The organism is Chryseobacterium sp. (genome assembly GCF_019236175.1).
Classification (GTDB): domain Bacteria; phylum Bacteroidota; class Bacteroidia; order Flavobacteriales; family Weeksellaceae; genus Chryseobacterium.
Genome location: NZ_JAFAJM010000018.1, coordinates 57,672 through 143,243, shown reverse-complemented (window position 1 = coordinate 143,243; position 85,572 = coordinate 57,672). Strand labels below are relative to the sequence as shown.

The 85,572-nt window shown below is 37.8% G+C and carries 70 protein-coding genes, 3 tRNA genes and 1 pseudogene (1 of these 74 cut by a window edge); 46 read left to right on the top strand and 28 right to left on the bottom strand.

Going from position 1 to position 85,572, the window contains the following annotated elements; all coding sequences use genetic code 11:
* The 14 genes and pseudogenes from JO178_RS16240 to JO178_RS16170 all read left to right on the top strand — a co-directional run.
* On the top strand, positions 1–340 hold a 340-nt coding region (locus JO178_RS16240), incomplete at its 5' end, for a hypothetical protein (protein WP_291938144.1).
* Positions 328–666, top strand: a complete 339-nt coding sequence (locus JO178_RS16235; RefSeq protein WP_291938143.1) for a hypothetical protein — start codon at positions 328–330, stop codon at positions 664–666. The genes JO178_RS16240 and JO178_RS16235, both read left to right, overlap by 13 nt.
* Before the next feature lie 312 nt (positions 667–978).
* Positions 979–1,353: a hypothetical protein gene (locus JO178_RS16230; RefSeq protein ID WP_291938140.1), complete on the top strand. Its 375-nt coding sequence runs from the start codon at positions 979–981 to the stop codon at positions 1,351–1,353.
* A gap of 317 nt (positions 1,354–1,670) precedes the next feature.
* A pseudogene (locus tag JO178_RS16225) lies at positions 1,671–2,159 on the top strand (RHS repeat-associated core domain-containing protein); the annotation flags it as partial.
* Between the two features lie 721 nt (positions 2,160–2,880).
* Positions 2,881–3,954, top strand: coding sequence for a hypothetical protein (locus JO178_RS16220; RefSeq protein WP_291938138.1), 1,074 nt, complete (start codon positions 2,881–2,883; stop codon positions 3,952–3,954).
* Between the two features lie 1,023 nt (positions 3,955–4,977).
* Entirely contained in the window at positions 4,978–5,496 is a 519-nt protein-coding gene (locus tag JO178_RS16210; RefSeq protein WP_365866958.1) for a peptidoglycan-binding protein LysM, read from the top strand.
* 186 nt (positions 5,497–5,682) lie between these two features.
* Positions 5,683–6,228, top strand: a complete 546-nt coding sequence (locus tag JO178_RS16205; protein ID WP_291938134.1) for a peptidoglycan-binding protein LysM — start codon at positions 5,683–5,685, stop codon at positions 6,226–6,228.
* 193 nt (positions 6,229–6,421) lie between these two features.
* A complete protein-coding gene (locus JO178_RS16200; protein ID WP_291938132.1) occupies positions 6,422–6,967 on the top strand; it encodes a peptidoglycan-binding protein LysM in 546 nt (181 codons plus the stop codon).
* An 80-nt stretch (positions 6,968–7,047) separates the two neighbouring features.
* Complete coding sequence (locus tag JO178_RS16195) at positions 7,048–7,848, top strand: Fn3-like domain-containing protein (RefSeq protein ID WP_291938130.1); 801 nt, start codon at positions 7,048–7,050, stop codon at positions 7,846–7,848.
* 9 nt (positions 7,849–7,857) lie between these two features.
* Positions 7,858–10,659 (top strand): hypothetical protein, encoded by a 2,802-nt coding sequence (locus JO178_RS16190; RefSeq protein ID WP_291938128.1) that lies wholly within the window; start codon positions 7,858–7,860, stop codon positions 10,657–10,659.
* A gap of 11 nt (positions 10,660–10,670) precedes the next feature.
* On the top strand, positions 10,671–12,104 hold the full coding sequence (locus JO178_RS16185; protein WP_291938126.1) for a hypothetical protein: 1,434 nt from the start codon (positions 10,671–10,673) through the stop codon (positions 12,102–12,104).
* Positions 12,105–12,725: 621 nt separating this feature from the next.
* Positions 12,726–12,872: a hypothetical protein gene (locus tag JO178_RS16180; RefSeq protein WP_291938124.1), complete on the top strand. Its 147-nt coding sequence runs from the start codon at positions 12,726–12,728 to the stop codon at positions 12,870–12,872.
* On the top strand, positions 12,869–13,603 hold the full coding sequence (locus JO178_RS16175) for a HAMP domain-containing sensor histidine kinase (RefSeq protein ID WP_291938122.1): 735 nt from the start codon (positions 12,869–12,871) through the stop codon (positions 13,601–13,603). The genes JO178_RS16180 and JO178_RS16175 overlap by 4 nt, the downstream gene beginning before the upstream one ends.
* Positions 13,600–14,247: a response regulator transcription factor gene (locus JO178_RS16170; protein ID WP_291938120.1), complete on the top strand. Its 648-nt coding sequence runs from the start codon at positions 13,600–13,602 to the stop codon at positions 14,245–14,247. The genes JO178_RS16175 and JO178_RS16170 overlap by 4 nt, the downstream gene beginning before the upstream one ends.
* A gap of 236 nt (positions 14,248–14,483) precedes the next feature.
* Here the strand turns inward: JO178_RS16170 and JO178_RS16165 are convergent, their stop codons facing one another.
* From JO178_RS16165 to JO178_RS16150, 4 genes are all read right to left on the bottom strand, one after another.
* The gene (locus JO178_RS16165) at positions 14,484–18,392 is read right to left on the bottom strand and encodes a response regulator (RefSeq protein WP_291938118.1); all 3,909 of its coding nucleotides are present in this window, start codon (positions 18,390–18,392) and stop codon (positions 14,484–14,486) included.
* Positions 18,393–19,385: 993 nt separating this feature from the next.
* Positions 19,386–19,473, bottom strand: a tRNA-Ser gene (locus JO178_RS16160).
* Between the two features lie 82 nt (positions 19,474–19,555).
* On the bottom strand, positions 19,556–21,319 hold the full coding sequence (locus JO178_RS16155) for a S41 family peptidase (RefSeq protein ID WP_291938117.1): 1,764 nt from the start codon (positions 21,317–21,319) through the stop codon (positions 19,556–19,558).
* A gap of 73 nt (positions 21,320–21,392) precedes the next feature.
* A complete protein-coding gene (locus tag JO178_RS16150; protein WP_291938116.1) occupies positions 21,393–21,896 on the bottom strand; it encodes a DinB family protein in 504 nt (167 codons plus the stop codon).
* A 124-nt stretch (positions 21,897–22,020) separates the two neighbouring features.
* Here JO178_RS16150 and JO178_RS16145 point away from each other — a divergent pair, with 124 nt between their 5' ends.
* Positions 22,021–22,950 (top strand): alpha/beta hydrolase, encoded by a 930-nt coding sequence (locus JO178_RS16145; RefSeq protein ID WP_291938115.1) that lies wholly within the window; start codon positions 22,021–22,023, stop codon positions 22,948–22,950.
* 233 nt (positions 22,951–23,183) lie between these two features.
* Positions 23,184–23,522 (top strand): nuclear transport factor 2 family protein, encoded by a 339-nt coding sequence (locus JO178_RS16140; protein ID WP_291938113.1) that lies wholly within the window; start codon positions 23,184–23,186, stop codon positions 23,520–23,522.
* Between the two features lie 229 nt (positions 23,523–23,751).
* On the opposite strand, the gene JO178_RS16135 is transcribed toward JO178_RS16140, so the two are convergent.
* The 5 genes from JO178_RS16135 to JO178_RS16115 form a co-directional block, all read right to left on the bottom strand.
* Positions 23,752–24,315: a DUF6624 domain-containing protein gene (locus tag JO178_RS16135; RefSeq protein ID WP_291938111.1), complete on the bottom strand. Its 564-nt coding sequence runs from the start codon at positions 24,313–24,315 to the stop codon at positions 23,752–23,754.
* Between the two features lie 3 nt (positions 24,316–24,318).
* Entirely contained in the window at positions 24,319–24,744 is a 426-nt protein-coding gene (locus JO178_RS16130) for a GNAT family N-acetyltransferase (protein ID WP_291938109.1), read from the bottom strand.
* Positions 24,745–24,773: 29 nt separating this feature from the next.
* The gene (locus tag JO178_RS16125) at positions 24,774–25,343 is read right to left on the bottom strand and encodes an AAA family ATPase (RefSeq protein WP_291938107.1); all 570 of its coding nucleotides are present in this window, start codon (positions 25,341–25,343) and stop codon (positions 24,774–24,776) included.
* Positions 25,344–25,411: 68 nt separating this feature from the next.
* Positions 25,412–26,407: an MsnO8 family LLM class oxidoreductase gene (locus JO178_RS16120; RefSeq protein ID WP_291938105.1), complete on the bottom strand. Its 996-nt coding sequence runs from the start codon at positions 26,405–26,407 to the stop codon at positions 25,412–25,414.
* A gap of 112 nt (positions 26,408–26,519) precedes the next feature.
* Complete coding sequence (locus tag JO178_RS16115) at positions 26,520–26,876, bottom strand: helix-turn-helix domain-containing protein (RefSeq protein WP_291938103.1); 357 nt, start codon at positions 26,874–26,876, stop codon at positions 26,520–26,522.
* A 104-nt stretch (positions 26,877–26,980) separates the two neighbouring features.
* On the opposite strand from JO178_RS16115, the gene JO178_RS16110 reads away from it, so the two are divergent.
* Both JO178_RS16110 and JO178_RS16105 read left to right on the top strand, forming a co-directional pair.
* The gene (locus JO178_RS16110) at positions 26,981–28,129 is read left to right on the top strand and encodes an MFS transporter (protein ID WP_291938101.1); all 1,149 of its coding nucleotides are present in this window, start codon (positions 26,981–26,983) and stop codon (positions 28,127–28,129) included.
* A gap of 38 nt (positions 28,130–28,167) precedes the next feature.
* On the top strand, positions 28,168–28,389 hold the full coding sequence (locus tag JO178_RS16105) for a hypothetical protein (protein WP_291938099.1): 222 nt from the start codon (positions 28,168–28,170) through the stop codon (positions 28,387–28,389).
* Between the two features lie 105 nt (positions 28,390–28,494).
* On the opposite strand, the gene putP is transcribed toward JO178_RS16105, so the two are convergent.
* The 3 genes from putP to JO178_RS16090 all read right to left on the bottom strand — a co-directional run bounded on the left by putP (position 28,495) and on the right by JO178_RS16090 (position 33,342).
* A complete protein-coding gene (gene putP / locus JO178_RS16100; RefSeq protein ID WP_291938098.1) occupies positions 28,495–29,991 on the bottom strand; it encodes a sodium/proline symporter PutP in 1,497 nt (498 codons plus the stop codon).
* Positions 29,992–30,084: 93 nt separating this feature from the next.
* Positions 30,085–30,729 (bottom strand): hypothetical protein, encoded by a 645-nt coding sequence (locus tag JO178_RS16095; protein ID WP_291938096.1) that lies wholly within the window; start codon positions 30,727–30,729, stop codon positions 30,085–30,087.
* Between the two features lie 45 nt (positions 30,730–30,774).
* On the bottom strand, positions 30,775–33,342 hold the full coding sequence (locus tag JO178_RS16090) for a M1 family aminopeptidase (RefSeq protein WP_291938095.1): 2,568 nt from the start codon (positions 33,340–33,342) through the stop codon (positions 30,775–30,777).
* A 343-nt stretch (positions 33,343–33,685) separates the two neighbouring features.
* On the opposite strand from JO178_RS16090, the gene JO178_RS16085 reads away from it, so the two are divergent.
* From JO178_RS16085 to JO178_RS16045, 9 genes are all read left to right on the top strand, one after another.
* Positions 33,686–34,567 (top strand): cupin-like domain-containing protein, encoded by an 882-nt coding sequence (locus JO178_RS16085; protein WP_291938093.1) that lies wholly within the window; start codon positions 33,686–33,688, stop codon positions 34,565–34,567.
* A gap of 376 nt (positions 34,568–34,943) precedes the next feature.
* Positions 34,944–35,492, top strand: coding sequence for a TetR/AcrR family transcriptional regulator (locus tag JO178_RS16080; protein WP_291938092.1), 549 nt, complete (start codon positions 34,944–34,946; stop codon positions 35,490–35,492).
* Positions 35,493–35,527: 35 nt separating this feature from the next.
* A complete protein-coding gene (locus JO178_RS16075; RefSeq protein WP_291938090.1) occupies positions 35,528–36,385 on the top strand; it encodes a tail fiber domain-containing protein in 858 nt (285 codons plus the stop codon).
* A gap of 93 nt (positions 36,386–36,478) precedes the next feature.
* Positions 36,479–42,121, top strand: coding sequence for a hypothetical protein (locus tag JO178_RS16070; RefSeq protein WP_291938089.1), 5,643 nt, complete (start codon positions 36,479–36,481; stop codon positions 42,119–42,121).
* 147 nt (positions 42,122–42,268) lie between these two features.
* Positions 42,269–43,102, top strand: coding sequence for a sigma-70 family RNA polymerase sigma factor (locus tag JO178_RS16065; RefSeq protein WP_291938088.1), 834 nt, complete (start codon positions 42,269–42,271; stop codon positions 43,100–43,102).
* A 43-nt stretch (positions 43,103–43,145) separates the two neighbouring features.
* The gene (locus JO178_RS16060) at positions 43,146–43,724 is read left to right on the top strand and encodes an NAD(P)H-dependent oxidoreductase (protein ID WP_291938087.1); all 579 of its coding nucleotides are present in this window, start codon (positions 43,146–43,148) and stop codon (positions 43,722–43,724) included.
* 2 nt (positions 43,725–43,726) lie between these two features.
* The gene (locus tag JO178_RS16055; RefSeq protein ID WP_291938085.1) at positions 43,727–44,083 is read left to right on the top strand and encodes a nuclear transport factor 2 family protein; all 357 of its coding nucleotides are present in this window, start codon (positions 43,727–43,729) and stop codon (positions 44,081–44,083) included.
* Positions 44,084–44,225: 142 nt separating this feature from the next.
* On the top strand, positions 44,226–45,392 hold the full coding sequence (locus tag JO178_RS16050) for a DUF4236 domain-containing protein (protein WP_291938083.1): 1,167 nt from the start codon (positions 44,226–44,228) through the stop codon (positions 45,390–45,392).
* A gap of 281 nt (positions 45,393–45,673) precedes the next feature.
* Positions 45,674–46,669: a phytase gene (locus JO178_RS16045; RefSeq protein ID WP_291938150.1), complete on the top strand. Its 996-nt coding sequence runs from the start codon at positions 45,674–45,676 to the stop codon at positions 46,667–46,669.
* A gap of 93 nt (positions 46,670–46,762) precedes the next feature.
* On the opposite strand, the gene JO178_RS16040 is transcribed toward JO178_RS16045, so the two are convergent.
* The 3 genes from JO178_RS16040 to JO178_RS16030 are packed head-to-tail and all read right to left on the bottom strand — an operon-like array spanning position 46,763 to position 48,847.
* Entirely contained in the window at positions 46,763–47,491 is a 729-nt protein-coding gene (locus tag JO178_RS16040; RefSeq protein WP_291938081.1) for a sterol desaturase family protein, read from the bottom strand.
* Positions 47,492–47,546: 55 nt separating this feature from the next.
* A complete protein-coding gene (gene hxpB / locus JO178_RS16035) occupies positions 47,547–48,191 on the bottom strand; it encodes a hexitol phosphatase HxpB (RefSeq protein ID WP_291938079.1) in 645 nt (214 codons plus the stop codon).
* Positions 48,192–48,226: 35 nt separating this feature from the next.
* Positions 48,227–48,847 carry a transcriptional regulator gene (locus JO178_RS16030; RefSeq protein ID WP_291938076.1) on the bottom strand — a complete coding sequence of 207 codons (621 nt, stop codon included), beginning with the start codon at positions 48,845–48,847 and terminating at the stop codon, positions 48,227–48,229.
* A 194-nt stretch (positions 48,848–49,041) separates the two neighbouring features.
* Between JO178_RS16030 and JO178_RS16025 the strand changes: the two genes are divergently transcribed.
* The 6 genes from JO178_RS16025 (at position 49,042) to JO178_RS16000 (ending at position 52,643) form a co-directional block, all read left to right on the top strand.
* Positions 49,042–49,668, top strand: a complete 627-nt coding sequence (locus tag JO178_RS16025; protein ID WP_291938074.1) for a superoxide dismutase — start codon at positions 49,042–49,044, stop codon at positions 49,666–49,668.
* Between the two features lie 17 nt (positions 49,669–49,685).
* Positions 49,686–50,180: a DUF2480 family protein gene (locus JO178_RS16020; protein WP_291938073.1), complete on the top strand. Its 495-nt coding sequence runs from the start codon at positions 49,686–49,688 to the stop codon at positions 50,178–50,180.
* A gap of 4 nt (positions 50,181–50,184) precedes the next feature.
* Complete coding sequence (locus JO178_RS16015) at positions 50,185–50,754, top strand: NAD(P)H-dependent oxidoreductase (protein WP_291938070.1); 570 nt, start codon at positions 50,185–50,187, stop codon at positions 50,752–50,754.
* A gap of 76 nt (positions 50,755–50,830) precedes the next feature.
* On the top strand, positions 50,831–51,160 hold the full coding sequence (locus tag JO178_RS16010; RefSeq protein ID WP_291938067.1) for a 2Fe-2S iron-sulfur cluster-binding protein: 330 nt from the start codon (positions 50,831–50,833) through the stop codon (positions 51,158–51,160).
* A 138-nt stretch (positions 51,161–51,298) separates the two neighbouring features.
* Complete coding sequence (locus tag JO178_RS16005) at positions 51,299–51,649, top strand: 4Fe-4S dicluster domain-containing protein (protein ID WP_291938065.1); 351 nt, start codon at positions 51,299–51,301, stop codon at positions 51,647–51,649.
* Positions 51,650–51,758: 109 nt separating this feature from the next.
* Entirely contained in the window at positions 51,759–52,643 is an 885-nt protein-coding gene (locus tag JO178_RS16000; protein WP_291938063.1) for an alpha/beta hydrolase, read from the top strand.
* A gap of 99 nt (positions 52,644–52,742) precedes the next feature.
* Here JO178_RS16000 and JO178_RS15995 read toward each other — a convergent pair whose 3' ends face one another.
* The 3 genes from JO178_RS15995 to JO178_RS15985 form a co-directional block, all read right to left on the bottom strand.
* Complete coding sequence (locus JO178_RS15995) at positions 52,743–53,687, bottom strand: 2-dehydropantoate 2-reductase (protein ID WP_291938061.1); 945 nt, start codon at positions 53,685–53,687, stop codon at positions 52,743–52,745.
* Between the two features lie 64 nt (positions 53,688–53,751).
* Positions 53,752–54,333, bottom strand: a complete 582-nt coding sequence (locus JO178_RS15990; protein ID WP_291938059.1) for a Crp/Fnr family transcriptional regulator — start codon at positions 54,331–54,333, stop codon at positions 53,752–53,754.
* A 169-nt stretch (positions 54,334–54,502) separates the two neighbouring features.
* Positions 54,503–55,294, bottom strand: coding sequence for a class I SAM-dependent methyltransferase (locus JO178_RS15985; protein ID WP_291938057.1), 792 nt, complete (start codon positions 55,292–55,294; stop codon positions 54,503–54,505).
* A gap of 365 nt (positions 55,295–55,659) precedes the next feature.
* Here JO178_RS15985 and JO178_RS15980 point away from each other — a divergent pair, with 365 nt between their 5' ends.
* The 9 genes from JO178_RS15980 to JO178_RS15940 all read left to right on the top strand — a co-directional run bounded on the left by JO178_RS15980 (position 55,660) and on the right by JO178_RS15940 (position 63,489).
* Positions 55,660–56,073, top strand: a complete 414-nt coding sequence (locus JO178_RS15980; RefSeq protein ID WP_291938055.1) for a hypothetical protein — start codon at positions 55,660–55,662, stop codon at positions 56,071–56,073.
* Positions 56,074–56,179: 106 nt separating this feature from the next.
* The gene (locus tag JO178_RS15975; protein ID WP_291938053.1) at positions 56,180–56,533 is read left to right on the top strand and encodes a hydrogenase maturation nickel metallochaperone HypA; all 354 of its coding nucleotides are present in this window, start codon (positions 56,180–56,182) and stop codon (positions 56,531–56,533) included.
* Position 56,534: 1 nt separating this feature from the next.
* A complete protein-coding gene (hypB, locus tag JO178_RS15970; protein WP_291938050.1) occupies positions 56,535–57,248 on the top strand; it encodes a hydrogenase nickel incorporation protein HypB in 714 nt (237 codons plus the stop codon).
* Positions 57,249–57,252: 4 nt separating this feature from the next.
* Positions 57,253–57,726, top strand: a complete 474-nt coding sequence (locus JO178_RS15965) for an urease accessory protein UreE (RefSeq protein ID WP_291938048.1) — start codon at positions 57,253–57,255, stop codon at positions 57,724–57,726.
* Entirely contained in the window at positions 57,716–58,729 is a 1,014-nt protein-coding gene (locus JO178_RS15960) for an ABC transporter substrate-binding protein (RefSeq protein WP_291938046.1), read from the top strand. Before JO178_RS15965 ends, JO178_RS15960 begins: the two co-directional genes overlap by 11 nt.
* A gap of 2 nt (positions 58,730–58,731) precedes the next feature.
* Positions 58,732–59,739 carry an iron ABC transporter permease gene (locus tag JO178_RS15955; protein ID WP_291938148.1) on the top strand — a complete coding sequence of 336 codons (1,008 nt, stop codon included), beginning with the start codon at positions 58,732–58,734 and terminating at the stop codon, positions 59,737–59,739.
* Positions 59,736–60,506 (top strand): ABC transporter ATP-binding protein, encoded by a 771-nt coding sequence (locus JO178_RS15950; RefSeq protein WP_291938044.1) that lies wholly within the window; start codon positions 59,736–59,738, stop codon positions 60,504–60,506. Before JO178_RS15955 ends, JO178_RS15950 begins: the two co-directional genes overlap by 4 nt.
* A gap of 5 nt (positions 60,507–60,511) precedes the next feature.
* Positions 60,512–61,033 carry a GNAT family N-acetyltransferase gene (locus tag JO178_RS15945; RefSeq protein ID WP_291938042.1) on the top strand — a complete coding sequence of 174 codons (522 nt, stop codon included), beginning with the start codon at positions 60,512–60,514 and terminating at the stop codon, positions 61,031–61,033.
* A gap of 20 nt (positions 61,034–61,053) precedes the next feature.
* A complete protein-coding gene (locus JO178_RS15940) occupies positions 61,054–63,489 on the top strand; it encodes a TonB-dependent receptor (RefSeq protein ID WP_291938040.1) in 2,436 nt (811 codons plus the stop codon).
* A gap of 72 nt (positions 63,490–63,561) precedes the next feature.
* Here JO178_RS15940 and JO178_RS15935 read toward each other — a convergent pair whose 3' ends face one another.
* From JO178_RS15935 to JO178_RS15925, 3 genes are read right to left on the bottom strand one after another with little or no spacing between them, the layout of a single operon-like run.
* Positions 63,562–64,950: an efflux transporter outer membrane subunit gene (locus tag JO178_RS15935; RefSeq protein WP_291938038.1), complete on the bottom strand. Its 1,389-nt coding sequence runs from the start codon at positions 64,948–64,950 to the stop codon at positions 63,562–63,564.
* A 6-nt stretch (positions 64,951–64,956) separates the two neighbouring features.
* A complete protein-coding gene (locus tag JO178_RS15930) occupies positions 64,957–68,118 on the bottom strand; it encodes an efflux RND transporter permease subunit (RefSeq protein ID WP_291938036.1) in 3,162 nt (1,053 codons plus the stop codon).
* A 2-nt stretch (positions 68,119–68,120) separates the two neighbouring features.
* Positions 68,121–69,272: an efflux RND transporter periplasmic adaptor subunit gene (locus JO178_RS15925; protein ID WP_291938034.1), complete on the bottom strand. Its 1,152-nt coding sequence runs from the start codon at positions 69,270–69,272 to the stop codon at positions 68,121–68,123.
* A 222-nt stretch (positions 69,273–69,494) separates the two neighbouring features.
* Between JO178_RS15925 and JO178_RS15920 the strand changes: the two genes are divergently transcribed.
* The 3 genes from JO178_RS15920 to JO178_RS15910 are packed head-to-tail and all read left to right on the top strand — an operon-like array spanning position 69,495 to position 71,993.
* The gene (locus JO178_RS15920) at positions 69,495–70,250 is read left to right on the top strand and encodes an AraC family transcriptional regulator (RefSeq protein WP_291938032.1); all 756 of its coding nucleotides are present in this window, start codon (positions 69,495–69,497) and stop codon (positions 70,248–70,250) included.
* A 25-nt stretch (positions 70,251–70,275) separates the two neighbouring features.
* Positions 70,276–71,451 carry an NAD(P)/FAD-dependent oxidoreductase gene (locus JO178_RS15915; protein ID WP_291938030.1) on the top strand — a complete coding sequence of 392 codons (1,176 nt, stop codon included), beginning with the start codon at positions 70,276–70,278 and terminating at the stop codon, positions 71,449–71,451.
* Positions 71,452–71,507: 56 nt separating this feature from the next.
* Positions 71,508–71,993, top strand: coding sequence for a GNAT family N-acetyltransferase (locus JO178_RS15910; RefSeq protein WP_291938028.1), 486 nt, complete (start codon positions 71,508–71,510; stop codon positions 71,991–71,993).
* A 294-nt stretch (positions 71,994–72,287) separates the two neighbouring features.
* On the opposite strand, the gene JO178_RS15905 is transcribed toward JO178_RS15910, so the two are convergent.
* The gene (locus tag JO178_RS15905; RefSeq protein ID WP_291938026.1) at positions 72,288–75,410 is read right to left on the bottom strand and encodes an amino acid adenylation domain-containing protein; all 3,123 of its coding nucleotides are present in this window, start codon (positions 75,408–75,410) and stop codon (positions 72,288–72,290) included.
* Between the two features lie 722 nt (positions 75,411–76,132).
* Here JO178_RS15905 and JO178_RS15900 point away from each other — a divergent pair.
* The gene (locus tag JO178_RS15900) at positions 76,133–78,529 is read left to right on the top strand and encodes a hypothetical protein (RefSeq protein WP_291938025.1); all 2,397 of its coding nucleotides are present in this window, start codon (positions 76,133–76,135) and stop codon (positions 78,527–78,529) included.
* A gap of 137 nt (positions 78,530–78,666) precedes the next feature.
* Here the strand turns inward: JO178_RS15900 and JO178_RS15895 are convergent, their stop codons facing one another.
* The 6 genes from JO178_RS15895 to JO178_RS15870 form a co-directional block, all read right to left on the bottom strand.
* On the bottom strand, positions 78,667–79,818 hold the full coding sequence (locus JO178_RS15895; RefSeq protein ID WP_291938023.1) for an efflux RND transporter periplasmic adaptor subunit: 1,152 nt from the start codon (positions 79,816–79,818) through the stop codon (positions 78,667–78,669).
* Positions 79,819–79,820: 2 nt separating this feature from the next.
* Positions 79,821–84,164: a CusA/CzcA family heavy metal efflux RND transporter gene (locus tag JO178_RS15890; protein ID WP_291938021.1), complete on the bottom strand. Its 4,344-nt coding sequence runs from the start codon at positions 84,162–84,164 to the stop codon at positions 79,821–79,823.
* Positions 84,165–84,300: 136 nt separating this feature from the next.
* Complete coding sequence (locus tag JO178_RS15885; protein ID WP_291938019.1) at positions 84,301–84,687, bottom strand: hypothetical protein; 387 nt, start codon at positions 84,685–84,687, stop codon at positions 84,301–84,303.
* A gap of 238 nt (positions 84,688–84,925) precedes the next feature.
* Positions 84,926–84,998: transfer RNA gene (locus JO178_RS15880), tRNA-Lys, on the bottom strand.
* Positions 84,999–85,062: 64 nt separating this feature from the next.
* A tRNA-Lys gene (locus JO178_RS15875) sits at positions 85,063–85,135 on the bottom strand.
* Positions 85,136–85,401: 266 nt separating this feature from the next.
* Positions 85,402–85,572: the final stretch of a hypothetical protein gene (locus JO178_RS15870; protein WP_291938016.1), read on the bottom strand. The gene runs 531 nt beyond the window's last position; the window shows 171 of its 702 coding nt (coding positions 532–702); its start codon lies beyond the right edge, outside the window — the gene reads right to left on this strand; its stop codon occupies positions 85,402–85,404.

The window sequence follows — 85,572 nt, the reverse complement described above, 5'->3', positions numbered from 1 at the left end:
TGAAAGTGCAGCTACAGAAACAGTACAGGGATTTAGCTCATTCAGTGCATTTAAGAGAGCGAATGGCCCTGCCGGAGAAGGAATGGCATGGCACCATATTGTAGAACAAAATCCTGTGAATAAAGCTCAGTTTGCACCTGAGGCATTGCATAATACGAACAATCTTATCAAGATAGAGCATGGAGCAGGTTCGCTTCATTCAAAAGTAACAGGTTATTATAATTCTAAAGCTATTCTTGGATATCCTGGAAAAGTTAGAGATTATGTCAATACACTGAGTTATCAAGAACAATATGAATTTGGAATAAACGTTTTAAAACAATACGGATGGAAACCTTAAACTTAAAAAAAGAATTTTTAAAAGAAAGCAATTTATATGAGAAGGGCATGCTAAACGGAAATTATAAAGAAGTAAATAAAGCACATCAGCGAGTGCATAAAATTTATGAAGAAATCCGAAAAAATAATATTTATAATTTTTTTGAAACCTTTTTAGATAATGAAAATGATTACGTTAAGCTAAATGCCGCCACTTTTTCATTAAAAACATCTCCTGAAATTGCTGAAAAGATATTAGAAGAATTAATACATACTAGTTCGATACTGGCCACCACAGCTAAGATGACTTTAGACCTATGGCATGAAGGCAAGCTAACATTATTGTAAATAATTTATCGTTGAAAGAAGCTGTACAAACCCTGTTTATACAGCTTCTTTTTACATTTCAATAGAAAATCAAAAACTACGAAGATTCCTGGAATTCCCAAGCAGGAAAGCGCATGGGATTGAATGTGCATTGAAAATCAGATCATAAAATCCCTTTAGTATAGAAGTATTATCAGACAGGAACAATAGATCAGGTTAGGATGAGATCATTAAACGCTATTCAACCTCAATGTCCGACTTGTTCATCACAACAGGGAGCAGCAATGAGCCAATATTCAAAAGAAATGAAAAGAATAATACAACAAAGAATCAATGGACAATAGTAAATATTATTTAGAAAAGCAACAGGAAATTTGTATGAAATATTCTCAAATATCAGATTTGGTAGAATTAGATACATTAATCGCATTAGGCAAGAACTTTAATCCCCGTATTCAAATAAATGGATTGAGACATCCGAGAACTAAGACATTAAATGGATGGTATATATGGTCAGGAGAAGATTTTAATCCTGATGAATTTGATTTCTTTCAACCATCACACGCATATCATTTACTAGATAATGCACCTTTTGTTCTACAATATTTAGGGCTCCCCCCCGGGAATCGTTTTTTAATAGATAATAAAGGATATGAAGATGTATGGTTTGATGAAGGATTGCTTGTCTATGACACTCAAGAATCTTAAAATAAAAGACATTTTCTTATGATGGTAGTGGTTTTCAATTTAAAAAAATAATTGAATTGCAAAAACTGCTTTGTTTTTGGGTGGCCTTGTTTTCATAGATCTACTTGATGAAAGTATACCAGTTACTAGAGTAATATAGGCTTTTAATGTAAAATATTAATGGTCTCAAAATAACCCACCTTATTTTCTATTTACACAGTTTTTTTGGATACTGCCAATAATTGAAAACACCTTCTTATTAATTCAAGAGGGTGTTTACTTTTAAAATCTTTTCATTTGAATGTTTCTTGCTTCCTGCAGTCTTTTCAACTTTAAAGAATACAGGAAATACAGGCTATCTCTACCGTGCAGACGGAACCAAACAAAGAAAAACCTATGGCAACACCATTACCGATTATATAGACGGCTTTCAGTATGTTAACGGGAAATTGCAGTTTGTACCTACCAATGAAGGTTATTATGATTTTGGACAAAATAAGTATATTTACAATTATACCGATCATTTAGGAAATATCCGCTTATCCTACTTTAAAGGAAACAGCGGTGGCGCAGAGATCATTGAAGAACAGAATTATTATCCTTTTGGATTAAAACATGAAGGCTACGCAGGCTTAGGAAATCCTAATTATCAGTATGGGTTTCAGGGAAATGAATTGCAGGAAACGGGTATGTATGATATGGATGCCCGCTATTATATGCCGGATCTGGGAAGATTTGCTCAGCATGATCCTTTAGGTTCCATCTCATTAGATCCTTATGGCTATGCTTTTAACAATCCGGTTAATTTTATAGATCCTACGGGAATGTACGGAGACCCTCCGGGATCTTCTCCTGACAATCCTATTGATATTGGAACTATTAACGTTACCCCACCAAAACATTATCCGTCACCTGGTACCGGGATGCCTTATACTGGTGGAGGTTTTGGAAGTGGCAATAGTGCTTATGACAACTGTTCATGTTCTAGCATCTATAATGATCCTTATAGCGGTGGGCCTAAAGGTTACAACGTTGGTGTGAACAGGAATAGTGTGATACCGGCAGCAGGAGCCATTACTGGTGTATTAGCAGAAAGTGCTTCCATGTCACGAGCAGGGGCTGTTGGAATTATCTGGTATGTGTTGAACTCATTATTTGTTTCTGCTCATATTCCTAATCATGCAGATTGGGCTTACAGATATACCGGTACAGCACCATTAACCATTACTGATGTAAAAGCTGAATATAAAGTAAGGGAAAGAGACTCCAGAACGGGTTCTTATACCATTATATTTGGAAATGATCATAAATATCATGGCAAAGGCTCTATAGAGAGAATGTTTACTTCGGCCATATTAAAAATGACGGCAGCTCAGACAACGGTAAAATCTTTTGACTGGACACCATCAGTGTCTCACAGAGAAGCTTTTAAAGCGGAATACAGAAGAATGCAAACGGATAAGGATTTACCTGATTTCCCTCAGGGATATAGAAATCCTATTAATTATAATTTAATACAATCACCAGGATATAAATATCAACTACAAGATGGATACTAATATTTATTATATTCCTAAATACCAAGGAATATCAATTACAAGTAATTTTGCTGAAATACAAAGACAAATGGATATTGGATTGGAACCTAAAATAGAATATATACCTATAGCTATTTCTGACCTTAGCAAATACAAAATAAGAGGTTTGGGCTTTGAAAAAATACAAGATGAATATTTCCAATCAATAAAAAATCTGTTTTCAGGACTCAAACTCGAAGCTGTTTCATTCCATGAGTCGAATATTGATTTATCGGATGTTACAATACATGTCCAGCATCTTTTGATAGGAGAAAAATCTAAAGTTAACCTATCTAATGATAACTTTAAAGACCTTGAAGAAGTAACTTTCCTATCTTTAAAAAGCTTTAAGGGAAAAGTGCTTAACCAACTTGATACTGTGGAGAAAGCGGTTTTATGGGATAGCCCCAAAGGTTCTTCTTTGCCTGAAATGTTTCCCAATCTTAAAGAGCTTACGATTAATAAAGGGGCTTTAATAAAACTGGACCTCAGAAATAATAAAGACCTTGAAAAATTGGATGTACATTTATGCACTAAACTGGAACAAATTTTATTGCCTGATCAGCATAAGCTTAAAGAAGTATTTATAGAAAACTGTAAAAATTTAAACGTTAACAATTTGCCACCTTCTGTTACCAGAGTCTGGCCGCCAAGAAAAGAGAAGGTAGAAAAAAGAACTGCAGATGTAAAGCTTACATCAACAGGAAATCAACACATAGACTTTTTAATTCTTGATTTAAAAAAGAATATGGAAGATTATATGAATGATGCTGACCCATCATATACCCAAGCCGACATTGATGAATGTGCTTCAATACTAATAGATTATGCAATAAATATGCTTGCGACAAAATCTAAAGAGGATGGGATGGAAATAGTAAAATCTACTGTATTAAAGTTGAATACTCTCAATGAAAAATGCGATTATTCTTTAATAGAAACTAATGAAAGAGAGCAGATTGCCGAAATAATAATTTTAACAGGAAGTGAGTTGGGATATAACACTGTTAATGAAGATGTTACTGAAGAGTGGAGAGAATGGTAAGTTAGAGATTATTTAGCTGTCAATACAAAAGGAGAAGTCTATGAGCTTTTACATGATCCGTATAGTATATGACTAGTCCTGAAAAAGGTTGACTAGTTTAATAGTTCAAATATAGTTAAATCAGAGTAGGGCTTTTCCTATTCTGATTTTGCTTTTTATAAGTTTTTAATTTCCCCTCGCTCGCGCGAGCTTCTAGCTCGTGTCCTAAGTGCAAATAACAATCAGCAAAGCTAACTTTTATGTGTTAGCTTTGCTATTTACTCCCATTCTTTAATTTTATACTATGGGCAGAAAATATAAATTTCATGAAAAGGAGGGAGCATATTTTATAAGTTTTGCCCCGGTATTCCGGATTGATATTTTTACCAGAACAGAGTATTTTGATATTGTCATTAAGTAACCTTTAAATTGTTTTGATGATTATCAGGAGGTATTGGAAATAGATGTAAATTTATAAAAGGATGTTTGATGAGCACGAGCAAGATGCTCGCGCCAGCGAGGGGTATTGTTTAGAGACTCGCGAGAGGTTGGAAAAAAAATAAAAATATCTGAGAATTGGTATGTTTGGCGGATTAATGATGAAAGAAAAAGATATATGCAATTGATAGCATTTGATTTAACTCAGCTCAATAGTGATGTAGTAAGAATTTTTGAAAAAAATATTTATTGGAAGAATCTCCTTCTACCAATGAAATTCTACAGGATAATATTTATACTTATGTTTCAACGATTCATGAAAAAAATTAAAAATTTCACTAAACCAATGCTCGCAAAAAAGAAACCTGCAAAGCTATAAGCAAAAAAGCCTATTGTCATACACCTTCATCAGCAGGAAAACTTATTTTAAATATAATGATGTAATCACAATGAGTTAATCAATAATAACGATAAAGGCTTTGGTCATGTCAGATAAAGGTGCTAGATTTGATTTAATAATATTTGTGAGTAAAGCTTAATTTTGAATGACAACATTGTATTATCCTTTAAATTTATTCTATCATGAAAAAACAAATTGTTATTGCGATGTCATTTCTAGGAGCAATCGCTTTAGAAACTGATCAGGTTTTGGCACAAAATTCTGAGCAAGTTAGTAACTCCGTCAACATTGTGTTATCAGATGTTATTTCAATGGATATAGGTGCTGTTGCATCACAAGGCACTGTAGATTTTAATTATGTGAATACTACAGATTATAATTCTTCAAAAAAGGTGACAGTGCCCAATAGTTTAGTCATTATTTCCTCCAAAAATTTCGATGTAAAAGTAAAATCTGAGGGCTCAAACTTTGTAAGTGGTACCAACGTAATTCCAGTAGATATATTACAGGTAAAAGCAATACCGGGCGGAAGTTTAATGGGAACCCTAAATGAGGTCACCTTATCCGCAACCGATCAAGTCCTGGTAGGTAATGCGAGTTCAGGATCAAAACAATCTTTAAATATTGCCTATTCTATTTCAGCAGAAAAAGCATCTAAGGTACTTCTGGGAAAACCTAAGGGAACTTATACGCAAACGGTAACGTATACTGCGACAGCTTTATAATAAAAACAAACAGCAATTTTATATAAGCCCTCAACACTTTGGAAGTGTTGAGGGCTTTTCTATTTACACCCAATACATAATCCTGTAGTGATTTTACTACATGAACTTCCATTTTCCACTACAAAGAAACTTTTATAGCCACTGTAGATTTGCAGTATAATTAAACAACAATTAAATAGTACGATCATGAAAAAACAAATCGCAATCGTGGCCTTATCTCTTGGAGCAATTATATTAGGAACGAACAATGTTCAGGCTCAAAATACCACTGCAACAACCACTGTAAACATTACTCTGAACGATGTGATCTCCATCGATGCGGGAAGTACTGCCATCGGTAATACGGTTGACTTTAACTATGCTACTGCAGCAGATTATAACTCTGATCAAACAGTTACTAAAGCCAATTCTTTAAAAGTTACTTCAACGAAGAACTTTAATGTAAAAGTAAAAGCGGGAGGTGCTAATTTCATGAATGGAACCAACTTAATCCCTGTCAATGTTTTGACCATCAAAGCAGCTACAGCTGCCGGAACTATGGGCGGAACGAAAAGTGCTGTTGTTTTGTCTGCTACCGATCAAACGCTGGTATCAAACGCCCCGCTTGGAAGCGCATTAACACTGAATTTGGACTACACTATTCCGGCAGCGAAATCATCTTCGTCTGATATTTTAGGTAAACCAGCCGGAACTTATACACAAACAGTAACTTATACTGCAACCGCTTTATAAAAAAACACAACAATTATATAAGCCCTCAACATTGTAACGATGTTGAGGGTTTTTATGTGTAATCCAAATTAACAATCCTGTAGTGATTTTACTACATCAACTTCCATTTTCCATTACAAAGAAACTTTTATAGCCACTGTAGATTTGCAGTATACAAAAGAAAACAATTAAATAAAATTAAAATAGTACGATCATGAAAAAACAAATCGCTATCGCAGCCTTAACTATCGGAGCCGTTATACTGGGAACTAACAATGTTCAGGCTCAAAATACTACGGCAACAACCACTGTAAATATCACCCTGAACGATGTAATCTCTATTGATGCGGGAAGTACTGCAATTGGTAATACAGTTGACTTTAACTATGCTACTGCAGCAGATTATAACTCTGATCAAACAGTTACTAAAGCCAATTCTTTAAAAGTTACTTCAACGAAGAACTTTAATGTAAAAGTAAAAGCAGGAGGTGCTAATTTCATGAATGGGACCAACGTAATCCCTGTTAATGTTTTGACCATTAAAGCAGCTACAGCTGCCGGAACCATGGGCGGAACAAAAAGCGCTGTTGTTTTATCTGCCACCGATCAAACACTGGTATCAAACGCTCCGCTTGGAAGCGCATTAACACTGAATTTGGACTACACTATTCCGGCAGCGAAATCATCTTCGTCTGATATTTTAGGTAAACCAGCCGGAACTTACACGCAAACAGTAACTTATACCGCGACTGCTTTATAATATTTTTTTTAGTTTATAAAGGTTCCTTTTGTTACGTTTTCAGTAGTTTTAGGAATCTTTTATTTTAAACAATTTACAACATGCGCAAGTTTATTAATCTCTTCATTTTCGCTATCCTCACAGGGTCTTCTTCAATACTGGCACAAAGTATTTCCATGTCTCCGACACGCTTGTTTTTCACTGGTAATCCAGGTGAAAAAGTGACACAGACCGTTACGCTTCAAAACAGTTCGGATAAGGATTATGTTTTTAATCTCAACTATAAAGACTGGGTCAGAGAAGAAGATGGAAATAAGGTGTATCTTGATGCAGGCAGTTCAAAAACTTCCAATGCCTCCTGGATATCCACCTTAGAAAACGCTGTTACAGTTCCTGCAAAAAGCACGAAAGAGATTGTAGTGACCATGCAGATTCCTGCGAACGCATCCAGATCTGCTGTTACAAACAGCATGTTGTTTTTCACCCAGCTTCCTCAGCAGGCAGATAAGGCACGTGTTCAAAATGGCATTGGTATTATCACCTTATTTGAGGTAGGACTTCACATCTTTTATACACCACCCGGGAACCATGTAAAAAGTTTGGATATTACCAATATTTCAGAAGTGAATAATGAGAAGGCAGCGAACAGAAAAGTTGCAGTAAGCATTCATAATGATGGAAACACCATCAATGATGCCACCGTTGCGTTTGAACTCACCGACACCGATAGTGGTAAGGAAATAAAATTACCTCCAATTTCCATCTCCATGTTTCCGGATACCAACCAAACCGTTCAATTTTCTTTACCAGACAACATTTCAGGAAACTTTCTTGGTGTGGCTATTATTAAAATGGCAGAATCCAATGATTTACGTGTAGGCGAAAAAAACTTTAAATTTTAAAATTAAGTCTTGAAAAAGAGTGGCATATCGATATCAATCCTAAGAAGAACCATCTTATTTTTTGCATTGGCTCTCCTTCATTTTTCGTTCGTCTTTGCGCAGGAAAAGAAGGATATCCAAATTCATTTTGAAAATGAAAGTGTAGCTGTTGAGAAGGGATCTACTTTTACTAATTTTCTGGTTATTGAGAATAAAAGTTCCGAAGAGATTAGCATTCAGAATATCATACCTGAGGAACAATATCCGGGATTGCTTTTCTATCCAAAAAATAACCTTACCTTAGGTGCAGGTCAGTCTAAAAATCTTCCTGTGAAACTGATCGCCAATGTGGATTTTATGAAGCTGAGATCTAATGAGATTACATTCAAGGTTTCGTACACTACCCCAACGGTCACCGGCACTGAAAGTGCGTCGTTCTTCGTTAAAAAAGACGAGAACAAAAACATCGCAATTTATACGGCCACTTACGAAAATTTTATTAATCCCGGTACCCCCGACTCCTCAATGCTGCTGATTGTAGAAAACCAGGGCTATAGCAAACGAACGGTTAGGATTGATTTGCAATCCATTCCTGATGGCTTGGAAATGATGCCAAGGCAACAAACCGTATCTCTGGAAGGTTTAGAAAAACAAACGGTTGAGATCAAAATTGCGGTCAGAAAACAGAATACTCTTTATCCCGAATTTAATATTAATGCAACCGCTACAGACCTGCTTGATAATAAAATCGTGGGAAGCAATACGCTCTACCTGGTTATTTTATCACACAACAGACAAATTGCCCGGGGAAACGAAGCGGTGAGCGGAAGTAATTTTGCGGAAATCAGCTATAATGAAAACAGTTCTGGTTTTGATTATCTTCAATTGAGAGGAAACACAGCGTTTCGGATCAACGAAAATCTGAAAGCGCGCGTCAATGTGGGTGCAGATTACTATCTTGACGGGCGTTATAATCTCTATGACACCTGGCTTGAAGTGGAGAGAAAAAAAACGGTATTACGGTTAGGAAATGTTAATAGCAACGATTACGATTATCCGGTTTTCGGAAGAGGCGGAAAAGTTTCTACCCAATTGGGTAAAAATAACCAGATTGAAGTTCTTGCGCTGGAAAATAATTATAACCTGTATGGTACTTATTTCCAACAAACGAAAGGATCTACCATGGCGGGAGCAAAATATAGTTTCGGAAATTCCCAATCTTTCAATGGGAAGGTGTCTTATATATTCGATCATGATCCGCGCTTCAACGTAGATACACAGGTCGCGAACGGAACAACATCATTTTTAATTAACGATAAATACATCCTCCGCACAGAGGTAGGGTTGAGTCAAGAAAAAGGTCTTTCGAACAAAGATGAAAACACAGGTGCTTTAATGGGAGCCAATTACGAAGGAAAAATAGGAAAATGGGATATCCAATCTATTAATTCCTTTGCTACCAAAAGTTATGCAGGGATTAAAAGGGGATCTTTTATCTCAAATCAGCGAATCGGCTTCCAATTTTCTAATTCTCAACGTGCTTTTATACAATATCAGGATTCGCAGGTAGATCCCGAGTTCCTGAGTTTCCAGAATGCTCCCATACAACCTGGGAATACCTCTAATCTGCGTTATTATTTCAACAGTACAGAAGCTTTGGGATTAGGGTACCAGTTTTCTTTAAAAAAGTGGAATTTCCTACTGGCTCCAAAGGTTGAAAAGCAGAAAACAGCTAGTTTCTATGCATCACAGGAACTTTTTTCTTACCGACTGGAGACCAGCATAAGCACTGTATTGGGTTCTCACGGATTGAATTGGACGGCGGAATATTCTTATTCAAAAGCCAATAACAGGGAAGAATGGTTCAACAGCCTGAAAACAACTTTGTCTTACAGGTATAAATCCTTCTCCCTTAACGGAACTGCCCAATGGAATGCAACGAGTGTCTTTGATTTAAATTCTTATTACAATGCTGCAGACCGTAATTTCGCCAACTACAATTTATATGCCTCGTATAATTTCCAGATGATGAATAACCATCTGAGCGGATCTTTTTCCGCCGGAGCTTCCTATTCGGAACTTTATAAAAACTTAAACAGTAATGTGAGCGGTAATCTGGAATATAAGATTTCACCTTCCTGGTCCAGCACAGGTTATTTTAATTTTTCAGGTTATAAATCTACCGCTGATTATGTAACCAGTGGCAGTTATTACCAGTTTAGAGTCGGAATTAAAAAATATTTTACAGCAACGACCTCCCTGGGAAATCATAAAGTGACGCTACAGTTATTTGAAGATAAAAATTTCAATGGGCTTCTGGAGACCGGTGAATCGGTACTTGCCAATGAAATCGTAAAACTGGACAATTTTGTTGCGCTAACCGATAAGAATGGAAAAGTAGTTTTTCAGAATGTACCTGAAGGTACGTACACCTTAAAGGTAAACGAAAGTGCAGGGGCTCGATTGATGATGGATCCTGTCATTATGGTGAATAGCAACATCAACCGGAAAATAGGCTTGGTAAAAAATATCAGGATCAAAGGGAAATTAACCGAGATCAGACAAGCATACGATGTAGTGGAAACGGATGTAACCGGAATCCTGGTGTACGCAAAAAGTGAAGATGGTAAGATTGAGACCGCCGTGGTTAACCAAAAAAATGAGTTTGAGTTTTTCCTGAAAGAGGGAAAATACGATCTCTATATCGAAAATGATAAATACAGCTATACAAAACCCATCCAAACTATTAAGGTAACAAAAGATGGTTATTCAGAAACCGTTATTTTTGAATACAAAAAGAAAGACACTACCATTAAGGTGAAAAAGTTTTAAAATTTAGACGTATGAAAAAGATGAAGGCTTTTTTAACAGGAATTTTCATGGTGCTCTGTGGGTCTACAGCCACAAAAGCTCAGGATCTCTACCTGTCGATTCCTGAAAATAATATTTTTAACAGAAGTGAATTTACCTCAGTACCTACCAGAGTAATGGTGAACGCCAACAGGACCAACTGGGATTATACTTTTTTTGGATTGGTGCCAACAGCTCCTACATTTACCTCTGTGTCCGGACCTACTTTTACGCACACCACTTCCTCATCTACTTTACCCAGTTCCATTCTTCTGTGGCAGTTGGAAAGTATGGGTGGCCAGCTGCCTGCTACTGGATTTTCAGGTTCTTTACCCGGTTTTCAGTCGTTCAGTACAAGCGCTGTAAAATGGTTTGAACCGCCATCGATCAGTATCGCGGGAGGATTCAACCGGGGAAATATTAATTTTATATTTAAAATTCCAGCCGCACAGTTTGCTGCCAATGCTTACCGAGCCGGGAATTACTCCATGGATATCAGTCAAAATTATAATGATTTCACGCCACGTAATTTTAAAACAATTTTAACCATTCCTTCATCCATCAAATGGACTACAACCTCTTTAACAAAATATATAGAAATATCGTCTTTAAATGACTACAGAATTGCAGGCACAAAGGTGTTGAGTCTGGATAATGCGGAAATTGCGCATACCGTTGATTTTAATGTATGGGCGAAAACTGCTGCCGCCAATATTCAGTTCACTTCTTCTAAAGGTGCTCCAGGAACCAGAAACATTGCAGCGATTAAATTGGGCAGTAATGGATCTACACTCACTACCAAAGCCTTATCTGCTGATTTTCAGAATTTTTCCACCACTAATTTCAGTGTTGTTTCGGGAAACAGAAACAGCTTCAGTCCAGAGCTTTATGTGTCTGCAGAAGATTTCAAAACCCTTTTTTTTGAAGCCGGAACTTATACATTTGAATTGAACTTTAATGCCAGAAGTACGGATAACTCGATTAATAGTTTGCAAAATACGGCTGTTCAGCTAAAGGTGCTTCCTCTGTCGGAAATCACCATCCCCAGCTCCGGACGAAATGTCAATTTCAATTTTAATACAGCTTCCCAGTACACGAATGGTCAGTCACAAATGATTCCCAACCAGATTGTACTGTCTAATAATGAGAATTTTGAACTGTATGTGAAATCGGACGAAAATTATTTCAAGAAAGGCGGCCTGCAGACCGACATCAATTCCAATCTATTACAAATTGGCGTGGATGGAAGTTCTGTAAATGCTCCCTTATCCAAAACTCCCCAAAAGATACTTTTTAACGGAACACCAGTTTTGGACCGGGGATTGAACATCAGATATACCATCCCGGCGGCGGGTGCCCAAAGTTTGGTAGGTAAGGAAAATACCACCTACTCTATCAATGTGTATTATAGCTTTACTGCTATTTGATAATACTCCTCAAAAACTCCGCAGCTTCTAAGATGATCAACACAGATCTTGTTACAATACGTATTGCCGCTTAAGGGCAAGTCTATTTTTTCACTTTCGGTAATGCCTATCAAATTCAGATGTATCCTCAGTAGGGACAAGTCTGAATTTGATCCGGGTATTATGGATCATCAGAGGCCAGTTATGGGTCGCTTTAAAACCATTAGAAATGAATATATTATTCACGGCACTCATCATGTAGCGCCGTGAATTGTTTTGTATCGTTTTTCCGATGATATTAATTGACAGGATGCATGTAACCAATTGGAAATAGAGAATTAAATTGTAAAACCCGTTTGTACATCACAGATATACCAGATGTTGTCACCCTTAAAAAGTTCGGAAAAAGAACAAACTGAAGCAAAAATAAAACTTAGCACCTGAAGAGAATAAGCGCTAATAAAAATTTAATTACTTATTACAATACAATTAATTTTACTTCTTACTAAAACATATTTAAATAATATTATTCCTATAAATTTGTTATTCGAAGCAAATTATGGCATTAAAATGATTGAAAAATGCAAAAAAAGAGCCATGATCTTATGACTTTGGAGATTTACAGCCTTTATCTAAAAAAGCATGGAGGCAACCAAAACAATAAGAGTTTTGGAAAAATGTATTGAAATACCTATTATTGCAGTGCCAGAAGGGATTCTTACTGACAAGAGAGCAGTTTCTGCAAGTCAGAAGGCCGGATTTTTTAAAGTAATAATACAGAATGTATGAATGACGTGATCAACGAACTACAATTAAAAATCGAAAGACTGGAAAACGAAATCAGTTTTAAGAACGGTCTGATCTCGATATTGTCTCATGATTCAAAAGAAATGTTTGGAAATTTTCTGTGGCTTATAGAAGCGCTGGAAGACAAGATGATCAATAAAGAGGATTTTTCTAACTTGTTGCCACAGGTAAAAGGCGATGCACGAAAGAATATGCAAACCATTCAGGACAGCACGGCGTGGTTAAAAACACAATACGGAGACTTTAAAATTAAACCTGTGAAAATACAGGTGATTGATCTTTTTCACCATTTGGAAGAAAAATATGCTGCTGAATTAAAAGAAAAGAATATTAAATTTCATTTTAAAGGAGATCGCAATACCTCTCTTGCTACCGATCGCTTATTACTCGAATATGTTGTGGACAAAATTTTTAATAATGCGGTCAAATACTCTTTTCCCGGGCAAGATATCTGCCTCCAGGAAGCCACAGAAGGTGATCAGATCGTACTTTCTGTCATTGATTGTGGAGCGGGAATGGCTGAAAAATATGTATCTGCGATCTTCTCTTTTGACAACCCGATCTTCCAGGGAACTGCGGGTGAGAAAGGGGTTGGATTAAGTTTGAAAATTGTTAAAAATTTTGTATCCTTGATGCGTGGAAACATCCAAATCACTTCCATTGAAAATAAAGGCACTACAGTTTCCCTTTTTTTAGATAAATTAATAGAATGATGGGTTTAAAAGTAAACGTTCGTATTATTGTAGCAGACGATCATGGCATCGTCCGGATGGGATTGGTACAAGCCATCAAACGCCTCCAGCCTGATGCTGTCATTTCAGAAGTAGAGGATTATAGATCGCTGTACAAAGCAATTTCGAAAGAAGAATGGGATCTGGCCATCATGGATGTTAATATGCCTAATGGTTCTGTTCAGGAAGCGATCGATTATATAAAAATTCATCAACCCGACTTAAAAATTCTCATATTTTCTTCTCAGGATGAAGAACTCTATGCTGTGCGTTATTTAAGGATGGGTGCCGGTGGCTATCTAAGCAAACAAAGCTCCGCTACAGTAATCGAAACAGCTTTAACGAAGATGCTAAATACCGGCCGGTATGCAAGTGAGAGCATAAAAGAAGCAATGTTTTTAGAATCCTTGAATGGTGAGACAAAAAATTCACCCTTTGAAACATTGTCAGACCGCGAACTGCAAATTGCCAATAAGATTGCAGAAGGTCTTCCCCTCAAAGAAATTTCTAATCAGCTTAATCTCCATTCATCGACAGTCAGCACTTATAAAAACAGACTGTTTGAGAAACTTAAAATACGATCTGTACCTGAATTGGTGGAGATTCTCAGACTGTATAATCAGTAATTTTTCTATTATTTTCCATCCCGAGAAATGGCGGGATAATGTGCCTCACAATAAGATTTCACTCCGCTATCTTCAGCGAATTTTTCGTGAAATCACTTTGTACTGACAGAACCGGAGGTCGCGAGATTGATACAAACCAGGCTCACGAAGCTCCCGTGCTATCAGATATATTCCTCTTCCTTGAATTGGCTTATCACAACATCAGGGAGATTATATTCTTACATCCATTTTGGGTTTTACTTTAGTACACTTTTTATCAGATCCAATCCTATTGTTAATTCTTCTTTTATTTCTTTTTCCATCGCTGAAAAATCTATATTTTCATCAGCTGTCTTCTCCCATTTCAACGCACAGTCTGAAAGTCTGAAAAGACCAGCAGTTCCGGCGGTGCCTTTAAGTTTATGAAGAATTATTTTGGCATTGGCTGCATCTTTTGCTGCTGCTGTGGCCCCGATATTATTCTCAGTCTGTGTAAGCTCGTTAATTACAAGGTTTAAAAAGATTTCTTTGAATTCATCATCCCCGCCAATCTGCTCATTCAACATATCCATATTGATATATTTCTCAGTGACTATTTCAGCTTCTGTTTCAACATCTTTATCTTTTTTAATAACAATATATTTTTTGAGCATCTCCAAAAGATCTCCCTGTCGCAAAGGTTTAGGCAGAAAATCGGTCATCCCCGACTCCAGACATTTTTCTTTCTCTCCCAAAACGTTTCCGGCTGTTACCCCAATAATAGGTACGTTTTTGTATGCAGGCAAAAGACGGATCTGTTGTGTAGCTTCTATACCGTTCATTATCGGCATCTGTACATCCATAAGAATAATAGAGAAATCTTTCTTCTTACAATCTTCCAAAGCTTCGAGACCATTGACCGCTTCTGTAAGATTCACGCCAGGTATAAGTGATTTCATCATTCTGTTATTCAGAACCATATTCACCGGATTATCGTCTACTAAGAGCACTTCCAGCTCATTCATAAAAGAAAACGGGTCTTTTTCCAAATGTTCAGGAACAGCTGCTTCTATCACGGTATTTTGGACGACACGTCTAAGTGTTTTATAAAGATCAGCAGACTTAATAGGCTTCAGAAGAAAATAAGAATTGTCTTCTTTACGGAAAGAATTAAGGACATCATGCTCCTCCGAAGAAGTGTGAAGAATAACCAATGGTGAAGTTTCATTCCGTTGACTAAATAAGTCTTTGATCTTATCAATTGTTTCCAAACCGGAAATGACCGGCATATGATAATCCATTAAGATCACATCGAAACGTTCCCCTTTAAGCAATATCTGCAAAGCCTCCATTCCGTTGGCAGCCAGTGTAGATTCTATATTTTTATAGGTAAGCATGTGTTGAAGAATGATTCTGTTTGCCTCATTATCATCTACTACAAGCACTTTTTTTATACTGAGATCACCTTCTTCTCTTAATTCGGATATTTCGTAAGGAATTTCAATATCAAAGTAAAAAACAGAACCTTTTTCAGGCATACTGATCAGCGATAAATGACTTCCCATATATCCAAGAATATTGTTGGAAATGGTAAGACCGAGACCGGTTCCTCCGTAACGCTTACTGATAGAGCTATTTTCCTGAGTAAAAGCATCAAAAATATGTTTCTGCTTCTCGACAGGTATACCAATTCCTGTATCTCTTACAGAAAATCGCAGCACAATGTTTCTATCATCCATGCGGAGTTTTTCCACTTTCAACTCAATTTCACCCTGCTCTGTGAACTTTACGGCATTCCCCAAAAGGTTAATAAGGATTTGCTTTAGTCTGGATTCATCAAGTAATAAAGTTTTTGGAAGTCCCTGCTCAATATTAAGAAGAAGTTCAATATCTTTTTTCTGAGACTGATACAGAATCACGTTAATAACCTGACTTACCATATCATAAACATCACTTTTCTCTATCAGAAGTTCCATCTTACCTGATTCTATTTTAGAAAAATCCAGAATATCATTAATAATGTTCAATAGATTTTCCCCTGATTCATTAATATAATTAAGATATTGAGTCTGAATATCGTTAAGCGGAGTTCGCAAAAGAAGATCAGAGAAACCGATCACTCCATTTAAAGGGGTGCGTATCTCATGACTCATATTGGCAAGAAACTCTGATTTTGCCTTGCTTGCGATGTCAGCCATTTTTTTTGCATTTTTAAGTTCTTCATTGATGTGTACAGAATGCGTAATATTCTGTACAGAAACAATTACGCCTCCAATTTCATGATCTGAAAGATACCATGGGCCCACCTTAAGGTCGAAATGCTGAATTTCTTCTTTGCCATCAACACTAATCGCAAAATCTTCATTAATATAAGTTTTACCCTGCAGAGCGGCACGATAAATTTCTTTTCGTTCTTCAGGAACGTTTGGTGACACCACAAAAAGATTCTTTCCGATCATATCAGTCTCTTCCATTTTGAATTCATCTCTCCACCTGCTGCTTACAGAAATATAATTAAGATCTTTATCAAACATCGCCACGGCAACCGGAACATACGTGACGAACGACTGCATCATTGCCTCTTTTTTAGCAATATCAAGAAACATATTTTTGAATACATCGATATCCTGAATGATCCCATATACCCTGTTGCAAACTCCATTTTCAAATTCCGGGATTCCTTTTACCCTTACCCAGATCGTAACTCCATCATTACGTACCAGTTGGAATTCTTCATCATATGGAATACCTTCTGTTACCGCTCTGTCGAATAAAAATTTTATTCTTTCTCTGCTCTCTTCTTTATAAAAACCGATCGTATTTTCTAAATCAGGCTGAAAATCATTAGTTATTTTATGAATTTCTCTGGTACTTTGAGACCATAATACGGTGTCTTTTTTCAAATTTACTTCCCAACCTCCCACTTGAGCTACAGAGCTTGTCTGCTCCAGCATTTTTTTGGTATGAATCAGATCTTTCTCTAAAATCATTCTTTCGGTGACATTCAATGCCGTGCTTACGACATAAGATTTTCCTTCTTTATCGATCTCAACGAGATTATGGTACATCCAGATCTGCTCTACCCCATTCTTTCCCTTAAGAATCATCGTTCCGAAATCCTCCTTGTTTCTATTAATCCTATCAAGATACTGATATAAAGAAGGCCAATTATGCTCGGGAACAAGATCTTTAAGGTTTAATTTTTTTACCTCATCTGCAGAATAATGAAGTGTTTCTCTTCCTTTTTCATTAACAGCGATAATGTTGCCCTCCATGTCATGCATGCTCATCAAACCGATGGCATTTTCAAAGAAACTCCTGAAACGTCTCTCTGAGCTTTCCAGCTGACGTTTTTCTTCAGTCTGCGCAGTAATGTTGATTCCGAAGCAAAAAATTTCAGAAAGTTCATGATTAGGTTTCAAAACCCATTCTACAATCACAGAACTGCCATCATGAACTATGGTAGAGGTTGTAAAAGATATTTCCTGGTGAATTTTCGTAAGATTTTTAAGCTTTGAAAGTTCCTCACTCCCTTCACCGAAAACCTGATTGAAACCCAATCCAACTGCATCTGCTTTATTTAATGAAAAAACTTTTTCGACTACCGGATTGAAATCTTTAAACTTTAACTCATCATCTAAAACACAGATCAGATTATTCGATATGTTGAAGAGTTGCTGAAAGTATTCTGCATAAATTGTCTTTCTCTTGACCATAAGAAGGTTAGAAATAACATCTGAAAGTTTTTTGAGTGCTGTAATCTGCCTATCTGATATGGTTCGGGGTTCATAATCAATCACACAGATTGTTCCTAATGCAAAACCTTCATCGTCAATAACTGGTATACCTGCATAGAATCGTATTCCACCTTCCAAAATCAGGGGATTGTTCCGGGATCTGTCATCCAAAAGTGTATCATTAATAACCACTACTTCTCCACTTGCTATCGCATACTGGCAAACCGTATTCTCGCGTTCTACAGAATCGATCTCAAGACCTATACAGCTTTGGATGGTCTGCGTATCACTTTTCATAACTGCAATTAAAGAAGCTGGACAATCGGCAATGAGACACGCAGTCTCTGCAAAAACATCAAATTGAGGGTCTTTGCCTAAGTTCAGGAGATCAAAAAATTCTATCTTTTTTAGTCTTCCCGACTCATTATCAGGAATGATATTGTTCATCATATTACTCGCTAAATTATTTAAAAATAAATAAATATCATTATAATATTAATGTAAATAAGTTTTTACAAAAGGTTTATTTAAATACCACAATCCCTACTTATTCAAAAGTAAGAATAGATAGAATGATAATAATCTTGCTTTGAAGTTTATAGATGATTAAATAGCATCTGCTTTCATCGACGCATTTTCATTATTCAACAAGAAAATTGATGAATTCAAGATTTAAGACAAAACTTTACCGGATCTAAACTCTACATTGTAATTTTTTCTACTCTTTTTCATGCTCTTTAAGTTAAAGAGCATAACAATCGTGTCCTAATAAGGTTAGTAGCTCCATATAATTCTTTATACGGGTAATTATACAGCCAATACATAAAATTGTTGCAGATTTTTTTTAAAATTTTATAAATAGTAATTATATTTTCTAGTTTACATTTTTTTTCGAAATATAAATTGCTTAAATCTGTAAATGCAATGGCTTTTCAAATGTCGGAAATCCTTAATCTTCTGCAAAAAATAAATTATAGCAACAATATACTTTAATGTACCAAGCCTGATCTTTACATAAATCCTATTAACTACTCACAAATTAAATATTCTTCTTAAAATCTTTATATCACAACTATAAAAAATTAAATTTTAAATTCGAAATTGCTAAATCCTTTTTAATTTGGCTCAAACGAAGCAAATCATCTATAAAAGTTTTTGAAGATACGCTCGTTAAGGTCCCTTGACAGCATTATTCCTAGATTCTCTATATTCTAACTATTCTAGATAAGTTATTTTTGTTCATTATGTGATAACTTTAATTGTTTAATAATTTACTTTTTGTTACCACTTTTTGCAAGATGTACAACCATTAGACTGGCTATTGGTCAGATTTTCTTGAATTATTCGTGACCTATTTTGATTTTTTTTGACACCTGAGCTAAAATAAAAAAACGCTGTAAACATTAATGTTTATAGCGTTTTAGCTTATTTTGGTTTCCCAACTGGCGGAGAGTGAGGGATTCGAACCCCCGGACCTGTTACAGTCAACAGTTTTCAAGACTGCCGCAATCGACCACTCTGCCAACTCTCCTTAAACTCCGATTATATCGTTGTTTTCAGTGGTGCAAATATAGAAACTTTTTTATTACTGACAAAATATTTTTAAAAGAAAATTAATGTTTTTTTATTTCAAGCACTTTTTTCACGAAAACATCGGTCTGGTCGAGGAATTCCTGATCCGTCAGCTGAATTTTAATATGGGGAATAACTCCTCTTCCTCTCTCCTGATCATTAAGCACTTGCGCATCCTGAATCACATGAACAATAGAAAACCCGGTCTGAATACCGGTATTAGGAAGTTCATAGACAATCGGAAAATGTCCGTTATGCTCATAATAGCCTCCATTTGTTTCCCTCCCGATAACAATAGCATTTGTGTAAGATTTTATTAATGAAGCAAGATGAGATCCCGCTGAAGCTACATTTTCATCAATAAACAGATAGAGCTGTCCTTTAAATATTTTTTTATCAGGTAATATCAAAGGATTTTTATCATTCGCCCAGTAAAATTTTCCTTGGGAATGTTGCGTATAAGTCTGTTTAAGATAAGTATCCAGTCCGTATCCATCCTTCACCCCATTGGCAAGAAAAACAGGAGTGATTACCAGTCTTTCTTTTACGGGAGTTTCATTAAACTTTGTATAAGCATACTGACTGTCCCGGAAAGGGCGCTGGGTAAGATAAGTAAATACCTTTTCATACAGTGCTCCTGCTCCACCACCGTTTCCTCTCAGATCGATGATAAGATGCTCTGCTTTTTCCTGCTCCAGCGTTTGCAGCATATGATCGAGGAAATCACTGAACTTTTTATAAGCAGGATCATTCTCATCATTTGCGAAATCAAAAGTTCTTACGGATAATCGGTACAGGTCATTCCCTATTTTATCCAGACTGTATTTCTCAGTCTGATTTTTAGTTAAAGAAAGGGAATATCTGGATTCCTGAAGTTTTTTAAACTGGTCTAAAGATATTCCTGGTAAAGTGACCTGCCGGATCTCATTATTCCATTTGTAGTGTATATTATACTTTTCATGAGTACCAAATTCTATATAAAACTTATCAAGCATTCCTTTTTCAAACCCTGCTCTTTCCCGGTAAGGCATAGAATAGCCATCGGAAGAATAATATTGTGAAAAGCGGTCGATCATCTCTTGGGCAGGAATCCCGTTAATAGACAAAATTTCGGCCGCAAGGGGAATACTCACTTCTTGTGAATTCTGAAGCAAGCGTCCGTCTACGTTTTTCAATGTAACAGGCAGGTATTCTGGCTTTTGAGTCAGATAATAGGAAGCATGATTAGGCAGATCTGTAAAATTGTGACAGCTTCCTTCAAAGACGGTCAGTTTTGCTATAATTTTATAGAAATCAAAAATATTCCTGCTGTTTCCTGCCTCTTTTTCTGCCCAACTGTATATACTGTCTATCTGTTTTTTGTTTCTGTAAACATACAACCCTGAGTTGGCCTGTTCCCTGATAGCACGGAAAGCACGAAGATCTTCGAGAAGCTGTGCAGAGGTAAACTGATCCTTTAGAGGAGATAAACTTTTAGATTCAGTAATGGAAACTTTAGCGGGTTTGGCTTTTTCAGTATAAGATTTGGGCCAGATTTTAAATTCATATTTTTGACCCTTTTCCGGCTTTACATAAAATCTTTCGGTACTTTTGATTCCTTTTGAGTCATCCTGCTCTTTGCTTTTTTTACCATTCACAAACAGAGATACCGCAAGATTAGCTTCATCAGATTGTATAGAAACCCAGACAGGTTTTTGGGATTTAGGAGTATATTGTAAAGTATCTCCGTATTTTATTGTGGAAATGCTCTGTGCCTGTATGGTATTCACCAGCAATAGAAGAGGAATAAAAAGCTGTTTGGTCATCGTTATTTTTTGGATGGAAAGATACAAATAAACCTTATCCTGAAAATATTTCTCCAAAACAGCTTGTAAAAAATTATAGCCTTACACTCATTTCCTGTACTTCTTCCGCTGAAAACCCATACATCTGGGGTGTTTTTACATCCAGAAGGTTCAGATAAATATACAGTTCTCCTCTGTGATGAATCTCATGCTCAATCATGGCCCGAAGCCATTTCCAGATTGAGATTTCGTTATTGGCAGGGGTTAAACATTTCCGGTTAAGATCCTCATCGGAAAGACTGCTGATAATCTCCAGCGTCTGCCTGTGCATTTCATTAAAATAATCTACCACATTCTCATATCCGTCCGCAAGTTCTTTTCCGCAGCCATGGTAGGCACTTTTTCTGCCTGAAATGGTTTCACCATACATATAACGCTCTATAGCAGCAATATGCCTGATCTGGTCTCCGATACTGAATTTTCCGGATTTGTAAGCATAATCAAGGTGTTCCGGCGGAACAACAGCGATGAGCCTAAGGGTTCTTTCTCTTATTTTCTCATAATAATCAAGAAATGACTGTATAGATTTTATCTCCATTGTACTGGTATTTGATTGTATTAATATTCTGTAAGGTGAAGATAAGAATTCTTGTCCTATGGCAAGGAAGTATTGATCTGCTTATTCTAATTTTAACATCAGAATCAACACTTTATACTGAAATATGAAAAATAATTGGGTTATTAAAATTTCAGGCCCGGTCATGCTGATTGCCGTCTTAAGTTCCTGTCAGCCTAAAACCGGTAAGAATGATACGGCAGAGCAAGAGCCAGGCAAAGCCATAACCATGAAAAATATACAACCCGCCCAAAGCGGCTATGCGGATATCAACGGATTAAAAATGTACTATGAAGTCTATGGTAAAGGAGAGCCCATAGTTCTTCTTCACGGAGCTTTTATGACCATACCGCTGAACTGGTCCGGTTTTATTCCTTTACTTGCTAAAAACAGAAAAGTTATTGTTGCCGAAATGCAGGGACATGGCAGGACGAAAGATATCAGCCGCTCCATCACCTATGAAGGGATGTCTGATGATGTTTCCGGTTTACTTCAGCATCTGAAAATTGCTAAAGCTGATATTCTGGGGTACAGTATGGGGGGCGGAATTGCCTTTCAGTTTGCCATAAGGCATCCGGAGCAGCTTCGTAAGCTTATTATTCTTTCCGGAACTTATGCTCATGACGGCTGGTGGCCCGAAGCTGAGGCCAGCTTTGCTTCGGTGAATGCAGACATGTTTAAAGATTCTCCCATTAAAAAGCAATATGACAGTCTTTCGAAAGATCCGGCTCACTTTCCGGAGTTCGTTAAAAAATTAATGTCTGCTGATCTTCAGCCTTATGACTGGACAAAAGAAGTAAATAATATAAAGGCTCCCGTTTTTATGGTAATCGGTGATATGGATGGTGTACAGTATGAACATGCGATTGATCTTTTCCGGGCCAGAGGAGGCGGGAAAATGGGAGATTTACATGGTTTATCACAATCCAGGCTTGCCATTTTACCAGGGACCACCCACATGGGAATGTCTCAGCGGGCTGATTGGCTGGTTCCCATGATCAATGAATTTCTGGATACCCAACCTGTCACTAAATAATACTTTAATATTTAATCATCCCATTCATTCCTATTCCATTTTATTGAAATCTGTATCTACATGGATAGTTTTTTTTATGTGATTGTATTCCGTAATTTTTCTTTCACACCTTTCAGAATACTTAAATCTGGTCTATTATTAAATATTTTTATGGAAGATTTATTATGTGACGATAGTCACAAAAGAGATCAGAGTAAACCTGCTAGCTTTGTTTCAAATAAAAAACAATATTTATGGAACAAACAGCCGACAATGCAGCAGCCCTGTTTATTCAGTCTCTGAATGAAGAAAACTTTGATAAAGCAGAAACTTTCCTTGATCCCGATTTTGTATTTGAAGGGGTATTAGGCAGAAGAGAAACTTCAGCAGTGTACATTAAAGATATGGAGCAAATGAAATTTAAATATCAGGTACTCCAGTCATTCACCGCAGGAGAAGATGTCTGCTACTGGTATAATATCAATATGGGAGAAAAAACAATTCTGGCTTCCGGATGGTATCATATTAAAGGGCAAAAAATTCTTTCATTAAAAGTTATTTTTGATCCGCGTCCTTTATTCAGGGATCAATAATACACCTTGTTACAAAGACAATCCGGCCGCCATTCTTTTCAGGATAGCGGCCTTCTGTTGCCAGATTACGAAGTCTGCATGCCCATCTAGTCTATGGTATCGGGTTGTATGTATCAGGATTGCTGATCTCAGTCTTGTTTACATAATTTCGGGTTAAGAACCGGAGCTTTTGTTTCGATTCTTTTGTATTTTATTAATCATAAAACAGGCCTCAACTTTATATTATGAACTACTCTATCCAACCCATTTTTCTTCTCCATACGATATAATCTTCTTCTCTGCTATCAATTTCCGGAATATCCTCCGGTTCCGGAATGTCCTTTATCTTTTTATCAGACAATAAAGGCAGGCTTACTTTTTCCCGTTCCCGGTTTACATATTTTTTATTTTCTACCGGATAAATTCTGCCATCAGAAGTAAGCTGGGTACCATATTTCTGAGGTTTACTTTGAAACACCTGAATCCTGTCATATAAATACGCTTTGTTTCGGGGATTGATATCATTACCGTGCTCCTCCATTATGGCATAGCATGTTTTCATAAATTCCGGTTCTCCAATCGCATGTTGAATAATCAGCCATGCTGCATCACTTGCTACTTCTCCCACCTTTGAAATTGTCGGAAATCCTATCTCTTTTATCATTTCCCGAAGCCGTTTTGCATTAGCTTTATGAATCTGCTCCATTTCCGGATGATATCCTCCTGAAAGGGCTCCTTTTTCTGCCAGTTCTTCTCTCATTGAAAGATCCCGATTGGCAAGTTCAATTAATTCTTCTGAAATTCTGTCATTCATGATTTAAAGCTTTTTGATCAGGTATTTTGGAGATTCTGAATACCCTTGCCGATAGTAAAACTGATGTGCCTTTTCTCTCGTAAAGTTACAATGTACTTCTATTCTGTCACAATTTCGCTCTCTTGCTGTTTTTTCACAATATTCTTCCAGATACTTTCCTATTCCGGCACTCCTGTTGTTTTTGTGTACCGAAAAATAACTTATCCTGGCAAAATCTCCCTGAAGAGCTATCTGTGGAATAATATGGATGGAAATAAAAGCCATAACCTTACCTGCATCATCTTCCGCTACAGCAAGATATTCGTCGGCATCATTTAAAAGTTTTTTTATTTTTTGCTCAATAAATAATTCTGTTCCGGCGTATCCCAACTGATCCAGTAAGCTGACAACAACTTCCGTATCTTTTTCTTTCATTTTTCTGATGTTCATAGGTATTTTGTTTTTCTATTTAACGAATTTCAATATGATCTTACCTGATGCGCAATGGACTCCAGAATAAAATCCGCCCTGTATTCTACGCTTACTTTAGGCACTTCAATAACATGATATCCATACTCCGTATACGTTTCTTTCATGATGTTAAAAGTATGCTCTGCTTCTTCAGGAGTCTGTTTTCTTTCCGGATCATTTTCGTAAATTTCTTTCCAGGGAGGAAGAATAAAAACACGATTCTGATAAACCATCTGCCGGGCCTTACTTTTCATCGCTTCGGAAACAGGCATTTGTTCCAGTCTGAGATAACCGATGGTATCCAGGATTCCGCGATCAAAAAAAGTTATTTTAGGATCATTAACTCTGTTTATTTCCTGATAGGAATGTACAGAAGCTTTAAACATCAGATCGGCAAAAAGTTTTTTATTCATCCATGGCAATCCATTTCCTCCCGTATTCAGTTGCTCTCTGATAATCCTGCGTCCTTCTTCAGGTACAGTGATAAATCCTCTTTTGTTCAGTTCTTCCAATAAGGTGGTTTTGCCGGCTCCCGGGCCTCCTGTAATAATATATAATTCCGGAATATTCTTATTCATTGTAATCAATAGGTTTGTATAAGCAGGTTACCCCCCGAATAAGAATATTATTTTACTTTCCGGGGTTGTTACTTATTATTTTTAATGATGTTCTGATAGGTATCCACACGATTTTCTTCGTGGTACATATTACATAATACCAGTACATTATCGGTATTATATCTTTCTGCAATATGTTGTAAATGAGTGTAAACTGATTCGGGAGTTCCCACAATGATCCTGTCTAAAATGGTGAAAAATTCTTTTTCTTGAGAAGCTCCTTTAATTTTTTGCTCCACCATTTCAGAGGGTAAAACCACATCGGGGTTTACCAATTGTCGTGACTGTAAAAACTGATAAGCCATTCCATAGGCATTATATCTGGCTTCTTCAGGATTATCTGCGACTGAAACAGCAACAGCAATCTGTAATGACGGATTCGTCATATACTGAGCATCATCAAATCCTTTAAGATAAGCTTCCGTATTCTCAATCCCGGTATCATTATTCATAAAAGCAGCATAAGAATAGCCTACGCCGTGTTTTGCCGCTTCTCGAGCTGATGTACTTCCTGATCCCAGCCACATGATTTCCGGTAAATGTGACAGATGTGAGGGCTGAGCAATAAGATTTTCGTAAACGCCTTTTTCTTCCTTTAAAAACTGAATGATTTCTTCCAGCTTAGCTTCCATACTGGATAAAATCACCGGTTTATGGTTGTTGAGAGCCATTATGGCATCTTTCAGTCCTCCGGGAGCCTTTCCCAGTCCCAGTATAAACCGCTCCGGATAAACACTGCTCAACAATTTTGTCCATTCTGCTATTTTATAGGCAGAATAGTTTCTCATCATAATTCCTGCAGTCCCTACTTTTATCTGTTGGGTTTTACTTAATACAATGGCTGCTAATAATTCAGGACTTGAACTTCCATACGCTTTCACCCCGTGATGCTCAGAAAACATAAGGCTATGAAATCCCGTTTCTTCAGCCATTAAAGCAAGATTAATACTGTTTTTCAATGCTGATATGGCATTACTTCCCATTGCAATGGGTGACTGATCTAATATCCCTAATTTCAGCTTCATATCATAACTCAGATTTTCTTAATTATCCGCTAGTGAAGGTATGAAAAAAAGAGATGCTGAATGAATACTCCCAGCATCAGATTACTGAAAGAGAATACCCATACCAATCTATTTATTCTTTAGGCGGAAAAGTAATTCCTTCTTCTTTAATCAGATCATATCCGTAATTCATAATCATTTCAATTACCGGAATTGCCTTCTTTCCTTTTTCTGTAAGGCTGTATTCTACCTTTGGAGGAACCACGGGAAATACTTCACGATGGATCATTTCTCTGGCTTCCAGTTCCCTTAACTGGCTGGTCAGCATTTTATCCGTAATATGAGGAATATCTTTTTTCAGCTCACTGAAACGAAGTGGCTTTTCCTGTAACCTCCACAGAACAGGCATCTTCCATGTGCCTCCGATATGGCTTAATGCAAATTCTATCGGGGTATAATAGAGTCTTTTATCATGGAAAAATTCGGGCATAATCGTTATTTTTATAAATTACACTTTCAAAAAAGTGAGTATAGAACTAAAAAGTAAGTATATAGATTTCTGATAGTTCATTGTGCAAATTTGCATAAAAAAATATGAAATCAAACAGAAATCTTTATGTTTTAGCTTTAGGTGTTTTCGGAATTACCACCACTGAATTTGGAGTTATTGGTATATTGCCGGAAATTGCCTCTGCTTTTCAAATTTCTACGGAAAAAGCCGGCTGGCTGCTGAGTACTTTTGCATTGATTGTGGCAGTATCCAGTCCTTTTATGCTTATTTTTCTTTGCTCTTTTAACAGGAAAAAACTTTTGACAGGATCTTTATTGGTCTTCATTATAGCCAATATAGTATCTGCTTATATAACAAATTTTTATTGTTTACTCATCATCAGAATGATTCCTGCATTTTTCCATCCCGTCTACTGGTCGGTTGCATTATCGATTGCTGAAAAAAAATCTGCTCCAGAAGATAAATCAAAAGCGGTAAGCATTATTTTTTCCGGCCTGACCCTGGCGACGGTACTGGGTGTTCCACTCGCGACTTTTATGGCTGATTTATTTTCCTGGCAGGCTTCTTTTTTACTAAATGCCTTTATTAATATCCTTTCATGGGCCGGGGTCCGGTTCTTTTTACCATCAGTTCAAAATACAGCGGAAATGACACTGAAACCTGATATCAAAATTTTCAGAAGCAAACTTCTGTGGATCAGCTTATTTCTGGCATTTTGTATAATAGCGGGAATGTATTCCACATATGGATATATAGCAGATTTTCTAAAATCTGTGACTCAAATGGATGGAAAACAAATCAGTCTTATGCTTTTTATCTTCGGAACTTTGGGTATAGCAGGAAACAAAATGGCTGGGAAATATATGAGCCGTTTCCCATTTTGTACGACTTCCGTTTTTCTGGTTTTATTAATAAGCATCCATTCTCTGATCTATTATTACGGAAGTTTTCTTATTCCCATGATGTGGATGACAGGATGTTGGGGGCTGATTCATTCCGGAGGGTTTCTGATCAGCAATATCAATGTCACATCTTCGGTATCTGGTTCATCTGAACTTCTCAACAGTATTTTTACGTCTTGCGGAAACTTTGCTGTAATGACAGGCACCTTACTCGGAGGGTTCTGGATTTCCCGTTACGGTATTGAACATATTGTCTGGTCAAGTATATTTTGTATGACAATCGCATTTATTATATTGATGGTGAAGAAAAATATGAGTCAGAATTCGTAATTTGGGAATGAACTTTTCAAACCATTAAAATAGAAAAAATGAAGAAAATACGAGATGCTTATTACCTGCGCGCTGAACTCACAGATGACCATCACCCTGTACACGCGCTGACAGCCGCAAGAGCAGATGATAATGAAAAACGTCTGGAATCTTTAGAGAAAATAAAAAAACTGGTTAAGGAACATCCGGAAATAGAAATCTTCGGATACCATGACCGGGAAGAATTTACCCTATCTACTTCAAAAAGCCAGTTTGTATAAACGTTTTATAAAAAATAGCCGGCTGTCTCAAGATGAGACAGCCGGCTATTTTTTATATTTGTATATCCGTAGTTTATACTTAGTAATCTTCAAAAAAAGATATAATTATTCCTGCATAATGGCAGTGACCTCGTCAAACTCTTTTTCAATAGTAGCATCAGGCTTATAGGTCAATAATGAAACAACAACATTGGTTATCAGAGAAAGCGTGAATCCCGGAATGATTTCATACCAGTGTTTTAAGGGATGCTGAAGGTATACCCATGCCAACACGGTGATTCCTCCTACTAACATTCCGGCAAAACTCCCCTGCCATGTTGTTTTTTTCCATAACAGAGATAAAAGAATCAATGGTCCGAATGCCGAACCGAAACCTGCCCAGGCATTTCCTACCAGATTAAGGATACTGTCTTTCGGATCTAATGATAATAATACAGCAATAACAGCTACCAGTAACACGGAGATCCTGCTGGCCATCAGTAATTGCTTTGGACTTGCTTTTTTATTCAGGAAAGCTTTATAAATATCTTCAGTCAATGAACTTGATGTCACCAGTAACTGTGAAGAAATTGTGCTCATAACAGCCGCTAAAATGGCTGTCAGAAGAAATCCTGCAATAAAAGGATGGAACAAAATACGGGAGAAATAGATAAAAATAGTCTCCGCTTCTGTTTTTGAACCATCGAATTTCATCATCGTCTGAATATCAAACTTTTGTAAATAAGCAATTCCAACAAGGCCGATTGCTAAAGCACCTGCAACAGTAAAGATCATCCATGTGATGCCTATTCTTCTGGCTTTAACCAGATCTTTAGGTTTATCAATCGCCATGAAACGTACCAGAATATGCGGCTGTCCGCAATATCCCAATCCCCAGGCCAGTAAAGACACAATACTCACTGTCGTGGTTCCTCTGAATAAATCCAGGTATTTAGGGTCTTTGGCTTCAATTAAGGAAAATGTCTCCTGAACACCTCCAATCTGAATGATTGCAACAATAGGTACAATAACTAAAGCCAGTACCATAATGGTTCCCTGTACAAAGTCAGTAAGGCTTACCGCCAGAAACCCTCCCAGAAAGGTGTATAATACAACAACTAAACTCGTTAATAATAAACCTACGGTATAATCCATTCCGAAAGCAGATTCAAATAATTTTCCTCCGGATACCATTCCTGCTGAAGTGTAAAGGGTAAAAAATACCAGAATAAAAATAGAAGAAGTGATCTTCAGAAGATGGTTTTTGTTTTTGAACCTGTTTTCAAAAAACACAGGTAAAGTAATTGCATTTTGTGCGACCTCGGTATAAATTCTGAGTCTTGGTGCCACAATAATGTAGTTGAGAAAAGCTCCAAGCGTTAAACCAATTGCAATCCAGGAACTGGAAATTCCTGATAAATACATGGCTCCCGGAACTCCCATCAGCAACCAACCGCTCATATCAGCCGCGCCCGCAGAAAGAGCTGTCACAGCCGCGCCCATTTTTCTTCCTCCAATTAAAAATTCCTCAGAATTACTTGTTGATTTTCTATAAGAATATATGCCTATACCTATCATTAACAACAGATACAACCCCACAGAAATCCCTTCATATACTTGCATATCATTTTTTTTATGAAGCCCGAAGATAGTTATTTTTTGAAAAATGGAGGAATTGCACCCGGAAAGACTGTTATACGGTAAATACAAAAAACATTACCAATTGAAAGATTTTACTACATATGTATTTTCAAAAATATCATATTCCAGCCTGACTTTTTCAGGCAAAAAATGATCTCCTTTTTTATGAATGAAAAGTTTTATCACATCTCCCCTGTGATGATAGCCATTTAAAACAATTGCATTTAGCCATTTTAAATTTATCATTTTAATACAGTTTTTAAACCGAATTAAAGGACTATCAGCTTCAAAAAAATGTAAATCAAGATCGGTTAAATGAATGCTTTCATCTACAATAAACTGTGTTAAATTTCGGCCTATATTAAAGGCTGAGAAGTTTTTAAATATTTCGTCAGCGACATCAAAATTAGTTTCAATAATATCCAGATACACTCTATTATCTAAAGATAGACAGTCTTCGGATCTATACTCCGTATCAACTGGAATCCTGATATTATTTCTTTTGAAAGCTCTTTTCCATTTATCCATCTTTTCTAATAAAGTAGCATCAGAATATTCCCATAGAAAAGAGAAAACATTTCCACGGACATCTAGTAACTCCGCCAACCTGAATTCTTCAGATTTATCATAAAAAAACCACGAGCTTGTGATGTGATCAAGATCTATACAATCTAGATATTCTGATAAGTAATAATTATTTACATCTGCATAGTACTTCATACGTCAAATAATTTTCTCTTTGCTTATTCCTCCTATTTTATTTTATTATTTTACTAAATTCTGAGCTCTCTTCAGATTATCTGTTGCCTGTAAGATTTTATTTTTCAAAATGGCATTATAATCCGGATGTTCTGAAAGAAACTGATTGACAATGTCAAGTGCTTTTGGATTCTGATAATTACTAAATGTGGAACGAAGCCAGTTATCCGGGAAGAAAATATCTCCTGTTTTTTGGATTTCCTGCAATACGGCTAACGTTTTCGGAAGATAATTAACAGAAGTCTGTTGTCTCAACGGATGATGTAAGTATCCCAATGCTGCACCAACAGCAGATTCGTTGGCTCTATTTTGTTTTTGCTCGAGGCTATTGAAAAAATCATCACGGACTTTCTGATCTGAAGAAGCAGCTTTCATGATGATTTTAAAACGGCTTACCCGATCCGGATTCTTAATTCTTGTCAATTGCTCCTGTAGCAAATCATTATTGCTAGAATTTCGCAAAGATAAAGAAAGAGCAAGGCTCGTATAATCTTCATCATTAAGTGACACGTCTTTTGGTGGAGTCTGGGATTTCCAAATGGTATAGAGATTATCATATGCGTTTTTAGACTGGAAAACTCCCTGATAAGCATCAAACAGAATTTTCTTATTATTCTTGGCCTTCTGTACCTGTAATGCTTCCCAAATTTTATTTTCTATATTCCCGGATTCTTTCAGTCGTATATTTTCAGATAAGAATTCCCAATACATAGTAGAAATATAACCTGTAATCAGGCGAAGATTCAGTTCTGTATCTTCTTTTTGCAGCTGTCCTCCAAAAAACTGAAACAACTCCAATGGTGAAACACCGGATCCTGCCAGTACATTTTCATATAATGAAATATAGGCACTGGCCCGGCTTACAGGGTCTTTTATTAAAGAAAAGTCAGACATCATTGCTTTATCAATTCCAAATACCCCATACCCTATTCCTGAGGAGTTCTGGAGAATGAAAAGTGGTTTTGTTTTTCCTTTCAATTCGGGAATTTCCTGTTGTTTTCCGGATAGTTTCACATTCACTTTTTCTACCTTATCAGCATAGAATAAGCTTATCTGAAATTCCTGTGGCCATAGTTTTTGTTCTTTTCCGTATTCCGGATGTTGGGAGATGGTAAAATGTTCAATTATATTGGCTTTATACTTTACCTTATAATCAATAACCGGTCTGCCCGGATCATTGACCCATACTTTGTTCCAGCTTTGTAAGTCTTCCGGAGTATGGTTATCCAGAATGGCAATTAAATCCGGCCAGCCGGCATTGCTGTAAGCATATTTTTTAAGGTATTCACCCACTCCTTTTTTGAAGTTTTCTTCCCCGATCAGTAACTCCAGCTGACGCATCATGATGGGTGCCTTATTATAGATAATGGGTCCATACATCATTCCTGCATTTTTCAGATTGTCGAGAACCTGTCGGATCGGATTGGCTCCCAATGTACGGTCTACTCCATAGGCAGCAGGAAAATGGGTGGTTAAAAATTTCAGGTCATATACGCTTTTATCCGCAGAAGCTCCGGTACTTTTATCGGCCATAAAATTGGCAAACACTTCTTTCATCCAGACATCATTGAACCAATCCATGGTTACCATATCTCCGAACCAGAGATGGGCTACTTCATGAGCAATCAGGTTGGAACGGTTATTTAATTGATTTTGGGTTGCATTTTGATCTAAAAACAGGGTTGAATTCTGAAACAGAATCGCTCCGGGATGTTCCATTCCACCAAACTGAAAATCAGGAATGGCCACCATTCCGTGTTTTTGGAAAGGATGTTTGATGCCTGTCCATTTTTCATAATAATCAAGGGAATTTCTGTACAGTGTGTAAATGGAATCCATACTGTTTTTAATTTTCACAGAATCGGTTTCACGGTATAACATTCTGGAGTCCTGACCACTGATCTTTTCAGTAAAATTTTTAAAATCACCGGTGGCAAAAGAAAACAGATAAGTAGGCAACAAGTCTGATTCTGCAAATTTCAAGGTTTTTTGTCCTTGTTGAGAAGTTGTTTCTTTCAACTTTCCATTAGCGATACCACTCCATTTTTCTGGGATGGTTAAGGCTAAAGAATACCTAGCTTTCAGGTTAGGCTGATCAAAACATGGAAACATGGTTCGGGCACGATCCGGCACGAATAAGGCATACAAATACCCATCACGTCTGTTCAGTGCCCCATTTCCGGCCAGAAAGTCAATATGAATCTGGTTGGCTCCCGATTTCAGGTATTTTGCCTCAATAATCACATGTTCGTTTTCCAATACAGGCTTTATAGACTGGCCGTTTACAGAGACGGAAATGAGTGAAGAAACGTCTTCCTTAAAATCGATCTGCAGCGGAGCATCATTTTGTTTTTTATAGGTAAAGGACAATACTTCTGTTCCTGCAATTCTTTCCGATTTGCTTTCCGGAATTTTCAGGTTAAGTTCGTATCTGATCTCACTCAATGTACTCTTTCTCAACTGAGCCAGTTCATACGAAACTCCGGACTCCAGTTTAGGTAAAGATTTCATTTGTGCATGATACCCTGTATTGAAAACGACTAAAAATAATGCGAGTATACCTGTTTTTTTCATAGATCAAATATAAGGATTGAAATTGTGATAGAAAACAAAACCCTTGCAACAGCAAAAGTTCTATTTTTTATTCTGAATACGAGTATTTTGCTCGCAGTACCTAAATGAATAGCTGATCTGGTAGGATTTAGCACAACCCAAAGCTTTTCCCAAAAAGTTCAGGAAAAATATAATATATCTCCAACACATTTTTTGAAAAACCTTAACACTAGTAGCCAAAACACAATATAACATAAAATAATCGTCCTGTTTTATTTTCTATTTATATTAATTCCAAATAATTTAAATTCTTTATATTCATTTTCATAAATATTTAATAATTTAGCCCAATAATTGAAACAAAATGGGACTGCTCCTTAAACCTATTGATATTGTAGATGACATCTCACAGGAAGAATTCCGTGAAAAATATCTAAAGCCATGTAAGCCAGTGGTAATCAAGAATATGGCAAAGAAATGGCCTGCCTACCAAAAATGGACAATGGAATACATGAAAGAAGTGGTGGGCGATGTTATTGTTCCTTTGTACGACAGTTCCAAAGCTGATCCTGCAGCACCGATCAATACACCTACTGCAAAAATGCCATTCAGCGAGTATGTTGACCTGATCCAACGGGAACCTACCGATCTGAGAATTTTCTTTTTTGATCCTATTAAATTTGCTCCTAAATTACTGGATGACTATATCCCGCCAAAGAATCTGATGGGCGGATTTCTGGATAAATATCCGAGTATGTTCTTCGGTGGGAAAGGTTCGGTAACTTTTCTGCACTATGATATAGACATGCCTCATATTTTCCATACTCATTTTAACGGCAGAAAACATGTTCTTCTTTTTGAGTACAAATGGAAATCACGTTTATATAAACTTCCTTATGCTACCTATGCACTGGAAGATTATGATATCGCCAATCCTGATTTTGAAAAATTCCCGGCATTAGACGGAATTGAAGGGATTGAGTGTTTTCTTGAACACGGAGATACCTTATTTATGCCTACCGGATGGTGGCACTGGATGAAATATCTGGACGGGTCTTTCTCCATTTCTCTTCGTGCATGGGATAAGAGCTGGGCTGTAAAAGCACATTCTCTATGGAATTTAACGGTTCAACGGAACTTTGATAATTTCATGAAAGGCCGTTATAAAAAGCGATACATGGACTGGAAAGAAAAAAAGGCCATTGAAAAAGCGCATGATGCTTTAAAAAAGGGACTTCCAAAATAAGAAATAAAACAGGCTGAAAGAATTTTTCAGCCTGTTTTTTATAGGAACAATATTAAGTATTTACATTTTATTTGTCAAAAAATATTTCATTTTCATCGACTCTCTCCATTAAAATTTTATATCAATTTCCTATTGAAATAGTTTCCCCTTAATCTCTGGAGAATACCGGATATATCCTATAAGGCTCCCTCAATAATGCCGTTTTTTTTGAGCTGAACTCCCTGTAACTGCTATTCGTAACATCATTTCTACAATCCGGCACAATCAACTAATTAACAAGCAATTACACACTTTTTTAAATATTATTTTACGATATTTTTAACAAACATACCAGTCTGTTCATATTTTGTTTAAATTTGTCGGAAACGATACTCAAATGTCTAAACCTCGCGAAAGAATTATAAGTACAGCCATGGTCCTTTTCCACCAACAGGGCTATAACAGTACCGGTATTAATCAGATCATTGAAGAAGCAGATGTTTCCAAAGCAAGCTTCTATCAGCATTTTAAATCAAAGGACGATTTATGTATTGAATTTTTTAATAAAAGATTTGATTACTGGGTTTCCGAACTGGAAAACTTTACATCCGGCGCGCAAAACACGGAAGAAAAGTTCATGAAATCATTTGATTTTCTAATTCATATGAATGAAAAAGAAGATTTCAGAGGTTGTAGTTTTTTGAATATTATGTCTGAAATACCGGGCGAAAAACTAGAAATTCATACCATCATCCGTAATCATAAAGCTACATTGAGAGATGCTTTTAATAAAGATCTTAAAAATGAAATTTTATCTGCTCATATTTACCTCCTTTTCGAAAGTTCAATCCTCACAAGCCAACTTTACCGCTCCAATGAATTGATTGAAAAGTCTAAATTAATCGTCAAAGAACTCTTACAGTCTTCATTAAAGTCTTCACACTAAGGAAGATTATCCTATACTTAAGCAATTAAAAAACTATGAAAAACTCAATTTTCTTGCAGAAGAGCAATTCTGCAATGTTTAACCTGTGCCTTTTCGGAAGCATTACAATAGGCTCTCTGATGTATTCACAAGGCAGAATCGGGGTGAATACTCCTGATCCTAAAGCTACATTTGACATTAATTCCAAAACAGACGGAACTTCTCAGACAGAGGGTTTGATGATCCCACGCCTTACCGGAGACCAAATCCAGGCCATGACCGCGAATTTACAACCGGGAACGGAATCTCTTATGATTTATGCAACCTCCTCTCCGGCCTCTCCCACTGCAAAAGCTACAAAGATTACCCAGCCCGGATACTATTTCTGGAATGGAATGAATTGGGAAAGTATGGGGACCAATATCAATCTCTATACTGCAGACGGGAGTATTACGACTCCTTTAACAGCAAGAAATGTGGATCTTAACGGTAAAAATCTTGTTTTCTCCGGAAGCGGAAGTGTTGGGATTGGAACCACTCCTTCAGCTTCAGCAAAACTTGATGTCGCCGGAACCGTAAAAGCCAGTGCTGTAGACTATAATTCGGATGAAAGACTAAAACAAAACATTACGGAAATAAAATCTTCAGGTAAAATATTATCTCAGCTGAGACCCGTATCTTATTTCTGGAATGAGACCGGAAAGAAAAAAGGCGGAAATTCCCAGCTTCAATACGGGCTTATAGCACAAGAGGTAGAAAAAGCCCTGCCTAATATTGTAAATACAGATCATGAAGGTTATAAGTCTGTAAACTACAACGAACTGATTCCGCTATTAATCCAAACCGTTCAGGAACAGTCCAAAAAAATTGAGGAATTGCAAAAAGAGGTACAACTGTTGAAAAAATCCAGATAATCCGCTTCGGATAAGCTTCGGGCTTCCTTCAGTGTCATTAAGGCTGAGACAATTTCCTGTCTCCGCATGATCAACTTTGTAATTCAAAAAAACATGAAACATAAATTATATTTCGTACTTTTCTTTCTCATCAGTATAAGCTTGCTGGCGCAAACTAACTACTACTGGGTAGGTGGTGCAGGAAACTGGAGTGACCTGAATCATTGGCGCATAGGCTCATCATCCGGTCAGACCGCCACTATTATTCCTTCCCGCTATGATAATGTTTATATCAATTCAGGAAGTGGATTTCCTGCCAATGGCGGAATTCTCAATATTCTGTCAAACGCTACCTGTAAAGATTTTATCATTGACGATTCTTTCGCAGGAAAAGTAAATTTCCCTGCCGGAAGTATTTTTAATATTTACGGAAACCTGAAATGGAAGTCAAACGCCGGTGCTTTTTATAATCTTACGATGAATCTGTTTTCAGACAGTTCAAACCTGGGGCCGAATCTGATTGACATTCCTGATAACCTGATTGATCCCGCCTCTCTCAACAGTAGCTATTCCTCAAATTTTAATCTTAAAGGAAACGGAAGTTTTAAACTGGTAAAGAATTTTGCCAGTAATGGTTTCTTCCAGTTCAATATCACAGACAGCGCTTTTCTTGATACCGATCAGAAAAATATCAATACCTATGCTCTGACCTACAGCTCTACTGCGGCGTCTAATTTTGGTACATCAGTCTTAACTGCGGCTGCTTCTATTACCTTAAATTCATCTGCCGACCTTACACAGGCGACATTGAGCTTCTTTGCACTCAATATCCAGACCAGTCAGAATATTAAAAAAATAATCATGAATTCCTCTTCTTATTCACAGATCTCCGGCGGAGATTTTCTTAAAGTGGATGAAATAGTAGGAATTAATACCACAGGAGGTAATATTACCGGTAAGCAGTTTGAAATCAATAAAATAAACCTGTACTACGCATTTCTTAGCGGTAATCTATTTAAAATTAACGAAATGACATTAGGAGATGGCAGTAATGATTTTTCAGGAACAAGATATGAAATAAATAAACTGAATATTGGTAAAGGAAGCACAATGTTCAGAGCCCAGCAATTTGACATGAATAGTCTGGTACTCAACGGCGGCCAATATAATATCCGCCAGAATCAAAACATAACTCCGAATTATATTCAGGTCAGTCAGAGTCTTATCGCCAATACCCCTTGTAACGGACTAATACCAAAATTTGGAGGCGCTGATGTTTCATCTCCTGTCAATCTGATCATGCCGGGTTCTGTCAATGGCAACGGAATCGTTTCTTTTACGGGTTATAATGTGAGCGCAACAAAGCTTACCGGCGGAGCTTCAATACTTGCCGGAATCAATGGTGGTAATAATACCGGAAATATTACCTATCCGGGTATAGGAGCTAAAGTGTATTACTGGATAGGCGGTGGCGGAAACTGGACAGACTCAGCTCATTGGTCACTTACCTCGGGCGGTCCTTCTTCCGGATGTGTTCCCGTAATGTATGATGATGTAATTTTTGATGCGCATTCAGGATTTACACCACTGAACAATAGTATAGGTAATGGCGGTGCAACAGCCTCTGTACGGAATATGACCTGGAATAATGCTCCGGCTGCTCCTGTTTTCAATGTTTCCACTAATATATTTGGTAATATTTCTCTCCAAAAAGAGATGACAGCCGCGGTTACTTTTAATATTCTTAAATATAACGTTACAGATCCTGTTGTCAACAGATCTATGAATTTTGAAGGCCAGAAAGTCACTAACCTGTTGCTGGTAGGCAATGATAATTTCTATCTCCTGCCCTCTTCTGCCTCTTCTCTTTATGATATTGAAGTCGGAAATATATTTAATTTTGATACAAACGGGCTTTCCGGTACTCTCTATGCAGACGGAAGAAAAATAAAATCCAATGAATTATGGCTGGGCGGTAACAGCGTAAATATAGACAATGCCGTACTCCAGTCTTCAGTGTTAAACATCTTAACAAAGCAGACCATAACAGCGCCTAATTCAACGGTATATATCCAAAGCTATAATGGCAGATATAACAGTTCCGGAAACACCGGTCATTTCTTCGGTAAAGTGTATAAGCAAAATACTGTGCAGGGAGATATTCAGTATATGAACACCGGTACATTTCAGATCAATGGCGGAGATATAAGATTGTTGGGTATCAATAAAGTCGCTATTCTTACTATCAATACTATTTCTAATATTTCCATGGCTGACTCTTACGTTAAACTTACCGTAACCGACAGTTTTATTTATAACCGCGCAGACTGTGATCTGGTAGCCGGATTTACAGGTCAGGGAGGAAATAATTTAGTATTAGGTAACCATATCAACGGAAACGGATTCGTTGAACTGAACAGAATGAATATCTCAGGAATTAATGCAAGCTATATCAATCCTGTTCAGGGATCAAAACCTGTGAACGCCAATAACTCCATCGACAGCGGCAATAACTCCGGAATTAATTTTACACTTCCCGCTTCTAAAAGCTTTTACTGGAAAGGAGGAAACGGAGACTGGAATGACATCAGTCACTGGTCTCTTGACCCCTCAGCCGGAAGAACAATTTCCAACTGTGGTCTTCCTACCATTAATGACAATGTATTTTTCGATCAGTATTCGGGATTTACGGCCAATATCACTTCCATCAAGCTGAGTACTGATGTTTCGGTTAATGATATCACGTTTAGCGGTCTTTCTCCTGATACAAAGTCGCATTTTGCAGGAGCCGGCAATTATTATAAAATGAATGTAAACGGAAATCTCGTTTTACATTCCGGATATTATGACGCCGGTTATTTCAGCGGGTTTAGCTTCATTAATACGAATAAACCTGCCGGTATCAGCAAAACAATTACCCCTAACGGGGCCGTTTCCGTATTTACATTTTCAGGAAATGCAAGATGGAAAATCAACAGAGGAAGTGCAGCCTATGATCTTACCGGAGCTTCCGTCATCAATCAGAACAATATTGCCGGAAGTATTCTGGACGTCAGCGGTACGGTCATGAGTCTGAATTATCTGACATTAAATGGCAGCCAGTTCCTGATGGACAATGCAGACTTAAGTATCAATATAGGATTGACAGTTAATACAACACAGCCCGTCATTAATACTGCGAACAGTATTTTAAAATTATTCAAATCCTATAGCAACTCCGGCAGCGATTTTTCATTCAATACACTGAATCATTATTTTGAAAGAATAGAAATCACGAATACAGCTTCTTCTCCGGATAATTTGATCTCGCTGAGTTTCCCTTCCGGGATTATTAATAATCTGATCATCCGCTCAGCCACAAATTCCAGACTGGATAAAACTAATCCGTCTATCGCTTTGAAATCAGGAATGACGGTTAATAATCTGATTGTTGAAAAGAATAATTATGTAGCTTTAGACGGAAATATGCAGGTAAATCAGTCGTTATCCTTATCCGGAGATTGTATAGACAGGCTTACTTTTGCCTCTTCCACTACCCAGCCTAAAACGCTTTCTCTTCCGGATTACACATCCAGTCCGTCTCATTATATGATGGACAGGGTGCAGTTTAAAGGAATTATTTCTTCAGGCGGCCAAACCTATACAGCCATGAGGAGTACAGATCTGGGAGGAAATACCGGAATCAGTTTCCAGGACGTCCCGCCTTCTTCTGCAAGAAATCTTTATTGGGTTGGCGGTCAGGGAGAATGGAGAGATCCTTTGCACTGGTCAATGACTTCAGGAGGGGTTCCTATTTCCGGCTGTGATATTCCTACTGCTGCGGATGATGTTTTCTTTGATCAGAATTCCGGATTTACAGCCGGTTTAAACAGAATATTTATTAAAGGAAGCCGCCTGTCAAGAGCTAATAATGTTAGATTCAATAATGTTCCCAATCAGCCCGTTCTGGATTTTGGTACGGATATAAGCAATCTTTATTATCTGAATGTTTACGGAAACCTCATCCTGCAAAGTGATCTAAAAATCAATGTCCCTTTAAGCACCTCTGCTTTCACCAGAAATATTGTTCTGCTACAGGGTTCTTCTGCAGGAAAAACCCGTTATATCGACACCAAGAATACTTATATTTACCTGAATATCAACACGCAGGATTATTTTGAATTAAAAAGCCCATTTCAGGGTGATATTAATTTCACTAACGCCTCAGGATTTAAAACTAATAATTATCCTATGACGTTGGTAAATTTCAGCTGGAATCAAACAATCAGTAATAATCCTATTTTGGATTTAGGACAATCTGTAATTTCAGGAACCAGATCTAACAGTACGGGGACTTCCAATTATTATGCAGCGGCTATTCCGTTTTATAATTTTTACAGTCCGAATTTTATAATCAATTCAGGAAATAACCCGCTGATCGTAAATGCGGCCGGGGCTAAAGCTGACCTGGCCTATTTTACTATAATTACCCCTGATTCTTTCATTTTTAATGATCTTACCATCTGGAAAGACGGAATTTTAAATACCGGAAACAAAATCTGGGATTTTAATAAACTGACTTTTTTAGGAAGTTCTACGGCCAGTTCAGTGAGTACTCTTACTTCTGCCGGTAAATACAAAACCCTGTATTTCAATCCGGGTTCATATCAGATCGATAATCATCAGACGGTGACAGAGAATCTATTTATGACAGGAACTCCGTGCAACAGAATTTCGGTAGCCAGATCAACAACAGGCCAGAATACGATCAGTCTGGATCCGTCAGCAACATATACCATGTTCTACGCTTCTATAAAAGATATGAATTTCTCACGTCCGGTCAATGCTTTTGGTAACAGTCAGGACCTTGGAAACACTCATAATCTCAGCATCGTTCCTACCGATGTACAGGCAGCCGGTTTTGGCGGGAATAAGGTACTTTGTGCTTCAGAATTTCCGAAAACCTACGATGCTTCTGCCTTATTCGGAACAGATCCCAATGCCGTATATACCTGGACCAAGATAAATACTCCTAATCAGGGACCCATTAGTACCGGTCGTCTTGTTACTTTTAGCCAGCCGGGAAATTACAGGGTAAATGTTACCTATAGCCAGGATGGTTGTAATATTACCGAGAATTTTACTATCAGTTCCGTTGCCCTGCCTGTTGATAATACCGATGTTTCTGCAATGAGTACCATCCATCAGCCTTCAGGAGATATACAGGTAAAATTCAAAGGATCTCTTACCCAGTCTTATATTTTCACTTATAGTATTAATGGCGGTCCGGATCAGAATATTACTTCTGCCTCTAATGGTGAAGCAGTAATCCTGCATTCTAAAAGTCAAAATGGAACATTCGTATACCGTCTTAAAAGCATTCGGTTTGCCAACGGAGAAACCTGCCCGGTAATGCTGAACAAAGAAACTATAGTAAATATCAATCCTTCCTGCCCCAGTCCGGGAGTCATGATGCTCATGGATAATGTACTCAGAGGATGCACGGCAGGTATGGGAGCGAGACGTTTATCAGAATTAAATCCGGTTATCATATCCAATCCTCCGGCTGACTCAGCAGTAACCAGATTTGTTGCAGGAACAGGGGTCGTAATGAGAGAAGGAAATGATGTGTTTATGATCCGGAATAGCAATGCTTTGCCTGAAACGCTTAGTCTTCCGGCTAACAAATCTCATATTCAGGGAGCTATCATTTATCACAATGACCACTTCTATGAGGGGATAGAAAACGGAAAATGGCTGAGAATAGATAATGATTAAAGGAATTTGCACTTTAAAAAACTGACTTATTATGAACCGCATCGGAATTTCTGATGTGGTTTTTTATTTGTAAAAAATATTTCAAACCTGATTTTTAGTTAAAACTGTCACGTTTTCTTTACTAAGTTTGTCTTTAAAAGAAATATCATGCAGGAAAATTATAACAGGCTCCTCACCTATGCCTACAATATCACCGGTTCCTATGAAGATGCTCAGGACCTGGTGCAGGATGTTATAGAAAAATATATTTCTCTGGATAAATCGGAAATCAGAAATGAGACTAATTTCCTGATCAAAAGTACCATCAATCATGCTATTAATTTTAAAAACAGGCACAATAAGAAAATGGTTTACGGAGAATGGCTTCCGGAACCTCTTTCTTTTGATAATGCAGAAAATAAACTGATTAAGGAGCAAACGGCACGGTATACCCTGCTGGTCCTGCTGGAAAAATTAAACGCTAGGGAACGTGCAGTATATATTCTTAAAGAAGCCTTTGATTATTCTCATCAGGAAATTGCGGAAGTACTTGATATTTCGGTGGAAAACTCCCGTAAGTTACTGAGTCGTGCAGGGAAACAGCTTCAAAACATTTCTTATAATCCGGATTCAGTACGCCAATCTCCTGATATGGATATTCTTCATCAATACCAACAGGCGCTGAGTGAAGGAAGTATTCTCGAAATTGAAGAACTTCTTATTGATGATATCAGGCTTTCCGCAGATGGCGGAAAACGGGTTCGCGTGATTAAAGCTGTAGAAGTTGGTAAATCTGCCACAGCACAGCTTCTGGCCTATGTACAACAACAGTTTTTGGGTAACAGACCCTATACCTTCCACCGTTTCAATCATCAGCCGGCTGTTTGTTTCTGGCAGGGAGAACGTATTTATAATTGTCACATCCTGGATATTGATTCCCAGGGAATGATCCGTGAAATATATTCTATCGTGGATCCTGAAAAGCTAAAAAGACTGCAATAAGTGTCACATTCTGAAAAAGAAGTGTGTCTTAAAAGAAAAAAGTATGAACACACTACTCAGAATTGACAGCAGTCTCAGATTGAAAGAGTCTTATTCCCGAACATTAGGCGATTATTTTACCGAAAAATGGAAAACAAAAAATCCGGACGGGATTATTATTGAAAGAGATGTTACCAGACAACCTTTACCCCATATTACCCAGGAAACAGTCAATGCATTTTTCAGTGAAACACCGGAAAAGGAAAATACCAGCTTATCCGATACATTAATTGCTGAACTTTATCAGTGTAATGAAATTCTGGTCACCTGTCCCATGTATAATTACGGGATTCCTTCCTCACTGAAAACTTATTTTGACCTTGTGATCAGAACAAAGAAGACTTTCACCGGCAATACTATTCCCCAGGGATTGCTTGAAAATAAAAAAGCGTACATCATTTCTTCAATGGGAGGTATTGCTGCAGACCGCCTGAATCCTCTGGAACATCACCTGACTCAGCTTTTTAATCTCATAGGGATTACCGACATTAGTTACTTTCCCCTTGACGGTACGGTTGACCAGTTCAGGGCAACAGAGAGAACAGCATTACAAAAGACAGCCATTTTAAAACAATTCAATTAATTATGGACGAGATACAACAGGCCATCGGAACATTTATTAAAGCCGGGGATACCAGTGACACGGACCTCCTGAATAAGATTCTCCATAAAGATTATCAGAATATTCAGGATGGTTTTTTTGACGAAACGGGAATTTTTGTTATTCATAAAGAAGAATATATAAGATTGATCCGGGATAGAATTTTTGGAGGGAAGCCACGTGACATTACCTGCCATTCCATAGAGCAGAAAAACAATATTGCTTATGCACAGGTTTCTCTCGAAAGCTCTGTAATGAAATTTTCTTCTCTTATTATCTGTGTACAGGAAAACGGAAATTGGATGGTCATTACTAATATTCCTACCATAGAAGCTAAATAATTTTGTTGCCACGAATGCACGAATAAAAAGAATCTGTACATTCGTGGCTGCAATAAAATACCTTCTTTTACGGAAAACCGTAAAAAAACCATGACAGGACTTGCTAATTTTGATCAGCAAATAATACGATAACAAACGAATCATGGGCTGGAGCTTCAGAAAAAGAATCAAAGTCATTCCGGGGGTACATCTTAATCTAAGTAAAAGAGGAATATCCACCTCTGTAGGGGTAAAAGGAGCCAACGTAAATTTCAGTAAATACGGAACTACCGTTAGTACAACTATTCTTGGATTTTCTACCCGCTATAAACTATCGGGCAAAAAACCAAGAGCCAAACTAAAACCTCCGTCTGATTCGGTCTCAAGATCTCAATCTCCCTCAAGACCTTCTTTACCTTTACAAAACAGAAATATACCCCATCCTTTTTTATCTGATGAACCTATTTCCAGCAGTAATATTCAGGAAATTACCAGCCAGAATATGCAGGGAATTAAAAATGCAATTACTTTAGTTCATCAGCGAAAGAACGAGCTGGAATCTTATCTTAAAAAGACCACTAAAGCAGTCTCTATAACGAAAACAAACAAAATTTTAAGTTATATTTTTCTATACGGTTTTATCAATAAAGATATTCCCAGAAATATGACCCGTAAAATTAAAGCGCAGGAAGAAGCCATTGCGCAGGCCAAAAGTATGATCGAACAGTGTTATGTCAGGTTCAATGTAGATGCCGGAAGTGAAATTAAAAGAAAATTTGAAAAGCTCCGCGAATCATTTGAAAAACTGAGCACCTCTCATAAAATCTGGGATATAACCAGTGCTCATTTTCATGACAGGGTTGCCATGCGGTCATCGGCAGGGACTTTAGTCAAAAGATGGGAGGTACGGTTTTCACTGAGATCATTACCTTATATCAAATCAGATAATGAGGCGCTATATCTTCAAAATACCAATGGTCCCGATATTTACATTTATCCTACTTTCATGATGTTGTATGCCAGTGAAGACAGCTTTGCCATTATCGGGATTCATGAACTGAGTTTTCAGCAGACGTATACCCGTTTTACAGAAACCTCATCGATTCCCAGAGATACTAAAACAATTGATCAGACCTGGGCAAAAGTCAATAAAAACGGGACTCCAGACAGAAGATTTAAAAATAATTATACTATTCCTGTTGTCCGCTACGGACATATCAATCTTTCTACCCGCACAGGGCTTCGGGAGGAATATGAATTCAGCAATTATGAATTTACCGAAGACTTCGGCAGAGCTTTTAAAGATTTTCAGACAGAATTTAAATCATAAACTCAGCTATTTTTTAAAAGACGGTCTTCCCCAAAGGAAGGCTGTTTTTATTTCAGGATAAAGTTTTCCTGAAAATGATTCATTAACAAATATTCAAATAAATTTAATTTTAGCTTCAAGTGCCTGTGCAAACATATGTTTAATTTTGCCTGAATTTTAATCCAAACATTATTGCCTGAAAATCCTCAACCAGACAGGGTTTATTCTAAGATAAAGTTTAACTTCCAACATTTATGAAAAAGGTAAAATATTATATCACAGCACTTTCATTTTTTTCTTTAATGATCAGTTGTAAAGGTCAACAATCCTCAGAAAAATTAAAACCTGCCGTCATTACGGAAACAGTAGTTCATGATACGGATGATCCTGCCATATGGATCAATCCTAAAGATGCATCGAAAAGTATCATTATCGGTACAGACAAAGATTCTGACGGGGGTTTATATGCCTTTGATCTTAATGGTAAAATCATTCAAAAAGTTTCGGGGCTGAAACGTCCTAATAATGTAGATATTGAATACGGGTTTATTTTAAACGGAAAGAAAACAGATTTCGCAGCGGTTACAGAACGTGAAACGAATAAATTAAAATTCTATTCACTTCCGGAGTTGAAAGAAATAGGTGAAATTTCTGTTTTTGAAGGGGAAACAGAACGCGCTCCTATGGGAATCTCAATGTATAAGAATTCCAAAACGGGAGACATTTTTGCTATTGTAGGGAGAAAATCGGGTCCGAAGGACGGTTATCTCTGGCAGTATAAACTATCCGAAAAAAATGGTTCTGTCACGGGCGAAGTCGTACGTAAATTCGGAAAATACAGTGGCTTAAAAGAAATTGAAAGTATTGCTGTAGATGATGAAATGGGCTATATTTACTATTCTGATGAGCAATTCGGGGTCCATCAGTATAATGCAGATCCTGTAAAAGGTAATGAAGAACTTCTTGTGTTCGGAAAAGGAGATTTCACTTCTGATGTGGAGGGAATATCCATTTATCCTACTTCTAAAAAAACCGGATATATTTTGGTTTCCAATCAGCAGAATGATACTTTTAATGTGTACCTGAGAGAAAATCCGGCCAAAGGAAGAATCGCTGAAATCCCGGTTTCAGCAAGCGAAAGTGACGGTTCTGAAGTCACACACATAAATCTGGGTCCTCAGTTCCCTAAAGGAGTATTTGTTGCCATGAGCAATGGCAGAGTTTTCCATTTTTATGACTGGAGACTTATTGAAGAAAAAATTAAGACTGCTGTAAGGACATCCGAATCATCAAAATAAATTTTAAACCATTAAGATATAATGAAGATTCCGTCTTAATGGTTTGTTTATTATGCTAATTGGCAGATCTTTTTCAATGTATTGGAAAACTCTTTATTTCCGGTAAGTTCCAAACAACCGGTCCCAAAAAGAAGTATAAAAACCAAAATTTTTAGTTTCATCCAGATGATGCTGGTTATGAAATCTGGTGGTTCCTATATAATATTGATCAAAACTGGCAGGGAAAAATTCTCTGTTTAAATGACCTATAGTACCCCAGATAAGATTAAGCATAAGATAGACTGAAATTGATATAACAGAGAAATCATATATCATCAGTAAAACAAGCATCATAACTCCAAAGCCAGTTGTTTCCAGAGGATGGAGAACAAAAAGGCTTAAATAATTGGTACTGATATGCTCATGATGCTTTCCATGCAGCCAGCGGTATATCCATGGTAAATGAGCGGCATAGTGAAAAAAATACATCAGCATATCCATCAAAAGAAGCAAAGCGAATACTTCTAAAAGAATCTCACCTTTTGAATAGGTATCTGCGACTTCAATCCAGCCGGTTTTCCATAAAAATACTCCAAGAAGCATAACCAGACTATTACAAATTATCGTAACCAGACTGAGGTAAAAATCGTAACCTGTCACGGGATGGCTGCTTTGCTGTAACTGGCTTCTACGGCAGGTTTTCTCTATAAACAGATATAGTCCAATAGAAAACAGGTATAAAAAAATATTAATAACAAGACTAAACACGACCCATTGTGACCATGAAAACTGCCAAAACACCTGTAGATAACCTGAAAATTCAGTTGTATTAAAATTCATCATCAGTCAGCTTTCCGGTATCAATATAATGATTTCTCATCTTATAAAACTTTGCTGTTTAGCTGATGGCTGGTAATAAAGCTTTTTCAAAATTTGAAATGCTGAAATCTGCCATACCGAGATGGACAGCCTCATGATCATTGGTAAATACAATTGTTTTCATCCCTGCCTCTTTTGCAGCCTTCAGTCCGGAATAACTATCTTCAATAGCAATACAATATTCGGGAGAAACCCCCAATTTTCTTGCAGCAGTCAGATAAACTGCCGGATGTGGCTTTCCCTGAGATTCCTGTTCTGATGAATCTATACTGTCAAACCAGTCCCGGACGTTAAGTTTTTGGAGAACAGCTTCTGCAACCCGTAAAGGAGCATTGGTAGCCAAACCTATCTTATATCCTTCATTTTTGAGATTTTTAATAAATCCCTGTACACCGGACATGATACAATCTTCCGAAAGAATAAGCTCTATCACTCTTGTCACTACCTGATTTTCCACTTCCGTCACGTCCAGATTATCCCATGGAAACCTGCTGTACCAAAATTGAGTCACTTCTGTCGTAGTCATATATTTTGTAAGTGCCGCCAGATCATCAGTTATCTTTGCTCCGTAAGAAGAAAATACGTCTTTTTCTGCCTGAGCCCAGAATCCCTCCGAATCTACGAGAACCCCGTCCATATCAAATATTACTGCCTTTAAAGCCATATTCCTGAAATTTATTTTTTCTGAACCCGTTGTCATTAATGGCTGATTTTATATACACAGCGCTGACCCCCTGAAATAATGTGATCTATCCTTTCTACCGTATATTCTTTCCCTATCAATGACTGAAAGTTAGATAATTCGGCACGACAAAACCCCTGACATTCTGTAGCCGCTGCACATATCGGGCAATGATTCTCAATGAGGAAATATTCTTCACCTTCTTTTTTCCATTCCGCCATATAACCTTCCTCACTACGGATTTTTGCTAATGCTTCAAGCCGCTGTTCAAGAGATTTTGTTATAGAAAGTTCTTTTTCATATCGATCATGACTATTTTTTTCACGATCACTGATCAACAGTTCCAATGCATTATTACCCAAAATATTCTTGACAGATTTTAGAAGCTGCACGGTTACTTCCGCATGAGTATCAGGAAATTGACCCAGCCCTTTTTCTGTAAGTGTATAATAAGCAGACGGCCGGCCGACACCTTCACTCTTCATTGAAGATTCAACCCATCCTTCCTGAGCAAGATTCAGCAAATGCTTTCTTGCCCCTTCTTTGGTGATCGATAATTCCTCAGCAATAAGAAGTGAAGTAGCTCCTCCCCTCATCTTTAGAAACATCAGAATGCGGTCTGCTGCCGGCTTCTTCATTTGACAATATTTAGGTTGTTTTATTTTTCAACAACAAATATAGTCATTTTCTATAACCTTTTAAAAGAAAGCGTACATCACTTATTTACAGTAATTTATAGATACAGACAGTAAAAACAATAAAACAACTAAAAAGTTGTTTTATTCAAATATATTATTACCTTTGCGATATATTAATCAAAAAAATAAATACAATGAAACCGTTTACATTACCTCAGCTTTCGTATGCATATAATGCTCTGGAACCTTTTATTGATAATGAAACCATGACTATCCATCATCAACGTCACCATCAGGCTTACGTAGATAATCTCAATACAGCACTTGAACAAACCAGTGAAGTCAGTCCTGATCTCGACTCCTTATTACAAAGAATCAGCGAATATAGTCCGGCTGTAAGAAATAACGGAGGGGGCCATTACAACCATTCATTATTCTGGGAAATTTTATCTCCCACCCCTCAATTAACCCCTGAAGGAAAGCTTAATGATGCCATCACAACAACTTTTGGAAGTCTTGAAAACCTGAAAGCCGAAATAAAAAAAACCGGGCTTTCACAGTTTGGCTCCGGATGGGTATGGTTGTATGTAAAATTCAATGGTTCTCTTGCCGTAAGCTCTACTCCAAACCAGGACAATCCGATGATGGATGTACTTTCCATGAACAGAGGCTTTCCGATTCTGGGAATAGATGTCTGGGAACACGCTTACTATCTTGCATACCAGAATAAAAGAGCAGACTACCTTGATTCTTTCTGGTCTGTTCTGGACTGGGCTTCGGTAGAAAAAAAATATGACGAAGCACTTTCAAAAATAAGATAAACACTTATAAAAACGTTATGGAAACTTTAATCAATAAAGCAAAAGCTTCAGGAATCATTGCTTTTGATTTTTCGGATTACAGGCCCACCACGGAAATCGTAGAGCTGGACATCAAAGATCATCTTTTTATGGGAATGATCGTAAAAGAGAAAGAATTTAAAGATTCAATTTCTCAAATAGATTTTTCTTTTTATTATGAAAAAGCAGTAGCTATTATCTGCTCTACAGAAGCTATTATTCCGCCATGGGCCTATATGTTGCTGATGGAAAAACTGGCACCTTATGCTGTGTATGCAGATTTAAATAATGCAGAAACGGTTTTGCTCGATCTCTGGAAACGCCGCCTTACTTATGCAGATCTGAAGCGTTATAAAGATCAGAAAGTAGTTATCAGGGCCAGTACACATTATGACCCTGCACTTTATCTGCTGGTAACCGGCCTTCTTAAACCTATAGTCAAAAGCCTTATGTATGGTGAAATAGGACTGCCAAAAGTAATTTTCAAAAAATAAAACAATGAAAGCTATCATATTCAACGGATCTCTGGAAAGAAGAACAGAATCCACATCAGGGCTGATCTCTGCCTATTTTGCAAAACGACTGAAAGTACTGGGATTTCAAACTGATATTTTTACCCTCTCAGATTCCGGAATTCCTTTATTTGATGTCAGTCTTCACAAAACACCGCTGGCTGTAGAACGCATGACCCAGATGTTTACGGATGCTGATCTGCATATCTGGCTTGCTCCGCTATATCATGGAAGTATACCGGGAGTCATGAAAAATTGTCTCGACTGGCTTGAGGTAACGGCCAACAGGTCTGAACCTTATCTTACTGACAAAACCGTAGGTCTGATTTGCTGGGCTGATGGTTTACAGGCTATGCAGGGTATAAACACCATGGATACTATTGCTAAATCATTGCGGGCATGGCCGTTGCCCTTCAGTGTACCCATTCTCCGGTCTTCATTATTTGACAGTGAAAACACTACGGAAATTTCATCTCTATATTCCGGAAAGTTTGACCAACTTATCCGTATTGCTACCTCAAAAAGGATAGAAAAATATAACCAACCCATACTATGATAATTAATTTCGATAAAAAATCAGGGTTAAAATATACATCCCTCGGTGAAAAAAAAGCAGTAGCAAATATTGACTAATGAACATGAAAGAGGAAATTACCATCACGGTGAAAGATCAAAAAGGAAATATTCATACGCTGATTTGTCCCATGGAAATGGGACTCAGCCTTAAAGATATCTGTAAGGCTTATGAATTACCTATGGAAGCCATGTGCGGTGGAATGGCGATGTGTGCTACCTGTCACTGTTTTATTCTGAGTGAAAATATTCCGTTGCCTGAAAAAAATGACATCGAAGAAGCACTGTTATCTGAAATTTTCAATACCCATATAAACAGCAGATTAGCCTGTCAAATCTATCTTACCGCTGAAATGGATGGTCTTGTTGTAGAAATTGCTGCAGATTAACCGCCGAAAAATAAAAGTTTGCATAGTTTATGATGCTTATAAATTATTGAAACTGATTTAATTAAGTTTGTCAGGGATTTCTACAACAGTACAGCGTTGAAGAAGTCCCTTTTTAAAAACAATCTAAAAATACATACCATGGCTATAAAAATAACCGATGCCTGTATCAACTGTGGAGCCTGTGAACCGGAATGCCCCAACTCAGCCATTTACGAAGGTGCTATCGACTGGCGTTGGCAGGATAAAACAAAACTCTCTGGCAAAGTAAAATTTCCGGATGGTACAGAAGTAGATGCCAATGCTTACAACCAGGCTGTTTCAGATGAAGTCTATTATATTGTTTCAGGAAAATGTACCGAATGTAAAGGATTTCATGAAGAACCACAGTGTAAGGCTGTTTGTCCGGTAGACTGTTGTGTAGATGATCCTGAGCATCGTGAATCGGAAGAAGTATTACTAGACCGGCAAAAATTCATGCATACTGCTTAATTTTCCGGAGTATTGAAGGATTCAATTCATTTTTTGTAACAAGAAGTACACATTTTCTACTCATTGGGAATACAATATCATCAATGATTTAAACACAATATTATAAATTATGAAACCGATATTATTTTCCCTCATCTTTCTGTCTGCTTTACTGACAGCGCAGACTGAGATTCCTCAACTCAAAAAAGAATATATCCGGCTTTTGGAAACGTCCGGTTACGGAAATAATCCAAAAACCGGAAAATACTATGATGTCAACGGTATTAAAATGTACTGTGAAACCTATGGACAAGGGCAGCCTTTACTTCTCATCCATGGAAACGGGGGCTCAATTGTAGATTTTTCCAAACAGATTCCGTTTTTTTCAAAAAATTATAAAGTCATTGTTGCTGATAGCAGAGCTCATGGAAAGTCTGTAGACAAAGGAGATTCTCTTACTTACGAAATGATGTCCGATGATTATGCTGAGCTTCTTCAGAAGATGAAAATTGATTCAGCTTTTGTTATAGGCTGGAGTGATGGTGGCATAAACGGACTTTTATTAACGATGAGACATCCGGAAAAGGTCAAAAAACTAATTATTACCGGAGCCAATTTACGACCTGACTCTACCGCCATACAGACTGATGTATTCAAAAGAGTAAGCTCTAATTATACAAAATTTAAAGAACAAATGGCTGCTAAGAAAGATAAAACCGATCTGGATTACAGGGTTCTTAAATATAAAAGACTGCTGAGCGAACAGCCTCATATCAATCCGCAGTCCCTGCATCAGATCAAAGCTCCCGTTCTTGTTATCGGTGGAGATTATGATGTTATAAAACCGGAACATACACTGGAAATCTTCAGAAATATTCCTAAATCTAATCTATGGATATTACCCAATTCCGGGCACAGTACTTTAGTGGTTTACTCTGAAGAGTTTAATACCAAAGCGGATATTTTTTTTAAAACAAAATTCAGAGATATCAAAGACCGGGACCGCGAGTTTTAATATTGTTTAAAAATAGAACCACATAGATACAGCCTATTTTCCGAGAAAAAGCATTGAAAACCTATGCATCTATGTGGTTAAAAAATCAGTTTCTCTTAGTTATGAACCCAGTCTGGCTTTGATCTCCGTGTATATTTTCTGAGTAAAAGGAGTTTCAATACTAAGCTCAGCACCGTACTTTAAAATAGCTCCGGCAAATAGCTCCAGTTCATTGTCTTTTTTTCCGGAATTGACGTCTAACTGTAAAGAAGTGGGAGTTTCAAAAGGGAATGTAGCCGCTTTTTCAAAAGTACCTTCGATAATATCATCCTGCAGGGAGATTTCTTTCTTATCGGCTATTTTTTTTATTTCCTTCATTATTTCAGCGGCTTCATGTTTCTGTTCCATATTGGTACATACCGTTCCGATTGATGAGTTATGCTTTGCGGTTACCATTCCGAAGCTTGCGATAAAGAAAAACTTAGTCCAGATATCAGATAATGAATTGTCTTTAAAATCAAAGTCAATATGGCTTTCTTTTAAGATCTCTATCACCCAGTCTACAGATTCCGGGAAGTGCTCAGGGTCTCTTCCGACAAATATTTTCCCTGCTTTTCCTTTATGTTCCACCATCCCTTTTTCTTTAATATGGGAAGCCACATACAGACAGGTAGGCAAAACGGTATGGTCAGGGATCACTTTTCTTATCCTGTCATAGATATCCGCACCGTTCATCATAGGAAGCAGAATGCTATTTTCAGTAAGAATTTCTTTAAGCTGTCTGCATACATTTTCAAGATCGTATTCCTTTACACAGATCAGAATGAGATCAGGACTCTTTATACCGCTGATATTTTGTTCAACGGCATTAGGGTATGTTTTGTTATCGGTATGTTCAGGGGATCGTAAAATAAGACCGTTTTCTTTTACTTTTTCATAAGTTTCTCCTCTTGCAACAAAAGAAACCCTGTATTTTTCGGAAACCTCATTGGCTTTATTTATTTTAAAACCAAAATAACCGCCTACTCCTCCAAGTCCTATAACGACAATATGTTTTTTATTCATGAAATTATTTTTCAGCAAATATCATGGATAGAATCCAATGGATCACTTGACAAATGAAAAGAAATCATATTTTATTGATACCTCTTCTGATCCGGCTCAATGAGCTGTCTTTAATACCAAGATATGACGCTATGATTTTCAAAGGAACATGCTGAAATATCTCAGGATCTTTTTTCATCAGATTAAAATATCTGGTAGAAGCCTTCTGACTTGCCATTTCAATCAACCGGTCATGAATATGATAATAATTAAGCACAAAAAGAAGTCTGCTGAATTCTCTGAATTCCGGAATATTATGAAAATTGTGCTGTACATTCTCCAAACCTGTCTCCCAGAAAGAACAATCTGTAATAGTCTGATAGACTTCTTTTGTAGGTTGTTGTCTGAAAAATGACAGGAAGTCATTTACAAAACAGGGAGCAGCATAAATATTCGTCGTTATTTCCTCATTATCTTCATTCAGAATATACGACCGGACATATCCTTTTTCTAAAAAATAGGTTTTGGTACTGATGATTTCTTTATCCAGCAAAACAGTATTTGCTTTCAGAGCAAAATGGCCGAATGTTTCGGTTATCCTTTCAACCACCTCATCCTGAATACTGAACAAAGAGTGAAAATAATTATTAATTGATGATTTATTCATTACAAAGTACTGCCGGTAAAGAAAAGCCTGTTTTCTATTCCGAGCAAAAATACTATTTATTAAACATTTATGATCAGCTGTAAAATTCACCCCCCCGATCTGTTGCACTTACATGAGATGTGACACTGAAAGAATTCATGGATTCTGTGCAGTAAAAAATACTGAAACACTAATACTTAACGGCTTTGGTTGCCATAAAAGTGGGCAGATACTGATCAATTAAGAATCTTGGATGAGGCTGCATTTCTTCCGTAAATTCTTCAATAACAAACCCCGCTTTCAACTGCCCGCCGATAAGATCCGAAAGACTGTGTCCAAAGACCAGCACTTCCCCGTTTTTCATTTTCCTTTCAAGTTGTCCCGGATCAAGATCCCTGATATCTGCATACGGTAAAGTATATTTCGGTCTGATAATTCCATCCGCTATATCCTGGAGATTTCTGTCTGCTACAAAAACTACCGGATTAAAAAAACTGGCCAGTAAAATACCACCTTTACGTAAAACCCTGTAAGCCTCACTCCATACCGGATTTACATTTTCAACATAGTGATTGGATATCGGATGAAATATGATATCAAAAGATTCATTTTCAAATACACTGAGGTCTCTCATATCACCCTGAACGGTCTGCAGAGAAAGCCCGTCCCTTTCGGCAACCTGTTTATCCTGATTTAACTGTTCCTCTGAAAGGTCAAAAACCACTACATCGGCTCCTGCTGCTGCCAGTACCGGAGCCTGCTGTCCGCCGGCAGAAGCCAGACAGAGTATTTTTTTTCCTTTTACTTCTCCCAACCAACTTTTATTCAGTGGTTTTGGCGTCAGATGCACTTCCCATTTCCCTTCTTTGGCATTAGTGATCAGTTCCGTACTTACCGCTTTAGACCACTCGTTCTGTTCAAGTGCCTGCTTATTCCAGGCAGACTCATTGTGTTTTAAAAAATTAATTTCCTGCTCTTGCATACTCTATTCTTTTTCATTCGCATCATAACATCATTTATAATGCATTACGGGATTCAAATATAGAGCTTTTAACAAAGCGTGGGATCAGCTATACTAACCATTTTCACGAAAAAAATCCTTACATAAAAAGATTTTGCTGGTTTTTGATTATTTGACTTGATATAAAAAATAAAAGACTGGACAGGCATTTTTTTAAACATTTATTTTCCTGTTCTTAGAATAACCATCATTTCAAAAAAATTAAAAAACAACTGAATCACAACAACATACAATTAAAAAAAAATATAAAACAGTATATTTACATTATACATATTAAGCTTTGTTTATTCCTGATTTTGAACATTTTTAAAAGGTTTTTGGTAAGAATGAAGACCCTGAAATGCCGTAAATTTGCCATACTGATGAAGAAGTCTCTTTACATATCCGTTATTTTTCTGCTTACCCTGGTTTTGACAACAATGCTGGGATGGGCACACAACAAAAAAAATAACACCTCTGTAAACTTCTCTCAGAACCAACCAGGTTTAAAAGCCTTCCGGTCTGTTCAACAACAGGATGTTTTATTCATAGCATCCATTGCGGAGAATGATTTTGATGCGGATAAAACTTTCTTTGATTTGCCCTTCAGTCTTTTCGACAAATATGCATTTCTCTGGGAATCAAAGCTAAACTCCAATAAGGTCATAAATTCTGTTTCGGAATTCGCTCATGATTACCATCTTCCGAGATATCTTTTATTTCATAATTTAAAGATCAGCATTTCTATAACAGCAGCTTAAACAAGTACATGTAACGAATTTCATCAGAACAGGTTACAGTCAATTTCTCAATAAGATTATCTGAAAAATTCCGGATAATCAGTATCACCATAAAAATACATAAACTATGCATGAATTAAGTATAGTGAAGGATATTTTTGACACTTTGGAAGAGCATTACAATGCCAAAGTAGAAGATATTCAGCAGGTTCAGGTCACAGCAGGGCTTTTGTCCAATGTTCAGCCTGTCCTGATTCAGAATGCATTTGATGCCTTTATCACCGATCATCCGTATTACCGGGAAATGGAACTCGAAGTTCTGGTTAATGATATCATTGCTCATTGCAGCCGGTGTAACAAAGATTTTCAGGTCAGGTACCACAGATTCGTCTGTGATGACTGCGAAACACCGTCTGCCCAAATTATTCAGGGTAATGAACTCTTTATTTCAAAAGTAATTTTTAAACAAAAAAACCATTAATATGTCAGCAGCTAATCCAAAAAGTCTAGGAAACCGCGTAGGATCGGTTCAGTGTGATAATACCACCCTTCATTTATTAAAAGCCAATGATTTTGTGGCTAAAGCCATCAGAGACCGTTTAAAAGACGTTTGTGTCATCAATGTATGTTCTTCTCCGGGCTCCGGGAAAACCACCTTAATGCAGGAAACGGGAAAACGTCTTGCCAAAGACCTTAATATTTCAATTCTTGTCGGTGATCCCGAAACAGAACGTGATGCCATCCGTATGCGTGAAGCAGGAATCAATGCTTTGCAGATTGTAACCGGCGGAATGTGCCATATTGAAGCTCAGATGATTTTACAGGCCCTTGACCATATTGATCTTGAAGGAGTTGATTTATTGTTCATAGAGAATGTGGGAAATTTACTTTGTCCGTCTGCTTTTGATTTAGGAGAAGATTATCGTGTAACTCTTCTTGCGTCTACAGAAGGTGATGACAAGCCTAAAAAATATCCGCGTATGTTTTTAACCAGTGAGCTGATGCTTGTTTCCAAAGCTGATTTACTTCCTTATGTTCCGTTTTCTGTAGAAGCTGTAACAAAAGACGCCCGTGAAGTGAATCCTAACCTTGAAGTCATGACTATCAGCACTCTAAATGGAGACGGCATCGACGAATGGTGCAACTGGCTGAAAGAAAAAGTACAACTGAAAAAAGAAGCCGCACAGAAAGCTTAATATAATGAACACGATCCAGCCCATCGTAATAGATGAAGTCAAAATAGGGGAAAATCTTACGGATTTCCCGGAAATACTGGAAATTGAATGGTTCGAAAACAAAAAACAGAAACTGACCCGGGCTACACGGTCCGGATTGGTTTTGGAATTAAGATTAAACCATCTTAAAGAGTGGCAGCATGGAGATTCCTTGTACAGGAATCATCAACTGATTGCTGTCATTGTCATAAAACCCTGCCTAACCATTTGTTTTCCTGCTAAAGATGACCGTGAAACAGCAGATTTCTGTTATTTCATCGGTAACCAGCATTTACCCATATTTCTTACTCAGAAACAGGAATTTGCTGTTCCTTATGACGGCCGCCTCTACGAACAGCTGTCTTCAAGATACGGAGAACGCATAAAACTCACTGATAATCAACTACTATCTAAACAGTCGTTACGCCATCTTGTAAAAAATAAAGCATATGAAAATTAAAAATCTGATCATTACTCCCTTTTCGGTTCTAATCCTCTTTCTGCAAAGCTGTAATAATCCTCAGAAAAACAACAACAGGGAAACTTCTTCCCATACAGACATCTCAGCTACAGACAGCAGAGGAAAAATGATCAGTCTCCCCCACGAAGCAAGGCGGATTGTCGTTTTGTATAATGCTCTTGTAGATGATGTTTATATGCTGCAGGCCGGCGAAAAAATAGTGGGTATTCCAGAACAGATCTATGAAATGGAAGACACCTACCGTTTTCTCTCCAAACTTGATAACAGGATTAAAAATAAAAGCATTGCCACTCCCACTTTTGGCGGTCAGTCCAGTAACGCAGAAAGTATCGTCGGCTTACAACCTGATTTGGTATTAACTTTCAATACGGATACTGACAATATTAATCACATTGAAAACCTGGGAATTCCTGTATTCACTTTTTCATCCTTAAATGATGAAAAGATTCTGGAAGAATTAAAAAATGTAGGAAAACTCCTTGGCAAAGAAAAGCGTGCTGAAGAAATTACAAAGTATGTGGGTGAAGAAGTGAAAAAAATGAGAGCAACTCAGGTAACATCTCCTAAAAAGATTTATTATGCCTGGTCAAAAGGACGGATCATGTCTACTTCAGGAAAAGGCAGTTTAATTGATATGGCCATCACATTGTCCGGAGCTCAGAATGCCTGTCCGGTTCCGGTAGAAGCCCCTAACATCAGCGCTGAAACCATGTACAAATGGAACCCGGATTTAATCGTCTTATGGAATTCCAAACTATCTGATGTTTACAGCCTTAAAGAGCTGGAAGCACTTCCTGCAGTAAAAAACAAACACGTGTTTGTAATGTCTCCTTCATTTCCATATGATCCGCATACCGTAAAATTTATGTTGTTTGCCAAACAGCTTCGCCACTGGTGTATGCCTGAATATACACAGGAACAGCTGGATCAGGACGTAAAGAAAGCTTTTGAAGTCATCTATGGTAAAAAAGGACTGATCTGATGATGCAACATTTCAAAACAATAGCTTTATTAATTCTGCTTCCTGTTGTATTGATATTCATTTCAACGACCATAGGCTCCAGCCAGAATATAAGCCTCGCAACATTATTTCAACATCTTGTTCTGGAATTAGGCATTTCTAAAAATGAGATCTTAATGCAGGGAAGCTTACATACTATTTTATGGCAGGTACGTTTACCCCGGATCATACTCACCTTTTTGGTGGGCGCATCACTGGCGTCATCAGGAGGAGTCTTACAGGCTGTCTTCAGAAATCCGATCGTTGATCCGTTTACATTGGGGATTTCTTCAGGATCTGCATTTGGGGCTGCACTGGCGATGTTATTTCCCATCATGGCAGTTAATATATCGGCTTTTATTTTTGGTGTCGTCGCTGTGGGAATCACGTATCTGGTATCTTATGTCGGAGCCGGAACATCTATTGTAAGTATGGTACTTGCCGGAATGATTGTTTCAGGGGTGTTTACCGCTTTGCTGACGGTACTTCAATACCTCAGCGATCCTTATAAACTGCAGGCTATTGTACAATGGACTATGGGAAACCTTCACACGGCTTCATGGCAAAAAGTCTACTCTGCAATCCTTCCGATTTTTACAGGATTACTGATCATTATTATCCTCCGCTGGAAATTAAACCTCCTGGCTCTTGGAGATCATGAAGCCATGGCCGTCGGGGTAAATCCTAGTGTTTTAAAACTTATTCTGATGGCTGTAGCGACAATGATTACCGCTTCATCAGTAGCCGAGGTAGGAGTCATCAGTTTGTTTGGATTAATTGTTCCCCACATCAGCAGAATGATTTTCGGTCCTAATCACTCTATGACAGTCTGGGCCAATATCAGTATCGGCGGAACATTCCTGCTCCTCATTGATGATTTCTCACGTACTGCAATGCCATTTGAAATTCCGATCGGTGTATTTACAATGATCATCGGAGCCCCTATTTTTATTTATCTGATGCGAAAAAATGCTATAAACTGGAACTCATGACCTCTATAATTTCTATTGAACAACTTTCTTTCGGGTACGGAAAGGAACAGGTACTGAAAAATATAAATGCCGAATTTTCAATAGGCAGACTCTCCGTTATCCTCGGAAGAAACGGAAGCGGTAAATCAACTTTATTTAGAATCATTGCCGGACTGGAAAAAAACTACAGAGGAAATGTACGGATTGCTGATCAGGAACGCCGAAAAATCAAAGCAGGAACAACCGCTCCTGTCCGTCTTGGATTTTTAACCCAATTCCATCAGGCGACTTTTCCTTTTAAAGTATCCGATGTTATTCTGACAGGAAGGGCATCTTTTTCAAAATTCTCCCCCAAAAAAAAGGATTACGAAGCAGTGGAGATCATCCTTCAGAAATTTAACTTGAACCATTTAAAAGACAAATCCTACACTTCTCTTTCCGGTGGTGAGCGCCAACTGGTACTTTTATGCAGAGTATTGGTTCAGAAACCCGATATTCTGATGCTGGACGAACCTACCAATCATCTGGATCTTCATTATCAGGTAGCTGTTCTGGAGGTCATCCGCCAGTTGGTAAATGAAGGAACTACAGTTTTATGTGTCATGCATGATCCCAATCTGGCATTTATGTTCGGAGATGAGTTTTTTGTCATGCGTCATCATGAGCTGGTTGCTGTTGAGTCACTGGACAAAGATGAGCTCAAGCAATTACTGGAAGAAACCTACCAGGTTCCTTTGTCTGTTTTAGACCATCAGGGAACCCCGATTTTTACACCTCAATTAAAATAAAATATATGAAAAATCATGAAGAAATAATTATTTCTGCGGTAGAAGACTACCATGTTTTTGAAGTACTTCCTTATGTGATGGAATTCAGACGTCAGTTATATCCTTTACTTGATCCGCTCATCGTTCCCAAAGATCTGGTCAACTTTGAACAGAATTATCTTCAGGCCTCTACCGGAGCTTTTTTACAGGCCCGTACAAGGGAAGGAAAACTGATAGGCGTCATCGGAATGATGCCTTATGACTACCGTTTTCCTCATCTGAATATTGATGACAGCACCACTGTGGAAGTCGCGAGGTTATTCGTTAATCCCGACTACCGGAGAGCGGGTATTGCCACCCGTTTGTTTCAGGAACTGGTAAAGACCGCAAAACAAAAAAACATACAACGCTTATACCTTCATACTCATCCTTTTCTTAAAGGAGCTTATGACTATTGGCTGAAACAGGATTTTATTCTTCTTAAATCCTGTTATGAAGCCAGCTATCCTACTCTGCACATGGAACTGATGGTTTCAGCAGAAAAATAAATAATACAGAAGAAATATACATGAATACAACACGAAAAGTATTATACATCAATGGTATAATGCTCTTACTTCCTTTTGCTTTATCGGCACAGGAAACTCATCCTATTTTTGGAAAAATACTGAATCAGGAGGGGAAGATAATCCCCCATGCTGTTGTTTCCATTAATCAGGGAACAGCAACCACAATCACCGGGAAAGACGGTTATTTCAGATTTGAAAATCCGGCTCAGTATCCGGCTCAGTTAATGATTGATGCAAAAGGATATTCTGCCTCCCCTGTCACACTGGATTCTCTTTCTTATGATGACAAAACCGGAATTACCATCCTTATGACAGAAAACCATACGAATATTCAGGAAGTTCTGATCACTGCACGCAGAAACAATTCTTACCTTACCAACACACTTGAGTTGGGCGGAAAGTTTTCAGGAAATCTCAAAGACCTGCCGCAGTCTGTTTCTATTGTAAGCAGTGAATTCATGGAAGACAAACAGGCTTATACTACCCGTGAAGTAGCACAGGATCTGGCCGGAGTCACTACCGCCTCTTCTTATGATGATCTTATCATCCGTGGCTTTAAAAGCGGATATGAGACCGGTATCAGACTGGTTAACGGATTACGTTCCGGATACAGCTATGGAAACAGCTATTACCGTTCTCCTTTAACCATCAACCTTGAAAGTGTTTCTGTTTTAAAAGGTCCCGGAGCTTCATTATTCGGAGATATTACTCCCGGCGGAACCATCAATATGGTCACAAAGAAACCATTGGAACAACAGAAGGGATCCGTTAATTTTTCTGTAGGAAGCTTTCAGACTATTCGTACCAGCATTGATTTAGGCGGCCCGCTGGATAGAGAAAAGAAAATATTATACCGGTTAAATGCCGGTTATGAAGACAGCAAAACCTTCAGAAATGTCAATCAGCAAAAAAACTTTATGATTGCTCCATCATTTACATTTAAGCCATTTGACGGAACACAGGTGGATATCGATCTTGTATATGATCAGTTTCACGGATATCTCGATCGAGGAATGGGTTTAAGGAATAATGACTTTTATGCTCTTCCCCGCTCTTTCACCCTGAGCCAGCCTTCTGATTTTTATAATACCAAAACCTTGTCATTCAGCGCAAGGCTCAGCCAGCGTCTTACTCATAACCTGTCGTTAAATGCAAGCTATATGAAATCCATTTATCAGGAGGACGTGAATGAACACCGTACCCTGAACAGCTATGCTGATGCTCCCTATAATACCATTATGAATATGCGCTTCTTTGATCGTCATGGAAAAGACTATACCGATAATTCTGTAGTGTATCTGAAATGGGATCTTACCGGTCATACAATAGAACATCACATCATAGCCGGTGTTGATTATGCCCAGTATGAAGGTGACTCCAATAATCAGCAGAGAGAAGCCAGACAACAAAAAATTGACGGGAAGACCGTTCCTTTAACGTTCGACCTTAATAACCCCACCTATACCACTCATGATCTGAGTAATTATGTATGGCTTCCACAAGGAAATTATCCCTTTTTAAGCCCTTATAAGACGACCGGAATCTACGTACAGGATCAGATCTCATTTGCCGACAGGCTGAAACTTATCGTAGGGCTCCGTCATGAACATTATTATTCTGAAACGGTAAGCTCTGCCGATCGTTATCATGCTACCCAGAATGCCTGGCTTCCGCGAATCGGGCTTACTTACCAGATTAATGACAGGATTAATTATTTTGCAAGTTATTCCCAGGGATTCGCACCTGTAGGTGCCAATTTCATTCAGAATTATCAGGATTACGGAGCTGATAAGCCTTTCACTGCGGAACACAGTTTTCAGATTGAAACCGGTCTTAAAACAGGGTTCTTTAAGAATCAGCTGCAAATAGATCTTTCTCTTTTTCAGATCGAACGAAAAAATATGCTGATTGCTACCGGTGAAATCAGTACCACCGGATTTCCGGTATACAGACAATCCGGAGAAGCTGTTTCTAAAGGAGTCGAACTGGATATTCGCGGGCAGCTGACTAAAGAATTCCAGGTAATGGCCAATTATACCTTTAATCAGACTGAAGTAAAATCGTCTTCCATTGCTTCAGAAGTGGGACAGACTTTACCCGGAGCCCCTAAGAATATGGCCAGTATGTGGCTTAAATACGTATTCTCTGCCCATGCTTTAAAAGGCCTTGGATTTGGAGCCGGTGTTTATTATGTGGATACGCGACGTATGGATAACAGCATCGGAAAAGATGGCAACGGGAATGCGCTTTGGGGGCAATGGCCTTCTTACACTACCGTAAATGCAGCAGTATACTATCATATCGGAAAAATGAAAATGGCTGTAAACATTAATAACGTTTTTGATAAATATTATTTTCTGGGCGGCTTTGATTATACCCGGGCTTTCCCGGGCGCACCAAGAAATCTGATGGTTTCTGTGGGATATTCATTCTAAATTTTTTTTTAATCTTGTTAACCCGGACTATCTCTGATAGGACGGGTTTTTTATTATCTAATAAATGGCCCCTTATTTCCAGCCTCCCCCTAAAGCAGCATATAAATTCACGACTGCCTGCAATTGCTGCAGCTTATCTGTAACCGCACTTTGTCTCGCAGTCAGAAGACTTTGTTCTGACGTGAGAACATCTGTATAATTGGTTGCACTTGTATATTTCAATAATTCTTTGGTGAAATAAACGGCTTTTTCGAGATTGGCAATCTGTTCTTTTCGGGAAGAGGCTTTTTCATCTACCATCTGATACTGATAAAGAGCGTTGGAAACTTCCTGTCCCGCTGTTAACAGTACTTTACTGTAATTGTATTCGGCAGCTTCATAATTAGCCTGCGCTACTTTCAGCTTTTGTTTATTGAGTCCGTTATTAAAAATAGGCTGCGTTAATCCCCCGACAATATTGGCAAAAAAAGCGCCTGCACTAAAAAATGAATTGAGCTGGGTAGCATATAAACCTGCCTGTCCTGTAATGGTTAAAGCCGGATAGAAAGCTGTTCTTGCAATATTAATCTGTTCAAAATTACTTCTAAGCTGTAACTCGGCCTGTTTTACATCAGGCCTGTTAGCCAGTAACTGAGCAGGCAATCCAATGGATAGCTGGTTGTACATCTGCTCATTAAAAAGAGAATCTCTTCTGACAGGACCTGGTGTTCTTCCCAACAATAAAGACATGGTATTTTCTGTCTGCCGGATATTATTTTTAATATCCGGTACAGTGGCCTTTACAGCGTAATAATTGGCCGCGCTTTGTACCACAGCAGCTCCTGTCACTACATTGCTGTTTTTTAAAATCTTCATGGTTTCCGTATCTTTAGAATAAACTTCCAGAGATTGCTGAACGATATTCAGCTGCTCATCATAGGCCAATAACTGATAATACGTAGCCGCAATATTGGCCACAAGCTGTGTCTGTACAGCCTGCTGATAAGCCTCACTGGCAAGATAACTTGCATAAAGAGATCTTTTGGTACTTTTTAGCTTTCCCCAGACATCCACCTGCCATGAGGATAAGGCATACAGCTGATAAATCTGAGAAGCAGAAGCCTGTGAATTGGAAAGCAGGTACTCTCCTGCTGAAGCATTTCCTGAAAGAGAAGGTAAAAATGCCTGTTTGCTTTGCACAAAATTAGCCTCAGCAGCTTTAAGATTGGCTGCCGCAGTTTTCAGATCCAGATTATTCGCAATTCCCTCAGCAATAAGATCCTGCAGTAAAGGATCCTTAAATATCTCCTTCAACGAAAGTACAGCGATATTATCACGCGAATCAGCTGTTGCATCTCCGTATAAATGATCCGAAACCTGCTGATTATTTACATACGGCTGAGTAACATTACAGCTGAAGAGTACCACTGAAACTGCTGTGATCTGTACAAAAAACCGATATTGTTTTTTCAAATGTATCATGCTTTATTACAAAGATTTTTTAGGGTCCACAATCAGTTCATCATTTTCATCATATTTATTGGTTCCGGCCTTCTCCTGTAGGCCCTGAAAGATTACATAAAGCCCCGGAATTACAAATATTCCCAGCAATGTTCCGAACAGCATTCCGCCAATCGACCCAATCCCGATAGATTTGTTTCCGTTGGCACCCACCCCGCTCGAAAACATCAAAGGCATCAATCCGAAAATAAAAGCCAGAGAAGTCATCAGAATCGGCCGGATTCTTATTTTGGCACCTGCCAATGCGCTGTCCAGCAGACTCATCCCCTCATGTCTTTTTTCCAGTGAGAGTTCTACCATTAAAATAGCATTTTTTGCTAATAATCCTATCAGCATAATCATACTGATCTGTACATAAATATTATTATCAATTCCAAAGACCTTCGCAAAGACAAAAATACCGCTCAGCCCTACCGGTAATGAAAGAATTACCGCCAACGGAAGAATATAACTTTCATAGAGGGCACTCAGAAGAAGATAAACAAAACAAAGGCTCAGCAGAAATATAATTCCGGCCTGAGATCCTGAACTCTGTTCCTCTTTACTGATTCCACTGTACTCAAAACTGTAGCCCGGTGGTAAAGTCTGGTCAGCGATTTCATTAATAGCCTGCATGGCCTGCCCTGTACTGTAACCGTTGTTGGGAGAACCACTTACCGAAATCGCATTGTACATATTGAAACGCGATACGGAAGAAGGGCCATATACTTTTTTCATGGTAATATATTCCGTAATCGGGCTCATAGTTCCGCTTGCGGTCCTTATTTTTATATTATTCATCTGCTCCACGGTTCCGCGGTAAGGATTATCAGCCTGAAGAATAATCTGGTATTGCTGTCCGAATTCAGTAAAATTACTCACATATGAGCTGCCGTAATATACATTCATCAGGTTCAGGATATCTGATGGCTGTATTCCGTTATCCTCACACTTCGCCAGATTTACATCCACTTCATATTGTGGAAAATTAGGGTTAAAAGCTGTTGCGGCATATTGGATTTCGCTTCTTTTATTAAGAGCGGCAAGAAAGTTCTGAGCAACTCCGTAAAAATCTCCGATGCTGTGCCCGCCTCTGTCTTCTATCTGAAAAGTAAAACCACCACTTGTTCCAAAACCACTGATTGTGGGCTGTTGCATAAAATTAATAGAAGCCCCCTGTATATGCTTTGTTTTTTCTGTAAGCTGCTGGATGATATCTTTATCCGTAACACCGGGGCGCTGGCTCCACGGAATAAGTCTTAAAATAAGCATTCCGTAAGAACTGCCGCTTCCTCCCAGCTGATTCTGTCCCAACGTTGTCATGGAAGCCTGTATCTGGGGAATTGTATGAGCAATACTATCAATCTGTTTATTAATTCCCTGTACTCTTTCTTTTGTCGCAGCAGCAGGAAGAGTTACATTCACAAATACAGTTCCCATATCCTCGGAAGGAACAAAACTGGAAGCAACACTTTTAATAGTAAAATAGAAAAGTCCGCTGAAGCATACCACCAGAATTATGGTGAGCCATTTTCGTCTGATCAGATCATTTACACTGGATGTATATTTCTGAATAAGTTTTTCATAATTGTCATTAAAGCCTGCCTTTATCTTTTGGAGAAAATTCTTTTTCTCATTTTCTTTTTCATGCTTTGGCGGACGCAGAAACATTGCGGCTAATGCCGGACTTAAAGTCAGTGCATTGACTGCTGAAATCATAATTGCTACAGCTAATGTAATTCCAAATTGTTTGTAAAATACTCCGGCCGAACCTCCCAGAAAAGTCACGGGAAGAAATACGGAAGCCATTACAAGGGTAATGGAAATAATAGCGGGAGCAATTTCACCCATTGCATCAATAGCAGCTTTTCGGGGAGAAGTATACCCGTGTTCCAGTTTACTGTGCACTGCTTCTACCACTACCACCGCATCATCTACCACAATTCCGATTGCCAGTACCAAAGCAAATAAAGTAAGAAGGTTAAGGCTGTATCCGAACAGGTACAGAAAAAAGAATGTTCCTATAATGGATACCGGAACTGATACCCCGTGAATAATTGTAGAACGTACATCCTGCAGGAAAATAAGGATAACAAGGAACACCAGTAAAAAACATTCTACCAGGGTATGAAGTACTTTTGAAATACTTTCACTGAGAAAGTTATTGATATTAACCAGCTCTATCATCTTAATCCCTGAAGGAAAACTTTTTGATGCATCGGCCATCACTTTTTGAGCGCCTACAATAACCTGCTGTGCATTGGAGCCCGGGGTCTGGCTAATGGCAATAGCTACGGCAGGTTTCCCGTTAATAGCTGTAGCACTGGTATAAGTCTGTGTTCCTAAATCAATCCGTGCAATATCTTTCAGATAGAGATATTGACCGTTTCCGATAGATTTAACAATAATTTTCTGAAACTGTTCAAGCGAAACCAAGGTTCCGGAATAGGTAATATCATATTGAAAAGCCTGTGCCAGATTATCCCCGATCTTACCTGGGGCAGCATTAAAGTTCTGAGCATTCAGTACAGAGGTTACATCAGAGGGAATTAATCCATAGGCAGCCATTTTATCAGGCTGCAACCAAATACGCATCGCATAAGTCATGGCTCCCCCGAATATTGTGGCTCCTCCCACTCCCTTAGCTCTCTGTAGCTGAGGAACAAGATTAATGGCCGCATAATTCTGTAAAAACTTCTGATCGTATTGTGAACGTTCACTGAATAATCCCAGAATCAGCACATTACTACTCTGTTGCTTTCTGACTGTTACTCCTGCCTGAGTCACCGCCTGCGGTAATTTGGAAAGTATGGTACTGATTCTGTTTTGCACATCTACCGCAGCCTGATTCGGATCTACTCCTACTGCAAAGTAAACACTGATACTTGCAGAACCTGTATTACTGGCAGAAGAAGTCATATAAGTCATTCCTTCCACTCCATTAATCTGCTGTTCCAATGGAAAAACGACACTATTAATAAGCGTAGTCGTATTCGCTCCCGGATAAGAAGCTGAAACCTGAATCGTAGGCGGAGCAATATCAGGATATTGTGCTACCGGTAAACTGCTGATTCCCAAAATCCCCAGTACAACAATAATTACAGAAATTACCGTGCTGAGTACCGGTCTTCGTATAAATAGTTTTAACATAGTTACTGGTTGGATTTGGATTTCATACTCTGATAGATATCCGCTGCATTGGCCTGCTTAGGTTTAATCACTGTACTATCACTGATATTAAGCCCGTTAAGAACAAGTTTATCTCCTGCTTTGACACCACTTTTCACCACTACAAAGTTTCCGTCATCCGTAGGTGAAGTCGTGACGGCTTCACTCATTACCATATTTCCATGGACGACTTTATAAACAAATGATTTATCCTGCATCTGATAGATAGCCGTCTGCGGAACCAGTAAAGCATGATCCAGATTGGATGGTATCCTGATCGTGGCACTTGCTCCGTTCTGAATGAGGCCTGACTGATTCGTGAATATAGCCTTGAAAGTAGCCGTTCCTGTACTGCTGTTAACCCCTCCGCCTGCTGTTTCCAGTTTACCTTTTTCAGGATACACCGTACCATCAGCCAATACCAAAGTAACAGACGGCATATTGTTTAGTTTTTCAAGGGTTGTACTTCCTTTCATGGTATTCATGAAATTCAGAAGCTCTTTTTCATTAAGTGAAAAATAAGCAAATACATTACTGGTATTTGAAAGCGTTGTCAGCGGATCTGCAGTAGTACTGCTCACCAAAGCTCCTATCTTATAAGGTATAAGACCTATCGTTCCGCTTTGCGGGCTTCGGATATAAGTATATCCCTGATTGGTTTGTGCATTTGCTAAGGTTGCTTTTGCCTGCGCCAGTGCTGCTTCCTGAGACTGCAATGTATACTGAGCTGCACTGAGCTCATATTTACTAACGATTTCCTGCTGAACCAGCGGTCTTGCTTTTTCTACATTCATACGGGCCGCATTCACATTAGCTTCCGCACTTTTTATCGCTGCTTTTGCGGTAATAATATCCTGCTCATACTGGGGATTTTTTATTCTGAACAATAACTGACCTTTGGTAACAGCAGCTCCTTCAGCCACATAAATATCCTGAAGATAACCGGAAACCATAGGCTTGATCTCAACTACATTCTGTCCCTGTACAGATGCAGGAAAATCATTATAAACGGTAACTTCTTTAGGAGCAAGGGTCAGGACCTGATAGCTTTGTATATCTTGTTTCTTTTCCTGTTTTTTTTTACCGCAGGAAAATAATATAACCAGTACAAAAGGGATATATCTATTTTTTTTCATATCAATACATTTGGATAAAATAAAAAGAGGGATTGGGTTGCTTATTTCATCAATATAAAAATAAGATTTTAATAGATTGTTTTTGCAGAAAAAACAAAATCTTTAGTAAAAAAATAACATAACCTTCGAAATGATATGGATTAAAACTTGTATTCATTGATTTTCCTTCATAATATATTTTCTTTTTTTTGTAAATTTCCTATTCAAAACTTCTTTAGTATCATGGAGTATGACTTCTATTACAAATTCAAGGAGCCGGATCAGGACATTGCTGATTTTGTGGAAAGTATCGGCACATTTCAGAACCGGACGGATGAGCCCAAGGAAGTCGTTATTATTCCTGACGGGAGAGTTGATTTATTTTTTATGAAATCACCATCTGAACCTTTTCACATTACTCTTCTCGGGCTGGAAACGTATCCGGAGCAAAGGCATATCCCACCACATACAACTGCTTTTGTAGTTAGTTTTAAACCCATTGCAGTTGAATATATTTTAAAGACTTCTATTGCCGGATTTTTAAACTCCGGAAAAGAACTTCCTTCAGGATTCTGGGGTTTTGAAGCAGATCATATCCCGGATTTTGAATTTTGCTATGAAAAGGCAACCCAAAAAATAAAAGAACTGCTTCCTCAGGAAACGGATGAAAGAAAACGTAAGCTTTTTGAACTTATATATGAATCAAAAGGAGAAATGAGTGTGAAGGAACTTTCCGAAAAAATAAGCTGGAGCAGCCGGCAGATCAACCGTTATTTTACCAGACAGCTTGGTCTGTCATTAAAGGCTTATGCTATGATCCTCCGTTTCAGAACTTCGCTGGAACATATTGCCCAGGGAAAATTATTTCCTGAGCTTAATTATACCGATCAGAATCATTTTATTAAAGAAGTGAAAAAATTTTCAGGTGTTGCTCCGAAAGAATTATCAAAAAATCAAAATGACCGATTTATACTATTATCAGTGTTGAAAGAAAAATAAATTTGTCTTATAAATTTAAAAGAAAATGCTGATAGAAAATAAATCAATAGCAATCGTTGGTGGTGGTCCTGCAGGACTGACACTGGCAAGACTTTTACAACTGAAAAACGCCGATGTAAAAGTATACGAAAGAGACTTCAATAAAGATGCCCGGGTACAGGGCTCTCCGCTCGACATGCATGAAAATTCGGGACTGGCAGCTCTCAGAAAAGCGGAACTGCTTGAAGAATTCAAGAAAACCTTCCGCCCGGGTGCGGACAAATTACTTATTGTGAATGAACAGGCAGAAATCATGTACAGTGATCACGGAACAAAACCTGATGAAGATTTTGGAGCAGAACATTTTCGCCCTGAAATCGACCGTGGTCCACTGAGGACAATGTTACTGGAATCTTTAGCGCCAGAAACGGTAATCTGGGATAGTCATTTTACTTCCATGGAACCTGAGAATGAAGGCTGGAGTCTGCATTTCAAAAACGGAACCTCAGCTTACGCAGACCTTGTCATTGCTTCAGACGGTGCCAATTCTAAAATACGTCCGTATCTTACGGAGATTAAGCCTGTTTATTCCGGAATTATTATGCTGGAAGGAAATGTTTCAAAAGAAGCTGCACCTCATATAGATGCTTTGATCAAAGACGGAAAAATAATGGCTTTCGGTAATACCCAAAATATATTACTCGGGCAGAAAGGCAATGGTGATCTCGGATTTTACGCCAGTTTTAAAGCCGATGAAAACTGGCCGGCCACAAGTGGTCTTGACTTTTCAGATAACACACAAATTCTGAAATGGTTTAAAACATCATATTCCGAATGGAATGATATATGGAATGAATTATTTGAGAATGCTGAAGCTCCTTTTATTCCCCGACTTATTTATTCCATGCCATCAGATCAGTCATGGGAAGCCAGATCTAATATAACATTAATAGGTGATGCGGCCCACGTTATGCCGCCGTTTGCAGGAGAGGGCGCTAATATGGCTATGCTGGACGCACTGGAATTAAGTGAGTATTTAACCAGTGACGGTTATACTACTTTACGGGAAGCCATTTCAGATTATGAAATCAACATGCGCCAAAGAGCTGCTAAAGCCACTCTGGAATCCCTTGAAAATGGAGAAAGCATGCACTCTGAAAAGGCGTTGGAAAATATGCTTAAGTTTTTCAACAGCCACTCCGCTGATACCCTGTACAAGTAATATAAGTTGCTAAATCCCATATATTAAACCAGAATCAGGATAAAAAATACTAAAAAATGGATATTGAATACCGGAAATTATTACCTCAGGAAAGTGTATTATACCGGAAGATCCGGCTGGAAAGTCTGAAAATGTTTCCCGAAGCATTTGAAACAACGTATCAGGAAGCCATGAAAACAGAAAAACTCAGACTGGAAACAGATATAGAAGCGCAAACTTTCGGAAGATTCGTTTTTGGGGCATTCTCAGATCAGGAGCTCATTGGTATCTGTACTTTTATTAAGGAGAACAACAATACCGGAAGCCTCTACCAGATGTATGTTAAAACCGGATATCAGGGAAACAGTATCGGATATGGGCTGATCACGACACTTATTCGTGAAACTGAAAGGCAATACGAAGGTATAGAGATTTTCCTTGAAGTAAAATCCCGTGCCCTAAAAGCCTACCACCTATATAAGAAAATAGGATTTAAAGAAGAAAAGAACATCAATAAAAAAGAGGACAGCTCCGGCAGTATCATGATGAAGTATTCTCCCTAAAAAAAAACTTCCGGCTTCAGGAACCTCCTATCGAGGACCTATAGAAAAGATACCACAAAAAGTGATATTTCTAAATTTTGTGATGTATTTGGCATGTCACTTGAATTAATCAACGTAACACCACTTCAAATAATATCATATAACTTACATTTTGTTTGACACTTAAAGCCTTTCGGTAACCGAAAGGCTTTTTATTATTAGCCAATTCCGGTTTGGATGAATTGAAAACAACCACTCCAACAGAAGATGCCTCATAAAAAACCGGCTTTTTGTAAAGCCGGCCTTTTTGTTGTTTTAGATTTTTGATGACGGGTTCAAAATTCCAAGATAACTTAAATAAGGATCCAAAATATTTTTATCAAATACCGGTTCTTTAATTCCCGAACCTTTAAGAAACTCCACAACATTTGAACAATCCCACATATAGGTATTCTGATACAGTTCTACTGTGGAAAGCCCTTCATGCATATTATCTTTAAAAAGGCTGGTTAACGGATATAGCCTGTTTTTATTGTCGTTTTCCCACTGTTTTCTCCATTCTTTATACGGCAGGCTGTTTAATATGAAAGGATAGTATTGTTTTAAAAGACCAAAGAAGTCTTCCAGTGTCAGATTGTTTTCCGGACTGGCAATGAGATTGAACTTCTTCCCTATCGCATTTTTATTTTTACTTATATGCACCATTGCTCTGACCATATAATCCACAGTAATCAGTCCTTCCCGAAGCTCAGTCAGGGCAGGATATGACTGGAATTCCAGGCAGTTTTTCACTAAGCCGGCCCACCATTGATAAGGAGCACTAGCTCCGGTCTCACTATGACACATTGCATATCCGAGACGATGAGTGATAAGAGGCAGCCCTTCTTTAGCTGCAAGATCGGCAATAGCCTCCATCACCCATTTACTTCTTACATAGCCTATATCTTTGCTTACCGACATCAGATTTTGTTCAATATCATCAGATTCCGTCATCACTTTTTTTCCTGTAAATACATGCCCCCAACTGTAAACGGATATTGTTGAAAGCAATACCAGACATTTTGTTTTTTGGGCGCCTGCAAATTTTATAATTTCTCTCAGTCCTTCAACGTTCGGTGCTTTCATGTATGAATAAGGTTCAATGAAATTCACCGAACTTCCTGAATGATAAATAAGATCCGTATTTTTTGCAAGCCTGCTGAATGTATCATTAGAAAGTCCAAGCATAGGAAGGGCCAGATCTCCTATTACCGGAATAATCCTTGATCTCTGCTCTTTTTTTGCAGCTATATGGTATTGTTGAAAACAATGATCTATTTTTTCCATAGCATGAAATTCATCCTGAGCTCTTACCAGAACATAAATAGCAGCATCAGTAGTATCCAGCAATTCCTGCAGCAGATGTATACCTACAAACCCCGTAACGCCGGTTAAAAATATAGCGGATGGGTTTTCCAGTTGTTCAGGATCAAAGCCACCTGTAAAAACAGTTCCCGGCGCCAGATAAACATCATTTTTTAAAGCTACATAAGGTTCCACATCTTCTACATCTACAGGGGTTGTTTCTGCTGCCTCTTTGAAACGTGCTGTTAAAACTTTTGAAAGATCCTGTAATACCGGATACTGATAAATATCCCGCAGATATACCTTACCATCAAGTCTTTTTTGTAATGCCACAGCGATGACAGCAACCAAAAGGGAGTTTCCGCCAATATCAAAAAAGTTATCTGTATTATTAATAATGGGTTGTTCCAATACTGAGGACCAGATATCTGCTATAATTTTTTCCATTTCATTGGCAGGAGGTTCAAATGAAGCCGGTTTTTCAGTTTCCTGTTCCGCCAGTTCCTTCAGCGCACCGGTATCTGTTTTACCATTTGCCGTTAACGGTATTTTATCTATAAAAATAATTTGTGCAGGAATCATATAGCCTGGCAATTCTTCTTTCAGCCGGTTTCTTATACCAGAAATATCTTTTACAGTTCCCGGCTCCACTACAAGATAAGCTATAAGGTATTTATTATTTCCTGTGGTATCTTTTGTCAGTACAGCAGCTTCTACAATATGTTCCTGCGTAATAAGCGCCTGTTCAATTTCCCCGAGCTCTATCCGGAATCCCCGAATTTTCACCTGATTATCAATTCTTCCTAAAAATTCAATGCTTCCATCCGGCCGCCATCTGGCAAGATCTCCCGTTCTGTATATTTTTTCACTGTTATGAAACGGGCTGGCAATAAATTTTTCTGCGGTAAGCCCCTCATTATTAAGATATCCTTTAGCGAGAATATTTCCTCCTATATATAATTCACCCGTGGAGCCTAATGGCAGTATTTCTCTGTTTTCATCCAAAATATAAGCTTTGGCATTGGCAATAGGTTTTCCTATTGAGGATATATATTTACCGTTTATTTCTTTAACTTTTCCGAAGGTAGCAAATACCGTACATTCAGTGGGTCCGTAATAATCGATCAGCTCATAACTTAATTCCGTTGTAAATACCGGTTTAAGCTTTTCGCCACCTGCAAAAAGATATTTCAGGCTTATATTGTCCGAATTTTTAGTCAGTTCTACGACTGCCGGAGCCAGAACACTGGGTACAAAACCATGGGTAATACGGTTTTTACGATAATAGTCTACCAAAGCGGAAGGCTCGGTTCTTTCTTCATTTTCTGCAATAAACAAAGTTGCTCCTGATGTCAGAGCAGACCAGGTTTCCCATACAGAAATATCAAATGCAAGTCCTGCTACCAGACTTAACCGAGAGGTATGATCTACATGAAAGTGATGATTATGCCAGCAAACCAGATGTTGGATAGACTGATGAGTAATCATAACTCCTTTGGGTTTTCCCGTGGAACCAGAAGTATAAATAGTATAAGCCAAAGCATCATGGCTGATATCAGAAGCCGGAGGCTGAGAAGAAAAAGATTCCAACCTCATTCCGTCGGTAATATCAAATATTTCCGCCCTGTTCTCTTTTGATAAAAGCTTACCTAGGTCATGATGAGTAATCATAACCGTTGCAGCGGTATCAGAAATAATATATTCCACTCTTTTCACAGGATAAGCTGCATCAATGGGAACATAAGCAGCTCCGGTTTTTAGAATTCCGAGGATGGCAATCACCCATTCCAAAGAACGGTCGAGCCATACAGGAACAAACATTCCTTTTTTTATGCCCTTGGCGAGCAATGCATGAGCCAGCTGATCAGACTTTTCATCCAGTTCTTCATAGGTTACTTCTTTTCCCTGATAGATGACAGCTTTATTTTCAGGGTAAAGTTCGGCTTGTTTTTGAAAAAGAGAAACAAGGGTCTCTCTCTCATGATAATCCCATCCTGTTTTGTTGAATGCATTCACGAGTTTTTCTCTATCTTCAGAAGAAAGTAAGACGGCAGTACCAAAGTCTGCCTCGGGTGTAGGTTTGGTGTTTAACATATGTAAGTAATTTGATTGGGTTCTTATCAGACGCGGATTAGCAATAATAAATTATCTTTATTTAATTTATAAACTTCATAATATAAATTAATTATCAATAAATTATAAACAACAATAAATAAATATTAAAATAAATACATCATTCAAACTTAACATAATAAAATTAGCTATGCGTTACATTATTTCCTGTTTTTGTTTCTGAATAAAATGTGCGAAATATAAAAGATTCATTCATAGCATTGATGAATGATTTTCTTTTCTTCCCTTTTAAAGCATGAGGGCAGAAATGCGATATCAGTGTTCCTGTCAGCAATTTTGTTCCCTGCGAGGGATAAGATTCAGTAAAGAATCATCTAAAAGAAATACTTTACGTTATTCCATATTTTGAAATAAAGTTACCATTCTGTCATATATTCCGTCTGACAATGCCTATAGAATAAAATATAAATTATAATCAAACTTTTTCTATCTTAACAATTTAAATGATCCGTTTTCCGGATAGGTAAATCTGAATGTCTGAAGCTGCATTTTACACAACAAAAAAATACTCCGTCAGCATCATAAAATACGGGTCTTTTGTCTGGAGAAGAACAAATATTACCAAACAAAAATGACTGTTTAAGAATTAAAATCTCTTATTTCTTAAATTAGAAGATAAATATTAATTTTTGAAGTCTTTAAATGAGTAATTTAGGGCCAGTTTAAAATGCGTTGAGATCTCTATGAAAAACATATTCTTTTTATTGCTTATATCAAGTGTACAACCTGTATTATCACAAACGAAACTGGAAAAAGCAATTACAAATCTTGAGAATAACTACGAACAGGAGAAAGTATATCTGCTGACCGATAAATCACAATATGTAGCAGGTGACCAGATTTGGTTTAAAAGCTTTGTATTTGATGGCTATAATCGGTCTGCACTATCCACCACTCTATTTGTTGAATTATACAATTCCGATAAAAAATTAATAGACTGGAAAACAATACTTCTGACTAATGGTGAAGGCAGCGGAGATTTTAAACTTAAAGAAGATCTTCCCGAACAAGTTTATTTCGTGAGAGCCTACACTCCTTATATGACCAATTTTAATGAAGATTTTCAGATTGTTAAAACACTTCCGATTTATAATCCGAATGCTGCTGAAACACTGGAAATTTCTAAAAATTCCAACTGGTCTGCCAAAGTTTTTCCGGAAGGAGGAACTTTTATTAACGGTGCCTCTACCAAATTTGCAGTAAGATTATCCGGTGACGGCTCTTTACCCGATAACTGGACCGGAAAAGTAATAGACACCCAGAATCCCAATACCCCTGTGACAACATTTAAATCTTTTGATAAAAACGTTGCCTCATTTAAAATAACACCGGCTTTAGGAAAAAAATACCAGGCCATCATTCTGGATAACACGGGAAAAAGCCAGACAATAGATCTGCCGCAAGTTGCCGGCAGCGGTATCAACTTAGAAGTTCACAGCTCTAAGGACGGGATTAAATACAATATAAAAGGAGTCAACTTAAAACAACAGCTCCAAAATTATAAAATTGTAGGAACCATCAATAACCATCTTGCTTATAAAGCCAATATCAATCAGTTAATAAATGAAGCTTCAAGTCTTATCCCTACGAAAGTAAGCAACGGAGCCAACGGTATTTTTCAATTAGCAATATTTGATGAACAGGATAATCTGGTCGCCCAAAGACTTTGCTTTATCAAACCCAATAATTTAAAAATTGAGAAAGCAGAAATTATAGGCCAGAATTTAAAGCCGACCCCAAGAGCTTTCAACAGTATTGATCTTTCCCCGGAATCGGTTTTTAAAAATTACACCGTTGTTGTAAGTGAGGATGACGGCAGTAATACTCCAGAAGAAGAAAATATACTGAGCAGCCTTTGGCTAACAGAAGATTTCACTACTAAAATAGATGCACCCGCACAGTATTTCGCCAAAGATGCCAACAGCGAAGCTCTCGATGCTTTACTTATTTCTGAAAACTGGAAAAGGTTTGACTGGAATTCCCTACTTAACGGAGTTTCCCCCTCTATAAAAACCAATTCTCAGAAATACCTTTCTTATAAGGTAAAACCTATTAAAAATAACGCCCTGCTGATCAACACCAATGTCAATTTAGTATTGAAATTAGGTAAAAACGAACCGGCTATCAACCAGTTTAAAACGGATCAGAACGGTTATATTTATTTAAACAATCTTAACTATGATGACCCTTTGGACGTTTCCGTTTTTGTAAATTCTGAAAATAAAAACGAATCAAACACTGAGAACTTATTCGTTACGGTAGAACCACTGGTAACTCCCACCCAATTTAAAGGCAACTTCCCCAATACAAAATACAAATTGGTAAAAGCAGCTAAAAACAGAGCCCTTTCGGAAAAAATATCAAAGGCGGTAACTGCTCAGAAAAATATAAAAAAAACCGAAGATAATTATCAGCAAATTGAAGAAGTAAAATTAGTAAAGAAGCAGGATCCGAAAGAAGAACTGAACAAACAGCTTTCCAGCGGAATGTTCAATGCAATCAATTCAATGATTTTTGACTTCGTAAATGAAGATCAGCAGATTTCCGGATCAAGCAATATATTAGACTGGCTGCAGGGAAGAGTTGCAGGCTTAACATTTCAAAGAAATAATTCCGGGGTAAATGTTCCCTATATTCGCGGACAGCAGGCCAAGCTTTTCCTGGATGAAGTTGCTACCGACCCCTCTATGATTTCAAGCCTTCCGGTAAGCAATATTGCTATGGTAAAAATCATTAAAGAATCAGGATTACTGGGTGACGCCGTGGCCATCTACACCATGAGAGGCAATATGAAGTCTAAAAACAGCGGAAAACAAACACAAAACAACAACTCCTCTATAGTAAAAGGATATGATAAACCTTCAGAATTTCTTATTGAAATGCTGGATGATGATTCTTCAGCGAAAGTTGAAAATGATACAAGGGAAACCCTCTACTGGAATCCCAATTTATTTGACAGCGATTATGTTCCTCCGAGAATTAAATTCTACAATAATGACAGCGCCAAACAATTTAAAGTAAAGATCATAAGTTTCGACGAAGACGATAATCTGCTTTATGATACTGAAATATTAAAATAAAATATAAAAAACGGACAATCTATTAAAAAATAAATTGTCCGTTTTAGCATTAGAAAGTTAAATTCAGTAACTGATATTGAATACAGACTATTTAGAAAGCATCCTTTCCTGTATTTATCGGAAGTTATTCACATTTTTCAATCTTCTTCTCCTTCCGTATTCTTAAGCTTCATAAGAAGTACATAGGCATTTTTAGTGACGATTTTTTTATGGTTAAAATCATTAAAATTAAGAATCTGTACAAAACCGTTTTCAGTTTCTCCTACGGTTACGGGAGTTAACCTATAGGTTTGCTTTTTGTCTTCCACGAAAACAAAGTCTTTTCCTTCAAAATTAACAATACTCTCTTCAGGAACAGCATTAGAGAAAGAAGTATTGGTTTCTATTTCAGCATTCATATACATTCCCGGCACAAGACTCTGATCATATTTTTCAAAATGACAATGCACCTCAGCCCAGCCTCCGGGACTGATATCTTTACTGATCAGCAATATATGCCCATAGTATTTTTTATCTGGTGCCGTATTCGTATATGCTGCAAACCTTTGCCCTTTGTTAAGACTTTCCAGATCTTTTTCATATACTTTAAGATTAAGATGAATATCCTCCGGATTGATTAATTCAAAAAGCACATCAGACGGATTCACATATTTCCCGATATTCACATTTACTTTACTCACAAAACCGTTAATACTACTGTAAACAGGTACACTTTTCGTTATATTTCCGGAATTCAGGGATTCAGGATTGATATTGACAAGACGCAGCTGCTGCGCCAGAGCGCTCATTAAGATTTTCTGACTATTCATCTCAGACTGCGCCTGCTGCATTACTTTATCGCTGGTTGCCTGACTCTGGTTCAGTGTTTTCTGACGGTTATAATCCAGTTGGGCAAAATGCATTTTAGATTTCGCCATCAGATAATCCTGCTGGAGCTGGATAAATTGAGGGTTTTCAATAACAGCAATCACCTGCCCTTTAGACACCGGTTTACCGGGAAGCAAGCTGCTGGATTTAAGATAACCTCCCAAAGGAAAGCTTACTGAAACCAGATTCTGTGGCGGAACATCAATCATTCCGTTCAGCTTTAAAACTGAAGCGATTTTTTGCAGAGAAAGCATAATTGTTTCTATCGGGGCATTCCGCAGCTGGGCATCGGTAAGTGTCACTACATTTTCATCTTTTGAAGCAGTGGAAACCGGTTCTGTTTTTCCATGATCTTTACATTGGTAAAACACGAGTAATCCTATGGATAATGAATATGATATAAGTTTAAGTTTAAGTTTCATTGTTAAGGGTTTAAAGTAATATATTCCAACTCTATAGCACTCTGATTCAGCTTCCATACCGCATCAGTATAACTACTTTTCAAGGTAACTGCCTGATTAACCAATATAACAAACTCCAGATAGTTGATTTCTCCGGCAAGGAACTGTTTTTTTGCAGTTTCTGTAATAATCTCCGCATTTTTCAGTTCTGAGCTTTCATATCGTGAAACAATCTCAAGATTGGTCTCATGGATAATCTTTAGCCTTTTCAGCTGATTCTGTAAATTAAATTCTGTATTCATCAAATCATTTTCAGCAATCGATTCGGCAATTTTAGCAGCCTGAATTCTTGATTTCTGACCTCCTGAAAAAACCGGAACCGAAACCCCCAGTTGTACGGAATGAAACTGCGGAACGGATCCATACACCTTATCATTAGCTCCCATCCCTTTGAAACTATTGAGATTGTAAGCCAGCTGAAGGCCGGGCAGCATTTTTGCTTTTTCAAGAGCAATCTGCTGCTCAGAAATATTTTTCTGTTGTTGTAACAGTTCAATAGCCGGATGCAGGTTCGGCTCATCTTTAGTTTCTCCATGAAATAATTTCTGATCTTCAGGTAAAAAATCTGTTTCCGTATTCAAAAGCCACTGAAGCTGATATCTTAAAAAAGAAAGCTCCTGCTGTAATTGCTGTAACTGAATTTCTATAGCTGACTTCTGATGGGAGGCTGTCGTTTTTTCCAGAATATTACTTTCACCTGCTTTTAAACGAATGCTCGCCTTATCCAGAAAATCAGTGTACAGTTTTAATGTTTCACGAAGAAGCCGTTCTTTTTCTTTCCAGTACAGAATAGTATAAAAAGTAAGACTCACCGCTTTCTTCAGCTCATATTCTTTAAAGGAAACATTCAGTAAAGATTTTTTCCACTCTTCAGTATATACATTCTTTTGCTTTTTATATACGGTTGGAAAGGCAATATTCTGGGAAATTCCGAATTTCATATCATTATAAGCGCTATTAATCTGCCCATAATCCATCATAATCCCCGTCTGTGGAATATCATTAGCCGATTTGATCAATTCTTTTGAATATTCCGATTTCAGTTTTTCATTTTTAAGATTTCTATTATTTTCCAATGCCGTTTTAATGGCATTTTGCAGGCTGATTGGAGTCTGGGACTGAATTCCCGCTCCTGTTAAACTAAAAATAAGGATCAATACTGCCGTGAAATTTTTATTGTTACGTTTTTTCATTGTAAATCCTTTTTCAATATTTACATACAGTAATGGCAGCACAAACAAGGTAAGAAAGGTCGCCACCATCAACCCACCAATAACCACAGTTGCCAAAGGCCGCTGTACTTCCGCTCCTGCTCCGTTACTGACAGCCATCGGTATAAACCCTAATGAAGCCACAAAAGCGGTCATCAAAACCGGACGAAGCCTCGATTCTCCGCCATATACAACAATTCTGACTATGTTTGTAATCCCTCTTTTCCGAAGCCGGTTAAACTCCGAAATCAAAACAATTCCGTTTAATACGGCCACTCCAAAAAGAGCAATAAATCCCACTCCGGCACTGATACTGAAAGGCATTCCTCTGAGCGCCATCAGAAATACACCACCAATAATGGAAAGGGGAATAGCCGTGTAAATCAGTAAACTTTCTTTAACGGAATTAAAAGCCAGAAACAGCATTACAAAAATAAGAGCCAATGCGATCGGAACAGCAATCATAAGACGTTGTTTAGCATTATTAAGATTTTCAAATGACCCTCCATAGGTCATATAATATCCTGTAGCCAGCTTCATATTCTGATCTGTTTTATGCTGAAGCTCTTCCACGATACGCTGTACATCCCTGCCTTTTATATTGAAACCCACAACAATTCTTCTCTGGGCATTTTCCCTCTGAATCTGATTGGGGCCATTTTTAACCTCCACTTTAGCAAGCTGTGATAGCGGAATCTGGTTTCCGGAAGGAGTAGGAACTAAAAGATTTTTAATATCAGTAACATTTTTACGATCCTTTGTATCAAGTCTTACCACCATATCAAACCGCTTTTCGCCTTCAAAAACCAATCCTGTACTTTGCCCTGCAAATGCCGTATTGACAATTCTGTTGATATCCGAAACCGAGAGATGATACTGAGCGATCAAAGGGCGGTTGTATTCTATAATAACCTGTGGCATGCCGGAAACAGGCTCTATATAAAGATTCTGAGTTCCATCTACTGTTTCGATGATTTTCCCAAGTTTTTGGGCATATTGTGAAAGAACATCCAGATCTTCTCCAAAAATTTTAATGACAACATCCTGCCTTGCTCCTGTCATTAATTCATTAAAACGCATCTGAACCGGAAACTGGAAACTGGCGGTAATTCCCGGTACATCCTGAAGCTGTTTCCCCATTTTATCTGCTAATTCCGGAAAAGAAGATGCTGAAGTCCATTCTTTTTTATCTTTTAAAATAACCATCATATCTGAAGCATCCATGGGCATTGGGTCGGTAGGAACTTCCCCACTTCCTATTTTAGTAACCACCTTTTCCACTTCAGGAAATCTGGACTTTAGAATATGAGCAGCCTTTTGAGTGCTTTCAATCGTCGTTGTAAGATTACTTCCGGGCAAAACCCTTGTATCCACAGCAAAATCTCCTTCTTCAAGAGACGGAATAAACTCTCCTCCCATTTCGGATAAAATGAAAACCGCCGTTATGAACAAGGCCGCCACAATTCCAAAAACCATTTTAGGCATTCTAAGAAGCTTAAGCAGTGTATGAAGATAAATTTTCTCTGCTTTTTTCATCATCCTGTCTGAAAAAGTAGATTTTTCACTTCTTTTTCTGAGTAAAACCGCACTCATCATCGGAATATAGGTCAGCGACAGCAAAAATGCTCCCAACAGGGCAAATGCGACAGTCTGAGCCATAGGTCTGAACATTTTCCCTTCAATTCCCTGTAAAGTAAGGATCGGAAGATATACAATCAGGATAATAATCTGTCCGAAAACGGCACTATTCATCATTTTTCCTGCAGAATCTATAACAACGGTATCCATTTCTGATTCTCCGACAGAAAAAATCTTTTTGAATTTAGAATTATGACTGAACTGATGTAAAACAGATTCTACTATAATTACCGCGCCATCAATAATCAAACCGAAATCCAGTGCTCCAAGACTCATCAGATTACCACTGACTCCAAAAAGATTCATCATACAGACCGCAAACAACATGGCAAGAGGAATCACCGAAGCCACCAGTAAACCGGCCCGAACATTCCCGAGAAATAATACAAGAACAAAAACAACAATCAAAGCTCCTTCTGTAAGGTTTCTTTCAACTGTTCCAATAGCGTTGTTCACCATTTTGGTACGATCCAGGAAAGGCTCTATTAACACTCCTTTGGGAAGCGTCTTCTGAACCTGGGCTATTTTCTCTTTTACATTTTTGATCACCTGATTGCTGTTTTCCCCTTTGAGCATCATAACTACCGCCCCGGAAACCTCTCCCTGGTCATTAAAAGTCATTGCTCCGTACCGGGTAGCAAAACCCGGTTTTACTTCTGCAATATCTCTTATAAACAACGGAACTTCGTTTGTTTTTGTAGTAATGGAAATATTTTTAATTTCTTCAATACTTCCAACCAGCCCTTCGCTTCTGATGTATAAAACAGTGGGACCTTTTTCAATATAAGCACCTCCCGTATTTTGATTATTAGCCTGTAAAGCGTCAAAAACATCATTAATGGTAATCCCGTAAGCATTCAGCCTGTCCGGATTGACAGCAATTTCATATTGTTTCAGTTTTCCGCCAAAACTGCTCACTTCCGCCACTCCTTTTACGCCCAAAAGCTGCCTTCTTACAATCCAGTCCTGAATGGTACGGAGCTCCGTAATATTATATTTTTTTTCATACCCCTTTTCAGGTCTTACTACGTATTGAAAAATTTCGCCAAGTCCCGTAGAAATAGGCCCCAGCTGAGGATTTCCTATTCCCTGCGGAATGACAGCCTGCACCTGTTGCAGCCTTTCTGCAACCTGTTGCCGGGCCCAGTAGATATCGATATCGTCTTCAAAGACAATGGTGACAAGTGATAATCCAAATCTGGAAAAACTCCGGATTTCTTTTAATCCTGAAATATTATTATTGGCCTGTTCTATAGGAAAAGTAACAAGTCGTTCTATATCCGTTGCTCCAAAAGAAGGCGCAATGGTAATGACCTGTACCTGATTATTGGTAATGTCGGGTACCGCATCTATGGGCAGTTTAGTGACCTGATAGGAACCCATTCCAATAAGCCCCATGACCAACAATGCAATAATGAGTTTATTCTTTACAGAAAACTCAATGATTTTTGTAAGCATAAATGATTCATTAATCTTAATTATTAACAAGTTTAAGTACCTGAAGTACAAAGGAAATACGTCTGCATTATTTCGCAGATTCATTACCTGTACAACAGAATAGCCCAATCAAAAAATGATTGAGAAAAAAAACAGATTAAGACTGATGAAATTTGGGAGGCTCCCAGATAGAATTTACAATTTCCTTATGATGGAATACATTTTTATAAAAAACCGGACTTATCTCTGTCGGACGACCGGTCTTTTCAGTGCAATGAAAATCTAAAGCCGGACTGATGGTGAAAACCACCGAAAGAAGATTGCCGTGCGAAACAAAAGGCAGCCTCTGATCTTTATCATAATCGCTGTCTTTAACCGGATGATCATAATGGGTTTTCAGAAACGCAGTAAGAGACATTTCGGGATTAAGTTTCTTATGCTCCATATAATGTTCTATAAGAAGCGGCATTTTCAAAAGCTGATACAGTTCGGTTGTAGAAACCAAATACAGTGATAATAATAATATGGCAATCAGCTTTTTCACTACCCAAAATTATAAAATCTTTCATTAAGAATGATTTTAAATAAGTACTTTATATAGAAGTATTAACCAGATTTAATTCTAAGTAATATCCTGTAACTTGACTTTTAGAAATTCCTATAAAACTATTCTTAACTACTTATTTTTTTAAGTAAATTATACAAATCCAGACAGCAGAAACTGAAAGCATTGATTTTTATTTGCATAAAAAAAACCACCTGAAAGGTAGTTCTTTTGTTTGTGACCCGGCTGGGATTCGAACCCAGGACCCATACATTAAAAGTGTATTGCTCTACCAGCTGAGCTACCGAGTCGGCCATTATTTTTTTAAGTAATTTTGAAGTTTTAAAAATCTCAAAACACTAGTTTTCTTACTTGTGACCCGGCTGGGATTCGAACCCAGGACCCATACATTAAAAGTGTATTGCTCTACCAGCTGAGCTACCGAGTCGGCCACTTACTTTTTTAAGTAAATCCCTTTATTTAAGGGACTGCGAAGATAGTAATTTTTCTTTTAACTCCAACTTTTTTTATGTTTTTTATTCAATAAATTTTACTTTTCCTCTGAAGAAGCCGGATATGTCTGTGAATAGCCTTCAGCTCCACTCTAATCTCTTTCATGATAAGTGCTTGTTTATGAAATTACTTCCTCCCAAAACAGCATGTAAAATACCTTCACATGCTGTCAAACATAAATTTAAAGTCATTTTTGTAAGGCTACCACAAAAGAGGAGGTTTATCTCCGTTTTTATTCTCGGCATAATAAAGTGAGGGAAGAGCCTGCGCGAGATAAGTAAATTCACTGTAGCAATGTTCCATCAGCCCAAATCCAATTTCATCGGGAAGCTGATGATCACTATCCGCTGTTAAAGCTCCAAGAAAAAAATG

Excerpts from the sequence above, each read along its gene's own strand:
- JO178_RS16025 (WP_291938074.1), top strand. The coding sequence starts at position 49,042 with ATGAAACCGTTTACATTACCTCAGCTTTCGTATGCATATAATGCTCTG.
- JO178_RS16015 (WP_291938070.1), top strand. The coding sequence starts at position 50,185 with ATGAAAGCTATCATATTCAACGGATCTCTGGAAAGAAGAACAGAATCC.
- JO178_RS16010 (WP_291938067.1), top strand. The coding sequence starts at position 50,831 with ATGAACATGAAAGAGGAAATTACCATCACGGTGAAAGATCAAAAAGGA.
- JO178_RS15935 (WP_291938038.1), bottom strand. The coding sequence starts at position 64,950 with ATGATACATTTGAAAAAACAATATCGGTTTTTTGTACAGATCACAGCA.
- JO178_RS15940 (WP_291938040.1), top strand. The coding sequence starts at position 61,054 with ATGAATACAACACGAAAAGTATTATACATCAATGGTATAATGCTCTTA.
- JO178_RS16175 (WP_291938122.1), top strand. The coding sequence starts at position 12,869 with ATGAATGACGTGATCAACGAACTACAATTAAAAATCGAAAGACTGGAA.
- JO178_RS16070 (WP_291938089.1), top strand. The coding sequence starts at position 36,479 with ATGAAACATAAATTATATTTCGTACTTTTCTTTCTCATCAGTATAAGC.
- JO178_RS16040 (WP_291938081.1), bottom strand. The coding sequence starts at position 47,491 with ATGATGAATTTTAATACAACTGAATTTTCAGGTTATCTACAGGTGTTT.
- JO178_RS16080 (WP_291938092.1), top strand. The coding sequence starts at position 34,944 with ATGTCTAAACCTCGCGAAAGAATTATAAGTACAGCCATGGTCCTTTTC.
- JO178_RS16195 (WP_291938130.1), top strand. The coding sequence starts at position 7,048 with ATGCGCAAGTTTATTAATCTCTTCATTTTCGCTATCCTCACAGGGTCT.
- JO178_RS16185 (WP_291938126.1), top strand. The coding sequence starts at position 10,671 with ATGAAAAAGATGAAGGCTTTTTTAACAGGAATTTTCATGGTGCTCTGT.
- JO178_RS16210 (WP_365866958.1), top strand. The coding sequence starts at position 4,978 with ATGTCATTTCTAGGAGCAATCGCTTTAGAAACTGATCAGGTTTTGGCA.
- JO178_RS16220 (WP_291938138.1), top strand. The coding sequence starts at position 2,881 with ATGGATACTAATATTTATTATATTCCTAAATACCAAGGAATATCAATT.
- JO178_RS16150 (WP_291938116.1), bottom strand. The coding sequence starts at position 21,896 with ATGGAGATAAAATCTATACAGTCATTTCTTGATTATTATGAGAAAATA.
- JO178_RS16105 (WP_291938099.1), top strand. The coding sequence starts at position 28,168 with ATGAAGAAAATACGAGATGCTTATTACCTGCGCGCTGAACTCACAGAT.
- JO178_RS15895 (WP_291938023.1), bottom strand. The coding sequence starts at position 79,818 with ATGAAACTTAAACTTAAACTTATATCATATTCATTATCCATAGGATTA.
- JO178_RS15890 (WP_291938021.1), bottom strand. The coding sequence starts at position 84,164 with ATGCTTACAAAAATCATTGAGTTTTCTGTAAAGAATAAACTCATTATT.
- JO178_RS16205 (WP_291938134.1), top strand. The coding sequence starts at position 5,683 with ATGAAAAAACAAATCGCAATCGTGGCCTTATCTCTTGGAGCAATTATA.
- JO178_RS15985 (WP_291938057.1), bottom strand. The coding sequence starts at position 55,294 with ATGCAAGAGCAGGAAATTAATTTTTTAAAACACAATGAGTCTGCCTGG.
- JO178_RS16055 (WP_291938085.1), top strand. The coding sequence starts at position 43,727 with ATGGACGAGATACAACAGGCCATCGGAACATTTATTAAAGCCGGGGAT.
- JO178_RS15925 (WP_291938034.1), bottom strand. The coding sequence starts at position 69,272 with ATGAAAAAAAATAGATATATCCCTTTTGTACTGGTTATATTATTTTCC.
- JO178_RS16020 (WP_291938073.1), top strand. The coding sequence starts at position 49,686 with ATGGAAACTTTAATCAATAAAGCAAAAGCTTCAGGAATCATTGCTTTT.
- JO178_RS15990 (WP_291938059.1), bottom strand. The coding sequence starts at position 54,333 with ATGAATAAATCATCAATTAATAATTATTTTCACTCTTTGTTCAGTATT.
- JO178_RS15965 (WP_291938048.1), top strand. The coding sequence starts at position 57,253 with ATGAACACGATCCAGCCCATCGTAATAGATGAAGTCAAAATAGGGGAA.
- JO178_RS16145 (WP_291938115.1), top strand. The coding sequence starts at position 22,021 with ATGAAAAATAATTGGGTTATTAAAATTTCAGGCCCGGTCATGCTGATT.
- JO178_RS16085 (WP_291938093.1), top strand. The coding sequence starts at position 33,686 with ATGGGACTGCTCCTTAAACCTATTGATATTGTAGATGACATCTCACAG.
- JO178_RS16235 (WP_291938143.1), top strand. The coding sequence starts at position 328 with ATGGAAACCTTAAACTTAAAAAAAGAATTTTTAAAAGAAAGCAATTTA.
- JO178_RS16005 (WP_291938065.1), top strand. The coding sequence starts at position 51,299 with ATGGCTATAAAAATAACCGATGCCTGTATCAACTGTGGAGCCTGTGAA.
- JO178_RS15955 (WP_291938148.1), top strand. The coding sequence starts at position 58,732 with ATGCAACATTTCAAAACAATAGCTTTATTAATTCTGCTTCCTGTTGTA.
- JO178_RS15915 (WP_291938030.1), top strand. The coding sequence starts at position 70,276 with ATGCTGATAGAAAATAAATCAATAGCAATCGTTGGTGGTGGTCCTGCA.
- JO178_RS16200 (WP_291938132.1), top strand. The coding sequence starts at position 6,422 with ATGAAAAAACAAATCGCTATCGCAGCCTTAACTATCGGAGCCGTTATA.
- JO178_RS15975 (WP_291938053.1), top strand. The coding sequence starts at position 56,180 with ATGCATGAATTAAGTATAGTGAAGGATATTTTTGACACTTTGGAAGAG.
- JO178_RS15900 (WP_291938025.1), top strand. The coding sequence starts at position 76,133 with ATGAAAAACATATTCTTTTTATTGCTTATATCAAGTGTACAACCTGTA.
- JO178_RS16115 (WP_291938103.1), bottom strand. The coding sequence starts at position 26,876 with ATGCCCGAATTTTTCCATGATAAAAGACTCTATTATACCCCGATAGAA.
- JO178_RS15945 (WP_291938042.1), top strand. The coding sequence starts at position 60,512 with ATGAAAAATCATGAAGAAATAATTATTTCTGCGGTAGAAGACTACCAT.
- JO178_RS16155 (WP_291938117.1), bottom strand. The coding sequence starts at position 21,319 with ATGACCAAACAGCTTTTTATTCCTCTTCTATTGCTGGTGAATACCATA.
- JO178_RS16180 (WP_291938124.1), top strand. The coding sequence starts at position 12,726 with ATGGAGGCAACCAAAACAATAAGAGTTTTGGAAAAATGTATTGAAATA.
- JO178_RS16165 (WP_291938118.1), bottom strand. The coding sequence starts at position 18,392 with ATGATGAACAATATCATTCCTGATAATGAGTCGGGAAGACTAAAAAAG.
- hypB (WP_291938050.1), top strand. The coding sequence starts at position 56,535 with ATGTCAGCAGCTAATCCAAAAAGTCTAGGAAACCGCGTAGGATCGGTT.
- JO178_RS16140 (WP_291938113.1), top strand. The coding sequence starts at position 23,184 with ATGGAACAAACAGCCGACAATGCAGCAGCCCTGTTTATTCAGTCTCTG.
- putP (WP_291938098.1), bottom strand. The coding sequence starts at position 29,991 with ATGCAAGTATATGAAGGGATTTCTGTGGGGTTGTATCTGTTGTTAATG.
- JO178_RS15980 (WP_291938055.1), top strand. The coding sequence starts at position 55,660 with ATGAAGACCCTGAAATGCCGTAAATTTGCCATACTGATGAAGAAGTCT.
- hxpB (WP_291938079.1), bottom strand. The coding sequence starts at position 48,191 with ATGGCTTTAAAGGCAGTAATATTTGATATGGACGGGGTTCTCGTAGAT.
- JO178_RS15950 (WP_291938044.1), top strand. The coding sequence starts at position 59,736 with ATGACCTCTATAATTTCTATTGAACAACTTTCTTTCGGGTACGGAAAG.
- JO178_RS16125 (WP_291938107.1), bottom strand. The coding sequence starts at position 25,343 with ATGAATAAGAATATTCCGGAATTATATATTATTACAGGAGGCCCGGGA.
- JO178_RS16110 (WP_291938101.1), top strand. The coding sequence starts at position 26,981 with ATGAAATCAAACAGAAATCTTTATGTTTTAGCTTTAGGTGTTTTCGGA.
- JO178_RS16120 (WP_291938105.1), bottom strand. The coding sequence starts at position 26,407 with ATGAAGCTGAAATTAGGGATATTAGATCAGTCACCCATTGCAATGGGA.
- JO178_RS15995 (WP_291938061.1), bottom strand. The coding sequence starts at position 53,687 with ATGAATAAAAAACATATTGTCGTTATAGGACTTGGAGGAGTAGGCGGT.
- JO178_RS16135 (WP_291938111.1), bottom strand. The coding sequence starts at position 24,315 with ATGAATGACAGAATTTCAGAAGAATTAATTGAACTTGCCAATCGGGAT.
- JO178_RS16170 (WP_291938120.1), top strand. The coding sequence starts at position 13,600 with ATGATGGGTTTAAAAGTAAACGTTCGTATTATTGTAGCAGACGATCAT.
- JO178_RS15905 (WP_291938026.1), bottom strand. The coding sequence starts at position 75,410 with ATGTTAAACACCAAACCTACACCCGAGGCAGACTTTGGTACTGCCGTC.
- JO178_RS16000 (WP_291938063.1), top strand. The coding sequence starts at position 51,759 with ATGAAACCGATATTATTTTCCCTCATCTTTCTGTCTGCTTTACTGACA.
- JO178_RS16090 (WP_291938095.1), bottom strand. The coding sequence starts at position 33,342 with ATGAAAAAAACAGGTATACTCGCATTATTTTTAGTCGTTTTCAATACA.
- JO178_RS16045 (WP_291938150.1), top strand. The coding sequence starts at position 45,674 with ATGATCAGTTGTAAAGGTCAACAATCCTCAGAAAAATTAAAACCTGCC.
- JO178_RS15930 (WP_291938036.1), bottom strand. The coding sequence starts at position 68,118 with ATGTTAAAACTATTTATACGAAGACCGGTACTCAGCACGGTAATTTCT.
- JO178_RS16060 (WP_291938087.1), top strand. The coding sequence starts at position 43,146 with ATGAACACACTACTCAGAATTGACAGCAGTCTCAGATTGAAAGAGTCT.
- JO178_RS16050 (WP_291938083.1), top strand. The coding sequence starts at position 44,226 with ATGGGCTGGAGCTTCAGAAAAAGAATCAAAGTCATTCCGGGGGTACAT.
- JO178_RS16030 (WP_291938076.1), bottom strand. The coding sequence starts at position 48,847 with ATGAAGAAGCCGGCAGCAGACCGCATTCTGATGTTTCTAAAGATGAGG.
- JO178_RS15910 (WP_291938028.1), top strand. The coding sequence starts at position 71,508 with ATGGATATTGAATACCGGAAATTATTACCTCAGGAAAGTGTATTATAC.
- JO178_RS16095 (WP_291938096.1), bottom strand. The coding sequence starts at position 30,729 with ATGAAGTACTATGCAGATGTAAATAATTATTACTTATCAGAATATCTA.
- JO178_RS15960 (WP_291938046.1), top strand. The coding sequence starts at position 57,716 with ATGAAAATTAAAAATCTGATCATTACTCCCTTTTCGGTTCTAATCCTC.
- JO178_RS16130 (WP_291938109.1), bottom strand. The coding sequence starts at position 24,744 with ATGAACATCAGAAAAATGAAAGAAAAAGATACGGAAGTTGTTGTCAGC.
- JO178_RS16230 (WP_291938140.1), top strand. The coding sequence starts at position 979 with ATGGACAATAGTAAATATTATTTAGAAAAGCAACAGGAAATTTGTATG.
- JO178_RS15920 (WP_291938032.1), top strand. The coding sequence starts at position 69,495 with ATGGAGTATGACTTCTATTACAAATTCAAGGAGCCGGATCAGGACATT.
- JO178_RS16075 (WP_291938090.1), top strand. The coding sequence starts at position 35,528 with ATGAAAAACTCAATTTTCTTGCAGAAGAGCAATTCTGCAATGTTTAAC.
- JO178_RS16065 (WP_291938088.1), top strand. The coding sequence starts at position 42,269 with ATGCAGGAAAATTATAACAGGCTCCTCACCTATGCCTACAATATCACC.